This is a genomic window from Streptosporangium vulgare (assembly GCF_042428775.1).
Lineage (GTDB): Bacteria > Actinomycetota > Actinomycetes > Streptosporangiales > Streptosporangiaceae > Streptosporangium > Streptosporangium vulgare.
On the sequence record NZ_JBHMBS010000016.1, the window covers coordinates 1 to 109159 of the forward strand.

The window sequence follows — 109159 nt, forward strand, 5'->3', positions numbered from 1 at the left end:
TCTCGACTCGATCCCGTCGAACCCGCTAGGATTGCGACCACCCTGTTTCCAGGGCAACCCCTCTAACTTACTCCAACATCCGGTCGATGTCCAACCGGACTTCGGCGTGACGCATGCGTCCCGACGAAGGGAAGTGATCAGAAGGAGGGTCCCGAGGCTCTGGCGATCTCCGCCGACCCCCTCGGGCCTGTGAACTCTATGTACGCCGCCGAGGTCCGTCAAATCGAAGAGCGCGCCCTGCCATGACGTGTTTCTCACCTGCTGGGTAGAGATCCGTTATGACGGACCAAAGAGTGTTGCCCAGGGCGCTCGTCGTGCTTCTCTGCGCCGCGGGCGCCGTGGTCACACTGGCGGGGATCAGAGAGATCGGGTCGATCATCGGGCCCGTGTTGCTGGCCCTGGTCCTGGTCCTGGCGGTCTCCCCGGTCAGAACCCGGCTTCGCGACCGTGGCGCTCCCGGGTGGGCGCTGGTGGCGATCCCCCTCGCGATCGTGCTGCTGGTACTCCTGGGCATGGTGGCGATCCTGACCGTGGCGGTCGCGCAGATGGCGGCCCTCGCGCCCACCTACGACGCGCAGTTCAACCAGCTCGTCGCGGAGGCGCAACAGCAGGCGGCCAGGTTCGGCTTCGGCACCAAGCAGATGAACGAGGCGATCAACTCCTTCGACCCCGGCAAGATCTTCGCGCTCGCGCAGGGATTCGTCTCAGGGCTGCTGGGCGTGTTCTCCGGCCTGGTCCTCATCATCGTCCTGCTCCTGGCCATGTGCCTGGACGCTCAGTCCTTCTCCAAGATTCTCGCCATGGGAGCGACGCGCAGGCCCCTGCTCATCGAGGCACTCAACAACTTCGGCCACAAGACCCGCCGTTATCTTCTGGTCTCCACGGGGTTCGGCCTGGTCTGCTCCGCGCTGGACGTGGCCGCGCTCTGGATTCTCGGCGTGCCGCTCCCTCTCCTCTGGGGAGTACTGGCGTTGATCACGAACTACATCCCCAACGTCGGTTTCGTCCTGGGACTGATCCCGCCCGCCCTGCTCGCTCTGCTGGAGGGCGGGCCCAAAACCATGATCTTCGTGATCATCGCCTACATATTGATCAACTTCGTGGTGCAGTCGCTGATCCAGCCGAAGTTCCTCGGTGACGCGGTCGGGCTGTCCACCACCGTGACCTTCCTCTCGCTCATCCTGTGGACGTTCCTGCTCGGCCCGCTGGGCGCGCTGCTGGCCATCCCGCTCAGCCTGCTGACCCGGGCGCTGCTGATCGACAGCGATCCCGACGGCGACTGGGCCGCCGCTCTCGTGTCCGGGGACGTCCCCGACGACGGGCGCCCCGGAACGGAGAAGAAACCGGGCGGGGACCAGGGGAAGAACCCGTCGCCCGTACGCTGAGGTCATGTATCGCGAGTGGGCGCCGGACTCCCGCCTCGCCGGGCGGGTGGCCTGCGTGTGGAGCAACGAGGCGACCTCCGCCATGACGCAGCTGGTCGTGCCCGACGGCTGCGTGGATCTGATCTGGGGGCCGAAAGGAGCGCTTGTCGCGGGGCCCGACACGGGCCCGAAACCCGTCCGGATGGCGCCCGGTGCCCGCTACACGGGGATCCGGTTCAGGCCCGGCGCGGTGGGCGACCTGTTCGGCGTGCCGCTCAACAACCTGCGCGACCTGCGGGTGCCGCTCTCCGATCTGGAACCGATCGCGGAGCTGTCCGATCTGGAACCGCCCACCGCGCCGGCCGAGCCGGAGCCGTCCAGCGGGCCGGCCGGGGGCCGGCCGCCGGAGCCGTTCTCCGACGTCGTACAGCGGGCGCTGGCCGTACGGCTGCGCGCGGCGCCCGGACCCGATCCGGCCGCGCCCGCGATCGCCGAGGCGCTGCGGGCGGGGCGGAGCGTCAGGGAGGTGGCCTGGGATCTGGGGGTCGGCGAACGGCAGCTCCTGCGCCGGTCCCTGCGGTCTTTCGGGTACGGCCCGAAGGTGCTGCAGCGGGTGGTCAGGTTCCAGCGGGCACTGCGGCTGGCCAGGCGCGGCGTCACGGCGGCCGAGATCGCCTTGGTCAGCGGATACGCCGACCAGGCGCACATGGCGAACGAGGTACGGCGGCTGGCGGGGGTGCCCCTGAGCCGGTTGCTCGATCAGCCCGGCGACGGGAGCGCCTGACCGGCCCCGCGCGGGTCGTCACACCGTCACACCGTCACACCGTCACCGTCACACCGGAATCAGGCGGACTCCAGCGCGACCGCTCCCCCGCTCACCCGGCTCCGGCCGTCAGGGGAGGCGATCGAGACCTTCAGCGTGCTGGGACGTCCCATGTCCACCCCCTGGATGACCGTGAACTCCGAGGAGCCGTTCCCCAGAACCCGCAGGTAGCCGCCGAAGGCCGCGGCGGCGGCGCCGGTGGCGGGGTCCTCCACGACGCCGCCGACCGGGAACGGGTTGCGGGCGTGGAACCGCTCGTCGCTCTCCCGCCAGAACAGGTTCACCGTCGTCCAGCCTTCGCGGGTCATCAGCGTTCTCAGCCGCTCGTAGTCGTAGTCGAGGTCGGCCAGGCGTTCGCGCGAGGAGGCGGCGACCACGAGGTGCTCCACGCCGCCGAACGCGACGTGCGGGGGGAAGGCCGGGTCGAGCTCGTCGCGGGACCAGCCGAGGGCGGCGAGGGCCTCCGCCAGCGCGTCCTCCGCGACGGGCCGGGAGCGCGTGGGGACGCTGGTGAGCGTGGCGCGGAGCGCGTCGTCGGCGATCTCGGTGTCGACGGTTATCTCGCCCGCGTTGGTGTCGAACGCCAGGCGCCCGGTCCCGAGGCGCTCGGCCAGCACCACCGCGGTGGCGATCGTGGCGTGCCCGCAGAACGCCACCTCCGCCGAGGGGGCGAAGTATCGGACCCGGAAGGCGCGTCGCTCGTCGTCGCGCGCGGTCACGAACGCCGTCTCGGAGTATCCGACCTCGGCGGCGACGGCCAGCATCTCCGCGTCTGAGAGCCCTGCCGCGTCGAGGACGATCCCGGCGGGGTTTCCCCCCTCGGGATCGTGGGTGAAGGCGGTGTAACGCAGGATTTCCACGGTGCTCGTCACAGGACCGGAATTTACCAGCCCCTCCCGGGCCTCGCCGGTGCCCCGTCACGCGGCGGTGACGGGACTGGAAGGCGACTGGGCGGGGCCGGGAACGGGCGCCCCGGACGGGCCCAGGGCCGGAGACGAACCGGACAGAAGACGGACCAGGCCAAGGACGGATCACGGGACCGGGCGGGAACGACCGGCGCGTTCAGGCGGACATCGGTATCCGCGCACTGCCACAGCTCAGGTGGACATCGGTATCCGGCGTCGCGTGACCTCAGGCGGACGCGGAAACGGGCGTCGAGGGGGGTGGTCCCCCGGGGGAGGCGACGGGCTCAGGGGGGACGCGGCGCCCCCACGGCATGGCGAGCGCCAGTATCGGCAGCAGCACGATGGAGGCCTGCGACCAGACGACGTGGAGACTTCGCCAGGTGGCGGAGTCGAACTGGGTCATGTAGAGGTAGCCGTACCCCGCCCAGAGGGAGACGCCGATGATGGCGGGCCACGCGAAGCGGGTGGGGCGGGCGATCAGGAACGGCATGAACCACAGGAGATACTGCGCGCCGAGCCTGGGGGTGACGACCATGAAGGCGAGCAACAGCGCCGTGGTGAGGTCGATCGGGTCGGCGCGGCGCCACACGAAGGCCACCGCCAGCATGGTGACGTAGATCAGGCGGGTGCCGAACGTCGCGAAACCCTGGTCCAGGTCGTTGACGCCGTGCATGCCGATGGCGGTCCAGCCCCACTGGCCGACGATCGGCCGGACGTCCTGGATCACCCGGATGACCTCGGGGATCTGGCTCAGCGAGGTGCCGGCGAAGATCGGCAGGGTGACCAGGAAGAAGACGGGCGCGATGCCCGTGGCCACGAACGCCACGGCGCGGGCGCGGAAGGTGGGCAGCAGCAGGAGCATGCCGGGGATGAGCCAGATCGGCCAGCTCTTGGCGCACAGCGCCAGTCCCATGAGCAGTCCCGCGAACAGGGCGCGGCGCAGGGACTGCCGGTCGCCCTGGCGCGGGGTGAGCGCTCCGCGAAGCACCCCCTCGGGACCGAAGGCGTGCCGTACGGCGCCGGCGAGGCCGTGGAGGGCGACGCTCTGCCGTGCCAGCGCGAGCGGGTTGGTGGTCATGCCCGGCCGGTGCGGGTCGCCGGGGCCTCGGGCCACGACGAAGGCGGCGACGCCGAAGACCAGGGCGACCGGCTCGACCTGGCCGTGGACGGAGGCGACGAGGATGGCGAGCGGGTTGCAGGCGTACTGGAAGGCGCGCAGGGACGCCTTGGGCCCTCCGGCGAGCTTGCCGACCAGCGGGATCAGCGCGATGTCCGCGACCACCGTGACCAGGCGCCCGCCGATCTCCCAGGGGATGCCCAGCCAGAGCAGGAGGCCGTAGACGTAGGGGATGGTCGGCAGGAAGTGCCAGCCTCCCGAACTGCCCAGGACGGGGTCCTCACGGTTCAGGACCGCCTCGCCGGCGGGCTTGAAGCTGTTGATGAAGTCGACCGGTTGCCAGGTGTCCACCGCCGAGGTGGCCATGATGAGCACCCGGAAGGCGATTCCGACCCCCAGCACGACCAGCAGTGAGGGTCTCCAGCCCCTCCACTGCGCGACCAGGGCGAGCACGACACCGAGAACGAGGACGAACCCCGTGAGAATTGCGTAGTCCATGACGGCCCCTAGCCTGCCGGACCTGGCGACCAACCAGCCACCCGGATCTCCAAACCGAGACCACTCTGCCAGTTTTCCCGGCGTCCGGAATCCGGGCCGTCACAGCGGGTGACCGTCTCGGGCGCGGGCGCGCGTGCCTTGAGAACCCGCGGACGCGGGAAGGGTGGAACCTCGCCGCCGGAAGTCCGTCTCCCCCGGCGGCGAGGGGCTTTCAGCCCAGGCCGTCGAGGTAGGCCCGGTGGCTGCGGGAGAACTCGAAGGCGTTGTACCTGTCCCAGTTGATCGACCAGGTCATCAGGCCGCGGAGGTTCGGGTAGACCCCTCTCGGCCGGTACGACCCGCAGTTGGTCCCCTTGGCCAGGCAGTCGAAGGCCTTCTGGACCTCTGCGACCGTGGTGAAACCGTTACCCGCGAACGGGGCGGCGGGCAGGCCGATGGCGACCTGGTCCTGGCGCAGGGCGGGGAAGACGTTGTTCGGGTTGCCCGCGATGGGGAAGCCGGCGAGCAGCATGTCGGTCATGGCGACGTGGAAGTCGTGGCCGCCCATGGTGTGGTACTGGTTGTCCAACCCCATGATCGGCCCGGAGTTGTAGTCCTGGACGTGCAGCAGGGTGAGGTCGTTGCGCATCGCGTGGATGACGGGGAGGTACGAGGCGGCCCGCCGGTCGGCGGAGCCGTTGGGGCCCGGGCCGTAGAACTGGTAGCCCAGCTGGACGAAGAACGTCTCGGGGGCCATGGTCAGCACGAACCTGGAGCCGTACCTGGCCTTGAGGGTCTTGAGCGCGGAGATCAGGTTGACGATGACCGGGGTGGTGGGGGCGGACAGGTTGGTGTCGCCGTTGTCGAGATAGAGGGAGTGGCCCTCGAAGTCGATGTCCAGCCCGTCGAGGCCGTACTTGTCGATGATGGCGCCCACCGACTGGACGAACTTGTCGCGTGCGGCCGTGGTGCTCAGCTGGACCTGGCCGTTCTGGCCGCCGATCGAGATCAGCACCTTCTTGCCGAGTGCCTGCTTGGCCCGGATCGCGGCGATGAACTCGGACTCGGACTCGACGTTGGGGCACTCGGCGACCGGGCACTGGGTGAAGCGGATGTCTCCGGAGGTCACCGAGGTGGGCTCTCCGAAGGAGAGGTTGATGACGTTCCACTCGTTGGGCACGTCCGCCATCCGGGTGTAGCCGGAGCCGTTGGCGAAGGAGGCGTGCAGGTAGCCGACCAGCACCCGCTTGGGCAGGTTGCCGGGGGGCGTGCCGGTGACGGTCGCGGAGACCGCGCCCGACCGCGCCGACTCACCGGCGGAGTTGGAGGCGCTCACCTGGTAGCTGTGCGTCCCCGCGCCCGGGGTGTCGGTGTAGGTGGTCCCGGTGGGGGTGCCGACCCTCGTCCCGTTGCGGTAGACGTTGTAGCCGGTCGCGCCCGAGGAGGCGTTCCAGCTCAGCGAGACGCTCGTGCCGCTGACGGTGGCGGCCAGCCCCGACGGCACGGCCGGAAGCGGTGGCTGCCCGGTGCCGACGGTGACCGAGACCGCGCCCGACCTCGCCGACTCGCCCGCGGCGTTGGTCGCGCTCACCTGGTACGAGTGGGTGCCCGTGCCGGGGGTCTCGGAGAAGGTGGTCCCGGTGGCGGTACCGACCTTGGTGCCGTTGCGGTAGACGTTGTAGCCGGTCGCGCCCGAGGAGGCGTTCCAGCTCAGCGAGGCGGTGGTGGCGTTCCCGGTGCCGGTGAGCCCGGTGGGCGCCGCGGGAGGCTGCCCCTGCCCCGGCGCTCCGTCGAGGACGACGTCGTCGGCCTGGTAGGCGCCCTGGCCGTACCAGCCGTTGACGTAGATCGTCACCGAGGTGGTCGAGGCGCCGGTGGTGAACGAGGTCGACAGCTGCGCGTAGGACGACGGCGAGGACGTCCACGTGCTGGGGTCGGTCCCGCCGGTTCCGGTCGCGCCGAGGAAGACGTAGCCGCCCCTGACCCAGGCCGACAGGGTGTAGGCCGAGGACGGCCTGACGCTGACCGTCTGCTGGCAGCGGGCGGTGTCGTTCCCGGCCGGGGTGGCCTGCAGGGCCCTGGTCCCGCCGTGCACCGGGGAGGACACCGCGGTGGCCCCGGAGGACGCCGTGCAGGTCCAGCCGGTCAGCCCGCTCTCGAAGCCGGGGTTGACCGCGATGTTGGCGGCGTGGGCGGGTGACGCGGCGAGCATCGTCCCGCCCAGCGCCAGTACGGCGATCGCCGCGAGTTTCCTGAACCTCATCCGGTGAACCCCTTGAAGATGTTGGTGAACTCCCAAGCCGACTGGGAGATGCCGCTACAGGTCGGTGAGACCTGGCCGGTCGGGCAGTCGCCGTTGTCGCGGGCGCTGGACCAGAAGCCGACGAAGCCGACGTGGTTGGTGTTGGCCCAGGCGAGCAGCTTGCGGGCGTCGGCCTGGGTGGTGGTCATCCCGGTGTCGTTCCTGCCGATCATCGGGGTGAGGCCCAGCAGCTTCTTGAGCTGGGCGTCGGTCTTGCCGGGCCAGACGGTCCTCATCTGGGCGAGGGTCGCCTGCGCGGCGGCGATCATGGCGTCGCCCCAGTTGCCGGTGTAGCCGAAGTTCATCAGCATCGGGTTGACCATGACGTTGAGGCCCCTGGCGGCGGCGTCCTGGAGGATCGACAGCGAGAACGGGTCGACGCCGTAGTCCTGGCCCTGGATGCGCAGGGTGTAGCTGATCACGGTGCCGCGCTCGGCCTGGAGCTGCTTGAGGGCGGTGTTGACCTTGGCCGCGTCGATCGAGGCCTCGACGTCGACGTCGAGGTGGTTGGTCCCGACCGTGTCGAGGACCTTCTTGTAGGCGGTGACCAGCGCGGCGGAGGTGCCGCAGACGTGCTCCAGGTACGGTCCCATCGCGCCGCCGGTCGCCACGATGACCTGGCCGCCCTGGGCCTGGAGCGCCCTGACGTCGTTGACGATCCGGGAGTCGTTGATCGGGATGGTGCCGCCCCAGGCCGGGTTGCAGCCGCTGCTGTCGCCGAGGGCGAAGGCGAGGGTGTAGTTCCTCACCCCGGTCGCCGCCGCCGCGCTCACCAGGGAGGGCGTGGGCATCGTGATGTCGATGTAGGGGGCGTACCGGATTTCGCCGCCGGGGGGCGGGCCGGTGTCACGGCTCGTACGGCCGCTGACCGAGGCGGTGTAGGCGGAGCAGTTGCCCGCGGCGTCGCAGGCCCGGACGCGGAAGCCGTAGGCCGTGTCGGGGTTCAGCCCGGTCGCGGTGTATCCGGTGCCGGAGCCCGTGGCGACCGCCGCGCCGTTGTCGCGGGAGACCTCGTAGCGGGCCACGCTTCCGGAGTTGTCGGTGGAGGCCGACCAGCCGAGGGTGAGCGAGGTGGCGGTCGGGCCGCCCACGGTGAGGTTGCCCGGTACGGTCGGCGGGGTCGTGTCGCCGGGGACGCCGGTGCCGGGCGGGCCGTCGAGGACGACGTCGTCGGCCTGGTAGGCGCCCTGGCCGTACCAGCCGCTGGTGTAGATCGTCACGGTGGTGGTCGAGGCGCCGGTGGTGAAGGTGCGCGCCAGCTGGGTGTAGGCCGACGGGGACGAGGCCCACGTGCTGGTGTCGGTGGTGCCGGTGCCGCTCACCCCCAGGAAGACGTAGCCGCCGCGCACCCAGGCCGACAGCGAGTAGGACGAGGACGGCCTGACGCTGACCGTCTGCTGGCAGCGTGCCTGGTCCGAGCCCTGGGGTATGGCCTGCAGGGCCCTGGTCCCGCCGTGTACGGGCGAGGAGACGGTCGTGGCGCCCGAGGAGGTGGAGCAGGTCCACCCGCTCAGCCCGCTCTCGAAGCCCGGGTTCGTCGCGATGTTGGCCGCGTGGGCCGGTGTCGCGGCCAGCATCGTCCCGCCGAGCGCCAGCACGGCGGCCACGGCGAGTTTCCTGAGGTGCATCCGATTTACCCCGCAGAGATCTTTAGGAGGGTGTCGTGGGGGTGCGGCCCGCGCCCGGACGGGGGTGCGGGCCGCACGGGTCGTGTCGGCCGTACGGGTCATGCGGGTCGTACGGATCGGGCGAGCTCGCCCGGCGCGATCTGCCTCGCGTTTTCGCTTCGCGTCTCCACTCCGCGTTTTCGCTCCGCGTTTCGCGCCGGGCGGGCTCGCTCCGCGCCGGTCAGAAGCCGGCGGTGACGCGGGTGAAGTCCCAGTCGTTCTGGGCGATCCCGCTGCAGTTGGAGGTCACGCCGCCGCCGGGGCAGGGACGGTCGCGGTTGACCGCCCAGTAGGCGAAGCGGGTCAGGCCCTTGGAATTGGCCCAGTCGCGGATCTGGGTCCAGGCCGCCACCGTGGTCAGCTCCTGCTGGTCGGACAGGCCGTTCATGCCGGAGATGCCCATCCGGGCGTACGCCTGCGCGTCGGTCCAGCCGTTGGCGGCCTTGAGCGCGTTCTTCAGGCCCTCGGAGGCGTTGACGGTGTCGGTGTAGATGTTGGAGCCGCCGAAGTCGAACGGCATGATCGTGTAGTTGTCGATCGGCACGGCCAGGGCCTTGGCCTGGTTGATCAGGCGAATGCCGTGGGAGGTCGGGCCGGTGGTGGAGGTGCCGAAGGTGACGGCGATCTTGACGTTCGGGTTGTTCTGCTTGACGATCTTCAGGCCGTTGAGGATGCGGTCCTGGACGGTGTAGTTCTCGAACTCGTCGGTGTTCTCGATGTCGAAGTCCACGACCGCGGGGCCGACGGCGTTGATGACCTGCTGCACGGCTCCGGCGAAGGCGGCCGGGGTGGAGCAGTTCGGGCCGAGCTTGTTGCCGGACCAGCCGCCGAAGGAGATCTGCACGCTGCCGCCCGCGGCCTTGATCTGGTTGATCGCGGTCTGGTCGGCGCCGCCGGTCAGCGGCCGGTTGCCGTCCCAGGCGGGGTTGCAGCCGCCGCTGGACAGGATGAACGCCATGGTGAAGGACTTCACGCCGGTGGCGCTCATGACGGTCGCGGGGTTGGGCGGGTTGCCCCAGCCCATGTAGAGGTACGGGGCCCCGGGCATCTTGCCGGGCTGCGGGTTGGTGCAGCCGGTGGTGGTGGCGCTCACCGCGCCGCTGGCGGCCGACTCACCCTGGGCGTTGTACGCCTTGACCGTGTACGTGTGCGAGGTGCAGGTCCCCAGCGAGCCGATCGTGGCGCTGGTGCCGGTGACCTGGGCCCGCTGCGTGGACCCCTCGTAGACCCGGTAACCGGTGACCGTGCCGCTGGAGGCACCCCACGACAGGGAGATCGAGGAGTTGGTGGTGCCGGTGACCGACGGGGTGCCGGGGGCGCCCGGCGTTCCGGGGGTGCTGCCGCCGCTGCAGGACGCGCCGTTGAGGGTGCAGTTGGACGGGGTCGCGCTGCCCGGGCTGCCGTTGAAGCCGAAGCTCGCGGTCGCACCGGGGGCCAGGGTGCCGTTCCAGCCGACGTTGGTGAAGGTGAAACGCTGCCCGCTACGGCTCATCGACGCGTCCCAGAAGGACCCGATGTTCGCCCCCGAGGGCAGATCGAAGGCGACCGACCAGCCGTTGATCGTCGTCGTACCACCGTTGGTGACCGTGTACTTGCCCTCGAAACCGGTCCCCCAGTCGGAGACCTTGGTGAAGACGGCGGTGTTGGGTGCCGCGAACGCGGGGGGCGCGACCAGTGACAGGCCGAGTGACATGCCGAGCGCGGCCAGGACCGCGGTCAGCGTTCGTCGTAATCTCATGGCTCTTCCTCGGTTGGGGGGTGTGAGGTCTGGGGGGTGCGAGGTACTGGGAGGTGCGGGGAGGTGCGTGGTGCTGAGGGTGCGAGGTGTTCGGGGTCGGGGGTCGCGAGGTGTTCGAGGTGCGGGGTCCGGGGCCTGCCCGGCCCGATCGTGAGTCGTGCGGTGCCGGGCAGGTCCCGAGGTTTCCGGTGTCAGGGCAGGGTCGCGAGGTGCGGCTTGACGGTCCTGGAGAAGTTCCAGTTGTTGCTGGCGTCCCAGTTGATGGACCAGGTCATCGCGCCACGGATCCCGGGGTAGGCGCGCGGCGGCACGAAGCTGCCGCAGTTGGTCCTGGTGGCCAGGCAGGTCAGGGCCTGGTTCACCAGGGCGGGGGCGACGATCCCGCCACCGGCCGCGCCGGGTCCGGCGGGCAGGCCGAGCGCCACCTGGTCGGGACGGAGGCCGTTCTCCAGCTGGATGCAGGCCAGCGCGGTCATGAAGTTGACCGAGCCCTGCGAGTAGGCGGCCATCTGGTCGCAGCCGAGCATGGAGCCGGAGTTGTAGAACTGGGTGTGGACGACGGTGAGGATGTCCTTGATGGCCAGCGCCAGCTTGAAGTACTCACCGCCGGTGGACTGCATGTCGATGGTCTGCGGTGCCATCGTGATGATCAGGTTCGCCCCCGCCTTGGCCCGCAGTGAGCGGAGCGCCTGGCTCATGTAGGTGGAGTTGAGCCCGTTCTCCAGGTCGATGTCGACGCCGTCGAAGCCGTAGCTCTGCATCAGGGCGTAGACGGTGTCGGCGAACTTGGTCGCGGCGGCGGCGCTGGCCACCTGGACGCGGCCCGCCTCGCCGCCGACCGAGAGGATGACCTTCTTGCCACGGGAGTGGAGGGTCTGCACGTCGGCCCTGAACTGGGCGTCGGTGTAGCCGCCGAGGGAGGCGGACAGGCCCGGGTCGACGCCGAAGACGACCTCACCGGGGGTGGCGGTGGCCTCGCCGAAGGAGACCGCGACCAGGTCGTACTCGTTGGGAACCGCCGACAGCCGCAGCTCGACGGCCGGGTTGTCGAAGTTGTGCCAGTAGCCGGTGAGGAAGTGCTTGGGCAGCGGGCCGCCGCCGGTGCAGCCGTTCGTGGTCGCGCTGGCCGGGTCGCTCTGCTGGCCCTCGCCCGAGGAGTTGTACGCCGCCACGGTGTAGGTGTGCGCCTCACACACGCCCAGCCCCGACACCGTCGCGCTCGTCCCGGTCACGGTCGCCCTGACCGTCGTCCCCTCGTACACCCGGTAGCCGGTCACCGTCCCCGACGACGCGCCCCATGACAACGCCACGCTGTTCGTGCCGCCGGTCGCCGACAGCGCGCCCGGCTTGCCGGGGGCACCGCTGTTGCAGCCGGTGGTGGTGGCGCTCACCGCGCCGCTGGCGGCCGACTCACCCTGGGCGTTGTACGCCTTGACCGTGTACGTGTGCGAGGTGCAGGTCCCCAGCGAGCCGATCGTGGCGCTGGTGCCGGTGACCTGGGCCCGCTGCGTGGACCCCTCGTAGACCCGGTAACCGGTGACCGTGCCGCTGGAGGCACCCCACGACAGGGAGATCGAGGAGTTCGTCGTCCCGGTGACGGTCGGATTTCCCGGTGTCCCCGGGGTGACGGGGGTGGTGCCGCCGCCACACGCCGCGCCGTTGAGGGTGCAGTTGGACGGGGTCGCGCTGCCCGGGCTGCCGTTGAAGCCGAAGCTCGCGGTCGCACCGGGGGCCAGGGTGCCGTTCCAGCCGACGTTGGTGAAGGTGAAACGCTGCCCGCTACGGCTCATCGACGCGTCCCAGAAGGACCCGATGTTCGCCCCCGAGGGCAGATCGAAGGCGACCGACCAGCCGTTGATCGTCGTCGTACCACCGTTGGTGACCGTGTACTTGCCCTCGAAACCGGTCCCCCAGTCGGAGACCTTGGTGAAGACGGCGGTCGCCGAGGCCGCCTGGGCGGGGAGCGCGACCGTCATCGCCAGGACGAGGGCCGCCAGAGCGACGAGAGAGCGAGCGATGGCGCGTAATTTCACGTTGACCTCATGCATTCCGTGGGGGTGACCGTACGACCCGCGCCACGCGGGGGGTGCGCGGGCGCGAACGTGGGCGCGAGCCGTACGGCGGGGTGGGCACGGCTCCTACCGGGGGACCGTTCCGTTCGTCGGCGCGGAGCGCCGGGGACCGCCGGGTTCAGCGGGTCGCCGACGCCTGGGCCTGGGGCTGGGTTCGGGCTTGGGTTCCAGCCCGGGTTCGGGTCTTGGCCTGGGTTCGGGCCTGGGTTCGGGCCTTGGCCTGAGGTCGGGCCGCCGTCACGCGCTCTGGACGCGGCCGACCGGCGTGTGGTGCCGGGGGGATCCGGTGCCGGCGCTCCGGGGACGGGCAACACCCGTGCTTCGGGAGGATCAGGGGCTCGGCGGAGGTGTCCGTGATCGCGTGCTCACCTGTGGTTCCCGGGCGCCGGTGCTCACTCATGGCTCGCGAACCCCTGGCTCGCGAAGCCCGGCCTGAGTCCTCGGGACGGGTGGAGACGGCGACGGCGGCGCCGATGGCGGCCGTACCGAGGGCGGGCGTGGCGGGGGCCGCGACGGCCACGGTGGTCTGGGTGGCCTCAGTGATCTCGGTGGCCTCGGTGGCCTCGGTGGCGGGAACGACCGTGACGCCGGAGACGGCGGAGGCGGGGGTGGGCAGGCCGCGGTGAGGGCTTGCAGCCGCAGTCAGGACAAGTAAGGAAAAGGTGCGCCGCATGATCGCTCCCATGGACGTGGAACCTGGGGGGTGAGGCGTCCGGACGGTCGGACCTTCAGCAGCGACGGCTGCCGCCGTCGAGTTTTCGCAGCTAGAAATCGTTCGGAGGGGAGGCACGAGCCATGGGCACCCCCAGTCGGCATTTCTTTTAGGAAAGTTTCCTAAGAGTTGTCGCGATCGTAGCCTTGACAGACCCCTGCCACAAGGCCCAAAAACGTCAGTCGTCGACGCGGCGCCGGGACGCGTTCCGGCGACCGTGTCCGGGGGCGCGAAGGAACGGCACGGCGACCCCGCGCCCACGGCCCTCCCCGCCCGTCACACCCGTCCGTCCGTCACACCTAGCCCGATCAGCCCCCGGTCGGTCCCGGGTCGGTCCCGGGTCGGCGGTGACCTTCGGGGCGCGATTCGTCGCGACCGACTGACGCGATTCGCCACGCTCGGATGACGTGATTCGCCACGCCCGCGTCGTGTCGTCCACGGCGGCCGGGCCACGTGATCCACGGCGCCCGGGTTACTCGGTTCACGGCATCCGGGTTACGCGGTTCGCGGCATCCGGGGGGCAGCGCCCGTGGCGTCCGGATAGCGCCGTACGTAGCCCCCGAGTGGCACCGTGCATGGCGTTCGGGAAACCCGGAAAAGGAGATAAGCACCTTTAGGCGGTACGGTAATGACGCATCCGTAACGCCCCCTGGAGTAACGCCGTGTTCTTTGGCATCACCGACATCTGGACCTACGTGGTCGGCGCCTTCTTCATCATCCTGCTGCCCGGCCCGAACTCGCTGTACGTGCTCAGCACTGCCGCCCAGCGCGGGGTGCGGCAGGGTTACCGGGGGGCGATGGGGGTCTTCGTCGGCGACACCGTCCTGATGGTGCTGGCGGCGGCGGGAGCCGCCTCCCTGCTGAAGTCGTCGCCCCTCCTGTTCAACGTCGTCAAGTACGCCGGCGCGGCCTATCTCGCGTGGATCGGGTTCCAGATGCTCCGGTCGGCCTGGCGCTCCTGGCGCTCCCCCGGCACCGTGGCCGAGGGCGCGGAGGCGGCCCCGGCTTCGGAGCGGACCGCGGAGAGCCCCTTCCGCAAGGCTCTGATCGTCAGCCTGATGAACCCGAAGGCGATCCTGTTCTTCATCTCGTTCTTCATCCAGTTCGTGGACCCCGCCTACGGCACCCCCGCGCTGTCGTTCCTGATCCTGGGCGCGATCTGCCAGCTGTTCAGCGTGCTCTACCTGTCGGCGCTGATCTTCGGCGGGACGTTCCTGGCCGGGCGGTTCCGGGCCCGCCGTGGACTGTCGGCCGGGCTGCGGACGGGCGTGGGCGCGCTGTTCATCGGCTTCGGGGCGAGGCTGGCCACGGCGACCCTCGGCTGACGCCGCCTACCGGCCCCTCCGCCGGCACCGGCCGTCCCGAGACCCGGGCGACGCCGGCACCGGCCGCCCCCGGCCTCGGCCTCGGATGACGCCGGCTACCGCGATCCCTGGTTGACCTTGATCGCGACGCTGACGAGCGAGAGGAACAGCTCGGCGTCGGCCCGGCCCTCGATGGACATGGACACCCACCCGGCGTCGGCGCCGGGGGTGATGCGATGGCAGTCGGTGAGCACCCGCGCCCACCGGTCGATCACGGGCTTGGTGAGGAGCAGCTGCGCGGTGTGGTCACCGGACATCCTCACGATCTCCCGGCCACCCGCCCGGAATCCCAGCCCTTTCCTGGTGCGTTTCAGCGCCAGGTCGGGCCAGCGGACGAGCTGGGCCGCGACGTTCTCGACACCCTCGGTGGAACGGCGGGACGCGTGCGTGCGCAGCACTGCCATGTCTCTCATCGTCGCGGACCGGACCCGATCGGGAAAGCTCCTGTTTCTCAACCGTTACCGGCATAGTGATCCTTTTCGTGAATCGTAATGATCCGCACCTATCTCATCCGTTATTGCAGTGTTATTGAGTTGTTTTCACGAGAGCACGGCACGGGGTCAGGTACGGTGAGTGGCCGGTGCACAGCCGGAAGAAACCCTCTCCGCAACCCCCCGCGACGGCCTGACATGCTCGTGTCATGCCGGGGTAGGCGTGAACGCCCAGCGCCTGCCGCCGCACCAGCCCGTGGAGCGTCATGAGCCACCAGCCCATCGTCTTCCCCCGCCTCGCCTCTCTCGCCAGGCAGGCGGCACCGAAGCTGCTGGAGGGCGTCGTCGCCCCCCTCGCCGTCTTCTACGCCGCGCTCGCGCTCCTCGGCCTGAAGGGCGCGCTGATCGCGGCGGTCACCTGGGTGTACGCGGGAGTGGGATGGCGGCTGGTCAGGCGCATCCCCGTGCCCGGCACGATGATCCTCGCCGTCATCGCGATCACCGTACGGGCGTTGCTGGGGTTCTGGACCGGGAGCGCGGTGATCTACTTCCTCCAGCCGGAGCTCGGGACGATCTGCATCAGCATGGTCTTCCTCGCCTCGGTACGGTTCAACCGCCCGCTGGTGCAGAAGCTGACCCTCGACTACATCCACCTGCCCTCGGCGGTGCTGAAACACGAGCGGGTCCGCCGGTTCTTCGCCCGCATCACCCTGCTGTGGGCCTTCGTGCTGCTGGCCAACTCCGCGGTGAGCATCTGGCTCCTGCTGCACGAGTCGATCGGCACCTACCTGCTGGTCCGCACCTCGGCCGTCGCCGTCATCAGCGGCCTGGCGGTGGCCTTCTCCCTGTACACCTTCCGCCGGATGCTGCGCCGCCTGCACTACGACCCCGTCGCCGCCCCGGCCGTCGCCGCCCCGCCCGCCTGAGCGGGGATCCGGCTCCTCCGTACGGAGAACCACGGCCGCGTGGGAAACCGCGGCGCGGTAGACGTGCGAATGAGGGGGCAGGGAGGTCTCCATGGTCATCGCGCGTCAACCGAAACGCTGGGCCGGGTTGCCCGTCTTCGCCGTCGCGCTCGTGCTGGTGGCTGTGGTGGGGTCGATGGCGGCCGCCGACGCCGGCGGGGAGTACCTGTCACTGGAACGACCCCCCTGGGCACCGCCGCAGTGGCTGTTCGGCCCGGCCTGGACGGTCCTGTACGTCATGATCGCCCTGTCCGGCTGGCTCGCCTGGTCGGCGCGCGGCCTGACACCGGCGCTCGGCGTCTACGCGGTCCAGCTCGTCCTCAACACCGCCTGGACACCGCTGTTCTTCGGCGCCGGGCGGTACGGCCTGGCGTTCGCGGAGATCGTCGTCCTCTGGCTCGCGATCGTCCTCAACATCGTCCTGTTCCGGCGGATCAGCCGCCCGGCCGCCTGGTTGCTGGTCCCCTACCTGCTGTGGGTGACGTACGCGGCCTCGCTGAACTTCGCGATCTGGCAGCTCAACTGAGTCGTGTCTCCACCCTGAGGAGGAGGGACCCCCGACCGAGGAAGGGGGTGGCTCGGGCCGTTCGAGCGATGTGGCCGGGTCCGCCCGGTTCCTAGAGTCGGCGGGACGGACCCCCGGTGATCTCAGGGATGTGATCCGGGAACACCGGGGTTCGTCCCGGATGTCCTGAGGATCATCGGGCGTCAGCGTGCTTCGTGAGACATTCGCGACCCCCCGGCTGGAGCCCGACGTGACACAGGCCATCCTCGACGCCCTGCACGATGTGATGACATCTCCATGGATCTACCTGGCGCTGTTCGCGCTGGCGATGCTCGACGGGTTCTTCCCGGTGGTCCCGGCGGAGACGTCCGTCATCACCGCCGGGGTGTTCGCCGCCGCCACCGGCGCGCCCGACCTGTTCCTGGTGATCGTGGTGGCCGCGCTGGGCGCGTTCGCGGGCGACCACATCTCGTACGCCATCGGGCGTACCACCAACGACCGGCTGCGCAACGGCAGGCGCAGCCGCAAGGCGTTCGCCTGGGCGGAGGGGGCGCTGGCCGAGCGGGGCGGGCTCGTCCTCGTGGTGGCCCGCTACATTCCCGGCGGCCGGACCGCCTGCACCCTGACCATGGGCGCGGTCGCCTATCCCCGGCGCTCGTTCGCCCTCTTCGACGCCGTCGCCGCGGTGTCCTGGGCGGTCTACTCGGGGCTGATCGGCTACGTGGGCGGCGCGGCCTTCGAGAACGACCCGATCAAGGGGCTGCTGCTCGGCCTCGGCATCGCCCTCACGGTCACCGTCGTGGTCGAGGTCGTCCGACACCTCCGCCGGCGCCGCATCGCGCCGGAGGCGGAGCTGGTCACCTCCGGTGACTGACGGCCGGGCGGCGCGACTGCGTGACGCGGAAGCGCCCGGACACGAAGGCGTCGTCGGTGAGGGAGGCGTTCCCCGCCGGATTGAGCCCGCTGACGTGGTAGTCGCTGTAGGCGGCGGAGAAGTTGAGCGGCATCGGGCCGGTGAGGTTGGAGGTGAGCGCGGCGCCCGCGAGGGCGAAGGCGTCCTCGGCCCGGCCCACGAAGTCCTCGTCGACCGAGTAGCAGAAGGCGGTGATCGCGCCCTTGTCCCTGGCGTCGGCGGAGGCCGTCCGCAGCGCGGCCTCCCGGTCCTCGGCCGGGACGAGGAAGGCGACCGGCCCGAACCGCTCCTCGCCGTAGACCGCCGGGTCCTCGGTGGCGAGCAGCAGCGGCCCGCTGGTGCGCGCCGCGGGGAACTCCGGGTGCTCGTACGGCGCGGCGTCCAGTAGCACGGTGCCCCGGTCGCGCAGCCCGTCCACCAGGGCGAGCGTGGCGGGCGACTGGATGGCCGCCAGCACGGAGGCCGCCCGCCTGGGCACGGTGGAGATCTGCCGTACGGCCTCGGCCAGGGCCTCGCCGACCTCCTCGAAGGAGACCGTTCCCGAGGAGGTCCGCACCCCCGCGCGGGGCACGAAGATGTTCTGCGGGCTGGTGCACATCTGCGCGGAGAACAGGCAGAGCGACCCGGCGACGGCCCGCAGCACGGGCGCGAGGTCGTCGGCGGAGTCGAGCACGACCGCGTTGAGCCCCGAGGTCTCGGTGTAGGAGATCGCCGGGAAGGCGTTCGCCTCCACCCAGGCGCCGAACGCGGCGCTCCCGGTGAAGTCGACGATCCGGCAGGCGGGATGGCCGATGAGCTCCTTGGCGACCGGCGCCTCGGCGGTGTCGACGGCCAGGGTGACCAGGCCGGGGTCGAACCCGGCCCCGGCGAGGACCTCACGGCAGGCGGCGACCGCCAGCGCCATCGGCAGCACCGCGGTGGGGTGCGGCTTGACGATCACCGGGTTGCCGGTGGCGAGGTTGGCGAAGATCGCCGGGTAGGCGTTCCAGGCGGGGAAGCTCGCGCAGGTGACGACGACCGCGACGCCGCGCGGCACGATCCGGTAGCGCTTGTCCAGGCTGAGCTCGGCGGTGCCGAAGCCTCGGGTCCAGGTCGCGTGCGGGGTGACCCGTTCCATCGCCGACCAGGCGGCGGCGATCGCCTCGATGCCCCGGTCGAGGGCGTTGGTGCCGCTCCCGGTGAAGCTCATCGCCGCGCTCTGGCCCGCGGTGTGCATGGTGGCGGGCACGAACTCGAAGGACCGCTCGTAGATCCGGTCGCAGGCGGCCAGGCAGAGCTCCGTCCTGGTCTCGGGGGTGGCGTCGCGCCAGGCGGGCCAGGCGGCCAGGGCGGTCCGGTAGACCTCGTCGGCGCTCGCGACCGGGTAGGCGACGCCCAGCGGCTCGCCGGTGTAGGGCGAGACCTCACCCCGGGCGACGGCGGGCGAACCGGGGTGTTCCGGCAGGTCGAACCGGCCGCCGAGGCGGGACTCGTGGGCCTTCAGCCCGGCCTCCCGCGCGGCCTCGCCCCCGGGGTGGCGGGAGGGGGCCTCGGGGTAGGCGCTCCAGCTCTCCCTGGTACGCCTGGCCTCGACCGCCCGTACGAGCCGTGCCGATCGATCGGTGCTCATGACCGCCTCCGAATCCGTGCCGAACGCTCGGTGCTCATGACCGCTTCCAGGTCCGTGCCGAACGCTCGGCGTTCGATGACCGCTTCCGGCCCCGTATCGACCGTCCGGCGTTCACGGCCGCCCCAGGCCCGTGCCGGCCGCCCGGTGTTCACGACCGCCTCCAGATCAGGGTGTGCCATCGGCCGCCCTCCTCGGCGGCGAGGATCAGGCGGTCGCCGTCGGCGTTCAGCTCGCGGACCTGGACGGTGCCGGCGAAGGCCGGGTTGAGCGCCACCTCGACGTCGTGGGCGACGTAGCCGTCGCGGACCTCGTAGCGGCCCGCGTAGGCGAAGAACGACGTGAACGCCCCGGCCAGCGCCTCCGGGGGCGCCTGTCGCGGGCTGGTGCCGGGCAGCGGGGCGCGCCCGGCCCGCGCGATCGTCGCGCTCATGTGGCCGTCGGGGGTGTAGCAGAGCAGGCCCACCGCGTCCGTGCCGAAGGGGTGCGAGACCCGTCCGCCGGCACCGACGATCCGCCACTCGACCAGGCGCCAGGCGCCCACGAGATTCATGCCCGAGAAACTACGATAAGAGAAGCCAGCAGGTCAACAGCCCCGACGCGAATCTCGGGGAATTCCCTGCGAAGTCAGGGTGAACCCCTATGGCTCCGGCACCTCCCGCCGGGAGACGCTTCGACTGTTCACCGCGAGTCCCTCAACGGACGCCTCCACGAGGCGATCCGGTCATCTCGCCATGTCTTCATCTGCTTGGGAGGAGTGTGCATGACTGTGCTGGCGGCCGGCCTGGCGTTGCTGGGTTCCCTGTTCTTCGCGCTCGGCGCCGCGCTGCAGCAGTTCGAGGCGGCGAGCACGTCCCGCGCCGGTCTCGGATACCTGGTCAGGCGCCCCCGATGGCTGCTCGGCGGCCTCGCCATCGCGGGCGGCACGGCCCTGCACATCGTCGCGCTGAAGTACGGCCCGCTCACCCTGGTGCAGCCGATGGGCGTGGCCAGCCTCCTGTTCGCCCTGCCGTGTGCCGCGGCCCTGCAACGCCGCAGGCCGCGGCCCGGCGAGCTGGCCTCGGCGGCGGTGATCGCCATCGGGCTGATCGGCCTGGTGCTGGTCGTGCCCGAGCACGGCGGGAACCCGCACCTCAGCACCCGGGAGGCGGTGACCCTGCTCGTGACGGCGGCCGGGGCCGCCCTGGCGCTGTGGGCCGTCGCGAGGCGGGCCGCCCCCGCGGCGCGGGCCTGCCTGCTCGCCGTGGGCGCGGGCGTGCTGTACGGCGCGACCGCCACGCTCACCCGCGTCCTGGTCGACGGCGACTGGCAGCTCTGGTTCCTGTTCGCCGTCCCGATGCCCGCCGTGATCGCGCTGGCGCTGCTCCAGCGCGCCTACGCCGTCGGACACTTCGGCGTGGCGTTCGCCGCGCTGCAGGTGGCCGATCCCCTCACCGCCGTCGCCTTCGGCGCCCTCCTGCTCGGCGAGCCACTGCCGACCGGCGCGGCGAGCACGCTCACCGCCCTCGCGGCGGCCGCGCTCACCGCCGCCGGGACCGTGGCACTGGCCCGCAACACCCCGATGTCCCCCTCACCCGAGGTGACAGCACGATGAACGGAGCACCGATGGTCATGCCGGCCACCGCACCCCTGCGTACCCCCGCGCAGGCCCCCGCCCTCCTCGCCACCCGGGCCCGCCGGGTGCTGATCGGGGCCGACACCTACCCGCCGGACGTGAACGGCGCCGCCTACTTCGCCCACCGGCTCGCCCAGGGTCTGGCCGAGCGGGGGAACGAGGTCCACGTGGTGTGCGCCTCGGACGAGGGGCCGGGCAGGACCGAGCAGGTGGACGGGGTCACCGTGCACCGGCTGCGCTCGGCGCCGGTGCTGGTCCACCCGACCATGCGGGTCACGGTGCCGACCCGGCTGGACCGGCTGATCGACAGGATCGCCCCTGACGTGGTCCACGTGCAGGCGCACTTCGTCGTCGGCCGGGCGGCGATCTCCGCCTCCCGGCGCGCGGGTATCCCGGTCGTGGCGACCAACCACTTCATGCCGGACAACCTCTTCCAGTTCGCGCACATCCCGGGGCGGCTCCGCGAGCGGGCGGGCGCGCTGGCCTGGAAGGACTTCAACCGCGTCTTCTCCAAGGCCGACCGCGTCACCACGCCCACCGAGATCGCGGCCGGGCTGCTCACGGGCAAGGGCTTCGGCCCGCCGGTGGAGCCCATCTCCTGCGGCATCGACCTGACGAGGTTCCAGCCGCGCGCCGAGCCGAAGGCGTGGGCCCGCAGGGCCTTCGGCCTGCCCGACCGGGACACGATCGTGTTCGTCGGACGGCTGGACGAGGAGAAGCGGCTGGACGAGCTCATCCGCGCCCTGCCGTACGTGCTCAACCACACCGACGCGCAGATCGCGCTGGCCGGTACCGGCGGGCAGCAGGCGGCGCTCGCCAGGCTGGCCGACCGCATCGGGGTCGGGAACCGGGTGTCCTTCCTCGGGTTCGTCCCCGACGAGACGCTGCCCCAGGTGTACGCCGCCGGTGACGTCTTCGCCATGCCGGGCGTCGCGGAGCTGCAGAGCATCGCCACGCTGGAGGCGATGGCGAGCGGCCTGCCGGTCGTCGCCGCGGACGCGATGGCCCTGCCGCACCTGGTACGGCCCGGCGAGAACGGCCACCTCTTCCGGCCCGGCGACGTCCAGGAACTGGCCCGATACCTGGGCGCCCTGCTCGCCTCCCCCGGGACGCGTACCGCGATGGGCGCCGCGAGCCGCGCCATCGCGCTGACCCACGACCACCAGGCCTCCCTGACCAGGTTCGAGCGGATCTACCAGGAGGTGGCGCGGTGAGCTCCGGGACGATCCGCCAGGAGACGGGACCGGACCCCGAGACGGTTCACCGGGAGGCGGAACCCAACTCCGAGACGGCCCACCGGAAGGCGGCGCGATGAACTCCGAAGCGAACCACCGGAAGGCGGCGCGATGAACCTCGAAGCGAACCACCGGGAGGTGGCGGGGTGAACGAGGACCCGCCGTCCCGCTGGCCCGGTGTGGCCGGGCCGCTGCTCGCCCTCGCCGCGATGGGCTACGCGCACCTGGTCACGGCGGACACGGTGAACCCGCTGAACGACCTGATCAGCGACTACGCGCTGCTCGACGACAGCGCCTGGGCGACGGTGGGCGGCACGATCGCCCTGGCGATGGGCTGCCTCTGGGTCGCGTACCTGCTGGCCCGGGTGGAGCCGGTGCGCGGTGCCGCGTCACGCGCGCTGTTCGTGGCCTCGGCGCTGGGACTCCTTCTCACCGCCGCGTTCCCCACCGACGCCGCGCCCGGCGTCGTCTCGGTCGCCGGGGAGATCCACCGCTGGTCGGCGGCCGTGGTCTTCACCGCGCTGCCCTGCGCGGGGTGGATGCTCGGCCGCCGGTCGGGGAACGGGCCCCTGGCGACGGTCTCCGTCCTGTCGACGGTGTTCCTCGCCTGGTTCCTGGCCGCCCACCCGGGATCGCCGTTCTCGGAGCTGATCGACGGCGCCGGGCACTACGGCCTGGTTCAACGGCTGCTGGTGCTCTCCGAGACGACGCTGATCCTGCTGGCCGCCCTCTGGCCGGGGCACCCCGCTCGCCGACCGGCGGTGACGGGACGGGGCATGACGATCCCCGCCCAGCCGGGTCCGGACGACACCCGGCGCCCTCGGCAGCCGATCGGGCTCGACTGACGGCGAAGGAGCTCCCTTGAATCGCCCATGAGCGAGTAAACGAGACATGCAGCACGTACCTATCGCGTCTTACCTACGCTAACGTAGGTTACGGTTGCGTAGTCTTCGAGGGAGAAACCTGATGCGAGAGTTCAGTGAGACCGAGCTGCTGCTCGAACTTGAGCCTGTCGTCGCGGGGGAGCTGGACCGGCACCACAAGGTGGCCAAGGAGTGGTTCCCGCACGAGTACGTCCCCTGGTCCGAGGGGCGTAACTACGACGGCCTCTACGGCGGGGACGCCTGGGTCGAGACCGACACCAAGATCCCCGAGGAGGCCCGCGTCTCCCTCATCGTGAACCTGCTGACCGAGGACAACCTCCCCAGCTACCACCACGAGATCGCCACGACCCTGGGCCGCGACGCGGCGTGGGGCACCTGGGTGCACCGCTGGACCGCCGAGGAGGGCCGCCACGGCACCGCCATCCGCGACTACCTGACGGTCACCCGCGCGGTCGACCCGGTCGCGCTGGAGCGGGCCCGGATGGTGCACATGAGCGAGGGCTTCACCAACTCCTACGACGGCGTGCTCGCCTCGGTGGCGTACGTCTCCTTCCAGGAGCTCGCCACCCGCATCTCGCACCGCAACACCGGCAGGGCCTCCGAGGACCCCAACTGCGAGCGGCTGCTCGCCAGGATCGCCGCCGACGAGAACCTGCACATGCTCTTCTACCGCAACCTGCTCAACGCGGCCTTCAAGCTCGCCCCCGACCAGACCATGCGCGCCGTGACCGACGTCGTCACCACCTTCCAGATGCCGGGAACCGGCATCGAGGGCTTCACCCGCAAGGCCATGACCATCGCCAACGCCGGGATCTACGACCTGCGCCTGCACATGGACGACGTCCTGCAGCCGGTCCTGCGCCAGTGGGACGTGTTCAACATGAAGGACCTCGGCCCCGAGGGCGAGAAGGCCCGCGAGGAGCTCTCCGAGTTCCTCGACCGGCTGGAGACCACCGCCTCCCGCTTCGTCGAGCGCCGCGAGGCCCGCCGCGCCCGCCAGGCCGCCGGGGCCTGATCCCTCTTCCGGCCACCGCGTCCCTCCCCGCGGTACGCATCCCTGTCCGGGCCGCCGCGGTATTCGCCTCGCGGTGGCCCGGCGTCAGCCGCCGTCGCCCGGTCGCCCGGTCCCGCCGCGACCTCAGCCGCGCGCGCGGATCAGCATGACCAGCCCGGCGACGAACGACCCGAGCAGGACCGGCGACAGGACCGCGAGGCCGCCCCACACGACGACGCCGAGATAGCCGAGCGCGGACGAACCGTACGCCGGGTCGGCGTCAGCGGCCGCGAACAGCCCCAGGCCGAGGACGACACCGGCCACCGTGAGCGCGATCGGCGTCCACAGGAGGGCGCGGGCCCACACGCGGTACGTCCGGCTGCGGGCACGCCGGGCCGACGGCACGTTCGGCTGCGGAGGATAGCCGGCGAATTCGCTCATGCCGCATTTGTACCAGCCCGCGTGGGTCCCGCACCGCGGTTCAGCGGCCCTGGCGGCCTTCACGTTCCCGGTGGGCCCTGGCTTCCCGACGGCGCAGGTCGACCCGGCCCTGCCATTCGTAGATCGCGTCGTATCCCGCCATGCCGAGCGCGATCAGGCCCAGGAGCCCGGTGATCACCGTGACCGGGATCAGGTTCAGCGCCCTGCACAGCACGGCCACGACCAGGAGCCCGACGCCGATACCGAGGCTCCACCTCCCAAGGCCGCTCATGTCGCCACCAGCTCTCCGGGCAGCGCACGCGGCCCGTTCGTCCCGACTTCCTGAAGTGTGTATGTCACCGGTGTCCGTTCGTCGTCGTGCTCGTTGCCCGCAGCACGCGGAGTACGGAGCATAGAAGATCCCCGTACTGGGCGTACCCGGCCGTTCCGACAACACCAGATTCGTCGGACATGACCTGGCTGTACCGTCCCGGCAGATCGGTGACACGGCTGACGGGTGGTTGACCTCCGGGCTCGGTGTCTCTCAGACCGCGGCGACCAGCTCGCGAGCCGGGGAGCCGCCGGCCTCCGGCCGCAGGCGGCGCAGGAAGACCAGCACGAGCAGCGCGGCCAGGCCGATGGTGACCGGGGGGACGAGGAAGGCGAACTCCGCGCCGAAGCGGTCCACGAGCTGGCCCGCGACGGCCGCGCCCGCCGCGATGCCCATGCCGACGGAGCCGTTGAGCCAGGTGAAGGTCTCGGTCCTGACCTCGGCCGGGATGAGACCCTCGACCAGGGTGTAGCCGGTGATGACGGCCGGGGCGATGACGAAACCGGCCACGGCGGCTCCGGCGTACAGCAGCGGCACGGATCCGGCGAGCGTCAGGGTGACGGTGGCCGCGGAGAGCAGGCCGAAGGCGGCGACCAGCCTGGCCGGGGCGCCGATCCGCCAGCGGACCACGCCGTAGAGGATGCCTCCGACGAAGCTCGCGCCGGAGAAGCTCGCGTAGACCGGTCCGGCTGCGCCGGCCTGGCCGAGGGCCGCGGTGTAGGAGGTGACGCCGACCTGGAGGCTGCCGAAGACGGTGCCGAGGGCGACGAAGGCGAGCGCGAGCACGGCCACCCCGCGCAGCCGCAGCACGCCGTGCTGGGAACGGACCCGGACCGGCATCGGTTCGGGGGCGCCCCTGCGGACCCCGGCGAACGCGAGCGTGCCCACCACGACCATGACGAGCGCCACCGACAGCGCCCACACCGGCGAGAACCCGGTCGAGATGGCCACGAGAAACACCGGGGCGAGCGTGAAGGTCAGCTCGTCGGTGATGGATTCGAGGGCGAAGGCCGTGTCCAGCCTGCCCGACCGGCCCAGCACGTACGCCCAGCGGGCGCGGACCATCGAGCCGACCTGCGGCATCGTCGCCCCGGCCAGCGCCGAGACGACCACCAGCGAGACCGCGGAGGCGTGCGCCGAGGCGAGCACCAGCAGGGCGCCCAGCGCGACGGCGTGCACGACGACCTGCGGGACCAGCACCCTCGCCTGCCCGTACCGGTCGGCGAGCCGCCCGGTACGCGGGCCGACCAGCGCGGGCGCCACCGCGGCCACCGCGGCGGCGACCCCGGCCGCGCCGTACGAGCCGGTGGACCAGTGCACGAGCAGCAGCACGCCGAGCTGGAGCATCGCGTTCGGAAGGCGCGCGACGAAGGCGGGAAGCAGGAAGCGCCACGCTCCGGGCGAGCCGAGCACGGCGAAGTACGAGGTCAACATCTCTCCGTCCATCGTCCAGACGGAGACTCCGCCCGGTTCGGGAGCCCACCTGGGTGGGCTTCGACCGGGGTTGATACCGCTTGCGCGGCCGCCGAGCGGTCATCGTGTGCGTCCATCCTGAACGCACCGACGAGCCACCTTATGCCACGAACCACCATCGTCCGAACCCGGCCTCTCTCCGGCCGAGGTCGCGGGTCAATCGGCCGAACGCCCCAGGGGCTGTCGCCGGGAGGCGCCGATGCTGCCGAGCAGGGTGAGTGCCTGGGCGCTGGGACTACCGGGTTCGGCGTGGTAGATGATCAGCTGCTGGCCGGGCGCGTCGCGCACGTCGAAGGCCTGATAGGTAAGGACCAGGGGGCCGACGTCCGGGTGTACGAGGTGTTTCGCGTCCCGGGTCTTGCCCCGCACGTCGTGCGCGCTCCACAGGGTCGCGAACTCGCCGCTCTGCTCGGTCAGGGTCCGTACGAGCTCGCGGAGCCGGGGATGCCCGGGGTCGAAGCCGGCCGCCTGCCTCAGATTGGCCACGGTGGCCTGGGCGGCCCAGTTCCAGCGGGTGTAGAAGTGCCGCCCGGCGGGGTCGAGGAAGGTCATCCGGGCCAGGTTGTCGGCGGGCTCGAAGGGTGAGAACAGAGCGTCGGCCAGCGCGTTGGCGGCGAGGATGTCCAAGGTGCGGTTGATGACGAACGCGGGAGTGTTCGGGTAGCCGTCCATCAGCTGGCGCAGTGCGGGACTGACCATGTCCAGGATCTGCCCTGGCCGCTCATCCGGCGCGGCGCCCGCCAGCCGGTACAGGTGCGCGCGGGCGTCGACATCCAGGTGTAAGGCACGGCTGAGCGCGTCGAGCACCTGGGGGGAGGGATGGCGTTCGCGCCCCTGTTCCAGTCGGGTGTAGTAGTCGGCGTTCATACCGGCCAGAACGGCGACCTCCTCGCGCCGCAGTCCGGCGACCCTGCGGACCCCGTAGGTCGCCATGCCGACGTCTTCTGGCCGAAGGCCCGAACGGCGTGCGCGCAGAAAGTCTCCCAGCTCATTGTTGGCCATGCCCCCAGGCTAGGCGGGCGGACAGCGGCCTGCCCGGGTGTGTCGCACCCAGGCGGCGAGCGTCCTGGTTGACGGTCCGCGCTCAGCCCAGACTCGGTGACGAAGGACAGATCACCATGTGAGGGAGAAGAGCATGACGAGAACCACCGATGACGGGAAGGTGGACGTGGCCGGCATGTGGGTGACCGCGGACGGCCACATCCGCCAGGAGCTGCGGGCGGACGGCCGGTACGACGAGGCACGCGGCGGTCGGCGCAGTGCGTACACCGGCCGGTACACGGTGACCGGCGGCCATCTGGACTACGTCGACGACACCGGGTTCACCGCCACGGGTGACATCCGCGACGGCGTGCTCTACCACGAGCACCTCGTGCTGTACCGGGAGAAGGAGCAGGCATGAGGGCATCGGCCAAGATCATCGCGGTCACCGGGGCGAGCAGCGGGATCGGCGAGGCGACCGCGCTCCGCCTGGCCGCCGACGGCCATCACCTCCTCCTCGGCGCGCGGCGTACGGACCGGCTGGAACAGTTGACGGCGAAGATCATCTCTGACGGTGGCAGCGCCTCGTTCCGGCGGCTGGACGTCACCGAAGCCGCTGACGTGCGGACCTTCGTGGCCGCCGCGCGGGAGCGGTACGGGCGCCTGGACGTGATGGTCAACAACGCCGGCGTGATGCCGCTGTCACCTCTCGCGGAACTGAAGGTCGACGAGTGGGACCGGATGATCGACGTGAACGTCCGCGGGGTACTGCACGGCATCGCCGCCGCCCTGCCGGTCATGCGGGAGCAGGGCGGCGGGCACTTCGTGAACATCGCCTCGGTCGGCGCCTACGAGGTGTCGCCGACCGCCGCGGTGTACTGCGCCACCAAGTTCGCGGTGCGCGCGATCTCCGAAGGGCTGCGCCAGGAGTCCGCGGGCGACATCCGGGTAAGCGTCGTCTCCCCCGGTGTCACCGAGTCCGAGCTGGCCGACTCCATCTCGGACCCGGTGGCCCGCGAGGCCATGAAGACCTACCGGTCGGTGACCATCCCGGCCGAGGCGATCGCGGACGCCATCGCCTTCGCGATCGGCCGCCCCCCCGAGGTCGACGTCAACGAGATCGTGATACGCCCGGCCGCCGGCGCCCAGTGACGGCGTCATGCCGGAGCCTGATCCGGGAACGGGCGACCAGGCACGGCGGGCGGACGCCCGGATCGACGGCATCATCGAGAACAATGCGGGCGAGATCATCGGCATTGAGGTCAAGGCTTCGGAGACTGTGCGTTCCGAGGACTTCCGAGGCTTGCGCCTCCTGCAGCGCAAGCTCGGATCCCGGCTGCGTGCCGGGTTCGTTCTCTACTGCGGCCAGGATTCCCTGAGTTTCGGCGACGGGCTCTCCTGCCTACCGATCTCCGCATTGTGGACGACGGGCAGTAAATGACCCTTTTTCATCAAGCACTCGTTTACCAGGGAAACCTTGTACGCGGGCCGCGAAGGCGAACCGGCAGAGGCCAGATGAGCGTCATGAGGTTCGACCGCTGATCTTCTCCACATGGTGAAGGTCACCGCGGTCCCACGGGGAGCCGGTGCCGACGGCCGAGCGCAGTGACGGCCAGGTCAGGACCGCGAGGGCGGCGGCGAGGGCGGCGACGGCCACCATCGCCCCCGGCAGGCCGGTCGCCTCGGCCCAGCGTCCGACGTAGACCGGACCGGCGAGGAACCCCAGGTAGGCCACGGTGGTCACCACGGACGTCGCCCTCCCCCTCGCCGCCTCGCCGACGTGTGCCGCGACGACGCCCATCAGCATGGGGAAGAGCACCGCCGTACCGGCCGCGGCGAGGGCCAGTCCCAGCAGGACCACCGGGACGGCCGTCGCGACGGACACCAGCGCGGTCCCGGCCGCGGCCGTCACGGCGCCGGAGACGAGCACGGCCGCGGCGTGCCGGGAACCGACCGCGCCGGCCGCGAAGCGGGTGAGGGCGACGACGGCGGCGAAGACCGCGGGACCCGCCGCGGCGAGCGCGGGACCCGCGCCGGCCACGTCGGCCAGATAGACCGCGCCCCAGCTCTGGTGGGCGTTCTCCACGGCGAAGGCGAGCGCGCCCAGGCCGCCGACCACGAGCAACGGGAACAGGCGCACGGCGCGCCCCCGCCGTTCGCCACCCCGGACGGCCCCCGCCGCGTCCGGAACGGTTCTCTCCGAGACCGGGACGGTCCCCTCTGCGATCGGGACGACCGAGGCGACCGGGACTGCCGGGACTGCCGGGACTGCCGGGACTGCCGAGGCGATCAAGGCGTCTGAGGCGTCTGAGGCGTCCGAGAGGGAGACCGCGGGGACGCTCCGCCGGTCGGCCACGACGCTGAGTGCCGCGCCTACCGCGATCCCCGCGACCAGCAGGAACGGCACGACGACCGGCGCCCCGAGGCCGCCGAGCAGCAGCCCGGCGGAGAGGCTGCCGACCACCACCATGGCGGAGAAGGTGCCGTGCGCGCGGGTGATGACCGGCCGGCCGGAGGTCCGCTCCGCCGAGGCCGCCGCCGAGTTGATCGCGACGTCGGCCGCTCCGGAGGAGGCGCCGAGCAGCGCCAGCCCCGCCGACAGGCTCCAGAGGTCGCGGCCCGCCACGGCCACCAGCGTCCCCACCGCGCCGAGCGTCATCAGCAGGAGCGCGGCCACCCGGAGCCCCCAGCGGTCGACCGCCCTCCCGGTGACGAGCATCGCGGGCAGCGCCCCCGCCCCGACGAACAGCAGCGCCGTGCCCAGTTGCCCGTCACTGAGCTCCGCCTGCGCGCGGATCGCGGGCACCGAGGCACCCCACACTCCCCAGAAAGCACCGAACGCGGCGAACCCCATATAAGCCGTACGCGCCCGAACTCCGCCCTCTCCTCCTGACATGTGTGTAACGATACACAAATCAGCTGTGTATCGATACACAGATATTCTCGGCCCATGAGGCCTGTGAGCGGACGGACGGCGCGACGCCGGGTGACCATGGCCGAGGTCGCCCGCGAGGCAGGGGTGTCGGTGATGACCGTCTCGTACGCCTACGGTCAGCCGGGCCGGGTCTCCGACGAGGCGCGGGCCAAGGTCCGCGAGGCCGCCGAGCGCCTCGGCTACCCGGGCCCGCACCCCGGCGCGCGCTCGCTGCGCAGCGGCCGGACCGGCAACCTGGGCGTCGTCCTCGGCGAGCACCTCACCTACGCCTTCGACGACCCGCAGGCGACCCGCTTCCTGTCCGGCGTCGCCCAGGTCTGCGCCGACCACGGCATGGCGCTCACCCTCGTCCCCGTCACCGGAAGCCCCTCCGACGTCGACCGGGTCACCGAGGCCGCCGTCGACGCCTTCGTGGTCTGGACGACCGCCGACGACGACCCCGTCGTCGACGCCATCTCCGCCACCGGCCTGCCCGCCGTGGTCCACGGGGGCCCGCGCCGCGACGGCCTCTCCTTCGTCGCCGCCGACGACCGCGCCGCCGCCACGGCCGTGGGCCGCGAGGTCTTCGCGGGAGCGCGGCGGCCGGGGGTGCTGAGCTTCCCCCTGGACCGCGCGAGGCTCTCCGGTGTCACCTCCGGCGCCCCCCTTGACGATGCCGCGCCCGCCGGATCCGGCACCCTGCCGCCGGGCGGGATCGATCCCGACGCCTCGACCTTCCGGGTCACCCGCCAGCGCCTGCGCGGCTACCGCGATGCCTGGGCCGAGACCGGCGGCGACTGGTCACAGGTCCGCGTGGCCGTCTGCTCCACCAACAGCGCGCGGGAGGCCGAGACGCTCGCGGCCGAACTGCTCACCGGCCCGTACGCACGCGACGCGATCGCCGCGATGAGCGACGAACTCGCCCTCGGCGTCCTGCGCGCCGCCACCCGCCTGGGCCTGAACGTGCCCGGCGACCTCACCCTGAGCGGCTGGGACGACTCCGGCGCCGCCGCCCCGGCCGGGCTCACCACCGTCGCCCAGTCCCTCCGCGACCAGGGCGCCCGCTGCGCCCGCACCGCCCTCGGCGTCCTCTCCCCCGCCGACCGGGACACCGAGGTCGCCTGGCACCTGGTCAGCCGCGAATCCACCCGGCGTCCCCGAGGGGACAGGTGACGAAGGCCGCGGGTGAGCCGGTGACCGAAGGCCGCGCGGGAGCCGACGCCTGACGATGCCTGAGGCCGCGCGGGAGCCGATGCCGGAAGGTCGCGTCGGGCGGTGCGCCAGGCCGACCGGGGCCCCGGCGACGATCGACCCTGACGCGGTGTCGCGTCAGCGGCCGTGTCAGCGGCCGTGTCAGCACGGCGACGGCCCGGCATCAGAGCGGTCGGCGATGGTGGACGCCATGAACGGTTCAGTGATCGCGGCACCCGTGGCCGTCTCGTGGCCGCCGGTGCTCCCGTCATGTCCGCGACGGCGAAGCCGGAGATCGAGGTCCCCGGCGGGCTGACTCCCGCTCGTGGGCGGCAATCAGGTCGCCCGCACCCACACCCTCGCGGCCCGGACTCACACCCCAGCTATTCAGCGTTGCTATGTACCAGTAGTAAGTGTTACTTTGTACCGGTAGTCAGCAACATTGAGTAGCTGAAAGGGACGTCTCCATGAGCAAGCAGGTGACGGAGATGCTCAAGGGAACGTTGGAGGGCATCGTCCTCGCGATCCTGTCCGGCCGGCCCGCGTACGGCTACGAGATCACGGCGTGGCTGCGGGAGCGGGGCTTCTCCGACATCGCCGAGGGCACCGTCTACGCCCTGCTCGTCAGGGTCGAACGGCGCGGTCTCGTCGACGTGGAGAAGGTCCCGTCCGAGAAGGGGCCGCCACGCAAGGTGTACTCCCTGAACGCTCAGGGACGCGAGTACCTCGAAGAGTTCTGGAGGAACTGGAGCTTCCTCGCAGAACGGCTTGAACAGCTCCGCGAAGGAGGTAACTAGACATGGCCACAGGATCGAACGAGCCGAAGAGCCGCTACCAGCAGTATCTGGAGGTGGTCACCGGGCCTCTGGAGGACAAGAGGCGCTACCGGCAGTACAAGGCGCGCGTGAAGAAGCTCCCCGAGGACTACCGCGCGGCGGTCGAGGCGCTGGAGCGGTACCTGATGCACTTCGGGCCGGGGGACAGCGCCGACGCGGCCGCGATGTACGACGACCTCGCCGACCTGTTCGAACAGAGCGTGGCGGACGGGACCCCGATCCGCGAGGTCGTCGGGGAGGACCCCGTGGAGTTCGCCGAGGCGTTCCTCCGGAACTACCCGGGGGGCCAGTGGATCGTCCGGGAGCGGGAACGGCTGACCGGCGCCATCGATCGCGTCACGGGCGGCAGGCCGTGACCAACCAGAGAACGGAGATTCAGATGACGGTCGATCGGCTTCAGCGGCCCGCGATCCACGTGCGGGGCCTGGAGAAGTCGTACAAGGAGCTGCGGGTGCTGCGCGGCGTGGACTTCGAGGTGGCGCGAGGCAGCATCTTCGCCCTGCTCGGCTCGAACGGCGCGGGCAAGACCACGGTCGTGAGAATCCTGTCCACGCTGCTCAGGGCCGACGCGGGGACGGCCGGCGTCAACGGTTTCGACGTCGCGACGCAGGCCGCGGACGTACGCGAGTCCATCAGCCTCACCGGGCAGTTCGCGGCCGTCGACGAGATCCTCAGCGGGCGGGAGAACCTCGTGCTCGTCGCCCGGTTACGGCACCTCAAGGATCCGGGCAGGATCGCCGACGACCTGCTCGCCCGTTTCTCGCTCACCGACGCGGGCGCGCGGAGGGCGTCGACGTACTCGGGTGGCATGCGCCGCCGCCTCGACATCGCGATGAGCCTCATCGGGAACCCACCGGTCGTCTTCCTCGACGAGCCGACGACCGGGCTCGACCCCCAGGCGCGCATCGAGGTGTGGCAGGCCGTCAGGGAGCTCGCCGCCCAGGGGACGACGGTGCTGCTCACCACGCAGTACCTGGACGAGGCCGAACAGCTCGCCGACCGGATCGCGATCCTCCACGAGGGCCGGATCATCGTGGACGGCACCCTCACCGAGCTCAAACGACTGCTCCCGCCCGCCACGGTCGAGTACGTCGAGAAGCAGCCGACCCTTGAGGACGTCTTCCTCACGCTCGTCGGCGACAACGGCAAGGACCACACCCCCGGCACAGACGCGTAAGGAACGACGATGAACAAGCATTTCCTCGGTGACACCGCGACCCTGCTGGGGCGGTCCCTGCGCCACGTCACGCGCAGCGTGGACACCATCATCACGACCGCGATCACGCCGATCGCCATGCTGCTGCTGTTCGTCTACGTGTTCGGCGGCGCGATCAACACGGGGTCGGAGTCGTACGTGAACTACCTGCTCCCCGGCATCCTGCTCATCACGGTCGCCTCGGGCATCGCCTACACCGCGTTCCGGCTCTTCACGGACATGAAGAGCGGCATCTTCGAACGGTTCCAGTCCATGCCGATCGCGCGGTCGTCCGTGCTGTGGGCGCACGTGCTGACCTCGCTGGTCGCCAACCTGATCTCGCTCGTGGTCGTCGTGCTCGCCGCCCTGCTCATGGGCTTCCGCTCGGGGGCGGGAGTGCTGGCCTGGCTCGCGGTCGCCGGCATCCTGACGCTGTTCACCCTGGCGTTGACGTGGCTCGCCGTCATCCCCGGCCTCACCGCGCAGACCATGGAGGGCGCGAGCGCGTTCTCCTACCCGCTCATCTTCCTGCCGTTCATCAGCTCGGCGTTCGTGCCCACCGACACCATGCCCGGCCCGGTGCGCGCCTTCGCCGAACACCAGCCGGTGACCTCCATCGTCAACGCCATCCGCGACCTGTACTCCCAGCAGCCGGTCGGCACCGACATCTGGGTCGCCCTCGCCTGGTGTGTCGGCATCCTGGTTGTCGCGTACGTCTTCGCGATGAACACCTACCGCCGCAAGATCTCCTGAGGTGGCCGTCTCCCACCGCGAGGCACCGACGTGGAGTCCACTCGCGACACCACACCGGGGTCACGGCCGGTACGGCGGGGCGACTCCCCACCCCCAGCGCGGGACCGGCGCCTGGAGCGGCGGGGTGGCGCCCGGCTGGGAGTTCTGTACCGCGAGGCGGGTGCCCCACTCGATGTAGCCGGCGAAGGCGGCCCGGAACTCGGGATCGGCGGGGAGCCCCACCTCGTCGGCCGCGTCCATCAGCAGGCTCACCCACCTGCGGCGCTGCCGCTCGGTGAGGTGCCTGCCGAGATGCTGGGAGAGCATGTGCGCGTATCCCCCGCGCTCGCGGGTGTAGCGGTCGGGGCCGCCGAACACCTCCGCCAGCCACAGCGCGACGTACCGCGGATGGCCCGGATCCATGTGCGCGAACAGCGGGCCGATCACCTCGTCCTCGCGCACGTGACCGTAGAACGTCTCGGTGAGCCGCTCGAACGCCGCCGCGCCGCCCGCCCAGTCGAACAGCGTCGGCTCGGGCTTCCCGGCCACCGGCTCGGTCTTTCTGACCACCGCTTCGTAGTGCCGCATCTCCTCGATGTCCGCGACGTACGGCTTTATCTCGGCGAAGAACTCCGTGAAGTGCTCGCTGCCCCGGAAGCCCTCCAGGTGCCCCTTCGCCGAGGTCCAGACGATACGCAGGATGTAGACGCCCGGCTCGTCGGCACATCTCGACAGCTCGTAGTCCAGGCACTGGGGCGCCCTGCCCAACGGCACCACCGCCCGGCGATAGGCGGCCTCGAACTCCTCGGGCCGGGGGACGCGGTAACGGATGTACTCGACGATCACCGTCTCCACCTTCGCGTGATCAAGTAATTATGTAATCATCATATGGACCGACGATCACGATCGGAAGGGTCGATTACTCGCTCCACCCCACAGAGCCGGTTCCGGATGGCTATGGTGCGCCGTACCCGATTTGATCTAGGTCGCAGGAGCACGTGGTGATGAACACGAGGGAGCCCGACTGGGCGTATGCGGCCAAGTCCCTTCTCAAGGTCCTGGTCGTCGCCGCGGCGCTGTTCCTCGCCCTCAACGTGGCCGAGCGAGTCCTGTGGCTGTTCGTCGGCTTCGACGACGAGCGGACGGCTCTGGTGTACGGCACCGCGGCCCGGGTCGTGAATCCGGACAAGCGCCTGACCTACGGTTACAGCGACGGCGGGGGACTGCTGGGGACGACCTACACGCTGCGGGGCGAGCCACGCCGGGCCGGTCCCAGCGAGGACCGGAAGGAGTACGAGATCACGGAGGACCTGTTCGGCGCCGTCCGGGCCTCCTCCTTCGACGGACCGTCCGGCAGCCTCGCCGACACGATCGACTCGGTGGACTGGGAACTCGGCGTCGACAGGGCAGTGACGGAGGAGGCCAGGAAGACCGTCGACGCTCTCCCCCAGACGCTCCGGGCCGTCGCGGTCCTGGAGTTCACGCACCCGATGACCACCGAGCAGCTCGTCGCCTTCAACCGGAGACACGAATTCTGCGGAGGATGGGACGTCTCCTACATCTACTCCCCGTACTACTACGACGACTCCAGCTACGATCCCCCGCTGAGCGCGGTCGTCTGGAACCGCGGCCTGACCAAGGAGCCCTGGGAGGACCTCACCTACCGGTGCGAGACCGAGCCCGAGGCGGCGCTGGCGGAGTTCCGCAGATGGGTCGGACTGCTCGACGACGGGGACGACCTCGAGGAGTTCGAGCTGAGCCACGCTTCGCTCACCGGGACGGCCAAGGAGGGCGTCGTGTACGGGCTCGTCATCGACAGCTGGAAACTCGCCGACCTGCGCAAGCTGCTCGACGACCCGGAGGTGCGGACGGTCAACCTCACCGACGTCGCCTTCGACCTCGGCTAACGGTCTTCGGCGGGGTTCGCGGCGCGGACGGTTCCACTCCGGTCTCTGGACCGGTTTCGTCGCGCTGAATTAGTCTCATTGCGAGAACAAGAGTGCGGCCCTCCGAGTCCTCAAGCCAGGTCCGCGAGATAGCCCTCCTTTATGCTCACGAGAAGGGAGTCCCACTCGGCGGGGGTGAAGGAAAGCACTGGGCCGTAAGGGTCCTTGGAGTCTCGAACCAGGAAAAGGCGTTCGGCGTCTACCGTGTGTTCGAGGGCGACCTGGGCGTTATCGGTGAGCGCGCCTTCAACACGGGTGCCGCTGAGAGCGCTCTTGCGCCAGACGCCGACCTCGACGCACTGGCCGCCGTTGGCGTTACTCAAGCTCGCCTTGCGCCAGATCACGTGGGAAAGATCCATCAGGGTACGCCTCTCCGTCCGCTTGCATGTCTCGGATAGCCTGCGCGATCAAGTTGCGGGTCTGGTCCGGCCCGAGGGCTCGTGCACGCAGATGATTGAAGAGCAGGACGTATGCGTCTACTTCTCGCGAATCCTCTAAATAGACACTTCCCTGCCAATATTCAATGTACACGGTGTCCGGATCGGACAGTTTGGGGAAATTGAGGAGAGTGAATCCGCCATCCATCGCGGGATGAACACCGGCGGCGAACGGTAGAACCTGGATCGTGACGTAGTTTGTTTCGGAGAGCTTGATCAGCCTGCGAAGCTGATCCCGCATGCTCTGGGCTCCTCCGACCGGCCGACGTATGACCGCCTCATTGAGGATGCACCACATCATGGGCGGATCAGGACGCTCCAGCACTCGTTCCTGTCGCTGCATCCGGATCGAGAGCCGTCGTTCCAATTCTTCGTCTGGCGGTAACACGGGTGCTGACCTCATGACGGCTCGCGCATAGTCCTCAGTTTGGAGCAATCCAGGCACAAACTCCGACTGGTATTCCTGGAGGGTCGCCGCCTCCTCTTCGAGGCCAACGTAGCTCTGGACCCACTCGGGAATCGCCTCGGACACCTTGTGCCACCACCCGCGCTTGCGCGCGTCACGGGCGAGTTGCATGAGCGCTTCTCTGCGATCACCGGCGACCCCGTAAAGATCGAGCATCATTGCCACCAGCGCGACCGTGGCTGCGCTGGTAGCCGATTCAATCCGCGTGATGGTGACAGGCGAGCATCCTGCGTGCTCTGCTGCCTGGTCTCGCGTCAGCCCCGCCTCCTTACGGAGGCGTTGCAACTCCACTGCGAGGCGACGCCTCCGAACCGACGGACTCCGCTGAGCACCCATTCCACTCCTCTCCGTAACCGACCTACCGCAGTCTGCCGAAGTGATCTTCGTTCATCAACATGCACGATGTTCATTTCGATTCTTGTTGCTTAAGGAACCATGGCCATGCAAACTAAACACGCAGAGTGATGGACTGCTCATGGAGAGCAACCATCAACTTCCGGTCGAACGCCTTCAAAACCGAAAAGGGGTGGCGGAGAGATGAGAGTGCGTGATCTTCAGGGGTGGGGCGGGCAGCTGGTGGAGCTGGCCTGGGAGTTGCATGAGTTGGGCGTCGACTCCGTGGTGCGGCTGTCTCCTAGCGGACCGGCGAGCATGGAGATCTTCCTGTCGCCCGGAGAGCGGAGGTCCGTAACCGCGCAGCAGGGTCGCGTCTCGGCATGCACCTGGGATCGAAGGCACGGGCGAAAGCGCCGGACCAGGACACGGGTGGCCTGCGAGCGGATCACGCGGGGGACGAGGTGAGGGCGCTGGGGCTACTCGGCCAGGCCGAGGTGCCTGCGCAGGTCGCGGCCGTTCCTCGGGCCCGTCGCTACGTCCGTGACCTGCTGAAAGGGATCGACCACCCGCACACCGACGACGCGCTGCTGCTCGTCACCGAACTCGTCACCAACGCGATCCGCCACTCCGACTCCGGCCGACGCCCGGACGGCCGGGTCATCATCGCCGTCGCCAACCATCTTGGAACGCTCCATGTCGATGTCGTCGACGCCGGATCGATCGGGCAACGGCCTCGCCTCTGCGCAGGAGTAGGGCCCGACAGCGGTGGAGGGCGCGGGCTCTGGCTGGTGCAGGAGCTATCCTCGGCCTGGGGTTGGTACGAGACCCTGGCCGGGCGCGTGGTCTGGTTCCAGTTGGACGGACGGTGACCCCGTGGTCCGCTGGGAATACCCGCCCCGCTGCCTCGGCCCGCATGTCCTCCCCGCTCGCTCCCACTGCGAGACGCTGACCTGGAGCCCTCCGCGCGGGGACGGACAGGCTCGGGTCGTCAGGTGGACCTGCGACTGCGACGCCCTCTTCTACGAGCTGTGCCAGGCGGGCGGGCTGAGGTTCATCCGTCGCACGCGACGGCATCACGCGATCGACGAGAGTGACCGCTGGCAGGCCCGGGAGGCGGATGCGATGTGGATCGCCCTGCTGCATGGCCTCGTACGGTAATCCACTGCTGAATTCACTCTTATCAAGTCCATACCCCTCCAAAAGAGCATGACCAATCCCACCTTCGACCCAACCTTGACCCACCTCACCGTCCGTTGGACCCTTGGCTTGCCCTGGTGTCTCGGCTTGGAGGGAATGTCTCGTGCGGAGCGATGTCACGCGGGCTCACTACGATCGCCTCGCTGACAAATATGACGAGAACTGGGCATACAGTCCGGAATTCATTCAATGGATGACCGGAAACATTCTCGACCGGCTTCGGATCACCCTGGAGCATCGGGTACTGGATGTCGGGGGCGGGACCGGCCTGTACGCGCGGGAGCTCGCAGAACACGCCGAGGTGGTGGTCTGCGCCGATCCCTCCCCCGCGATGCTCGACCAGCTTCCTGCCCATGAGCGTCTGGTCCCGCTGCGCGCCGGGGCCGAGGAGCTCGCGGAGCAGCGCGTACGACCTCCGCACGACGGCTACGACGCGATCCTGCTCAAGGAGGTGATCCACCACGTCGCCGATCCGCCACGGGTCCTCGACGGGCTGGCTCGTCTCCTGCGGCCGGGTGGACGCATGCTCGTGGTCATGTTGCCGACGAGCATCGATTACCCGCTGTTCGACGCGGCGCTGAGGCTGTTTCGCGAGCGCCAGCCCGATCCTGTCGGCATCGCCGACGCGATGAGCGGCAGCGGTCTCGACGCCGAGCTCACCTACGACGAGTTCCCGCTCACTTTCAGCACCGAGCGTTATCTGCAAATGGTCCGAAACCGCTACATGTCACTGCTTTCCAGCTTCGATGATGCAGAGTTGGAAAAGGGCATCGAGGAAATCCGGAGCAGGCATCCGGGCCCCGAGTTACAGTGCCTCGACCGGTTCGCCTTCGTATTTGGGGTGAAAGCGTGAGCAGCGTGGAGCTCGACAGCCGTCTCTACCAGCTCCGCAACGAGTTGGACGACCACTCCCGCGTCGCCCGTCACCTCGGCCTGGACTTCGAGCGGCCGATCAAGTCACTCGGCGACGGATATCCCGAGAACGCGATCGCGTTGGTCGGGAAGATCACCGAGCGGATCCTCAAACAGCTCTGGCGGCACCACAACGTCCCCGGTGACCCGGGCGGTAAGGCTCTGAGCGAGCTGATCAAGGGAGCTCAACCGCACATCCGCAGCAGCAGCGTCCTCGACTCGCTTCGCGACATTCAGCGCCTGCGCAACCGGTCCACCCACGACGGCTACGAGATCGCCGACGAGGACGGGCTGACGGCCGTACGCCGGTTGCTGGACGTGCTGGCCTGGTTCGGCAGCACCGGCAGCGGCATCCTCACCGGGGACGTGCCCAAGCTCTCCCCCGAGGTGGCGCTCAAGGCGGAGTTTCTCGCCGGGCTCTACCTGACTCTCGACTACAAGCCGGTCAAGCGCTTCGAGCTGTCGCGCAACACCGTCTACCAGCTCTTCTTTCGCGAGCGAGGGCTGCGCAGCGAGTACGTCGAGTTGCTGCTCAGCAAGAACGTCGAGGACGTGGCCGCGGTGTTGGAGGCAACCGGCGGGGAGCTGTTGCAGACCCAGCTGCCCAAGCTCACCCGGTTCCTGATCCTGGAGGAGGACGGCGTCCCCGTGGTTTCGAGTCCGCTCGGGGAGGACTACCGGATCGTCACCTACGACCGCTTCATGGACGCCTTCGTCGATCTGGACCGGCATCTGGCGGACGTCTTCGGCGCCTACCCTGAGCTGCTCGACCCGGCGGGCCTGACGATATCCGGTGATCTGCTCACCACGGACGAACGTACCGGCGAGCAGCGGATCTCCCGGGTCGGTGCCGCCGACCAGCTGCTGGACGAGGTCGCCTCCTCCGGAGGGAACCTGCTCATCGTCGGCCGTTCGGGAAGCGGCAAGTCGACGCTGCTCAAGCAGTTGGTAGCCGGGTCGGCGACGGCGAGCCGGCGCCGCTACCGCTTCTACTTCGACATGAGCCTCAAGGGCCGCGACGAGGAGTTCCGGGAGTTCGTCACACGCACGCTCGCACCGTACATGGCCGTCGAGAACTCGTACGTCTTCGACGTCTTCCACTACTTCGCGCGGTCGGGGTCGGTGGCGTGCGCGCTGGACGGCATCGACGAGGCGGTGCCGTCGATGACCCAGGAGGGCTTCCTGGAGCTGTTCACCGAGCTCGCCCAGGTGCTGTCGGCAGAGTCGGCGGTGGTCACGAGCTCGCGGGTCTCCTTCCTTGAGGACTCCCCGCAGGTGCGACGGCTGCTGGACGGCACCGCGCTGGTGTCGGAGAAGCTCGTCCAGCAACTCCACGCGCAGGGCGTCAACCCGCTGCGCGTGCCCCGCTTCTCGGCGCTGCGGCTCCAGGACGCCACGGACGCCGGGACGCCCCTCGAACTCCGTCTGGCACGCGAGCTGGAACTCGACGGCGGCGACGATCGCCCGCACCTTGTCGATCTCGCCTGGCGGCACATGACGCGGGTGGCGGCCTCGGCCGGTCTCACGGATGCCCTGCCGTCGATCGTCGCGTACTTCGGTTCGGCCTTCCTGCGTGGCCGTACGACGTTCACGTTCGTCGAGCTCGTCAACGAGCTGGGCATCTCGCTCTTCGAGGGAGGGCGGCTGACCTATGACGCCTTCCGGTTGAAGGAGTTCTTCCGGCCCGTCGACTCGTCCGGGATCGCGTTCGCGCACTCGGCCTACCAGGAGCTGCTGGCGGCCGAACACCTGCGTGACCCGGCCGGCCGGGAATCGGCCATCGAGGCAGAGCCGCGCCTGACCGAGCAGGTCCGGGAGTTCCTCTACCGGCGTTCTCGCCAGGCGCCGCGGGCTCCGGCCGACGACTGCGTCCTGCCCGCGGGCGCGTACCTCGTCGGACCGAGTCACCACCTGATGCTCCGGCGCGTCGAGCGGCCGGTGCGCTTCGACCGCTTCCCCGTCACGGTCGGCCGCTACAACCGCTTCCTGGAAGCCGTACGGGAACATGGTTCGCAGCAGTGGGACCACCCGGACAAGCCTCCGGAGTTCTCCCACGAGCCGTGGCAGGAACGCCTCAAGGTGCAGGAGTACTTCACCGACCCGGCGTACGAGAACCATCCGGCGATCTGCGTCAACTACTGGAGCGCCCACGCCTTCGCCCGCTTCGAGGGCAAGCGCCTGCCGACCTCCCTGGAGTGGGAGGCCGCCGCGCGGGGTGGCGACGGGCGGCTGTTCCCCTGGGGTGACGACATCGACCTGGACATCGTCAACTGCGCCGACTCGTGGAGCGGACGGCCTCTGATCACGTACGAGGCATGGCGCGAGGAACTCGACCGGGGGCGGCTCAGCCAGGCCATGCCGGGACCGGTCGACGCGCATCCGGCGAACGTGTCGCCGTTCGGGGTGCGGGAGATGGCCGGGAACGTCTGGGAGATCACCGGCACGGTGCTGGAGAACCTCAACGAGGTGGTCATCTGCGGCGGCTCCTACGACAATCCGTACCGGGCGTTGCAGGTCTCCTCCAAGGGGCTGTCCCGGCGCCGGGGGTGCAGCAACGCGGTCGGTTTCCGATGTGTCGAGGAGCTCGGATGAGCATCGAGGAGACGGTGACGGCGAGTGGCCAGCGGTTCGGTCACATCGTCGACCGCATGCCACTGGGCAGCGGACACGATGGCCGGCAGGGCACGTACGTGGTCCGCGACATCGAGACCGAGACGCGCCACTCCTTCATGTACTCCGACATCGTGACCGAGGGGTTCCGTACGATCCGGACCGGCGAGCGGGTGAGGTTCATGGTCGACCCCGACAATTCGGAACGTGCGCGCTACGTCATCCGGCTCGATCTCCCGGACATCGAGGACTACTACCGGTGACCCGGCTGGCGAGACAAGTCGTTGTCGCCGTCTACGAGGCCCGGTTCCCCTCCACACCCGAGTGGGCACCCGGGCCGCTGGTCCTCCAGCATCGGCAGATGCGCTCCACCGCCGAGGCACGCGGCGAGTACTACAGCGACAAGGCCACCCGCGTCCTGTACGGGCGGGACGATCGCCCCCGCCGCTGGCACGACCCCGTTCACCGCGTCGTCGGCGACGTCGAGGTCCTGGGTGTCGAGGCGCTGCGGGCATCCGACGAGCCGGACGCCTGCGGGCTGGTCGCCATTCACCTGCGGCCCAGGCGAGAGGCACCCCTGTCGCTGCTGCGTGGCCTGGCCGGTCGCCGGGACGCGCCGCCCGTCGGCTTCGACCCGCAGTCCCTCGTCGAGGGTCAGGCGAAGATCGAGCCCGGACGCCCCTTCACGGTCTGCTTCGTGACCCCTGGAGGCAGAGGGCTTCCCCGCCTCTATCGCCAGCCCAGATACTGGCGCTGGCCCGCGACACACCAGTGGCTGTGGGCCCTGGCCTCGCGTACCACCCTGACGGACTATCCACCCGACCCTCAGAACCTCGAACCGGCCGACAGCGAGATCATCAGACTCTCCGTCGACTGGCACGCCGCCGTCCTGCGCGACGGCATGGGCGTGATCGGCGTCCGTACCGATGACGGGGCCGAGGATCGGTTCTTCGGGTACGGGGAGTTATACGTGCGCTCCATCTATCTGGACGCTCTCATGCTCGGCCTGCTCCAGAACCAGGGGCTAAGACACCTTGAGGAACACAGTGTGGCCGCGCTCGACTCCCCACGCACGGAGGCGATGGCCGAGTTGGAACGGGAGGTCGGCTCCTTCCGGCGCCGCCTGTGGGCCCAGCACCTCACCAGCCATGGCATCCCGAACCGCCTCTTGACCGCCTACCAACGCCAGCACGGCCTCCGTGAACGCTTCGAGCAGATCCTGACCGAGATCAGCGACGCCAACCGGCTCACCCGCGAAGACGAGACCCGCCACGTCAACAGCGCGGTGGTGGTGTTCACGCTCATCACCGTCCCGGCCGGAATCGCGCTCGCACTGCTCCAGGTCGTGGAGCCGGACGACCCCTGGTTCTACGCCTCCGTCGGCGCGGCCTTCATCATCCTGACGGCCCTGCTCCTACGCACCCGCTCCGCACGCGTCGCCCTCCGAGCACTACGCCGTCGCTTCACCGCGTAAGGAGAACGCGGTTTGTCAGAGCAGGTCCGTAAGGACATCCTGGCTGGCCCGCCGCTCGGGTCCTGCGATGAGCCCCAAAGTAGCTCTTGGTAATCGGTGATCTCTACGTGTGACGGCTCAGCGAGGGCCGGCCCTGGACTGTTCTCCAGTGCGCGGCGCGGCGTCCACCGGGAGACGCCGAGTCCCTTGGCGACGGATATCTGAGCCTTACCAGCGGCCAGGAGGATGCGTGCGTCGTCGATCTGCTCGGGGGTGAGGGACCGGGGGCGGCCGCCGACGCACCCGCGGGCGCGGGCGGCGTCGAAGCCTTCGCGGATGCCTTTGACGATCTGCTGGCGCTGGAACTTGGCGATAGCCGCGAACACGGTGAAGATGAGCTCGCCGACCATGTCGTCGCTGGTGTCGAGCACGATGTAAGGAAGATCTTGGCGCATCCGGCAGCGGTGAGTGTGTAGATCTGGCGGGCGAGTTCTTGGGCGTCGGTGGAGACGCGGGCCAGGCCGATGAGATCTTCCCGGGTGTGCGGGTCGTCGTTGTCGATGACGATCTCGTGCACCGGGCCTCAATGCGGGGGGGTGACTGAACCGTTGTGTAGCAATAAGGGCAACGGTTCGTCTTCTGCTACATCCCGGTTTTGCTCCATAGTTTTGCTACCGGAATCGGGGAGGGCATCCGGCCGGGGTTATCGCCGTTGGCGGGTGGGGCGAAATCGATCGTTCATGCTCCCTGGCGGGGTGATCGCCTCGCCGCTGGGCCTGCCGGTAAGGCCGGCCCCGTGCCCGGCAGGCAAGAGGCGCCGGCCGGGCACGTGAGGACGCCTGGTCTCAGGCGTCTTTCTTCCACTCGATGATCTGCAGGTAGTTCCCGTCGGGGTCGGCGAAGGTGCCGAACTTGCCCTTCGCCCGGTCCTCGACCGAGATCCACTCCACGCCGGCCGCATTCAGCCGGGTCTCCACGGTGTCGAAGTCGTCGACGTGGAAGTTGATGATCGTGCGACCTGGTTCGTTGTTCTTCGCCTCGACGTCGTCGCGCTCGTCGATGACCAGCAGGAAGCCGCCCAGGTCGATCGCGCCCTCGCCGGTGAACTCCGGCGCCAGCGCCTTGATGTACCAGGCCCGCAGCTCGGCGGGACGGGTCGTACCGAGCAGCATGCTGCCGGGCTTCAGCGTCGTCATGTCGAATCTCCTCATTGTGTGATCACTAGAGCACGAGGAGGCTCTGGAACTCGGGTTCCGCTGCCTCACCCTTCTCGAAACCGAAACTCAGTCGACGAGTGCGCCGGCGGACAGGTTGGCGATCGTTCCGGTCATGGCTCCAGCGCGATCGGAGGCCATGAACGCGGCCGTCTCCGCTATCTCAGAGAGCGTGGGCAGCCTTTTGAGGAGCGTCCCCTGCGCCATCCCCCCTTCGAGGAACTCCTGGACCGATTGTCCAGCCGCTGCAGCGGATGCTTTGAAGAGGTCCTGGGTGTAGGAACCCGCTGCCGGAGCGTCGACGACAGCGTGTGGGCGGATGTTGATGACCCGGATGTTGCTGGGTGCCAGCTCCGCGGCCAGCAGCCGGGAGAACGCCTCCTTGCCGGCCGCGCTCACGCCGTGCCCCAAGATGCCGCCTACGGCCAGCTTGGCGCCCGGCTCGGACAAGGTCAGGATGACGCCGGGGCGCGTGTGACCCATGTGCCGTGCCACAGCCTTGCTGGTGATGAACAGCGTCCGCAGAAAGCCATCGATCGGCCGCATAAACTCCTCCAGCGACAGGTCCGCCAGCAATGTTCCCTGGTCGTGCATGACGCTCACGGCGTTGAGGGCGATGTCGATGCTGCCGGCCGTCGCCGCGATCGCATCGGCGTGCTTGCCGACCGCCTGTTGGTCGAGAACGTCAACGTACGCGGTCTCGACCGTTGCGCCGGTGGCGGCGATGTCACGCGCCACGGCGTCGAGCCTTTCCTGCGTCCGCCCGGCGATGAAGACCCTCGCGCCTTCGCGGGCGAATACCCGTGCGATGGCGCCGCCGATAGCGCCCCCGCCTCCATAGATCACAGCGTTCTTGTTCTCAAGCAGCAATCCACTCATGTGTTCTCCAGGTGATTGGTTCTTCCGGATGATGACGCGGGCTCGGGTGGTCACACCGTCGCCGCTGCGGACTCGGTCGCGGGCTCTGTCGCGTCCGCGATGACCGGCGGCTTCAGGAAGCTGGAGGCCCAGGCGACCGGGATGGAGATCACCGCGATGATCAGACCGGTGATCACTGTCGAGGAGGCGGTGAAGGTGCCGATCGCCACGCCGCCGGCGTACGAGCCCAGCGCGATGCCTACGTTGGCGGCGGAGGCGGGCAGCGAGGAGGCCAGTTGTCCACCCGGGCCGGCCAAGCTCACCACGCGGTACTGCATCGAGGGCACCATGCCCATGGCGAACAGGCCGAGAGCCAGCAGCGCCAGCGCCGTGAGCACGGCGATCGTGCCGACCAGGTAGAGCACCAGCAGGCAGGCCGCTACACCGATGGAACCGACGATCAGGGTGCGCGCGGCATTCTGGTCGGCGAAGCGGCCGCCGGCGAGCGAGCCCACTGCGGTGGCCACGCCGTAGGCCAGCAGGAACAAGCCGATCAGCGCGCCGGAGATGCCGGTGACGTTCTCCAGGAACGGCACGATGTAGGTGAGTGCCGCGTACACCGCCGCGAATGCCACGACGTTCACGACCAGTGCGGCGAGCACCCGCGGTGCGAACGCGTACTTGGCCTGGCTGCCCGCGCCGTCACCGGTGCTGGGCATGGATGGGATCAGCATCAGCGTGGCGACCAGTGCGACCACGCTGAGCACGGCGACTGCGGTGAACGAGCCGCGCCAGCCCAGTACCTGGCCGACCAGCGTGCCCAGCGGCACGCCCAAAGCGGTCGAGACGAACAGGCCGGAGACGACCACAGAGATCGCCCGGCCCCCGCGGTCCGGCGCGACGATCGACATCGCCAGCACGAACCCGACGGCGACGAACAGGCCATGCAGCGCTCCGGTGGCGGTACGCGCCACGACGAACAGGCCGAAGCTGGTGGTCAGTACCGGGACCAGGGTGCAGATGGTGACCAGGATGACCGTGGTGATCAGGATCATCCGCTTGTTCAGCTTGATCGTCAGCGCGGTCAGGATCGGGCCACCAATGGCCAGACCCAACGCATAAGCGGTCACCAAAACGCCGGCCGCGGGGATGGAGACTCGCAGGTCGGCGGCGATCAGGTTCAGCAAGCCGACCACGAGCAGTTCGCCGCTGCCCAGCACGAACATTCCTAAGAACAGTGTGGCCAAAGCGAGGTTCGTCTTGCCTCGGCTTAGCGCTACCGGTTGCGATTTCATGCGCATCCTCCTGCTGTGTCTCGAGGAATCCCTCGTGCTCGCGCTGCCGAGGATCGCCAGATGGGCCTAGCGGTCTCGACGTGGTCATGGGAGTGCCGCATCGATCTGTCCTCTCCCTGCGCCGGACGGTCAGCGTCGAGGCCGCCCGGTGCCCAGTACGGCCGTGCGAGCCAACAGTAACCACAGTTGGATGTTAAAAACAACTAAAATAGGTTGTAAAAAACAACTCATGGTAATTTTAGATCAGACGGAGTAAGGAGAGTGGCCATGCCGACCAGCCGTAGTTATCGGGACTCATGCGGGATTGCCCGAGCCCTGGACATCGTCGGGGAGCGATGGGCCCTGCTGGTCGTCCGCGAGCTGCTCTTTGCGCCTCAACGCTTCTCAGAGCTGCGGCATGCTCTGCCCCACGTCAGCTCGAACGTTCTCACAGACCGCCTGCAAGAACTCGAACACCACGGGGTGATCCGCCGCCGACCGGCGGAAGGTCAGCGGGTCTACGAACTGACCGAGCGGGGCCGGAAGCTGGAACCGATCGTGCTGGCTCTGGGCGACTGGGGGATCGACGCCCCGCAACCCCCGCCGCCGGCCGCGCTCAGCGCCACCTCCTTGCTGATCTTCCTGCAACGCGCCGCTCGCCCCGACCCCGCGGCGCCGCCCACGACTTACCGCCTCGAGCTCGACGGTCGGGTGTGGACGCTCCGTCTGGCATCCGGACGGGTTCAGGTGCGGCCCGGCGAACCGGCAACGGCAGCCGTCTCGCTCCGCGCAGCGCCCAAGACGCTCAGCGCCCTGCTGGCCGAGCCAGCCACACTCGCAACCGCGTGCGCCGACGGCAGCATCGCCGTCGCAGGAGACCTGTCGGCCATTGACCGGCTGCTGCACGCGGTCACCGACCCGTGGCCCTCCGGCGATCAGGAGCGCCATGCAGATGTGGCCGGGTCCCACACCTCGTAGATCTCCCCTCCGGGTGACTGCGTAGAAGTTCGGGGGACTCGCCCAGCCTTACCGCGCCCGCCGGCATGGCACCGCCAGAGTGCCCCTGAGACCGGCGCTGGGCGGCCCTCCTGCTGGCCGGCTGGGGCGCCTGCTCGGCCGCCACCTCTGGCTGCCGGGCCGCACAGCTCGTACGGGATGCGCTCGACCAGCCCACTGCTGGGGTCGATGACCGCCTCCCGCCGATCGTCGGGAACCACGTGCTCCAGCGGCACCGTCTCGGATCGGACTTCAGCTCCTGCAAGAACGCCCGCCACCGACCTTGCCACCCTTGCCGTTCTTCTTGTCCCGGTCATCGGCGCCGGGCTCGCCGTCGTCCTGCCCGCCGTCGTCCTCGGCCGAAGATCTGGCCTGGCCCCTCTCATCGCGGGACCCACCGGTTCCTGCCCACACAAACCGACGTTTTACTCCGTCCTTCGGACCGGTCTCATTCGGTTGCCGCCCCGCTCGACTCGTCCGTCACCTTGAGACGAACTCGGCGAGCTCGGTAGCGCCGTACCAAGGCGGATCCCCAAAGGGCAACCCCGATGACGAGCAGCAACGCCAGCAGCGGCATGCGCCACCACCACGAGATGGTCACCGGGGGCGGGGCAGCGATTGACGACACCCAGGGGCGGGCCGTTTTTGCCCAGGCCAGGAAGGCGTCACCGATCGGGAGCACCCCGAAGGCGTACCTCTTCGTCCATGGAGTGTCGATCGGGAGGCCGGCCAGTTCGCCGTAGTTCGCCAACGCCTCGGCGAGGGGGGCGTCGCCGTGGACCTGGGCGGTGCCGAGGGTGACCGCGGTCGCCGAGAGGCTCACGCCGAGCGGGAGGGGGCCGGAGTCGACGTCGGCCGGGCCGTCCAGGCCGACGGGATACTCGCGTACGGCCGGGCCGAGGCCGAGCGGGGAGACGACGAAGTGGTCGCGGAAGCGCCGGTACTGGTCGGCGGCGAAGGCCGGGTCGATCTCGACGAGGAAGCGCTGGCCGAGGCTCTGCGAGCTGCCCCTCGCCACCTCGGCCGGGGCGCCGGTGCCGGGGTCGGCGTGGTGCGGGAGCAGGCCGGTGCGGGGGTCCAGCCGCTGACGCACCGCCTGGAGCCAGCGGTCGGCGGTGCCTGCGAACCTGGGCGGCAGCAGCGTGTCGTGCAGCCGCAGCGACGCCATCGCCACGGTCGAGTCGACCGGCCACGCCTGTCCGGGATAAGCCTCCAGGTAGGGCGACTCCGACGCGGCGAACGCCTCGGCGAGCGCGGCGGAGTCGTCGGCGAACCGGCGCAGCTCGGCCGGGTCGCGTCGCTCGGGCGGTTGCAGGGCGAGCGTCCCGCCGCGCAGCCAGTTGGTCCAGCCCCGGTAGAAGACGCCGTACGGCGGGGTGAGGTCCGCGCTGAACGGGGCGCGGCCGGGCGGTGACTCCAGCCGGGCCAGCGCCCAGCACGCCTCGCGCAACGCCGCCGACCGCTCGCCCTCCGGTGCGCGCATGCCGAGCTCGACCCAGCTCAGGCCGTACAGCGCGTGCAGGAAGAAGTAACCCTCGGGGAACAGGCCCTGCGCCTGGTCCCCGGCGCCGCCGTCGAGTGCCGCGCGCAGGAACGTCAGCTGCCGCCGGACCCCGGGCGGCTCGCCGGTCGTGCCCGCGGTGGCGGGCACGACGAGCCGTACCGCGCCCAGCAGCGCGCAGACACTGACCGCGACGGCGACCAGCCGTCGCGACCATCGCAGCACCCGGCGCACCGTCGGGCGCGTTCTCGGACGCGGTATCGGCGGTGTCGTACGCGCGGTGGAGGGTGGGCCGAGCATCCGCCGATCTTAGTTCGGCGCGGTCAGGTACGCGGCCAAGCGCGGTCCGGTGCATGGCCAGGTGAACCGTCAGGTGCGTGGTCAGGCGGGCGGTCCGGTGCATGGCCAGGTGAACCGTCAGGTGCGTGGTCAGGCGGGCGGTCGGCCGCGCGGCCAAGCAGACGGTCCAGTGCGTGGCCACGTGGGCGGTCGGGTGCGTGGTCAGGTGGGCGGCTGGCCGGGATGGACCGACCATGTTCCGGGCCGTCGTCCATGACGTCGTCGCAGGATGTTCGGCCGCGCCGCCCAGGGCTCCCCCGCCGTCACCCCTGTCAGGATTACGACATGTCCTAAATTAGCCATACAGGATCGTTGATATCCGCCCGTTTTATCCCGAATCATGGCCACTGATCTTTTTGCGCCATAGCCACTTCGGGAGAAACTCCTTGCACGGCACTCCCCCACGGAGGAACGGGCTGCTCGCCCTCGCCTCCGCGCTCACGGTTCTCCTCGCGGCCTCGCCGGTCTCGGCCGCAGCCGCCACCGGATCCGCCGACGCGAAAACTCCAGCGAAAACCCCCGCGACGACCTCCGCGAAAGCCTTCATGCGGACGTCCGCGACCGCCTCCGCGAAAGCCTCCGCGACCGCTCCCGGGGACACCCCGGCGAAGCTCGCCGAGGCCGCCAAGGCCGCCGGGACCGGTGGGACACAGTTCACCGTCACCCTCATCACCGGGGACAAGGTCACGCTCGCACGGGTGGCCGGTGCCCTGACCGTCGTGTCGGTCACCGGCCCGGACGGCGGGCGCGTCGGCGCCCGGGTCAGCACCGTCGACGACCACACCTACGTGTATCCCGACTCGGCCGCGCGGTACGTCGGCGCCGGGCTCCTCGACGAGGGGCTCTTCGACGTCACGCGGCTCGTCGAGGACGGCTACGACGACGCGCGCAGCGACCACCTCCCCCTGATCGTCACCTACACCGACGACGCGGTGGGCAGGCGCGCGGAGAAGGTGCCGGGCGGGGCCGAGAAGGTCCGTACGCTCAGCAGCATCCAGGGCGCCGCGCTGTCCGCCGACCGTGACGGCGCGGCGGGCTTCTGGACCGCGCTCACCGGCTCGGCCCCGGGGGCGGAGTCGCGTACCGCGACGGCCGCCCCCTCGCTCACCTCGGGGATCGCCAAGGTGTGGCTCGACGGCAAGGTCAGGGCGAACCTGGCCGACACCGTCGCGCAGACCGGCGCCCCCGAGGTGTGGGCGGCCGGGAACACCGGCGAGGGCGTGAAGGTCGCCGTCCTCGACACCGGGGTCGACGCCGAGCACCCCGACCTCAAGGACCGGGTGAAGAGCACCGCCACCTTCGTCCCCGGCGAGGACGTCAAGGACCGTCACGGTCACGGCACGCACGTGGCCTCGACGATCGCCGGTACCGGCGCCGCCTCCGCGGGCCTGGAGAAGGGCGTCGCCCCGGGCGCGGACCTGCTGGTCGGCAAGGTCCTGGACAACCTGGGCAGCGGCCAGGACTCCTGGATCATCGCGGGCATGGAGTGGGCCGCCCGCGACCAGAAGGCGAAGATCGTCAGCATGAGCCTCGGCGGCGGGCCCACGGACGGCACCGACCCGCTCAGCCGGGCCGTCGACGAGCTCAGCGCCGAGACCGGCGCGCTGTTCACCATCGCGGCCGGCAACTCAGGGCCCGAGGAGAGCACGGTGAGCGCGCCGAGCACCGCGGACGCCGCCCTGTCGGTCGCCGCGGTGAGCGTCGCCCCCAAGGGCACGGCGCTGGCGCCGTTCTCCAGCAGGGGTCCCCGGGTGGAGGACTTCGGGCTCAAGCCGGAGATCGCCGCGCCGGGCGTGGACGTGCTGGCGGCCAGGTCGCAGTACGCGGCCGAGGGCGAGGGCTCGTACCAGACGATGAGCGGCACCTCGATGGCCACCCCGCACGTCGCGGGAGCGGCGGCGCTGCTGTCGAAGACCCACCCCGAGTGGACCGGGCAGCAGCTCAAGAACGCGCTGGTCAGCAGCAGCAAGCTCCTGCCGCAGTTCAGTGCCTACCAGGTCGGCGGCGGCATGCTCGACGTCGCGGCGGCGACGCGGAACACCGTCTTCGCCACCGCCACCGCCCAGGTCAAGGTCCGGTGGCCCTACACCCCCGGCCAGAAGGGTGAACAGCCGGTCACCTACACCAACATCGGGGAGAAGCCGGTCACCCTCGACCTCTCGGTCACCGGCGGGGCACCCGAGGGCCTGTTCGACTTGTCCGCTGCCCAGGTCACGGTACCGGCGCGCGGCACCGCCACGGTGAACGTGATCCTGAACGTCGACCAGGCCGAGCTCGACGGCCACCTCAGCGCGCGGCTCGACGCGAGGGACGCCGAGGGCGCCCTGCTCGCCCACACCGCGATCGGCTTCTACAAGGAGGGCGAGCGGGCGAGGCTCACCGTGCACGCCAAGGACCGCGCGGGCAAGCCCCTCGCCGGGGACCTGCTGATCACGCGGGACCTGCCCGACGGGCACCAGACGTTCGAGTACTACGGGGTCGACCCGTCCGGCACCGCCGAGCTGCGGCTGCCGACCGGCGACTACGCCCTGTGGATGTGGGGCGACGTGGAGGGCGTGAACGGCGCGTACTCCCTGGGCCGGGTGCTGCTCGGCAGGCCGAAGATCACCCTCACCGGTGACACGGAGATCACTCTGGACGCCTCCACCGCGCGCCGGGTCACCTCCGTCCTGCCGTCCGGCAGGGACCAGGCGCGGACCACGATGATGTCCAGGATGGACTTCTACCGGGGGTTCGGCAACGGCGCCGTGAGCGATTCCTACCTCCCCGGCGTGCAGCACGACAGCCTCTGGGTGCAGCCCACGGGCAAGAAGGTCACCGACGGGAAACTGACGTTCGCCGCGCGCTGGCGCGACGAGCAGCCGCGCCTGGCGGTCTCCTCGGACACGCACGACTTCGACGACCTGCTGATCCAGACCCGGTCCAAGCCGCTGCCCGAGGGCCGCTGGACCTACGGTTCGGTCTTCGCCGGTACGGGATCCGCGGTGGAGTTCGCCAGGGTCCGGGCGTCGGGCAAGGTCGCCGTGGTGCGATGGAGCGAGTCCGTCACCCCTGAGGCGCAGGCCGACGCCGCGGCGAAGGCCGGGGCGAAGCTCCTGCTGATCGTCAACCCCGGCCGCGGCCGGCTCGACGCCTGGGACGCCGTGCAGACCGACGCCCCGCTCGCCGTGGCGTCGATCACCCGTGACGAGGGCGAGCGGCTCATCACCCGCCTCCAGCGCGGCTCGGTGCCGCTGCGCGTCGTCTCCCACCCGACCGTCGCCTACCTCTACGACCTCGTCCACAAGTGGGAGGGGGCCGTCCCGGCCGACCCGACCTACCGGCCGCGCAAGGACGACCTGGCCCGCGTCGACGTCTCGCTCGACAACTACCGGCAGGACGCGGCCGTGGAGACCCGCATCGACCTCCAGGACGGCCTGCGCTCCGGGTTCAGCGGTTACACCAGCGCGCTGCCCGCGCAGAGCAGGCGTACCGACTGGGTCTCCACGGACGACTCCGTCCGCTGGCACGAGTCGCTCTTCGTCATCCCCGACGAGACCCAGCAGCGCTCGGACATCCTCACCTACAAGGGTGGCACCACCAGCGAGGCGCGGTGGCTCGGCCCGGTCCAGCGCCCCCGGATGAACACGGCGTCCCTGCTCCCGACCCGCGCGGGCGACGGGCTGGTCGCCATCGTTCCTTCCTGGGGTGCCTCGGGCGGCAGCCACGCGGGTGAGGCGCTCTTCAACCCGAACGCCACGCAGACCCTCTCGCTCTACCAGGGCGACACCCTCCTGGAGCAGGCGAAGACGGAGCGGCTCGACCGTACGCTGATGCTGGCGCCGATCGTCAGCCCCGACCGGCTGCCCTACCGGCTGGTCAACGAGGCGTCCCGCAGCGCGTCGGTGTACCCGTACTCGACCCGCACCTTGACCGAGTGGAACTTCACCTCGGGGTACGTCGAGAGCGACTCGACCAGGGACCTGCCTCTGATCCAGCTCGACTACGACGTCGACGTGGACCGGGCGGGCCGGGCCGACCGCCGGGCCGAGCTGACCCTCACCCCGCTGCACCTGCCGTCGGTGGTGGACTCGGGGCGGATCGGCACCGCCACCCTGGACGTCTCCTACGACGACGGCGCCACCTGGAGCAGGGCGAGCCTCGATCACGGCAGGAAGGGCTGGACGACGAGGCTGCGCGCCCCGGGCGACGCCCGCACGGTCACCCTGCGCGCCGGCGCCCGCGACAGCGCGGGCAACAGCGTCAGCCAGACCATCGTCCGGGCCTTCGGGCTGAGGTAACCGGGCATGAACAGCCTCTGGACCGAGGTGATCGGAGAGGGCGCTTACAGGGTGAGATGACCTGAGATGGAAGCTTTCGAATCGAGGTGACCGCGGGCGAACGCCTTCGAACCGAGGTAGCCGAGACGGACGCCTTCGAACCGAGGTGACCGCGGACGGACGAGTCCGGCGGGAAACCGGCCTGCCGATTCGGCCGGCCGGTTTCCCGCCGGACTCGGCGCGAAGGCACCCGGCCCCATCGCGGCGTCCCCGGTCCGGGCCTGGCTGGTCGGATACGGATCGTTCCACCCGGCCCTCGTCGTGGCCGACCTATCGGATGACCTTTTCAGCCCTTTCTGTCCTGCTTGGTCCGGCCTCTTGCGGCGAAAGCGCATCTTCCATTCGATGAGGAACGGCGGTGATCGTGTCTCGGGGAGGTATTCCAATGGGAATTCGTATGCGCGCCCTGTCCGCGGGGCTTTTCGCGGTGGCCGCCTTCGTGCTCACCGGTGGTGTGGCGACAGCCGCGTCAACCGGTCAAAGCACGGGAGCCGCGAGTTTCGGCGCGCTGGACTATTGGCGGTATCACGGCCAATACCAGACCCGCGGCCAGTGCGCCGCCGTGGGTGAGGAATACCTCTGGCCGCACAATCCCGCCGGGGCCGATGACTACGAATGCCTGGCCGCCGCCGGCGGCTGGGAGCTTTGGCTGATCTTCGGAAGCTGATCGCGGCGGTTCGCGGACGACGGCCGGTGACGAGCGCCGGAGGTCAGGGGGTCTCGTCGCCGGGCTCGGGCTTCCCGGTCAGTTCGAAATCACGGCCCTGCATGACAGGTCCGTGGAAGGTACCGCCGCTTATCTCGTTCCGGACCTTCCCCCCTGGCGCGGGCCCCGCCTCGGGGGCGGGCGGTGAGGTCGGCGGTGCGGCGGACATGGACGCGGGATCACGGCGGCCGGCGACGAAACCCGCGACCGCCAGTCCCAGCCCCGCCAGCCCGGCGAACATGCCGAGCACGCTGGAGAGCTGTCGGCCTTTTCCAATCCCACCTGGCTCAGGTAGACGCCCAGCCCGATGAACGTCGTCAGGAGCACGTGCCGCCCACGACGCAGGATCGGGAGAGGCTCTACCGGTCCGTACTCACCGCGCTGGCCGAGGAGGGCCGTCGCCTGCTCGTCCTGATCGACAACGCCAAGATCGCGGCCGACGCGGTCCCGTTGCTGCCACCGGAGGGCACCGGCTGTGCGATCGTCACCTCCCGCCACTCCCTCGGCCTGCTCGACGCACGGACCGTCCACCTCACCGCCCTGGACGAGTCGGATGGTGCGCTCCTGCTGGAGCGGGCACTCGCCGTACTGCGCCCGGAGGACACCCGCTGCGCGGACCGCTCCGTGGACGCGCGTCGCGTCGCGGAGCTGTGCGGCGGATTGCCGCTGGCCCTGCGGATCGTCGCGGCGCTGCTCGCCGACGATCCCGGCCGGCCGCTCGCGGCCCTCGCCGACGACCTGGAGCGGGCGCGACTGACGGAACTCGAGTACGGCGAGGCCACGATCAGGGCCGCGTTCGACCTGTCCTTCCTGACAGGCTCGTCGCGGTCCCGGCGGTCGGGCCCTCGCTCACCGGGCCGGAGGATCTCGTACGGGCCGACGCACCGAGTGCGAGCAGCAGCAACCCCGCCGAGGCCCATGCGGCCCAGTCTCCCAGGGTGGTGTACAGGGTGGCCGAACCCTCCCGGGGCAGGGAGGCCGTGACCATGGTCATGCCCTTTCTGTCGCTGTGGCCCTCGGCCACGATCCGGCCGCGGCCGTCACTGACCGTCAGCCGTCCCTCGCGTGCGGCACGGGCGACCGCCAGGCCGTTCTCCACGCCGCGCACCACCGCCATGCGGCTGTGCAGCCACGCGTCCTCGCCGAAGTCCCAGGCCGGTGCGAGCAGGGCGGCGACGCCGGCCCTGCCGTACTCCCTGACCAGGCCGGGGAAGTCCAGGTCCTTGCAGATGATGAGGCCGAGCCGGTCGCCGTCGAGGAAGGCCAGGCCGGTGCCGGGCCGGTACCCGCGCTCCACCCCGGGGATCATGTGGTGCTTGTCGTAGCGCACGCCGGAGGGGTAGCTCACCGCGCTGTTGGTCTCCATGGCGATCCCCGCGACCACCTCCACGCCCGGCCGGGCGAACGGCAGGCCGGCGGTCCTGAAGACCTTCTCGGGCAGCACCACGATCTCCGCCCCGCGGGCCACCGCGGCGTCCACGGCCTCGCCGTACCGGCGGACGAGATCCTCGGAGCCGTCCGTCGCGACGAGCGCGACCTTCCGTCCTCCGGCGTCGGCGGGTGTCGCGAGCCGTGCGAGACCATGGCCGAGCGTGAGCGCGACCAGCACCCCCGAGACCACCGCCGCGCGTGGCCGCAGGACCGCGATGGAGGCGGGCACGAACAGCAGGAGGAAGGTGATGCCCCAGACCCCGGTGACCGAGGCGGTCTGCAGCACCGGCAGGACGTCGGCCTGCGTGTACGCCAGGCTCCACCAGGCCCCGTGCGGTCCGGCGAGGTTCATGACGTACTCGGCGGTGACCCAGACGGCCGGTACGGCCGCCGCCGCCAGGAGCGGCCTGCCGCGCACGATCAGGGTACGGAAGAGCAGCACGCCCAAGCCGTAGCAGAGCGCGGGGCCGGCGATGAGGGCGGCGGCCAGCGGGGGCGGCATCTCAAGGGGCCCGGTGAAGTACGGCCACATCCGCGCCTGGCCGGCGAGCCAGACGAGCGTCCCGGCGGCGAAGGCCGTACCCCCGCCCGCCCGGCGAGCCAGGAACAGGACGGGCAGCGGCGCGAGCCAGGTGAGCCACCAGACGGGGTGCAGACCGGTGCCGAAGTGCGTCAGGACGGCCGAGGCGAGAGTGAGGGCGAGGGGGAGGAGGATGCGTTCCATGCCGACGATCGTGCTTTCCCGCACCCCTCCGGCGCGTCACTCGCGAATGCGGTCTCCGCTGTCACTCTCACCGGCGACCACCAGCCCGGACTCGTAGGCGAGCACCACGGCCTGGACCCGGTCCCGCAGGTCCAGCTTGGTGAGCATGCGGCTGACGTGCGTCTTGACCGTGTGCTCGGTGACCACCAGCGCGGCGGCGATCTCCGCGTTCGACAGGCCGTGCGCGACCAGCCTCAGCGTCTCGCGCTCGCGTTCGGTCAGCGCGTCCAGCCTGGCCGCCAGCCGGGGGGCGACGCCGTGGACGGGCCTGCGCACCAGGTCCTCGAGCAGCCTCCTGGTCGCCGCCGGGGCCAGGAGGGCCTCACCCGAGGCGACGGTACGCACGGCGTGGGCCAGCTCGTCGCGCCGGATGTCCTTCAGCAGGAAACCGCTCGCTCCCGCCCGGACCGCGTCGTAGACGTACTCGTCGAGGTCGAACATGGTCAGCACGAGCACCTTGGCGGCGGTGGTGGCGCAGATCTCCCTGGTCGCCTCGATGCCGTTCATGCCCGGCATGAGCACGTCCATCAGGACCACGTCCGGCCGGAGCCGCCTGGCCGCGGCGATCGCCTCCTCGCCGTCGGCGGCCTCACCTACCACCTCCATGTCCGGCTGCGCCCCCAGGATCAGCCCGAATCCCGCGCGGAAGAGGTCCTGGTCGTCGGCGATGAGCACCCGTAGCATGCGGGTCATTCAAGCGGAAATTCGGCGTCGAGCACTCATGACGTGCGGGTCATCCGAGCGGAAATTCGGCTCTCACCACGAATCCTCCGTCGTGTCCCGCCTCGGCCGTGAGCGTCCCGCCGCACGCCACCGCCCGTTCCCGCATCCCGGCCAGCCCGTACCCGCCGCCCTCACCCGGCCCTCGCCCGTCGTCGGCGATCGTCACCGTCAGGCTCTCCCCCCAGGTCAGAGTGAGACGTACGGCATGCGTACCGGCGTGCTTGCGCACGTTGGTGAGCGCCTCCTGGACGATGCGGTAGACGGCGGCCTCGACGCTTCCGGCGACCGGGCGCGGGGGACCGGCGGTCGTGCTCACCACATCGAGACCGCTGCGATCGAGCAGCGCGGGAAGGTTGGCCAGACGCGGCTGGAACAGTGACTCGCCCAGACGCTCGCCGGTACGGCTCCGCCCCGGTCCGTCACCTTCGCCCGGGGCCCGCAGCGCGGCGAGCACCCCCCGGAGCTCGGCCAGCGCGCCCCTTCCCGTGTCGGCGATCGCGTCGAAGACCTTCTCCGCCTTGTCAGGGGCGTCGCGCACCACCACCGGCCCGGCCTCGGCCTGAACCACCATCAAGCCCACGGAATGGGTGACGATGTCATGCATGTCGCGCGCGATCCGGGTGCGTTCCTCGGCCGCCGCCGCGATGTGCTCCTGCTCCCGCCGCCGTGCCCGCTCGGTCAGTTCGGCGGCTCGCGAACGGCTCGCCCTGACACTGGTGCCCAGCGCGTAGGCGGCCACGAAGGCGGTCCCCACCAGCCGGAAGGTCTCGTCGTTCTCCCCGGGCAGCACCAACGAGAGACCCACGGTCGCCACGATCACCGGAATCGCCGCCAGCCTCTTCCACGTCGGGCTCAGGTCGGCGATCGTGTAGACGGCCAGCAGCGGCCCGAAGGGCAGGAACGGCTTCTCCCACGTCACCAGCACGGACATCGCCGCCCCGACCACCACCGCCACCACCATCGGCGCCCGCCTGCGCCACACCACCGGCACCGAGGCCAGCAGCCCCAGCCCGACGATCCACCATGGGTTGGGGCCGGGCAGAAGGAGCGGCACCACCGTGGCCAGGACCACGCCCGCCGCCAGCACCCCGTCGACCGCCCTACCGACCCGGCCCGCCGCGACCATCCGCCCATTGTACGGATGTGTCCTCTCTGTCCTCACTCTCAAGAGTGATCATTCCGGCCGTGCTCGGCGCCCTCGAGGGGAAGCGCGGCCTCGCCGCGCGGCGGAGTGGGAGCCATCCCTCACGGTCCGCCTCGAGGTCGTGAAGCCTGGCGTCCGTCCAGCTGGAACCAGACCACGCGCCCGGCCCTCGCATCGGTAGGTTCGGGTCCTCGGCCGCCGAACGGTCCCCCGCGAGATCCTCAGCCGCCGAAGGCGGGGTAGCCCGGCAACGGGGGGACGTCCCAGCCGCCGGCCACGTCCCGGAGCAGCAGCCGCATCGTCTCCGCGAAGGCCGGGGACTCCTCCAGGGTGCTCGCCATCTCCCAGCGGTGCCTCAGCAGCTGCCACAGCGTCGGGACGGGACGCCTGGTCCTGTGCGCGGGCCTGTCCTCCGCCATGCGCGGGATCAGGTTGGTCGTCAGATACACCGTCCAGAGCGCGACCGCCCGCCGGACCCCGGGCTGCCAGATCTCGTCCTCGACCAGCTCCGGGTACGCCTCGACGACCTCGGCGCGGTAGGTCTCCTCGATCCTCTCCGCCAGACCCGCGGGCAGCGTGAAGACACACCAGCAGGTGGCGAAGGGCATCCGGCAGTACGCGGCCGTCATGAAGACCGGCTGGTAGCAGGCCGACTCGAAGTCGAGCAGCCGCAGGCCGTCCGGGGTGAGCAGGTTGTTGTCCGGGCAGGTGTCGCCGGGGGTGAAGGCGAGATACTCGTCCGCGCCCGTCGCCGCGATCCGTTCCAGCTCCTCGCCCAGCTCCGGCGGCGTCTCGACGCCGATCCCGGCGAGCGCCGAGGGGAATCCGGCCGCGTACCGCGCGATCCACGGCTCCTCGTCCCAGGACGGCACGCCCAGCCCGTACCTGGCCGACAGGGAGGTCAGGTCGGCGCGCCGGTGCACCGACGCGACGGACAGCCGCCCGAGCCCGCGCGCCCAGGCCGACAGGCCGTCCAGGGCGGCCCGCGGATCGTCGCCGAGCAGCACGTCCGCCAGGGTCGGCGCGGACCCGAGGTCCTCCATCACCAGCAGCGGGACCGAGTCGTCCACACCCAGCAGCTCGGGACCGGCCAGCCGCAGCGAGAGCCCGGCCGCCTCCCCGGTGAAGGCGCGCAGGCCCTCGGGGTCGGTGCCGTACTTCTTGACGACGACGCTGCCGCCCGAAGCCGTCCGGCAGCGCAGGACAATGCTGCGCGGGTTGCCCCCGAGGTCCACCGGATCGGACAGCTCGACGCCCACCACTTCGCTCGCGGCCCGCAGGATCGTATCCATCCCGGCATTCTGCCCCTCACGGGCGGGGGCGCGGGTCCCGGGCGGCCGAACCCGAAGGGGCTCGCGACGGCGGGGCTGGCGGCCTTCGCGCGGGCGCTGGGGGAGCTGGGCGCGGCCACCGCCGGACACGCGGAGCGCTATCTCGCGAGACGGCCGGCCACGGGTCTCGAAATCACCTGCTCGAACACCGACGCGTGGCGGCGGGCCGTGGAGCACGGCGCGTGGCTCGGGGTCGCGCTGCCGAGCCGGGCCGGGACCGAACTGACACGGCTGCTGGCGGAACTCGCCGCCCCGGGCCCCTTCCTGGCGTTGACCAACGGCGACGCCGAGGCGAACAACTTCCTGACGGCGGGCGGCGACGGGCGGCTCATCGACTTCGAGTTCGCCGGCTACCGGCACACCCTGACCTCGGCCGTGTGCCTGTACGTGCCGGGCCCGGCGTGGCTGACGGTGTCCGACCCGGTCGCGACCGGCCTGGAGGCCGGTTACCGCCGCGCGCTGGCCCGGGGCGTGCCGGAGGCGGACGACGACCGGCTGTTCGGCTTCGGCCTGGCCTCGGCGTGCCTGACCTGGGCCGCCACCCGTCTCACCCGGTTCCCCGCACTCGACGCCCGAGCGCCGGGCGAGAACAGCCGGCTCCAGATGGTCCTCACACTGGACGCCACGGCGCGGGCCGCCGAGCACCACCGCGCCCTGCCCCACCTGGCCGGATGGGCCCACCGGGTGGCACAGGCACTGCGCCGCCGGTGGCCGGACGCCGACGTGGACCGGACGGCGTACCCCGCGTACACCCCGCGCAGGTGAGGGTCATCCGCGCGTCGCGTGAGTCCGGGAGTACGCGTACGGCCGCGAGGGCACCGCGTCCGGGACGCGCCGGGCGGACGGCAGGACCCAGCGGCCGAAGACGACCTTTCCCCCGTCCGGTGACCGGTAGTGGCCCCACTCGTCGGTGCACATGCCGACGAGCCGCAGGCCCCGGCCGCTCTCGTCGTCCTCCCCCGCCTCGGTGACCTCGGGCGTGCCGTCGCAGCCGTCCCAGACCTCCGCGAACAGGCCCGCGGCGGTCAGACGGAGCCGCAGGAGGATCGGGTACGGGTCGGAGGTCCGCGCGCGGGCGCAGGTGGGCGGGCAGCCGGAGACGTGCGGGCAGGTGTAGCCGTACGGGACGGGCGGGGTGGCGGTGGCCTTGACGGCGTTGGTGGTCATCTCGGAGACGACCAGCACGCAGAGGTCGGACAGCTCCTCCAGGCCCCACGCCAGCAGCTGCGCACGCGTGAAGTCGCGCGCCCGGGAGGCCGAGGCCGGCTGCGCCGCCAGCCACAGCTCGTTCGCGTCCACGGAGTCCGGGGAACCCGGATAGCCCGTGGAGTCCAGGGACAGGTGGTCGGTGGTGTCCGGATCAGGGTGAAACGGTGAGTGCATCGGTCCCGGCCGTTCGACGGGGAGCACGGTCATTGATGGCTCCAGGGAAGTTCAACGAAGGTTCGGTCGCGCGTCCCCGGCGCAGATTGGGGACACCCCGCCCGAGCGCTGAGACCACACGAATCCGACGGCTCCGGCGTTGTCCTCCACCCTGGTCTACGGAGCGTGCTGGAAACAGGCGACGGCACCGAGTCTGTTCGTCACTCTCAGGGGTCAAGTCACCCCGTAGAGCGACCGCGTGACAGGGAGCGGTGATCTGGTCGCCGATTTCTGCACTCGTTGGTCACCTAACGTGATCGACCAGTAACGTTCGGCCCGAAGAATCGCCGCCGGAGAACCCGCCGGGAGGGGCCGAGCCGATGCCACGTGCACCGCGCAGCGTCAAGCAGCAGATGGACGCCTTCAGCGCTGAGCTTCGCGAACGTGGTTTCACGTGGGCCGAGGTCGCCGCTGAGTTCATGCGACGTTGGCGCCTGAACTCCCGTCAGGGCTTCCGTGAGGCGCATCGCCTGACACAAGCCAAGGTCTGCCATCTATGGAACGAGTACTGGCCGAACGAGCCGCTGACGACCCGGAAACTCGGGTCGTGGGAAGCGTGGCCCGGCCCCACCGGCAACGAGCCGCCGATCGCCGGGCTCAACCGGCTGGCCCGCATCTACCAGTGCCGCACCGCCGACCTGGTCGACGGTGAAGACCACCGCGATGCCGACGAGCACAACACGCCGGCCGTCCGCTCCCGTGGACGGGCGCTGGTGGCGGCGGGGGCCGCGGGCAGCCTCAACGCCGAGGACATCCAAGGGGTGCTGGCCGCCCTCCCCACCCTGCCCACCGGACCGGTGCCGTTCGGGACCTCGCGCGACGAGGAGTACGACGCCCTGGTGCGGGCGCTCGCCCAGTGGGCGGCGACCATGAAACGACGCGACGTGCTGGCCCTGATCAGGGCCGCCGCTGCCGCCGCCGCGGCCTCTCCGCTGCTGGACCGGCTCAACGACGACGAGCTCGACCGGCTCGCCCTGATCGCCGCCGAACCGTCCCGGGTGGACGAGGCCACCGTCGACCACATCGACGCGGTGCTGCACCACTGCATGCGCCAGGAGGACACCCTCGGCCCCCAGGCGGTGCTGGGGACCGTGCTCGCCCAGCAACACCTGGTGCGGTCGCTCATCCCGTCCGCGTCGAACGACGAGGTGCGTGAGCGGCTGCTGTCGCTGCTGGCCAACATCTGCCGGTTCACCGCCTGGGTGCTGTTCAACCTCAACGACTTCAACGGGGCGAACCACTACTACGAGCAGGCCAAGTTAGCCGCGCACCGGGCCGACGACGACGCGATGAACAGCTTCGTCCTGGCCAACTGGTCGCAGCTGGCGACCTGGCGGGGCGACCCCCGTCAGGGCGTCGAGCACGCGCTGGGGGCGCTGGCCTGGGGGCATCGCGCCAACAGCAAGCTGCTGGTGTCGTACGCGTGTGACGTGGGGGCCCGCGCCTACTCGGCGGTGTTGCGCCGCTCGGCCAAGAACGACCGGCGCAAGGACCACACGCGGTGCATGACCAGCCTCGACCAGGCCCGCCGCGAGCTGGGCCACGCGGGCGAGGGCGACGTGGGGGCCAAGCTTCTCTACTTCTACGGCGACGGGCAGTATCTGTCGACCAGGACCAAGTGCCTGCTGGACATGGGCGACGCCCAGACCGCCGTCGAGATGGCCGCGCGGTCCCTGGCCCGGATCGATCCGGCGTTCGTCCGCAACCTGGCGTTCAGCCGCCTGGATCTGGCGCGCGGGTACACACAGTTGCGCGCCATCGACGAGGCGTGCGAGCAGATCGGCGAGGCCGCCCGCCTCACCTGCAAGAACACCTCGCCGCGGCTCGCCCGCTCGGTGGTGGAGGTCCGCGAGACGCTGAATCCATGGGCGCGGACCCGCCAGGTCGCCGCCCTGGACGAGAAGCTGCACGCCTTCCAGCTCATCGCCTGACGGCTCCGGCCCCTCGCGGCCGATCAGCGCGCCCCGGGCATCTCCTCCAGCACCAGGATCTCGAAGACCGGGGCGGGGATCGGCGGGTCCATCGGCTTCTCCGACACCTTCCGCCATCCCCACCTCCGGTAGATCTCCCGGGTCCGTACGGCCTTGGGCTGCACCGAGAGCGTGGCGCGCTCGGCGCCGGACCCGGAGAGCAGTTCGTCGTGGATCCGGTGCCCGGCTCCGGCACCTCGCCGGCCGTACAGCACCCCGTAGTCGATGACGGCGAACGTCCTGGTGCCGGTCTCGGCCGCGAACTCCTCGTCGACCGGTTCGGCCAGCGCGCTCCACCAGGCGGTGTCGGCGGGCAGCAGGTAGCCGTACCCGAACCCGATGAGCTCCGGTCCGCATCGCGCGGTGGTCAGCCGGAACCCGGGCCGATCGGTCAGCCTGGGGAAGTAGGAGCGCTGGTTGGCGAACTCCGCGGCGTTCCCGTCGAACGGGGGCAGCGAGAACACCGCCTCGTAGAGATCACAGATCGTCCCGGCCAGTGCGAGCGCCTCCAGGCGGCCGTGCGTCTCTATGGTCATCTCGTCGGTGGGGGTCGTATCGGTCATCCTGGCTCCTCGCCTTCGTCGCACCGCCTTCCCTTGGGAGGGCTCCTTACCCGTGGACGGGCGTGGTAGCCGTCCCGGTTCCGGTGCGGGGCGAAGGCGAGGGGGCAGGTCTTCGCGGAACTCACCAGGGGCGGGGAGTCGGCCTTCGCGAGGCTCGCCGGAGGCGGGGGGTCAGCCTTTCGCGAGGTCGGCCAGCGGTACGGAGGGGTCGGCGAGCCGGTCGGGGTCGACGGTCGCGCCGCCGCGGATCAGCTCCTGCGCCGGTGAGATGCCCTCGTCCCACCGGTTGACGTGCATCCCCGCCACGACGCGCCCACCGGCGAGCCAGAAGGCGTGGAAGTCCTCCGAGTCCAGGTCCCCCCGGATGACCACGGAGTCGTATCCGCCGGGCGCGAACCAGCCGGAGAACTCCATGCCGACGTCGTACTGGTCGGTGAAGAAGTACGGCGGCCTGTCGTAGACCACCTCCTGGCCGAGCATGGCCTTGGCCGCGGCCACTCCCCCGTTGAGGGCGTTGGCCCAGTGCTCGACACGGACGCGGGTGCCGTACAGGGGGTTGAAAGCGTTGGCCACGTCACCGGCGGCGTAGACGTCGGGGTCGTCGGTGCGGAGGGACTCGTTGACGAGGATGCCGTTGTCCACGGCGAGGCCCGCCCGCTCGGCGAGTTCGGTGTTGGGGCTCACCCCGATGCCGACGATCACGAGGTCGGCCGGGATCTCCTCGCCGTCGTGGGTGGCGACCGCGCGGACGTGACCGGGGCCGAGGAGTCCGGTCACCTCGCGGCCGAGCCGTACGTCGACGCCGTGGCGCCGGTGCACGTCGGCGAAGAAGGCGCCCAGCTCGGGGCCGAGCGCGGCGTGCAGCGGCACCGCCCTCGGCTCGACGACGGTCACCTCGCAGCCGTACTCCCTGGCGGCCGCGGCGGTCTCCAGCCCGATCCAGCCGGCGCCGACGACGACCACCCTCCTGCCACCGCCGCCGATGGCCTCGCGCAGCCGCTCCGAGTCGCCGAGAGTGCGGAGGTGGTGCACGCCGTCCAGGTCGGCGCCGGGTACGTCGAGGCGGCGCGGGGAGGAGCCGGGGACGAGCAGCAGCTTGTCGTACCGGACGCGCCGCCCGTCGTCGAGCTCCACGTGGTGCGAGGCCCGGTCGAGGTCCGTCGCGCGGCGGCCGAGCAGCCGTTCCACGGAGTTGGCGGCGTACCAGTCGTCGTCGTGGACGTAGAGCTTGGCCTTCTCCTCCTTGCCGAGCAGGTAGCCCTTCGAGAGGGGAGGCCGCTCGTAGGGAGACTCGGTCTCGGCGCCGATCAGCGTGATCGCGCCCTCGAAGCCCTCGTCGCGCAGGGACTCCGCCGCCTTGGCACCCGCCAGGCCCGCTCCGACGATGACGAACGTCTGCTCGGTGGTCATGGGTTCCTTCCTATCCGATTCCCGCGCCGGTTCCAACGGTCGTGGGAGGTGGCGGGCCGTTCACCTGTTCCCGCGGAAGACGACCACCAGCACCCGCAGCCCCAGGATGGCGCTGACGAGCAGGAGGTTGTAGCCGATCAGCTGGTGGAGCCCGACGCCCGGGGTGACGCGCGGGCCGGTGTCGGCCCCGAGCAGCAGCGCGGCCATGAGGCCCGTGGTGGCCGCCAGCACGGTGAGCAGCACCTGGTGGAGCATCCCGGTGACGTGCCGCCGGTCGCGCTCGTCGGAGAAGAGACGCACGTTCAGGCTGAAGCGGCCGTGCTCGGCCGCGTCGGCGATCCGCTCGATCCGGCGGGGCAGGCGGCGCACCATGGGAAGCAGGCTGAGCACCTCCCGGGTCACCTCGTCCCGTACCCGCTGGTGGTCGGGGCGTTCGGTGAGGTGACGGAGCGAGAACGCGCGTGCCTCGGTGACGATGTCGAACCCGGGAGCCAGCCGGGCGAGCGTGCCCTCGATCGTCGCCAGGGCCCGGAACACCGCGGCCACCTCGGGCGGGAGGGACAGGCCGTGCGAGGAGACGATCCGGAAGAGCCTGCCGAACATCTGCACGTCCGGAGGGGTGCCGGCGAGCAGGTGCCGGGCCATGAACCGGCCGAGCTCGCGTTCCAGCCCCCGCTCGTCGATCTCGTCCGGCCTCGGCACCACCTCCAGCAGGGCGTCGCTCACCCCGAGCGGGTCCCCCCGGTCCATCGCGCCGAGCAGGCGTCCCAGCGCGTCGCGCAGCGAGCCGTCGAGCCTGCCCACCGAGCCGAAGTCGAGCAGGGCCAGGCGCCCGTCGGCGAGGAGCATGAGGTTGCCCGGGTGGGGATCGGCGTGGAACACCCCGTGCAGCATGATCTGGCGCAGCAACGTGTCGAGCAGGGTCCTGGCGAGCTCCTGCCCGTCCTGCCCGTCCTGCCCGCCGGGCGCGGCGGCCCCCAGCGGGGTGCCGTCCAGCCACTCCATGACGAGCACCCGCCGCCCGGACAGCTCCGGGTACGGCACCGGCACGTGGACCGGCTCGCCCGCGGAGACCGCCGCCACGGCGGCCATGTTCCCGGCCTCGATCCGGAAGTCGAGTTCCTCCCGCAGCGCGTCGGCGAACCCCCTGGACAGGTCGGCGACCCCGAACGCGCGTCCCCACCGGGTGCGCCGTTCGAGCGAGCGGGCGAGGCGGTCGATGATGTCGAGGTCCTGCTCGACCACGGTGGCGATCCCCGGGCGCTGGACCTTGACCACCACCTCCTCGCCCGTCCGCAGCCGGGCGCGGTAGACCTGCGCGACCGAGGCGGCGGCGAGCGGTTCGCGGTCGAATCCGGCGAACGTCTCCTCCACCGGCCCGCCCAGTTCGGCCACGAGCACCGGCTCGATCTCCGTCCACGGCGCCGAGGCCGCGCTGTCCTGCAACAGGCGCAGCTCCTCGACGAACTCCACCGGCAGCAGGTCGCTCCGGGTGGACAGGATCTGGCCCAGCTTCACGAACGTGACCCCGCCGTCGTCGAGGGCCTCCCGCAGCGACCTGGCCAGGCGGGCCCTGCTGGAGGACGCGCCGAGGTCGGGGTCCCGGCCGCGCAGGTACGGCCCGAGACCGTGCCGTACGAGGATGCGCGTGATGCGGAGGTAGCGGCGCGAGCGGGTCAGGTGACGGCGCAGCCTTCCGGCCAGTTCCAGCGGTCCCGGAAGCGATCCGGACGGTATCAGGGCCTCGGCGATCACCAGGGGTACCAGCCCGGCGAGCAGGGCGCAGACCACGGCGAGGATGAAGAACCAGATCGGGGTGACACCCGGGTCGTCCGGGGCCACCGTTCCCGCGAACGCCTTCATGAGCGGCCCGGCGATCAGGAGCACGAACGTTCCGGCCAGCAGCGTACGGATGGTCCCGAACCGCAGGTCGAGCAGGCGCCGCGCGGCCACGGTGAACGCGGCCACCAGGACCAGCACACCGATCACGAGCGTCAGGGGCGTTAGAAGGTCCACATTCATTCCGTTCGCTCCGTCGTGTTCGGGTGTTCGTCGTGAGGGTGAAGGTCCGGCACGCGCCCCGGCCCGTGGCCCGGCGATGTCCGCGCCCCATGTGTCCTTGACGTGCGGACGTGGCACGCGGACACGTGGCACGCGGACACGGCGCGGAAAGCATGATCGACCGCGAACAGACTAGATGACCCGCTTTGAGGACAAAGGGGTTCCGGTTGAGGACAAAGGAGTTCCGGGCAGGCCGAGGCGACTCGGTGATCGGCCTCCCTCGAACCGGTCCGGTACAAAACGCGCCCGAGACGGACGAGACAGGGCGGGAAGTCCGGGCGAAAGCGATGAGCCGGTCCGGCGCGGAGGGCTCCAGAACAGACCAGGACAGGGTGAATAGTCCGGGCGGAACGTGATGAACCGATCCCCCGAAACAGGCCGGGACAGGCGACGAGCGCGAGTGGGACACGATCCGGCGACATTCCGAAACGCGACGTGTTCGACATGAAAAGGAAACGCGGACCACCTCTCTTCCCGGACATGGGGAGAATCATCATGAAACCGCCACGAACATCGGCTCCGCAGACCGAAGAAGATGCGCAATATCTTTGGAAGACAGAGCGAGGAAATTTTCGTTTACCCTCCCGGAAACGAAATTCCACACCCTCGGAAAGGAGGACGTATATATTTTTCACGCTGTCAAGATCGCGCCGTCGACGGAGACGCCAGGAGCCCCGCCCGCAGCGCGCTGTTTTGATAAGGAGCATTCCGTATGCCATTGAAGCGACGATTCGCCCGGGTCACGGTCAGCTGCGCCTTCGCGGTGGCGGCCGTTCTGAGCCTCGGGGCCTTCGCTCCCGTACCGCCGAGCGTTCCGGACACCCCGCCCGCACCCCAGCCCAGGGAGGCCGTACTTCGACCCTGGGAAGCCGCACCTCAGTCATGGGAGCCCGCGCCCCAGCCCAGAGAGGTGGCACCGCCGCCCAGGCCCACCGTGCGCGCCCTGACGGCCGCCGAGATCCGCGGAAAGGGACTCGATAGATACATCGACATGTCCCGCCAGAAGGAAACGGTTCCCAGCATCATCGACACGGACCAGGAGCGGTTCACCAACGCTCTCCTTCCTCCCGCGAAGCGGCCGGGAACCCTCAGTCCCGCCAATACCGCGACGGGCTGCTGGTATCTCACGTCGACATATGGATACCCCGCTCTTCAGGGAAGCGCCTATCACACGTGGTGCGGTGACGGCATCCAGGTCACATACACCTCGGCCAGTTGCACCGGAAGCACGAATCTTCCCACCTATATCTACGAGGGCTGCCAGAACGTCCAGGCCTACGGGGTCGGCTGGAGTGTCTGGGACGTCACCGACAGATGGCGTTTCTGCACGTCCTACGACCGCTTCACCGGCGTTTGCTCCGCCCGGATATACCCGTGGCAGAAGAACCGCTACGGCGCCAACGGCCAGGTCTGGCTTCTCGGCTGGGGCAACTAGGGCGGCGTCCTGAGTTCGGATCCTCAGGCGGGCTGGAGACTCTGAAATCCATCACCAAAACGGTGCCTCACGGGTGAATCCGGCAAGGCGGCTCTCCGGGAACTCGTCGAAGCGGAAGGCGGGCTCACGCCGTTCTGATCCGGGTGATGAGGCACTCAGTGGTGTCGCGGTCCGTCCAAAGGCGAGAAGGGGCAGCGGCCCGCGAACAGACAGACCTTGCCGGTCAGCGCTGGCCAGGCCGGTCAGAGCTGACCAGCCTGGCCACGAACAGTCCGGTCCGACCGCTTTCAACAGGGCCTCGCGTCGGCGCCGCAGCCGTCGACGCCCGGCCCGGGCCCCTCGCCCGGCCGGGCTGTCTGCCCCTTTCGTGGAGCCCTCCCGGATCAGAACGGCCGCCACCGCGAAGACGCAGCTGACCGCGACCTGGGCGAATCAAGGTCAGGCCACACCGCGCGGGTGAGCCCACATCCTGATGATCCGGATCACGAACAGACCTAAGGCGCCACGGCCGGCTTTCTTGGAATTCATGTCATTCCGTGTCGTTCAGGGTCTCGAGAGTGGCCTCTGTGACGCATGGGCAGTGATCACGGAATACCCGACAAATGCTCCAGAACACATTCCCCTGGCCGCCGAACCGTAAATCAACAATAATACAACGACAGGAAATAGCGGAAAGCGGCCCGCCGAGGTTCGCATTCACACACGCAAGGACTTCACGTTGCGACCTTCGACCTACGGGTCGTTGAATTCACAGTGAACGCGCTTGGCGCACTTTGCGGGTGAAGACGGGAAATCCCGACGGGGGCGTCGGCGACCGTTACCTTCACGGGGGACCGGCGCGACGGGCAGGTCATGCGCTCCGCCGCCGTGGACGGCACCCTGGCCTGAGACACGGCGCCACACGTTGGCCCACACGTCCCTATCAGGCAGAAGCCCTGGGAGGCGACGGCCTGGACGAAGACCGGTGACGTGCTGCCGTCCAGTTCGGTCGTGCCGGGGAAGACGGCGACGATCTCGTGTACGCCTTCGGAAAGGGGGGCGACCGTCAGCTCGGCGTGGCCTGTGCCGTCGAACTGGGCCGTACCCAGGCTCATTCCGTCACTGAAGAATTCGACCGGGCCGGTGGGGACGATCCCGCTCGGAGATCTCACCGTGGTTCCACCGAGCTCCGTCGGGATGGTGGCGTCAGGGGGGCGGGAGGCGGCGTCGTTGTAGGCGGCGAGCTGATCCACCTGAGCCTGTGCGGCGGCGGCGTCGGCGAGGTGGAGGGTTCCGATCAAGGTGCCGGGCGGGAAGCCGGTCACCGTGGCGCCGGGACCGGTCCCCAGATCTCCGGTGACGACGGTGGGCCCGGTGTTCGTGACAGAGGCCCCGCCCAGTACCGCGAAGTCGGCGGCCGTGCGACCCCTCGCGAGGCTCGGCCGATGCCCCGCGGACTAATTTCATCACTTGTTGACTTCTTTTTCTCTCCGACTTAACCTTGCGACAACGCATTAGTTGCAGTGATGCAAGGAGTTGTCCCATGGACCCCGTGGACGGCGCGGAGCGTGACCGGCTGGCCGACGACATCGGCGATCTCCGGCGGGCGCTGATCCCCGGTCTGCTGCTCCACCTGCTGAGCGGGTTCGAGGGCGACGAGCCCTCCATGATCCAGGTCGCCACGCTCTACACCATCGACGAACCGGCCGCCCCGACCCTCCGCGAGCTCGCCGAACGGATCAGCCGGTCCGTCTCGGCCACCAGCCGCCTCGTCGACCAGCTCGTACGGCGAGGGCTGGCCGAGCGCCGGGAGGATACCGGCGACCGGCGGGTGCGGCGGATCGCCCTCACCCCGGCCGGAACCGATTTCCTCCGCACGTTCGAGCGCGTCCGGGCCGACGCCCAGCTCGAAGTCATGGCCCATCTGACCGCCGAAGAACGCGAGCTCGTGACCCGGGCCATGACGCTTCTCGGCGAAGCCTCAAGGAGACGACGCACCCATGCCCAAGCCGCTCATCCCGCTCATCCTGAGATTCGGTGACATCGGGGCGGAGATGCTGCCCCTGGTCGGCGGCAAGGCCGCCAATCTCGGCGTGCTCACCACCGCCGGGTTCCCCGTTCCCCCCGGTCTGTGCGTCACCACCGAGGCCTACCGCAGGGTCACCGAGCGGGCCGGGCTGGAGGAGGTGCTCGCGGCGCTCGCCACGACGGCCTCCGGGGACGTCCCCGCCCTGAACACGCTGGCCGCGAAGGCCCGCGAGCTCGTGCTCACCGCACCGGTCCCCGACGACATCGCGAGCGCCGTACGGGGCAGCGCGGACGGTCCCGTCGCGGTCCGCTCCTCCGCGACCGCCGAGGACCTGCCGCACGCCAGCTTCGCCGGGCAGCAGGACACCTACCTCAACGTGATCGGCGCCGACGCCGTGCTGGACGCGGTCCGGCGGTGCTGGTCCTCGCTCTGGACCGACCGGGCCGTCGCCTACCGGGCCGCGAACGGCATCGGCCACGACACGGTGCGCCTGGCGGTGGTCGTCCAGGAGATGGTCCAGTCGGAGGTGGCCGGGGTGATGTTCACCGCCAACCCGGTCACCGGGCGGCGGCGCGAGGCGGTGATCGACGCCAGTCCCGGTCTCGGTGAGGCCGTGGTCTCCGGCGCGGTCAATCCCGACCACTTCGTGGTCGACACCGCCACCGGCCGGATCACCGAACGCCGCCTCGGCGACAAGCGGCTGGCCGTACGGTCGCTGGCGGGCGGCGGCGTCGAGCACGTCGAGGCACCCGCGAGCCCCGCGACCTCCCCGGCGTCCAAGGGATCCACAGGGTCCGGGGGATCATCCACGGGGTCCACGGGGGACGCCTGCGTCACCGACGCGCAGCTGGCCGCGCTGGCCGCGCTCGGTGACCGGGTCGAGCGGCACTACGGGACGCCCCAGGACACCGAGTGGGCGATCGACGCCGGTGGCGTTCTCTGGCTGACCCAGTCGCGTCCCATCACCACGCTCTACCCGATCCCCCACCACGCCGAGCCGTCCGCGGATCCGTCCCCCCTGGCGGGCGGCACGGGCGCGGAGGGAACCGGCGCCCTGGACACGCCGTCCCGGGGATTCGAACCCGACGGCACGCGGGTCTACTTCTGCTTCAGCCTGGCCCAGGGCCTCTATCGGCCGATCACCCCCATGGGCATGTCGGCCTTCAGGCTGCTGTCGTCGTCGGCGTTCGGGATTCTGGGCATCCCGGTGGCCGACCCGGTCGCCGGTGCCCCCGCCGTCGCGGAGTCGGGCGGGCGGCTGTTCTTCGACGTCACCGGTTTCATGCGCGGCAGGGTGGGCCGCGTGGCCTTCCCGAGGGTGCTCGACGTGATGGAGGCCCGGTCGGCGAAGGTGCTGCGCGGCCTGCTCGACGATCCCCGCTTCAGCGTCACCCAGCCCTCGCTCGGCCCGCCCCTGCGCCGGGCGGTCAGGATCGCGTCCCGCTTCCGTGTTCCGCAGCGTGCCGTACGGGCCCTGCTCAACCCCGCGTCGGCGCATCGCGATGTGGAACTGCTGGGCGCGCGCCTCCGGAGAGAGCTGGCCGCGCCCGGGGACGCCGGCCCGGCACAGCGCCTCGACCATGTCGAGCAGGTGCTGAGCCGTCAGATCTTCCCGCTGCTGCCGGCCATCGCTCCGGCGGCGGGAGCCGGGTTCGTGATGCTCGGCCTGGCCGCCAAGGTGCTGGGTGACCGGGCCAGGCCCGGCGATCTGCAGACGGTCCTGCGCGGGCTCCCGCACAACGTGACCACCGAGATGGACCTGGCGTTGTGGCGGCTGGCCACCCGCATTCGCGAGGACCGCGAGTCCGCCTCCCTGCTGCTGGACACCCCCGCCGCCGAGCTGGCCGAGCGCTTCCGCGCCGGGTCGCTTCCCGGCGTCGCGCAGCAGGGCCTGGCGGACTTCCTCTCCGTCTACGGCGTCAGGGCGGTCGCCGAGATCGACCTCGGGCTGCCGCGCTGGGCGGAGGACCCGACCCACATCATCGGCGTCCTCGCCAACTACCTGCGGCTGGAGGACCCGGCCCTGGCTCCCGACGCCCTGTTCGCCAAGGGCGCCGCCGAGGCCGTTCTCATGATCAAGACGTTGAGCGGGCGCGCCGGAGGTCTGCGCGGGCGGTTCGTCCGCTTCGCTCTCGGCAGGACCCGGGCGCTGGCCGGCCTGCGGGAGATGCCCAAGTACGCCATGGTGACCGCGCTGGCCGCGATGCGGGCCGAGCTGCTGGCCGTCGGCGTCGAGCTGGCGGCGCGCGGGCTGCTGTCCCGTGCCGACGACGTCTTCTTCCTGACCTTCCGCGAGGCCAGGGCGGCCCTCGCCGAGCTCCCCGCCCAGGAGACCACGGTTTCGGCCACCCAGAAACCCTCGGCTCCGCCCGCCCAGGAAACCACGGTTCCAGCCACCCAGGAAGCCACGATTCCGCCCGCTCAGGAAGCCACGGCTCCGCCCGCCCAGGAGACCTCTGATCCGGCCACGGCCGGTCACGCGCCCGGCGCCGGGCCGGCCCTCTCCTCCGCGCCGGCGCGGACCGCCACCTCCCCGTCCGGCGAGGCCGCGCGACTCGCGCCGGCGGAGCTCGTGGCACGGCGGCGCGAGGAGGCCGCCCGCGAGCTGCGTCGCAGGCACGTCCCCCGCGTCCTGCTGTCGGACGGCACCGAGCCGGAGGCCGTCGCCGTACGGACGCCGGTGGACGGGGCGCTCACCGGCACCCCTGCCTCGGCGGGCACCGTCACCGGTGTCGCCAGGGTCGTCCTCGACCCGGTCGGCGCGCACCTGGAGCCCGGGGAGATCCTGGTCTGTCCCTCCACCGACCCCGGCTGGACGCCGTTGTTCCTCACGGCGGGCGGCCTGGTGATGGAGATGGGCGGTGCCAACTCCCACGGCGCCGTGGTGGCCCGCGAGTACGGGATCCCGGCCGTGGTGGGGGTGAGCGGGGCGACCGAGCACATCGCCACCGGCCAGGAGATCACCGTCGACGGCGCCTCCGGCGCCGTCACCACCACCTGACCGGGCGCGCAGCCCATTCGCGGCTCGCTCGTGGTCCACATGGGCGAGACTGCTACCGGCGGTGCAGCCGGAGCACCTGCCACGCTGTCTCCAAGAAGCCGTCTCCAGTCGTCCGTAGGAAACCGTTCTCAAGAAGCCGTCCTCAAGAGGCCGTCATCGGGAAGCCGTCCTCAAGGTGACGCCGTCGAGGAGACACCTCCCGGAAAGGCGGGGATCATGCCCTCCACCCAGGTCGCCGTACTCGGCGAGTGCGTCGCCGACGCCTTCGCCACGAGCGGCGTCTCCCCCACGGACAGCGCCCCGACCTCGGGCGGCTCCACCACGGGCGGCTCCACCACAGGCGGCCCCTCCCTTGACGGCTCCGCCGCGCAAGCCCCCGTCACGAACGCCCCGGCTCCGAACGATCCCGCCCCGGACGCCTCCCCCGCGACCGGATCCTCGACAGCCGGATCCTCGACGACCGGCTCCGCGACGGGTGACACCCTCACCCCGGGCGGCGCGCGGGACGAACTCGTCCTGCGTGTCCTGCCCGGCGGGGGCCCCGCGAACACCGCGGTGGCCCTGGCACGCCTCGGCACCGCCACCCGCTTCCTGGGACGTCTGTCGGGCGACTCCTTCGGCGCCCTGTTCCGCGCGCACCTCGGCGCCTCCGGGGTCGACCTGACCGGCTGTGTCGACGCCCCCGAGCCGAGCACCCTGGCGGTGGCGACCCTGGACGAGTCGGGGCGGGCCCGCTACTCCTTCCACGCCGACGGCGCCGCCGACTGGGCGTGGAGCGCGGCGGAGCTGACCGCCGAGCGGATCGGTGACGTCTCCTGCCTGCACACCGGCTCGCTGGCCCTGGTCCGCGCACCGGGCGCGGAGGTCGTCGAGGAGGCCCTGGCGGCGACCGCGGCCCACGCCACGATCTCGATCGACCCCAACGTGCGGGCCGTGCTCGTCGCCCCGGCGGTCTATCGGGAGCGGATGCCCCGATGGTGCGCGCTCGCGGACATGATCAAGCTGAGCGACGATGACCTGGAGCACATCCACCCCGGCGAACCGGCCGAGCGGGTCTGCGACACCTGGCACGACGCGGGGGTTCGCCTGGTCGTGGTGACCCGCGGCCCGCTGGGGGCGCTCGTCTCCGTCGACGGCGAGCGCGCCACGGTCCCCACCCCGCCCACGGAGGTCGTCGACACCGTCGGCGCCGGGGACTCGTTCACCGCCGGGCTCCTGCACCGGCTGCACGCCTCCGGTCTGCTCGGCGGGCGGCTCGACCGGCTCGACCTCGACCGGGCGGTGGACGCCGCGACCTTCGCCGCCCAGGTCGCCTCGCTCACCTGCTCGGCGGCCGGGGCCAACCCTCCGTGGGCGCGCTAGCCCGCGGATCCGCCTCCCCTCGCCGGGGGCGTTAGGCGGCGGATCCGTCTCCCCCGTCGGGGAGCCAACCGGTGGATCCGCCTCTCCGTCCCCGTGACCCGGCCGACCGGCCCTCCCCGGTGATCGTGCCGGGTCCCGTCGCATGCCTTCGAACCGGCGGCCCGGCCGCCTCACAGAGGCCGAACACCCGCCGAACCGGGCCGCGCCGACGGCCGGGGACGCGGTGGCCGATTCTCACTCGTCGTCGGATGACCAGGGTGGTCGAGTCCTCCTGGTCACCCGACGACCGGAAAGACCTGCCTGACGGCTTTGCAACGGTCATCACCGAATGTCATTTACAGACTTGCAAAAACCCCGTAACCCTCGCAAGCGACCATGCACGATCTGATTCGGCTCGTACATGCAAAAACCCCACCAATAGCGGACGTAAGCACCGCTGGGGCATTGCGCTCGAAGGGAAAAAGATGCGCTTGTACGCGCAGGTCAGGGCACGGGCACTCGCCGGAACCACGGCTGCCGCACTCGTCTCCACGATGCTCTTCGCCGGACCCGCCCACGCCGACCCGCCCGTATCGGGAACCGGTGAGGACGGTGCCTGGTCGGTCGAGACCGTGGAGGGTGGATACAAGATCACACTCCGGCTCGACGAGCCGCTCCCGGTACGGGACGCCATACCGGAACTCGCCGTCGACGGCGCCTCACTCGGCCCCGCCGTGGAGTCGCCCGACGGCACGACCCTGACGGTCACCACCTCCGACCCCGGGGCCTCCGCGCCGACGTCCGTCGACGTGGCCTGGAACGGCGAGGTCCCGTCGGAGGCCGCCCCCACCGCGAGGATCGCCCCCGAACCGGCGCCCTCCCGGCAGCAGAAGAAGCAGAGCACTCCCCCTCCGACGGTCGACCCCGCGGCCCCCGGGCCCTACACGGTCGTCCACGACGAGTACGACCTCGGCGACACCGCCATCACCCTGGCGGGCCTCGGCGGCAGGCAGGCCGAGATCCGCGCGAAGGTGTACCTGCCGAAGGAGGCAACCGGCGAGCTCCCCCTGGTCGTCTTCCAGCACGGCCGCCACTCCGCGTGCTACAACCCCGTCACGCGCCAGACCTCGAACACCACCTGGCCGTGCCCGGCGGGGCAGCAGCCGATCCTCAGCTTCACCGGATACGACGGCCCCGCCGACGTGCTCGCCAGCCACGGGTACGCCGTCGTGTCGGTCAGCGCCAACGGCGTCAACGCCGCCGACAACCCGTTCAGCGAGGACCGGGGCGCCCTCGCCCGCGGCGAGGTCGTCATGCGCCATCTCGACCTGCTCGCCGGCGCGGCGAAGGGGACGGGCGACGGCAAGCTCGTCGAGCTCTTCGAGGGCCGTCTCGACATGGACGACATCGGCCTGATGGGTCACTCGCGCGGAGGTGAGGGCGTCGTCAAGGCGGCGCTGCTCAACGCCGGGCGTCCCACGCCGTACGGGATCAGGGCGGTCCTCCCGCTCGCGCCCACCGACTTCGCCCGTGCGACCCTGCCCAACATCCCGATGTCCGTCTTCCTGCCGTACTGCGACGGGGACGTCTCCAACCAGCAGGGCCAGCACTTCTACGACGACTCCCTGTACGCCTTCGAGAAGGACGAGGCGTCCCGCTCCGCACTCATGATCATGGGAACGAACCACAACTTCTTCAACACCGAGTGGACACCGGGCGTGGCCGTCGCCCCTGCGTCCGACGACTGGAGCAACCGGAACGACCCGGTGTGCGGCAGCACCGCCGCCCCCGACCGGCTCACCCCGGCCGAGCAGTACGCGGTGGGCACGGCGTACATCGCCGGGTTCTTCCGCCTCGTCCAGGGCGGGGAGCACGGGCTGCTCCCGCTGTTCGACGGCAGCGGCGCCGTCCCGGTGTCCGCCGGGCGCGCGGTCGTCCACACGGTCGCGCAGGCCGAGGCCGACAAGCGCCTCGACGTGGCTCCCTTCACGTCGCCGTCGTCGCCCTTCACGGTCTCGGGGGCGGCGACCGGCGTGGTCTGCGCCGGCATGCTGGACCGCTCGCCGCAGAGCGGCGTGCCCACCTGCGCCACCAGGCTGACCACGTCGCAGGCGCCGTCCTGGACACCCGCGACGTACGCCGGGAACGTCACCGCCACGCCGGTCCTGCGGTTCGCCTGGACCGACACCACCGGCGAGGTGAGCGTCCCGCTGCCCGCGGAGTCGCGGAACGTCAACGGCCGCGACGCGCTCACCTTCCGCGCCGCCCTCGACGAGAACACGACGGGGAGCGCCGACCTCGCGGTCACCGTCGTCGACGGTCGCGGCGCGACCGACACCGTGCTGGTCTCCAGCGTGAGCGACGCCCTCACGCCGTTCCCCGGCGCGGTCTCACCGCTCCCCAAGACGTGGCTGCGGACGGTACGCGTCCCGATGTCGTCCCTCGACGGGGTCGACCTGCGTGACGTGCGGGAGGTCCGCCTCACCGGCGCGAGCCCGACCGGCGGTGTGTACCTGGGCGACCTCGCGTTCTCCGACGTCCGCGTGGGCAAGGCCGAGCTGGACGAGCTGCCGCAGGTCTCGCTCCAGGGTCTCACCGTTCCCGAGGGCGACGGTCCCGGCGCCGCCACCATGACGCTGACGCTGTCGGGACGGAGCAAGAAACCGGTGACGGTCAACGTCCAGTCGATCCCCACCGGCACCACGCCGGTCATCACGGCGCTGGCCCAGCAGGTCGTCATCCCCGTCGGGGCAAGGTCGGCCACCTTCCAGGTGCCGATCGTGGGCGACACCGCACCGGCGACGGCCGTGCAGTCGTACCAGGTGGTCGCGTCCGTGCCGACGAACGCGACGATCGGGAACGGCTTCGCCCGCCTCGTCGTCACCGACGACGAGGCTCTCTGACCTCGGACCGAACAGGAAGGACAACGGGCACGGCTCACGGAGCCGTGCCCGTTGCCGTGCGTCAGGCCGGACGAGCCCCCGCCCACGCCACCGCTCCACGCCGTCGGTCCACCACCCCGTCGCGCCACACCACCACTCCACGCGGTCGCGCCACGCCACCGGTCCACAGCGTCGCGCCACGCCACCGCTCCGCCCCGTCACTCCACGCCGTCGGTCCGGCGAACACCCGGCCCGCCACACCGGTGACGTGGGCCGCGACGCGGCCCGCCGTGACCTCCCCGCCCGGGGCACCCACCCCGGAGTCTCCGGGACGAACGCGAGGCCCGTGCGTCCACCCGGAGCGGCGAACGGTTCAAATGTAACGGTCCAGCTACAGAGTCGCCACGCCTTCTACCTGCGCATATCTGAAGATGTCAACTCGTTACCTCGCAATAAGGTGCACATCGGACACGTGCGTGTTACAAACCTCATTAGTTAATTGCTGAGACAAACGAAAGGCGGTGCCTCACGTGAACCAGGAGTACAACGTCCCGTACACGGCCGGCACCGCCCTCCCGACCAGCTCTCCCATGGTCCGTCAGACGAACCTCTCGTTGGTCCTGCGCCACCTGCGCGACCACGCGTGCCAGTCCCGGGCCGACATCGCGGAGGTGACCGGCCTGCACCGGGCCACGGTCTCCAACCTGGTGTCTCAGCTGGTCGATCGGCGACTCGTCCAGGAGGTCGACACGGAGCACGTCGGCGCGATCGGCCGTCCCCGGCGACCCCTCGCCCTGCACGGCGCGCACATCGGCGCGCTGGGTCTGGAGATCAACGTCGACCACATCTCGGTTCACGGGTCCGACCTCGGAGGCCGCGTCCTCGTGGAGCGCCGGGTCGGTTTCGATTCGGTGGCCGGCGGGCCGGACCGCGCGCTGCGCGTGCTCGGCCGGACGGCGCTGGAGGCAGTCGAGGCGATGGAACGGGCCGAGGCGGTTCCGGCCGGCCTCGGGGTCGCGGTGCCCGGCCTGGTCGACGTGGCCCGCGGCGTCGTCACGTTCGCGCCCAACCTGGGCTGGCGCGACCTGCCGCTGGCGGAACGGCTGTCGGCCTCCCTCGGCCCGTGGAGCGTTCCAGTCTCGGTGGACAACGACGCCAACCTCGCGGCCGTGGCCGAGCACACCTCCGGCGTCGCCGCCGGCACCCCCCATCTCGTCTACCTGACCGGTGATGTCGGCGTGGGCGGCGGCATCTTCGTCGACGGCAAGCTGCTCCGCGGCGCGGACGGCTTCTCCGGCGAGGTCGGGCACCTGCCGGTCGACCCGGGCGGCGCCCGCTGCGGCTGCGGGCGGCACGGTTGCTGGGAGACCAAGGTGGGGCTGGCGGCACTGGTGCGGACGGCCATGCCCGACCGGGCCTACCAGCCGGCCGATCCGCAGGTGTCCGACCCCGAGGGATACGCGACGGAGATCGCCGGAGGACTGGCCGCGGGCGACCGCCGGATGATGGACGCGGTCGCGCGGGTGGGGCGGTGGCTCGGGCTCGGCGGCTCGATCCTCGCCAACCTGTTCAACCCGCGGGTCATCGTCGTCGGCGGTTACTTCGCCACGCTCGCCGAATGGCTGTTACCCCATGCCCAGGCGGAGCTGGAAAGACTGGTCGTGGCCGGCTCCGCCAACCAGTGCCGGTTCGTCGCCTCCGACCTCGGCTTCGGCGCCGCCTCACGGGGCGCCGCGAGCATGGTGGTCAACCGGCTCATCGACCATCCGACCATGATCATGGATCCACCCCCCCGGCTGTCGGTCATCTGACGGCCCCCAAAAGCCTGGAGGCGGCACCCTCCAGCCACTGCAGTACACAACCTCATGTCACAAGTGGCACCAGTGCGGCGGCGCGCGCTTTGCCTGACACCCCCCAGTCAGGGAAGGAATCACCCATGTCACCACGTTCTCGAACGTGGGCCAGGTTCTCCACGATCCTGCCAAAAACCGAAAACCGTTTCCTACGCCGGACGGCGACGACGGTGGCTCTCGCCCTCGTCGTGCCCCTGATACCCGCCTTCACACTCCTGGCGTCACCGGCGAACGCCTCCACGACCCAGGCGTCGTCGGCGAACGCCGCCGACCCCGCCTTCAAGGTCCTGGTCTTCTCCAAGACCAGCGGCTTCCGGCATGACTCGATTCCCGAGGGAATCGCCGCCGTCCAGAAGCTCGGCCAGGAGAACAACTTCGCGGTCGACACGACCGAGGACAGCGCCCAGTTCACCGACGCCAACCTGGCCAAGTACCAGGCCGTCATCTTCATGTCCACGACCGGTGACCCGGTGACCACGCCGGACCAGAAGGCCGCCTTCGAGCGCTACATCCAGGGCGGCGGCGGCTTCGCGGGCGTCCACGCGGCCTCCGACAGCGGCTACAACTGGGAGTGGTACGGCAAGCTCGTCGGCGCGTACTTCAAGTCGCACCCGGCGACCCAGCAGGCGACGGTCGTCACCGAGGACCTCGCCCACCCGTCGACCTCGCACCTGCCGACCTCGTGGACCCGCGTCGACGAGTGGTACGACTTCCAGGCCAACCCGCGCAACAACGTGCACGTGTTGCAGTCGATGAACCAGAAGTCCTACACCGGCTCGACCCAGGGCATCGACCACCCGATCTCCTGGTGTCAGGACTACAACGGCGGACGCTCCTGGTACACCGGCCTCGGCCACACCAAGGAGAGCTTCGTCGAGCCGAACTTCCTGAAGATGCTCCTCGGCGGGATCAAGACCGCCGCGGGCGCCGAGAAGGCCGACTGCTCGGCCTCGCAGAGCGGCAGCTTCGAGAAGGTCACCCTCGACGACAACACGTCGAACCCGATGATGACCGACATCGCCAAGGACGGGCGGGTCTTCTACATCGACCGCCTGGGTGACGTCAAGATCATCAAGACCAACGGCTCGACCGTGACGGCCGGTCACCTGAACGTGTTCACCGCCAACGAGAGCGGTCTGCTCGGCCTGGCGCTGGACCCGGACTTCGACACCAACAAGTGGCTGTACCTCTTCTACTCGCCGAACGGCCAGAACGTCGACCGGCTGAGCCGGTTCACGGTCAACGGCGACGCGCTCGACTTCGCGAGCGAGAAGGTCGTCCTCAACGTGCCGGTGCAGCGGGCCGAGTGCTGCCACCACGGTGGCGGCATGCTCATGGACCACAAGACCGGCGACCTGTGGCTCGCCACCGGTGACAACACCAACCCGTTCGCCTCGGACGGCTACACGCCGATCGACGAGCAGTCGGGCCGGTCCGCCTGGGACGCGCAGCGCACCTCGGGCAACACCAACGACCTGAGCGGCAAGCTGCTCCGCATCACCCCGCAGGACGACGGCACCTACACCGTGCCGTCCGGGAACCTGTTCCCCGCGGGCACCGCCAAGACCAAGCCCGAGATCTACGCCATGGGCTTCCGTAACCCGTTCCGCATGGGCCTGGACCCGAAGACCGGCTTCCCGATGGTGGCCGACTACGGACCCGACGCCGGTGCCGCGAGCGCCACCCGTGGCCCGCGAGGCACCGTCGAGTGGAACCTGGTCAGCAAGCCGGGCAACTACGGCTGGCCGTTCTGCGTGGGCGACAACACGCCCTACATCGACTACAACTTCGCCACCAAGGCGTCGGGCTCGGCGTTCAACTGCGCCGCGCCGGTGAACGACTCCCCCAACAACACCGGTCTGACCACGCTGCCCGCGGCGATCGCGGCGTCGATCCCGTACACCAGCGCCACCAACGCGAACTCCTTCCCGGAGCTCAACGGCGGCGCGCCGATGGCGGGCCCGGTCTACCGCTACGACGCCGACCTGCAGTCGACCGTCAAGTGGCCGGCCTACTGGGACGGCAAGGCGATCTTCGGTGAGTGGAACACGAACAAGATGTTCTCGTTCCAGCTCAACGAGGCCGGCAACGCCCAGATCAAGATCAACCAGATCCTGGGGGGCATGAGCTTCAAGCGCCCCATGGACATCAAGTTCGGTCCCGACGGCGCGCTGTACCTGATCGAGTGGGGCTCCGGCTTCGGCGGCGACAACGCCGACTCCGGCATCTACCGCATCGAGTACGTCAAGGGCGTCCGCCCGCCGGTCGCCCGCGTCACCGCGGACAAGACCGACGGTCCGGCCCCGCTGACCGTGCAGTTCTCCAGCCAGGGATCGAACGACCCTGACGGCAAGCCGATCACCTACTCGTGGGACTTCGACGGCAACGGCACCGCCGACTCGACCGAGGCCAACCCCTCGCACACCTACACCCAGGCCGGGCAGTACAGCGCGGTCCTGACCGTCACCAACGCCGACGGCCTCACCGGCACGGCGAACCTGCCGATCACCGCGGGCAACACCCGTCCGAAGGTGACCTTCGAACTGCCGCCGAACGGCGCGTTCTTCGAGTTCGGCGACCAGGTGAACTACAAGATCGTGGTCACCGACGCCGAGGACGGCACGGTCGACTGTGACAACGTCCAGATCCAGGCGTACCTGGGCCACGACAGCCACGGTCACCCGCTCGACCAGCACCAGGGCTGCGAGGGCACCATCCAGACGCTGTCCGACAGCGGACACGGCATCGACGACAACCTGTTCTACATCCTTGAGGCCAGCTACGCCGACAAGGGTGGCGCGGGCGGCGCCCAGTCGCTGACCGGGCGGGCCGAGGTCATCCTCCAGCCCAAGCGCAAGCAGGCCGAGCACCTCTCCTCGACCGGCCGGGTCGCGGACGGCACGGGCACCGACACCCCCGGCGTCCAGGCCGAGGCCGCCACCGACCCGCAGGGCGGCAACCAGAGCATCGCCTTCACCAACGACGGCGACTACTGGGCCTACACCCCGATCAACCTGACCGGCATCAACCAGGTGCGCCTCCGGGTCGCCTCGGGCGGCGCCGGCGGCACCGTGCAGATCAAGACGGGCAACGCCGACACCGGGACCCTGGTGGGCTCGGTCGACATCGCCCCGACCGGCGGCTGGCAGACGTACCAGGACGTCACGGTCAACCTGACCAACGTCCCGACGACGACCGGCCCGCTGTTCTTCATCGTGCGCAAGCCGGCGAGCGCGGCCAACGACGCCTACCTGCTCAACGTCAACTGGGTCGACTTCATCGGCCAGGGCGCCACGGACAACCAGCGCCCGACGCTCACCGCGTCGGCGACCCCGGTCACGGGCGTCGCCCCGCTGAAGGTCGACTTCACCTCGACCGCCACCGACCCCGACAACAACACCCCGCTCACCTACAAGTGGAACTTCGGCGTGAACGGCTCACCGCAGCCGGCCACTCCCAACGCGAGCTACACCTACAACGCGCCCGGCACGTACACCGCCACGGTGACCGTGGCCGACGCCAAGGGTGCCTCGACGAGCAAGACGTTCTCCATCAAGGTGGACCCGCCGAACAGCACGTGCCTCAGTGGTCGTTCCGACGACTTCCTGGGCACCGAGCTCGACCGGAACCGCTGGTCGGTCGTCCGTGAGGACCAGAACCTCAAGGTCGCGGACGGCAAGCTCGTCCTCCCGACGTCGCTCACCGAGATCTACGGCACCGGCGCCGGAACCACGACCAACATCGTGCTCCAGCCCGTGCCGCAGGGAGCCTGGACGGCCACCACCAAGGTCACGCTGAACGCCCGCGACGCCTACCAGCAGGCGGGTCTGATCGTCTACGGCGACGACGACAACTACGCCAAGATGGTGCTCCAGGCTCGGGGCACCAACGACCACGCGGCCCGCATCTTCCAGTTCATCCGGGAGGAGAACGGCACGCCCAACGAGGTGACGGAGAGCAACACCGCCAACCTCGGGGACGCCTACCCCGACACGGTGTACGTGCGGTTCATGAGCGACGGCACCAACCTCACCGCCCACTACTCCTCGGACGGGACCACCTTCACGGCGATGCCGCAGACGAAGGCCCTCGCCGGGATCACCAACCCGAAGATCGGCCTGCTCTCCCTGGTGAGCACGGGTACCCGCCCGGTGGTCGACGCGGCCTTCGACTGGTTCCACATCAGCCCCGACGACAGCGTGGTCAAGCCGGCGCCGAGCGACGAGTTCAACGGCTCGTCCATCGACACCTGCCGCTGGGACGCGATCGTCCGTGGTGACAGCGCGACCGCCCGGGTGGCCGGCGGCAACCTGGAGATCGACACCACCACGGGTGACATCTACGGAAGCACCAACGGCACTCCGAAGAACTTCATCCTGCAGACGGCGCCGAGTGGCGACTGGACGCTGGAGACGAAGGTCGACGGGTCGGCGCTGAACGAGCAGTACCAGCAGGGCGGCCTGCTCGTCTACGCCGGTGACGACAACTACGTGAAGCTCGACTACCTCACCGGCAACGCCGCGGGTTCGGCGGTGTCGCGCCGGATCGAGCTGCGCAGCGAGGTCGGCGGGACCGTCCAGAACCCGCAGCCGCAGACCGGCACGCTCACCCAGGGCGTCTGGCACCTGCGTCTGAAGAAGGAGGGCACCACCTTCAAGGGGTCCTACTCCGCCGACGGCACCACGTGGACCGACATCGCGCAGACGGTGGCGAACACCGCCGTCGGCAACGGCAAGATCGGCGTGTTCACCCTCGGCACCGCGCAGCAGGCGTCCAAGACGGTCAAGTTCGACTACTTCCGCCTCACCGGCGGGGGAACGGCCGACTCGACCGCGCCGGTGACCACGGCCACCCCCGACCCGGCCCAGCCGGCGAACGGGTGGTTCAACAGCCTGATCCTGGTCACGCTGGCCGGCGCCGACGAGGCGCAGGGCAGCGGTGTCGGCAAGACCGAGTTCCAGCTCGACGGCGGCGCCTGGACCACGTACCTGGAGCCGGTGGTCATCACCGGTGACGGTAACCACACCCTGGCGTACCGTTCCGTCGACAAGGCGGGCAACGTCGAGGCGACCAAGACGCTCGCCGTCAAGGTCGACGCGACCCCGCCCGCCACGACCGCGGACTTCCTCCCGGTCGGTCAGGACACGGTGCCGGTGACCCTCGCCGCGACGGACGCGACGTCCGGCGTGGAGAAGATCGAGTACGCCCTCGACAGCGGCGACTGGACGCCCTACACCACGACGGTCAACGTCACCGGTGTCGGCGACCACCAGCTGCGCTACCGCGCCACCGACAAGGCCGGCAACGTCGAGGAGACCAAGGCCGCGACCATCAAGATCGAGGACGGCAACACCGCGCCGACCATCCTCATCTCCGGTGTCGCGGACGGTACCGAGTACGGTGACAGCCAGGACCTCACCATCGCCTGGGAGGTCTCCGGCAACAAGATCAAGACCGTCACCGGCACGCTGGACGGCCAGCCGTTCACGTCCGGGACCGTCCAGCAGCTCCACAAGCTGGCCCTGGGCGAGCACACGCTCACCGTCACCGTCGAGACCGAGTCCGGCAGCAAGTACGAGCAGTCGGTCGCGTTCAAGACGGCCACCTCGACCGACGACATCTCCGCCCTGATCGAGCGTTTCGAGGCGGCCGGCCAGATTTCGGCCACCGGCGCCGCGAAGCTCCAGGACAAGATCTCCAAGGTCATGGTGTCCGAGGACAAGGAGCGCGAGCGCGACAAGAAGAAGATCGTCAAGAAGCTTGAGCGCTTCATCGAAGCGGTCAACGACCCGAAGATCGTCTCCGATGCAGCGGTGAAGGCCACGTTCCTGCGTGACGCCAACGCCCTGATCGTCGCGAACGGCGGCACGCCCGTGTAAGTGGGGCGACCGCCCCGACCTGGGGGCGCCGGGTCCCTTCCCGGGGCCCGGCACCCCCGATGGATCTCGTAGTCGGGGTGCCCCACGACGCGGGGCACCCCGTTTCGCGCTTCGGCGGCGGTGGACACCCACCGCCGCCGTCGCCGAACCCCGGAAGGAAGTCACGACCCGTGAACCCCGTGAACCCCGTGAACAAGGCCCAGAGGTACGCCGCGACCGTCCTGCTGGCCGGGCTCGGGCTGCTGCTCGGCGCCCCGGCCGCCTCCGCCGCGCCCGCCGCGCTCACCGCACCCGCCTCCGTCGCCCCCGCCTCCGCAGCGCCCAAGTCGCCCATCGCCCTGGAGGTCGCCGGAGACGGCGGCCGCAACGTCAACGTGCTGTTCACCTGGAAGAAGGACGGCCGCCCGGTCACCGACATCGTCGCGGCGACCCTGCTCGCGAAGGCGGCCGACGGCCGTACCTTCGGCCCGATCCCGCTGAAGTCGGCGCCCGAGGGCCAGAACCTCTACAACGCCTCCGAGCCGCTCCCCGCGGGTGAGTGGAAGGTCACCGTGACCGCCACCAAGCCCGCCGAGGCCCGCAAGTCCGCGACCGTGAAGGCGCAGGACGTCAAGCTCCCCGCGGCGTCCGCGCCGGTGTCCAACGCGGCCCTGGCCGAACGCGCCGCCCAGGAGAACTCCTCCGACGACCTCCCCCTCCAGATCGGTGTCATCGCCGCCGCCGCGCTGGCCGCCATCGGGATCATGGTCGTCCTCGTCCGCCGCCGGAACGTCTCCGGCTGACCCCCGGACCGGACGACCACCGCGCCTCCCCGGGAGGGCAGGCCGACGAGCCGCTCGACCAGGCCGTCGACGAGTTGGGGGTCCGCGTCCGCACGGCGTCGCGCGACGGTGGTCTCGACGCCGAACCCCTCGCCGAGCCGGCCCGCCTGACGGAGGAGTGGGACACGCCCACTCCCGTCACGCGGGAACCGCTCGAACATCCCGCCGGTGAGCTGACGGCCGCCGACCCGGCCCGGCCGGGTGCCCCCTCCCGGCGACATCGGCTTCGGCTTCGGCGCGGCTTCCCGAGGCACGGCCTTGGAACGAGAACCCCGCCCGCGTACCGCGCGCACCTCACTCACCCGATCATCCCGTCCACCGGGCCGGAAGCGGCGTGACCAGAGGGTCCGCGAGAGATGCCGCCGCCCGCCGTCGCGTCGGGTGCGACCAGGAGAAGCCGGTCGCCGACAGGTCGCGCTTCTGGAACGCCTTGTGATCGTCGGTCCACTGAGACGTCAGCCTCGACACCATCGCCGACGACAGCCCGGCGGCCGGCCCGAGGAACCGCTCCAGGGCCGGAACGAGGTCGCCGGTGGACAGGCCGTGCGGATACAACGGCGTCCCGGACGGCCGCCCTGCTCGACGCAATGGTCTCGGCCGATCCCACCGGACATCGGCCGGTGGCGTTCAGCCGCTTCTCGTTCGCCACGATGATCTACAGGACCCGCCCGGCCGACACGGTTCGTTTACTTGTGCTCGGACCAGTTCACGCGATAGAAACGTATCAATTCCTTCAACCCTTGATACAAGTCTTGCACCTTCTTCAAGAGAGCGCTCTCACGGTCCGGCGGTGTCGACCGCCCGTCGAAGGATCTCACCCCCCAAATGACCGCTGCACACGCAGCGGAAAGGACGAACCGTATGACGACCAAGCCTCCCGGCCACGGGAGTGTGACGACGCGGCGCCCGCGCCGTCGGCAGATGGGTCGGGCGTTGGCGTTCGGTCTCGTACTCGCGACCGCCGTCATGACAGCCGGAACACCCGCCACCGCCGCATCGCCGACCGATGGCGCCCCTGATCTCGGGCCGAACGTCACCGTCTTCGATCCGAGCATGCCCGTCAGCTCGATCCAGGCGACCCTCGACGCGAAACACGCCGCTCAGGTCGACAACGAGATGGGCACCACGCGCCACGCGTACCTCTTCAAGCCCGGCACCTACGGCACCGCGGAGCAGCCACTCCAGATCAAGGTCGGCTACTACACCGAGATCTCCGGCCTGGGTGCCTCGCCCGCCGACGTCGTCATCAACGGCAAGGTCGAGGTCTACAACCGCTGCCTGGAGGGCGGCGGGACGGGCAACTGCCTCGCGCTCGTCAACTTCTGGCGCACCCTGTCCAACCTGTCGATCAACATCAACGCGGCCGGCCAGGACGGCTGCCGGGGGTCGGCGAACTTCTGGGCCGTCTCCCAGGCGGTGTCCCTGCGCCGTCTCAACATCAGCGGCGGCACCCTGTCGCTCATGGACTACTGCACCGCCGGCCCGCAGTACGCCAGCGGTGGCTTCATCGCCGACTCCAAGCTGCCGTCCGTCACGAACGGATCGCAGCAGCAGTGGCTGACCCGCAACAGCGAGGTCGCCGGCTGGTCGAACGCCGTGTGGAACCAGGTGTTCGCGGGCACCGTCGGCGCCCCGGACGACGCGGCATTCCCGAACCCGCCGTACACCACCCTCGAGACCACTCCCGTCAGCCGTGAGAAGCCCTACCTGTTCGTCGACGAGCAGGGCGAATACAACGTCCGCGTGCCCGCCGTCCAGAAGGACTCGCGCGGCATCACGTGGGCCAACGGCATGACCCCGGGTTACACGCTGCCGATCAGCGACTTCTTCGTCGCGAAGCCGTCGGATTCGGTGAAGACCATCAACAGTGCGCTCAAGAGCGGCAAGCACCTGCTGCTCACACCCGGCGTGTACGACATCGAGAAGAGCATCGACATCGAGCGCCCGAACACGGTCGTCCTCGGCATCGGGCACGCCACGCTGACCGCCGTCAACGCCTCGACCCCGATCGAGGTCGACTCCGTCCCCGGCGTGATCGTCGCCGGCGTGACCATCGACGCGGGTCTCAAGAAGTCGCAGGTCCTGCTGAAGGTGGGCAAGAAGGACAAGAGGAGCCACAGCACGGCGGACAACCCGATCACCCTGTCCGACGTGTACTTCCGCGTCGGCGGACCCCACGTCGGCAGGACCAACACCGCGCTCGAGGTCAACAGCGACCACGTGCTCATCGACCACACCTGGGTGTGGCGCGCCGACCACGGTGTCGAAGGCTTCACCGACACCCAGCGGTGGAACACCAACGACGGCCGCAACGGCGTCATCGTCAACGGCGACCACGTGACCGCGACCGGCCTGTTCGTCGAGCACTTCCAGCGGCACAACACCATCTGGAACGGCGAGGACGGCACGACGATCCTGTACCAGAACGAGCTGCCGTACGACCCGCCGACCCAGGCCGACTGGATGGACGGCGATGTCGAGGGCTATGCCGGCTACAAGGTGGGCAGGAGCGTGAAGAGGCACCTCCTCTACGGCGGCGGGGTCTACGTCTTCAACCAGAACAACCCGCAGATCCACACCGAGAACGGCTTCGAGGTTCCGCAGACCCCGGGCGTCAAGCTGCACCACATCATGACCGTCAACCTCAGTGCCGGAATAATCGACCACGTCGTCAACGGCGTGGGCGACGCGGCCGACATGACGAAGGTCGGCGCGCCGGTGTACATCACGGATTACCCGGCCCCGTAGGGCCCGCCCCGGTGGGCCGGAGTCTCCTGACCCGGCCCACCGGGGATCTCGCGGGCAGCTTGTCGTACGGCGGGATCTGGCCGACCGTGGGGTCCTGCCTCACGCCGTTCCATGACATGGCGCTGACGTGTTCCGAGACGACGAGTGAGCACGTGGACCTACCACCTGCGCCGGGGCGACTACTCGCGATGGCTGGCCGACAGCGTCAAGGACGAGGAGCTGTCGGCCGAGGTGGCCGAGGTCGAGCAGGATCCCGGCGACTCCGTCGACGACGCCAGGAAACGGGTGCGCGAGCTCATCGAGGCCCGCTACACCGCCCCCGCCGAACCGAGCGGGATGGTGTGAACCGCGCCGGGACCGCCGGAGGCGTTGATGTGCCCCGGCGCGGTTCGTCATCACGTGGCTCCGGTGAGCTGGGCGTGAAGGCGCTTGCACTCGTGGACGAAACGGATCGTCCGGCGGCTGCGCGCGAACTCGGCGACGACCGGGATCTCCCCGCGCGCGCCGGTCCAGCGGGCGACGTCGGCGGCGAAGGCGACGAGTTCGGTGTGGGTCACGGTGATACGCCGCCCTTCGCCCGGCAACATCCCGGGTAGCAGGGCGCGCAGGATGCGCCACACCTCGTGGTGGCCGCCGGCCTCGGCCAGCTCGGTCAGGGCCGCGACGGCGGGGCGGGTCTCCAGCCAGGTGCGGCGCAGCAGCAGCGCGAGCTGGCGGCCGATCGCCTCGGCGGGCAGGTCGCCTCCGGCCGCCATCCGCAGGACCACCGGGGTCGTCCCGGGCACGCCGCTCCCCAGCAGGAAAGCGATGATCACTGCCGTCGCCTCGCTCACGGGGCCGCCGCAGGCGGCCAGGCGGGACAACTCCGCCGGGGTCACGCCCGCGTACCAGTGGCCGTGGAGCACGAACGGCAACATGTTCACGGCCACCACCTCGCGGTGGGAGGGCAGCATGGCCGGCCACCCGCCGATCTCGCTGCCCAGACCTTCGTCCGACCAGTCGAACGGCTGCCGCAGCAGCACCTCGTCGATCAGCTCGTCGCCGGTGGGCATGGCCCGTAGCACCGGCGTCAGGCGAACCGCGGTGGAGTGCTCGGGCTCACCGTCGCCGAACTCGACCATGGACGCGTTCACCATGTGGGTCCACCAGAGACCGCACTCCGGGTCGGGCATACCCTGCCCGGCCAGCCATTCGGCCGCCGTGCGCGCCGCCGCGGAATCGATCTTCACGGCCCGGCCGGCGGCGGCCGGGTGGCTGCCCCGGGGCAGCCGCAGCAGCGCCTGCGCCAGATCGGCCCGCAGCGGTTCGACGCCCGCGCCGGCGCACGTCTCCAGCCGGTCGACCAGCACGTCGGGGTCGAGGTGGCCGGTCATCCAGGTCGGCGTGGCCAGCAGCACGGGCGGCAGGGTCCCGTTTCGGAGGGCCTCGGCGAGTTCCGCGTAGCGGTGCAGCAGGAAATCGTGGAGCGGGGAGACGCGATTGGGGTGGGGCAGCCGGTTGCGCCGCCGCCACTCGTCGTGCTCGGGCAACTCCTCGGGCATGAAGGAACGCAGCCGTGGCGGGACGAAGACGACGGTCACCTCCACGAGCGGCTCGCCCGGGCCCGGCGGGGGCACCTGCTCCCCCGCCCGCATCGCCGCGATCCGGACGGGGTCCGTGCCGAGCTCGGCCATGCGCTCGTAGGCGCGGTCGAGGATGAAGGACGGCATGGCCTCCACGGAGTCGTCGTACAGGACGCCAGGCCTCGTCCGCACCGGGGGGAGGCGATCCGGCAGCCTGTCGTCGTGGATCTCCTCGTCGTCGGCGCCGGAAGGCCGCGGCCGCTCGGCGTCGGCGGGAGAACCGTACAGATGGATCCGGCCCTTGGCGAAGGGGATCCGCCGGTCGCCCTCGTGGGCCACCGCCCCGTCCGGGCCGTCGTCGCCGGTCCAGGTGATGAAGAAGGCGCGCATCGGGGCGTCGTCGTCGAGGTAGCGGCCGGGCCGGTAGGCGCCGCTCACCACGAACCGCTGAGGCCCCGGCTCCGGGGTGCGCTCCTCGCCACGGGTGAGGACGCGTACTCCCACGGAGCGGCTCGCTCTGTCCCAGAACTTCTCCGGTTCGATCGGCGGCAGCTCCGGCACGCTCCCGGGAGTGACGAGCTCGGCGGACAGCGCCGACTGCCAATCGCCGGGGTCGAGACGCACCTCCCTGGACCGCCGGTAACCCAAGTCGTGCTCGACGTGGGGCTTGAGCCTGCGACGTAGTTCCGCCCGGTCGTCGGCGATCCCCACGACGAAGGCCGCCAGCCAGCGCTCCTGGCCGGCCCAACGCTCGTGGTGGCCGGGGAAGATCGACGGCTCGGGGAAACGCTCCGGTGCGAGCACCTCTGGCAGAGGCGGGAACTCCTTGTGCTCCAGCAGTTCCTCGACCGGGATCTCCCCGCCGAACCGCTCGGCCAGCTTCACGCCCAGATCGGCGGGGAGCTGGGGGATCGCGTCGAGGATCGCCCCGGTGTGGTCGGCGAACAGGTCGGCGTGTTTCAGGGTCAGCTCGGCCGCGCGGTTGCGCACGTCGAAGGACTTGTGTGCGTACGCCGTGGTCAGCGCGGTCACGAGATCGGCGGCTGCCTCGGGCGTGGCCCGGATCGCCTGGTCGAGCCAGCGCAGGCCCGTTGCGGCGAGCTTGGCCTCCTCGCGGAAGGTGAGCGCGTCGACCGCCTCGACCAGGTCGGCGCGGTCGAGCGGCATCGCCGCACGCACCTGCCCGGCGGCCAGCTCGGCGACCGTACCCGGAGCCGACGGCAGCAACCGCAGGTAGTCGCGCAGGCGCGGCGCGGACTCCGCGGGCGTGGGGGCGAGGAGCGTGTGCAGCCGGACGAAGAATCGCAGGTCCTGCGCATCGCCGCCGCGCAGGAAACGGCTCACGCAACCGTCGAGCACCTGCTCCCTGGGCAGCTCGCGGGCGGCGGCGGCCAGCCAGCGGGTCGGCCGGGGCTCCAGCCGCTCGTCACGGAGGGCGCGGCCCGCGCCGTCGGCGTCGAAGACGCGAGGCAGCAGCACGGGGGTCAGCGGGTCGTCGGCCACGCTCGGCGCGGCCAGCCAGGCGGCCACCAGCGGGTCGTGGTCGGGCGGCACGGCGCCGGACTCGCGCAGCAGCGCCACGGCCAGCGGCGCGATGCGGTCGGTGGGGCGGCGCACCCGCCGGGCCAGCCGGACCGCGACATCGCGACGCCACTCCCGGGGGCGGGTGGCCGCCACCCGACACACCCGTGCGACGTTGAGGTCCCTGGCCCAGCGGCGGTTGACGTCGCGGCCGGTCATCCACGTCACCGCGGCCGCCGGGCCGGTGATGACACCGACGCCGGTCAGCAGCAGCCCGTTGGCCAGCTCGTCGAGCAGGTCGCCGACCTCCCAGGAGGCCATCTCCTCGAAGTCGTCGGGATGATCGGCGCGCACCTGCTCGGTGCGGGCACGGCGCAGCTCCTTGACGAGGCCGGGCAACCGTCCACTCAGCTCGGCGCGCTCCTCCTCGGTGAGCGTGACCAGCCGGTCGGCCAGGCGGGCGACCTGGTCGCGGGTGACCAGATCACAGATCTCCGTCCAGAGGGTCATCGGGAGACCTCCGCCGCGGCGCGGGCGACGCCGAGCAGGGCCGCCGCGGAGGGGGCCGCCTGGGTCACCACGCCGCCGAGGAACCGGGGGGCCACGGCCGGGCCGGACAGGGCCCGCCCGCCGGAGGCCGCCGATCCGAGACGATCGCCGGCCGGGGAGGAGGGCGCGGCGTGTGCGTACGCCCGCGTCGCTGAAGTCATGGCCGGGACGTTAGATCACCCCACCGACAAACCTGGACTTCCTTCCGCCCCGGCGGGCAACGGCCGAACACCGCCGGTGAAGGGCGCCGGAGAGCCCCGGCCGCGCCACCCCGGCCGGGCTGTCGAAGCGGGCTCGCATGAGGAAACGGCCGGCTGCGGGGATCAACCCGGGGTGCCGAAGAAGAAGGACTGCTGGGTGGTGAACAGGCCCTGTTCCGAGAAGGTGAAGACGTCGGCGAACTCCACCTCCTCGGCGGTCTCCCCGGTGAGGACGCCGATGACGACGACGTGCTCCTCCGAGGCGATCACGGTGGTCACCGTGTAGTGGCAGTGGGCGGCCCGCCCGTCCTGGCACCTCTCCAGTGCCGCGCGGCCGCGCACGGTCAGGTCCGGGCGCCGCACCACCACGTCCTTCTCGAAGAGGGAGGCGTAGGCGTCGACGTCGCCGGCGTTGAGGTAGTCGTAGCTCAGCCGGGCGTGGTCAACGGCCACGGCGATGAGGCCGGTGCTACGGCTCCTGCGCTGCTGGGGTGACATGGCTGCCTCCTATCCGCGGCTGAACCGGAGCTGTCCGGGCGACTCGCCGATGGCCCCAGGGCGGGTGCCTAGTTCCGGAGGATCGGGCTCATGCGCCGCGCACCGCCGAGCAGGTCGAGATCGAGCGACATGCAGCGAATTCCGCCGCCGGCCTTGAGGAACTCGTCGACCGGGGAGACGCGCACGGTGAAGCCCCAGTCCTCGAGTCGCGTCCTGATCCGCGGAGGACAGGAGGGCATCACCACCGTGCGCCCGACGACCACCGAGTTGGCACTGAAGGTGAGCGCCTCCTCCACGCTGATGACCAGCGGGTCCGGCACGAGCTCCCCGATCGCCCGCCGCCCTTCGCGGTCCCACACGTCGGGTGCGTAGATCGCCCGGCGGGCGTCGAGCGGGCAGAAGGACATGTCGAGGTGGTAGAAGCGCGGATCGACGATGGGCACCGTCACCACGGGGATGCCGAGCACCTGTGACAGGTACGCCGCCGCCGCGGGTGACGTGCGCGGGCCGGTGCCGCACAGCAGGACGTCGCCGAACCGGAGCACGTCACCACCCTCCAGGTACATGCCGGGGTCGTCGGGCCAGGGGATCTCCGTGAACCCGTGTTCCAGCAGCCACGTCGCGCCGTGCGCGGCCTCGTCCCGGCGCTCGGGATGCCGGAAGCGACCGCGGACGAACCGGTCCCCGTCCACCACCCCCACGTCCGTGGGGAAGACCATGTCCGACAGTCCGGGCAGCGAGGGGAAGTGGTGCACCTCGGCACCGGCTGCCCGTAGGTCGGCCACCAGGGCGTTCCACTCGCCCCAGCTCTTCTTCCTGTCGGGGCGCCGCTGAGATGACATCCACGGGTTGATCTCGAACGTGATGTCGAAGTGGTCGGGACTGCACAGCAGGAACCTCTTCAGCGGATTCCGTGAAGCCGTGGAAGAAGAGCCGTCGTTCATGGTCACCCTCTCTGTGCGGAGAAACCGCCCGGTGGTGTCGTCAATACAACACGCGCGAGTCGGCACTGGCGCGCAGGGCGCGCGAGTTGCGCAGGTCGCGGCTGAGCACGAGCTTCTTCAGCCACCGGTCGGTGCCGTCGTAGGCGGCCTGGAACGGTCGACGGCCGTGTACGGCGCGGAAGTTGTCGATGAAGAGGACCTCCCCGGCGTGCACGACGATGTCCTCGAGGTTCGCCTCGAGCTGCTTGGTCACGAGTTCCAGCGCGTCCGCGGCGTAGCCGTCTCCCGGCACCGACGACATGAAGTACGGGTCGATGCGCAGGTAGGGCCGATCGACGCCGCCGAAGAGGACCGCGGTGGGGACGGGTGCCGTACCGATCCGCTGGACGGTGGAGGGCGAGCCCGCGTCGTCGGCACGCGCGTTGCGCAGGTGCTCGGTGTCGGGCCGGATCAGGAACCGCGGCTCGGCCAGCACCTGCAGGTAGTCCTCGGGCAGGTCCAGGGTGGCGACGCTGGCGTAGGTGGTGGGGACCTCACCGTGATTGCGCAGGCCGATCAGGCCCAGGTAGTCGCAGCGATTCGGGTGGAAGCCGTCTTCGGTGTGCCACTCGAGAAGGTCCGAACTGCCGTGGCCGCTCTGCTGGCACTCCTCGCCCGGGATCGGGATCACGTTGTGCACCAGCCGGCCACCCTGCAGGGTGGACCAGCCGAACGGCTCGCCCAGCACCGACGCCACCAGGGCGAAGAAGAACTCCTCACGCCGCGTGGTGGCCGGATCGGCCTGCTTCGACCAGTGCAGTGGTGTGGGGCCGATGCCCGCGTCGTCCACCGGGAGGCCGCGCACGACGACCGCCGCGGACGACTCGGTCAGCCGGAAGGTGCGCAGGAAGCGGGTCAGTTCGCCCGGCAGGCCGGCTGCGAGCCTCGGCGCGTCGAGCAGGAACTCCGGTGCTTCCGGGTGACCGTACTCGGCGCCGGTGCGGGCCAGCAGATCCTCGATCGTGTTCAGATCCGTCGGCGTGATGTCGTAGTAGAGCACGTCGACGGGGTGCGATGCGGACATGTGCGATCCTCCGATGAGATGGACCCGGGTTCACCGGGTCAGTAGCCGTGAGTCCGGGACCGCCCGGATCTCGTCGTGAGCGGGGCGTGCCGCGGCCGCGGGCACGGTGACGGCCACGGCGGCCTGCGGCGTCTCCGCCGTCAGCAGGTCAAGGGCCTCCTCCACGTCGCCGGTGGCACAGATGAGGTCGCGTTCCTCGGGGGTGAGGAAGCCGTCCTGCGCCACGCGGTCGAGAAAGCCCAGGAGCGAGTCGAAGTAGCCCTTCGCGTTGAGGAGGACCACCCGCTTGCGATGCATGCCGAGCTGGTTCCAGGTGGCCACCTCCATGAGCTCGTCCAGGGTCCCGAACCCGCCGGGCAGGACCGCGAAGGCGCTGGAGAGCCGGTACATCAGGGCCTTGCGCTCGTGCATGGTCCGGACGAGGAAGATCTGTCCCGGCGCCTTCTGGGATCGCTCCCGTTCGTGGAGGTCATGGGGGACCACCCCCGTGACGTTGGCCCCCTGGGCCAGGGCCGCCTCGGCCACCGCCCTCATCATGCCGACGCCACCCGCGCCGTAGACGAGCCCGCAGCCGCGCCGGCCCAGGGCCGTTCCGAAGTCCTGGGCGAGGGCGGCGTACGCGAGGTCCCTGCCGGGACGCGCACCGCAGAACGTGGCGATGATCGCGGCACGTTGACGAATGTTGTGCATGGAGATCTCCGATCACAGCGTGGAGGAGGTGTGCGGCGTATGGGCGCGTCCACTCGACACGGGGAGAGGGCGGCGCCCGGTCAGAGCTTCAGCACCGTGCGCAGCAGCACCTCGGCGCCGATGACCAGGTCCTCCGGGCTGGTGCGTTCGGAGGGGACATGGCTGACGCCGTCGATGCTCGGCACGAAGATCATGCCGACCGGTGCGAGATCGGCCACGATCTGGGCGTCGTGTCCCGCTCCGCTCGGCAGCGTCTCCTGGGAATGTCCGAGCTCGGTCGCCGACGCCGCGATGGCGTCCCGGATTCGCCGGTCCGTCTGCACGGGAGCGCTGCGCACGGTGGACTCGATCACGGCCCGGACGTTCCCCAGGCGTGCCAGGGCGGCCAGTGCTCCTCGCACGGTCTGCTCGGCCGCGGCGAGGCGGGCGGGGTCGCTGTCCCTGAGGTCGACGTCGAGCCGTACCGAGTTCGGGATGGTGTTGGGAGAGTTCGGCTGGACCTCCATGCGCCCGACGGTGGCCACGCGGCACAGCTTCTCCTCCCGTGCCAGGCCCTGGACGACGTGGATCAGGCGCGCGGCCACGACGAGTGGGTCCTGGCGCCCTTCCATGGGCGTGGTGCCCGCATGGCCCGCTTTGCCGTTTATCTGTACGGACATGTGAATCCGTCCGGTGATGGACTCGACCACGCCGATGGACCTGCCCAGCCGCTCCAGGACGGGCCCCTGCTCCACGTGGAGCTCCAGGTAGGCGGTGAGGGAGCCCGGCGCCCACGTCGCCGTCTTCAGCTGTGACAGATCGCCGCCTACCCGGGCCAGGGCGTCTCGCAGTGGCCTGCCGGAGTAGTCCTCCGGCTCGCTCGGCAGCGCGTCCAGCCGTCCCGCGAAGACCATGGAGCCCCAGAAGGGCTGGGGGAAGAGGGCGCCCTCCTCGTTGGCGAAGCTGATGGCGATGACCTCGTGGTCGGTTTCGGCACCGGCTTCGTGCAGGGTCTGCAGCACCTCCAGCGCGGCGATCACCCCGTAGGCCCCGTCCAGCCGGCCGCCGTTGGCGACCGTGTCCAGGTGCGAGCCGACGAGGATCGGCGGGCGGTGGGAGCCCCGGTGGTCGCCGGGGCGCCGGATGAGCAGGTTTCCGCCGGCGTCGACGGTGGCGGTCAGCCCGGCCTCCGCCGCCTGCCGGGCCACATGGGCCCGCGCCTCCTGGTCGGCGTCGCTGAAGCCCATACGGGTGACGCCGCCGTCCTCGCCTCCTCCGATCTCGGCCAGGCGGTCCAGGCGGTCGAGCAGTCGAGCGCCGTCGATCCGGAGAGAGGTGCCGGAGCGAGGCTTGTCGGCAACGGTCAGAGAGTTACGCATCGTTACCACCTGTCGTGGCGATCAAGCTCCTGGGGCGTCCGCCGGCCCAGGAGTCGAGCGAGGTCGGGACGTGCTGGGTCCGGTCGTGCCGGGTCCGGTCGTGCCGGGTTCGGTCGTGCCGGGTTCGGTCGTGTGGGTCGGCCGCCCGCTCAGCTGACGACATGTCCGCCCCCGTTGCGCCTGGCCCGGGACCGGCGGCTGTCGGCGTGGACGAACACGCGGTGCAGCCAGCGGTCGTGGCCGTCGTACCGGGGTGAGAACGGGGTGCGGCCGTGCAGGGCCACCCGGTTGTCGACGATCGCGAGGTCGCCCGGGGCGAAGTAGACGGTGTCGCAGACCGCTTCGAGGGCCTCGCGGAGGGCGGCCATGGCCCGCGCGGCACCCTCGTCCAGGGGTCTCGTGGCGTGGAAGTCCACCTGGGCGTCCGGATCCTCGGGCGCACCGGAGATGGCCCCGTGCACCACCCCGGTTCCGGATCCGTTGAAGGACGGCGGCGGGTCGGTCCTGAAGCGGGGCTCGGCGAGGATCCGCCGCTGTTCGGCGGAGAGGAGCCCGATCGCCCGCCGAAGCGACGCGACGCGCAGCCCCGCCTCCCCGTCGAGGTCCTGGCGCAGGCAGGACAGGGCGACGAAGTCGGGCCGATGGGGATGGAACGCGTTCTCGGTGTGCATCTCCAGGTTGACGGACCCGGCGTTGCTCTGGGTCCGCTCCTCACCCGGTACCGGCACCACGTTGTGCACCAGGGCGCCGCGCTTCTCGCCTTCGAAGCCCACCACCTCACCCAGCACCATGGCGCACAGCACGATCACCGAAGCCGGCACGGTGGCCCACCGCTCGACGGACTCCCTGCTGGTGGGGGTGGGGGGCAGGGGCCCGACCGGCAGGCCGTGGATCTGTATCACGCCCGCCTGGCCGGAGTTGGCGGAGAAGTTCCGCAGCGCCGTCCGCAGCGCCGCCGGGAGGGCGCAGGACAGATCACGCGCCGCCGCCAGCCAGTGGGGCTCGTCCAGCAGGCCCGGCACGGTCTCCGCCAACAGTTCGGCGAGCCGCTTGATCTCCTGCCGTACGTCCAGGTCGAGGTAGATCGACTCTTTTTCCAGGGTTGTAGTGATGGGGCCGATTTCCGTCATTTTCTGCTCCGGTCTGCGATCCGGGGATGACATCAGGACGTCGCCAGAGAACGGGCGACGGTGGCGATGTTCGGTGCCTTCACGGCCGCGTAGTGATCGCCGGCGAGGGGGACGGCCTTCGTACGGCCCGTGCACAGCCGCAGCCACTGCCGCCGGGCCGCCTCGGCGCGTTCGTCCTCGGCCGCGTCGCCGGCGCTGAAGATCAGGGTGCGGCCCGCGTGGGGAAGCGGGCGGTAGTCCCTGAGCGCGCGCCAGTTGGCGGAGAAGACCTCGAAGAGCCGCAGTTCCTCACCCGCGGTGGCGTCCGCGGAGATGAGCTGTGCGTCGCGCATCCGCGCCACCAGTTCCCGGCGCCGTTCCGCCGACGGCATCGCCGCCAGTTTCTCCACGTCGAGGGCGATGTCGACCTCGTGCAGCCGATCGAGGAAGGTCAGATAGGCCGCTATGACCGCCGCTTCCTCCTCGCCGTGGCCCACGGCGTCCGGCGGGTCCGGCAGGAGCGAGGGCGGCAGGGCCGGGTCGATCATGGCGAGCAGCTCGACCTCCTCGCCGTCGGCGGCGCACTGCCGGGCCATCTCGTACGCCACCAGGCCGCCGAACGACCAGCCGATCAGCCGCAACGGGCCCTCGGGCTGCGCCTGCCGGACGACGGCCAGGTGGGCCGCGGCGATGTCGGCGACGCTGGTGTGCGGGTGCTCGCCCGGCTCGACGCCGACCGACTGGAGCCCGTGCACCGGGCCGTCGCCGGGCAGTGACCGCGCCAGGTCGAGGTAGCAGAACGCGGTGCCTCCGACGGGCGCGACACAGAACGTGGGGCGTCCGGTGCCGAGCCGCAGCGGGAGGAGTGTCCGGGGCCGCCGGGGCCGGCGAGCGACCAGGGAGGCGGCCTGGGCCGCCACGGTGGAGGCGTCCAGGAGGCTGGCCATGGGCAGGTCGATCCCCAGCTCCTTTCTGATCGTCGAGATGAGGCGCACGCCGAGCAGGGAGTTCCCGCCGGCCGCGAAGAAGTCGTCCTCGATGCCGATGCCCCGGCTCCGCAGGATCCGCTCCCAGATGTGCAGCAGGTCCAGCTCCGTCCGGCCGCGGGGAGCCGTCCGCGGGCCGGCCGGCGCCGCGGAGGGTGCCGGCAGCGCCGCCTGGTCGAGCTTCCCGTTGTGCGAGAGGGGGAATTCGGCCATGGGGACCACCGCGCTCGGTACCAGTGCCGTGGGCAGCCGCTCCTGGCACCAGCGGCGAACGTCCGCGACGAGCGCCTCGGCGTGTGTCCAGGCCCCTTCCTCCGCCGTGCCCCGCGGCCCGGGGCCGGCACCGGACGGCTCGCCCAGCAGCTGCCTGCGCACCGGTGCCGCGGTTACGGCGTCCGGCACCACGTACGCCAGCAGCCGCTTCCCGCCGCCGGTACCGTCCACGACCACGACGGCGTCGCGGATCGCGGCGTGCTCGACCAGGACCGACTCGATCTGGCCCGGTTCGATCCGTACGCCGTGCAGCTTGACCTGCCGGTCGATGCGGCCCAGGAACTCGATGACCCCGTCCGGAGCCATCCTCGCGAGGTCGCCGGTCCGGTACATGCGCTCGCCGGGGAGGCCCGTCGGCGCGGGAACGAACCGGTCCGCGGTCAGGTCCGGGGCGGCGCGGTACCCGCGGCCCATCAGGTCACCGGCCAGGCAGAGCTCACCCGCCGCTCCGGTGGGCACCGGATTGAGGTCGCCGTCGCAGACGAGAGCCCGGCTGCGCCCGATGGGCAGGCCGATGGGCACCGTGGTCCGTCCGTCGTCCGCCCGGCACTCCCAGGCGGTGGCGATGATCGCGGTCTCGGCCGGGCCGTAGTGGTTGTGGAGCCGGATCCACGGCAGTTCCCGCAGGACCCGCTGCTGCAACTCGTACGTCAGCGCCTCCCCTGCGGGCACGATGTGGCGCAGGCTGCCGCACCGGCTCGCGACCTCGGGCGTGTCCAGGAAGATGGCGAGCATCGAGGGAACGGGGTGGATCACCGTGATCCGCCTGCTCGCCACCAGGTCGGCGAGATAGTGCGTGTCCCGGTGACCGCCGGGTTCGGCGAGCACCAGCCGGCTGCCCACGGTCAGCGGCCTGAAGATCTCCCACAGCGACACGTCGAAGCTGATCGGGACCATCTGCAGTACGGCGTCGTCGGGCCCCAGGGGAATGCGCCGCTGGCCCCACTCCAGGGTGTTGACCAGCCCGCCGTGCGTGTTCTCCACGCCCTTGGGCCGTCCCGTCGATCCGGAGGTGTAGATCACGTACGCGAGCTGGTCGCCTCCGTTCCAGCGGCCCGGCACATTCTCGTCGGGCCCTTGTGTCAGCAGGCCGGGGTCGGTGTCCAGGCAGACGGCCGGTACGGGGACGCCGGCGAGATCGGGCAGCCACGCCTCCTCGGTGACCAGCGCGGAGGGCCCCGCCTGATCCAGCAGCGTGCGCCGCCAGTCGCGCGGGTACTCGGGATCGACGGGGAGGACGACGCCGCCGGACTTGAGCACCGCCAGGTACGCGACGGCGAGGTCGACGGAACGCTCCAGGTGGACGGCGACGACCGCTTCGGCCCCGATCCCGAGGGCCGCCAGCCGGCGCGCGAGCCGGTTGGCGCGGGCGTTCAGCTCCCCGTAGGTCAGTTCGTCCTTGCCGCAGACCACCGCGATCGCGTCCGGTGTGCGCCCGGCCTGACGTTCCACGAGTCCGTGGACGGAGATCTCCTCGTCACGGGCGGCGGGCGCGGGCGCCCGCTCGCCCAGGCCCTGCCGGGCCGGCGCCGACTCCGGCCCGTGGGCGATGGAGCGGTACGCCCCCGGTGTCAGCAGCTGGTGGGCGTCACCGTCCGGATCGGCCGCCATCGCCTCCAGGACCGCACGGTAGAGCTCGCCCAGCAGGGCCTGGGCGTGCGGGCCCGCGTCCCCTGGCCTGCTGTACAGCGTCAGCCTTCCGGTCTGCGCGACGGCCATCAGCCGGAACTCGTTCGGACTGTCGTCGACGACGGCGTCGTCGTCGATGAGGTCCCAGTCGAGGACGTGGAAGTCCAGGTAGGCGAAGGCGACGTCGATCATGCGGGCGTGGCGGCTGCCCTCCTGGATCTCGCCGAGCGGATACCGGCGGTGCGGCCACATCTCGATCTCCGTGTCGCGCACCCGCTGGACCAGCTGCCGCCAGGTGCGGGCGCCGCGGCGGAAGGGGAAGGGGACCGTGTTGACGTACAGGCCGGGAACGCGGTCCGCGCCCTCGGCCTCCGGCCGGGTGTCGCACACCAGGCCGGTGGAGAACGCCTCGTCCGCGGTGATCATGCTCATCACCGACAGGTGGGCCGCCAGCATCACGTTCTTCAGCGACGCGTCCGCCGTCCGTGCCAGCTCGCCCAGGTCGTCCAGCAGGTCGTCGTAGCGCGTGACCAGCTGCTTCACGGGCCCCGACCCGCCGCCCCACGCGGAGGGCACCTCCAGCTTGGCGTGGTTCGCGACGACGTCACGCCAGTAGGCGGCGTGCGCCGGGTCGCGCATGTCCTTCCGTTCGAGCGCGACGAAGTCGGCGTACCGGATCCGGGGCAGGGGGGTGGGCGCGTACTCCGTGCCGTCGCACAGGGCGTGGTACCGGCCGAACACCTCGGAGAGGAGGACGTGGAAGCTCCAGCCTTCGAGGATCGGGTGGAACTCGGTGAAGGTGACCCACCACTGGTCCTCGCACATGTGGGTGAAGTACCGGAACAGCGGTGCCGTGCCCAGGTCGAACCGGCGGTCACGCTCCGCGGCCATGTAGGCGCGCACCTCGTCCCGCTGCGCCTCCGGCGGCAGATGACGGACATCCGCCAGGCCGACGGGCAGGTGCGCCTCGCTGTGCACGAGCTGGAGCGGCTCGCTGTACGTCGTGAGGTCCATCGTCGTGCGCAGGGCCTCGTGCCGGGCGACGGTGGCGTCGATCGCCGCCTGCAGGAGGTCGTGACGGTAGGGCCGGCCGTCGCGGACCAGGTAGCAGGTGACGTTGTGGTAGTTGCCCTCGTCGCCCGAGGACTCCATCTCGAGGATCATCCCGAGCTGGATGCGCGACAGCGGGTACGCGTCCGTCACTCCGGCGGGTATCCGTGCCCGGTCGGCCGGGTCGAGCATCGCGAAGGGCCGTACCAGTGGCTCGTCGACGCCGTGAGCGGAGCGGGGGCCCAGTATCCGGGCGAAGGCCTCGACGGTGCGGTGCTCGAAGACGTCCCGGACGGTGACGTGGTAGCCCTTCCCGCGCAGCGCCCCCACCAGGGCCACCGCACGCACCGAGTCCCCGCCGAGGGTGAAGAAGTTGTCGCGGACCCCGAAGTCGGAGGTGCCCAGAACCGTGCTCCACACCGCCGCGATCTCCGTCTCGGCGTCGGAGCGGGGTGCCACCAGGTCGGTAGCGACGCCTCGGGACGCCCGGTCGGGAGCCGGCAGCGCATCGGTGTCGATCTTGCCGACGTCCGTCAGCGGGAGCGAGCCCAGGATGACGATCGCCGACGGCACCATGTACTCGGGCAGGCGCTCGCCCACGAACGAGCGGAGGGCGGCCTGGTCGGGGGCGGCCGTCTCGGCCGAGGGCACCACGTAGCCGACCAGTTCGTGCCCGCCGCTCTCGGTCCGCCGGGCCACGACGAGGGCGGTGCGTACGGCGGGATGCGCGGCCATGGTGTTCTCGACCTCGGCCGGCTCCACCCGGTAACCGCGGATCTTGACCTGCTTGTCGACCCGGCCCACGAACTCCACGTCGCCGTCGGGCCGGACGGCGACGAGGTCGCCCGTGCGGTACAGCCGCGCGCCCGGCTCGCCGGAGAACGGGTCGGGGAGATACTTCTCCGCCGTCAGGCCGGGCCTGTTCAGATAGCCGCGGGTGACGCCGGTCCCGCCGATGTAGACCTCTCCGACGACGCCGAAGGGCACCGGGCGCATGGTGTCGTCCAGGACGTACATCGTGGTGTTGGGCATGGCCGAGCCGATCGACACGAGCTCCGTCTCGGCCGGCCCGTCGAGACGCCAGCCGGAGTTGCCGACCGTGATCTCGGTCGGGCCGTACTCGGCGGCGACACTGCCCGGACCGGCGTCGGCGAGCCAGCCGTTGGCCAGCGTGCCGGTGAAGCGGTCACCGGCCGCGATGACGAGTCCGGCGAGTGATCGCCGCTGGTGCGGATCGAGCTGTCCGGCCAGCAGTTCGAGGTGTCCCGGCGCCATCTTCACGAAGCTCAGCGGCCCGCACGCGAGGAGCCGCGCGCCCAGCTCCGTGGGTTCGGCGTCGAGTATCAGGTGTACCGGGCGTCCGCGCAGCAGCGAGGTGTAGAGGTTCGGGACGACCAGGTCGAAGGCGGCGGACGAGAAGAGCGCGGTTCCGCCCGGTGCCCGGAGGTAGGTGTCGACCGTCCACCACAGGTAGTTCATGAGCCCGCGGTGGGTGACCATGACTCCCTTGGGCAGCCCGGTCGTCCCCGAGGTGTAGATGACGTAGGCGAGGGCGTCGGGGGCGACGGGAACGTCCAGGCCCTCGGCCGCCTGGGCGCCGACGACCTCGGCGTCGCGGTCCACCAGGACGACGGTGTGCCCGTCCAGGCCCCGGCCCAGGGCGCTCGCGCCGGGTTCGTCGGTCACCACGACCTGGGCACCGGCGTCGCTCAGGACGTGACCCCGCCGCGTGGCGGAGTCGCCGGGGTCCAGCGGGACGTAGGCGGCGCCGGCCTTCAGGACCGCGAGGAACGCGACGACGAGACGCGCGGCCCTGGGCAGGTGCACGCCGACGACCGAACCAGGCTCGACACCACGGTTCCGCAGGTGCCGCGCGAGGCGGTTCGCCTCCGCGTCCAGCTCGCCGAAGCTGAGGCTCGTGCCGCCCGCCAGGACGGCCGGCGCGTCCGGCGCGATCCGGGCCTGCTCGGCGATCAGCTCGTGCAGGGCTCCCCGGGGCCGGTCCGCCGTACCGCCGTCCGCCGCGGCGAGCAGCTCGCCCAGCTCCCGCTCGGTGATGTACTCGAGGTCGGACAGCGGCGTGCGGGGGCGGCTCGTCGCGCTCTCCAGGAGCCGGAAGAAGTTGTCGGCGAGCCGTCGCACGGTGTCCGGCTCGAACAGCGCCGTGGAGTATTCGAGGGCGCCGGACATGGTGCCGTCGGCCTCGGAGTCGATCTGCAGGGTCAGGTCCAGCTTGGAGTTCTCGCTGAGGGCCGGGACGCGAACGGCCTCGACCCCCGGAAGGGCGATCCCGTCCGGATCGCCGTCCCCGTAGCTGAACATGACCTGGGCCAGGGGCGGCGTGGAGAGGTCCCGGTCCGGCGCCAGCTCGTTGACGAGCACGTCGAAGGGGACCTGTGAGTGCTCCACCGCGTCGAGGACCCGCGACCTGTTGCGCCGTACGAGGTCGGAGAAGGCGGGGTCGTCCGACCAGCCGGTGCGGATGACGATCGTGTTGACGAAGCACCCGATCAGCTCCTGCGTCGCCCCCTCGTCACGACCCGCCACAGGTACGCCCACGGCGATGTCCCGCCGGCCGGTGTAGCGGCTCAGGAGCATCTGGAAGGCGGTCAGCAGCACGACGAACGGGGTGGTGTCGTGCTCCGCCGCGGCCGCCCGGACGGCCTCCGCGACGGCCGGGGGGACGGTGATCGGGAGTGACGCGCCCGCGGAGGAGCGCACCGCCTGGCGCGGGTGGTCCGCGGGCAGCTCCAGGGGCGTGACGCCGGCGAGCCGCCGCGTCCAGAACGCCAGGGACTCCGCCAGCGTGCCGTCGAGAAGCCGCGTGCGCTGCCGCTCGGAGTAGTCGGCGTACTGCATCGGCAACGGCGGGAGCCCCGCGCGGTCGTCGCCCCTCTCGGCCCGGTAGGCGAGGGACAGATCACGCCAGAGGATCGGCTCGGACCAGGCGTCGAAGGCGATGTGATGGACCGACACCACGAGGTAGTGGTCGTCCTCCGTCACCGTGACCAGACCCGCACGAGCCACCAGGCCCTCGGCCAGGGACATCGGGGAGTGGGCCAGGCGCTTCACCAGCTCCCGCGCGCGGCTCTCCCGGACCTCGGCGACCTCGTCACGGAGGTCGCTGTGGACCATCGCGCTCTCCGGGTTGTCCGTCACCTCCTGTACCGGCTCCGACCCCTCCATGCGGTAGCGGGTCCGCAGCACCTCGTGGCGGTCCAGGACCCGCGCCCAGGCCCGCCGCAGGGCCTGGGCGTCGACCGCCCCGCGCAGCCGCAGCACCATGGGGATGTGGTACTCGCCGCTGTCCGGGTTGATCGAGTCGAGAAACCACAGCCGGCGCTGACTCGGCGACAGCGGCACGGGCTCGCGCCGGTCGGCGGTGGGTGCGGTGGGTGCGGCAGGTGCCGTGTGGGCGGTGGGTGCGGTGGGTGTCGGGTGGGCCGCCGAGGTTCCGGTTCCCTCGAGGCGGCTCCTCAGGATGCGGTCTCGGAGGACCTGGATGTCCTCGGTCATGCTTTCCTCACTTCTCACGCGTCGTCAGGGCGACGACCTCGGCGTCCGAGAGGCCGGACACGTCACGACGAACCTCGGATTCGACGACCCGCGCCAGATCCCTGACGGCCGGGAACTCGAAGATGGTCCTCAGGGAGAGCCGAACCCGATAGCGGGCCGAAATGCGCGCGATGACCTTGGCGGCCATGATGGAGGTGCCGCCGATGCGGAAGAAGCTGCGCGAGACGTCCACCGGGTCGTCCGTGGCGAGCACATCCTGGAAGATGCCGCCGATGACCTTTTCCATGTCATGGGCGGGCACACTCCGCCGCGGCTGCTCCTGCGTTGTCGTCATGCTCTTCTCCTTCATCACGCAGGCGCTCCGTCCATACGCTTCCGGAGGCTGAGCGGCCGCATGTCGGTCCATATCTCGGAGATGTGGGAAAGGCACGCTTCCCGGCTTCCGCTGAAGGCGGCGTCGTCCCATCCGGGTGGCAGCGGTCGGTGGGACCACCAAATCGAGTACTGCTCTTCGTGGTTCACCACCACGGTGAACTCCTGCTCATTGGACATGGCCACTCCATGAATGCTCTGAGCGAGACGCGGGAAACGACTCCGCATTGTTTTCGGGTAGTCGAACCATTCGTCGATGAATCTAGCTCCGAGCAGGGCGGATCAGCATCCGCCACCGGGTTGAACCGGCGTGGAAACTTCATCCTCGCGAGGGAGACGGAGGTGCTGTGACCAGCGGATAGGTCTCATCCGAATGGATGCCGGAAAGCCCCCGGAAGGACGCTCCCGCGTGCGGCGACGGGCCGGCGGTGCCTATAGTCCAGAAGTCAGCCGAGGTGAGCCTGCGAACTGACACCAGCCGGTGATCGAACTCTCCTCCAGGATGGGACAAAGATGACATACGAGATGGTGAAAAGGCTGGGGGAGAGCATTCCGGCCGGCCTTCCGAATTCCCTGCGCGACCACGGTCTCCTGGTCAGCACGGCCACCGGGCTGTACGGATGGGGCGCCGAACTCGAAGCGGTCTATTCCGGCCTGGCGAACGCGCTTTCCGCGGAGGTGACGGGCGCGGAACCCATCGTGCTCCATTTTCCGCCTGTTCTTCCGCGCGCCGTGTTCGAGAAGAGCGAATACGTTTCTTCGTTTCCTCATCTCTTCGGTGCGGTACACGCGTTCCGGGGCGACGAGGGGGCGCACGAAAGCCTGGAGCGGGCCGTCACCAAGGGTGAGGACTGGGGCGGGCATACGCGGCTGACCGACTTCGTGCTGGCTCCGGCCGTGTGTTACTCCGTGTACCCCCTGTTCGGCGGGACCGTTCTGGACCGGGGTCGCGCGGTGGACGCGAGCGGATTCTGCTTCCGCCACGAACCGTCGACCGAGCCGGGACGTCTGGTGTCGTTCCGGCTGCGCGAGTTCGTGCGGATCGGGAGCCCGGCCGACGCCTCCACCTGGTTCGAGGAGTGGAACGAGCGCTCGTCCGCCTTCGTTCGCCGGCTCGGCCTCAAGGTGCGGGTCGAGGCCGCGTCGGACCCGTTCTTCGGAACGAGCGGGCAGGTCATGGCCGAGAACCAGCGGGAGGAGGGGATGAAGGCGGAGGTCGTCGTCCCGATCGGAGACCACCCCGTCGCGGTCGCGTCGATCAACCTCCACCGCGACCACTTCGGCCGCATCTTCGACATCCAGGCGGCGGACGGGGAGCCGGCCCACAGTGCCTGCGTCGGCTTCGGCCTGGAGCGACTCGCGTTCGCACTCGTCGACGCCCACGGTCCGCGGACCTCTCAATGGCCCGACGAGGTCCGCGAGTCGCTGTGGGGCGGAGGTCCGGGAGCGCCCGGACGGGGCCTTTCCGGCCCGTCCTGATTCGATGAGCCGCGCGACGACGAAGAGGCGAATGACATGGTGAGTAACCTGTTCCCCGACGCTGTCACCCAGCCCGTCACAACCCGCAACGCTCTCGCCATGATGGACGACAGGGCGCTCTGCGCACTGGACGTCCGGCTCGACTACTTCGAGGTGCAGACGCGATCCGGGCGTGGGCGCGGGCGGCTGCCCGTCGTGATGGTCAAGCAGGTCGAGTCCCTCAACGACGACTACCGCCGCTATCTCGGGCTCGCCTCGCACGACAAGGGGGCGGTGGCCTTCGTCGGCGGCGGGCTGGCCCGCCTGCGGTCCGGCAGCTCGCTCGCGGGCATCGCGCACGAACAGCGCCGAGAGCTGCTGGCCGCGCTGGTCGCGGAGGCCGTCGACCGTGCGGCGCAGACGGCCGACGCGGTCCTGTCCCCCTTCCTGACCGCCACCGACCTGCCGGCCTACCTCGACGCGGCGCCGTCGGCCACCGTCCGTGAGCAGGGCGTCTGGTGCACGCTGGAGATCGGCGAGGTCGCCGGCGTCGAGGACTTCCTGCGGCGTCTTCCCGCACGGCGCCGGCGGCACTGGAACCGGGACATCCGCGAAGCCGAGGACCTCGGGCTGGAGCACGACGTCGCGCCCTTCTCGGACGAGGTCGTCGCGGAGGCCGCCGCGGGTATCGCCAGCGTTTCCCGGCGTAACGACATGGACGAGTCCCCCGACATCGTCAGGTGGAGGATCAACAACTTCCACCGGCGCCCGGGGAAGCACTTCTTCGTCCGGACCCGGTGGCGGGGGAACGTGATCGCGCACATGTTGTGCCGGATGTTCGACGACACCATGGACGCGCACACCCTCGGGATCTCCGACGTACCCGAGCTCGACCGGGGAGCGGTCTACCACTTCGGCTGCCTGCTGGGCCCGTTGAGGGCGGCCATCGACCGCGGGGCGCACCGCCTGGAGCTCGGCATCGGACATGACTCACCGAAACTTCGCCGGGGGTGCACGGGCGAGGACACCTACTTCGCCGATCTGCTTCCGGTGAGATAGCCGGAGCATGCCGATGCCGGCCGGGGGAACGCCCCGGCCGGCATCGGCGTGTCCGGGCGGGTGGGGCGGCTCGGCGTGTCACGACGACCGGGGACGACGCCCGGCGCGGAGGGAACTCGGCGTGTCACGGCGGCCAGGGACGACGCCCGGCACGGAGGGAACTCGGCGTGTCACGGCGGCCAGGGACGACGCCCGGCACGGAGGGAACTC

Annotated in this window: 87 protein-coding genes and 1 pseudogene; 43 read left to right on the plus strand and 45 right to left on the minus strand. The window is 70.5% G+C overall.

Features of this window, described 5'->3' with window-relative positions:
- The first annotated feature begins 278 nt into the window (after positions 1-278).
- Both ACFFRH_RS28445 and ACFFRH_RS28450 read left to right on the plus strand, forming a co-directional pair.
- Positions 279-1385 carry an AI-2E family transporter gene (locus ACFFRH_RS28445; protein WP_344748280.1) on the plus strand — a complete coding sequence of 369 codons (1107 nt, stop codon included), beginning with the start codon at positions 279-281 and terminating at the stop codon, positions 1383-1385.
- Between the two features lie 4 nt (positions 1386-1389).
- Positions 1390-2148 carry a DUF6597 domain-containing transcriptional factor gene (locus ACFFRH_RS28450; RefSeq protein WP_344748281.1) on the plus strand — a complete coding sequence of 253 codons (759 nt, stop codon included), beginning with the start codon at positions 1390-1392 and terminating at the stop codon, positions 2146-2148.
- A gap of 59 nt (positions 2149-2207) precedes the next feature.
- Here the strand turns inward: ACFFRH_RS28450 and ACFFRH_RS28455 are convergent, their stop codons facing one another.
- The 6 genes from ACFFRH_RS28455 to ACFFRH_RS28480 all read right to left on the minus strand — a co-directional run bounded on the left by ACFFRH_RS28455 (position 2208) and on the right by ACFFRH_RS28480 (position 12441).
- Positions 2208-3059, minus strand: coding sequence for a PhzF family phenazine biosynthesis isomerase (locus ACFFRH_RS28455; protein ID WP_386160846.1), 852 nt, complete (start codon positions 3057-3059; stop codon positions 2208-2210).
- 259 nt (positions 3060-3318) lie between these two features.
- The gene (locus tag ACFFRH_RS28460) at positions 3319-4707 is read right to left on the minus strand and encodes a putative hexosyltransferase (RefSeq protein ID WP_344748283.1); all 1389 of its coding nucleotides are present in this window, start codon (positions 4705-4707) and stop codon (positions 3319-3321) included.
- A gap of 211 nt (positions 4708-4918) precedes the next feature.
- Complete coding sequence (locus ACFFRH_RS28465; protein WP_386160849.1) at positions 4919-6949, minus strand: carbohydrate binding domain-containing protein; 2031 nt, start codon at positions 6947-6949, stop codon at positions 4919-4921.
- Positions 6946-8616, minus strand: coding sequence for a carbohydrate binding domain-containing protein (locus ACFFRH_RS28470; protein WP_386160851.1), 1671 nt, complete (start codon positions 8614-8616; stop codon positions 6946-6948). The genes ACFFRH_RS28465 and ACFFRH_RS28470 overlap by 4 nt, the downstream gene beginning before the upstream one ends.
- A gap of 220 nt (positions 8617-8836) precedes the next feature.
- Positions 8837-10393 (minus strand): cellulose binding domain-containing protein, encoded by a 1557-nt coding sequence (locus ACFFRH_RS28475; RefSeq protein ID WP_386160853.1) that lies wholly within the window; start codon positions 10391-10393, stop codon positions 8837-8839.
- Positions 10394-10584: 191 nt separating this feature from the next.
- Entirely contained in the window at positions 10585-12441 is a 1857-nt protein-coding gene (locus tag ACFFRH_RS28480) for a cellulose binding domain-containing protein (RefSeq protein WP_386160855.1), read from the minus strand.
- A 422-nt stretch (positions 12442-12863) separates the two neighbouring features.
- On the opposite strand from ACFFRH_RS28480, the gene ACFFRH_RS28485 reads away from it, so the two are divergent.
- Complete coding sequence (locus tag ACFFRH_RS28485; protein WP_344747567.1) at positions 12864-13091, plus strand: hypothetical protein; 228 nt, start codon at positions 12864-12866, stop codon at positions 13089-13091.
- A 748-nt stretch (positions 13092-13839) separates the two neighbouring features.
- Positions 13840-14502, plus strand: coding sequence for a leucine efflux protein LeuE (gene leuE, locus ACFFRH_RS28490; RefSeq protein ID WP_344747569.1), 663 nt, complete (start codon positions 13840-13842; stop codon positions 14500-14502).
- A gap of 95 nt (positions 14503-14597) precedes the next feature.
- On the opposite strand, the gene ACFFRH_RS28495 is transcribed toward leuE, so the two are convergent.
- Positions 14598-14945, minus strand: a complete 348-nt coding sequence (locus ACFFRH_RS28495; RefSeq protein WP_344747570.1) for a luciferase domain-containing protein — start codon at positions 14943-14945, stop codon at positions 14598-14600.
- Positions 14946-15238: 293 nt separating this feature from the next.
- Here ACFFRH_RS28495 and ACFFRH_RS28500 point away from each other — a divergent pair, with 293 nt between their 5' ends.
- The 3 genes from ACFFRH_RS28500 (at position 15239) to ACFFRH_RS28510 (ending at position 17316) form a co-directional block, all read left to right on the plus strand.
- Positions 15239-15898: a VC0807 family protein gene (locus ACFFRH_RS28500; protein WP_386160858.1), complete on the plus strand. Its 660-nt coding sequence runs from the start codon at positions 15239-15241 to the stop codon at positions 15896-15898.
- Between the two features lie 91 nt (positions 15899-15989).
- Entirely contained in the window at positions 15990-16463 is a 474-nt protein-coding gene (locus ACFFRH_RS28505; RefSeq protein WP_386160860.1) for a TspO/MBR family protein, read from the plus strand.
- Positions 16464-16650: 187 nt separating this feature from the next.
- Positions 16651-17316, plus strand: coding sequence for a DedA family protein (locus ACFFRH_RS28510; protein WP_344747573.1), 666 nt, complete (start codon positions 16651-16653; stop codon positions 17314-17316).
- Here the strand turns inward: ACFFRH_RS28510 and paaN are convergent.
- Together paaN and ACFFRH_RS28520 are read right to left on the minus strand one after the other, a co-directional pair.
- Complete coding sequence (gene paaN / locus ACFFRH_RS28515; protein ID WP_344747574.1) at positions 17300-18964, minus strand: phenylacetic acid degradation protein PaaN; 1665 nt, start codon at positions 18962-18964, stop codon at positions 17300-17302. The genes ACFFRH_RS28510 and paaN overlap by 17 nt on opposite strands.
- Before the next feature lie 148 nt (positions 18965-19112).
- The gene (locus ACFFRH_RS28520; RefSeq protein WP_344747575.1) at positions 19113-19514 is read right to left on the minus strand and encodes a lipocalin-like domain-containing protein; all 402 of its coding nucleotides are present in this window, start codon (positions 19512-19514) and stop codon (positions 19113-19115) included.
- A 210-nt stretch (positions 19515-19724) separates the two neighbouring features.
- On the opposite strand from ACFFRH_RS28520, the gene ACFFRH_RS28525 reads away from it, so the two are divergent.
- The 4 genes from ACFFRH_RS28525 (at position 19725) to ACFFRH_RS28540 (ending at position 23710) form a co-directional block, all read left to right on the plus strand.
- Positions 19725-20555, plus strand: coding sequence for a DMT family transporter (locus tag ACFFRH_RS28525; protein WP_344747576.1), 831 nt, complete (start codon positions 19725-19727; stop codon positions 20553-20555).
- Between the two features lie 11 nt (positions 20556-20566).
- Complete coding sequence (locus ACFFRH_RS28530; protein WP_386160958.1) at positions 20567-21790, plus strand: glycosyltransferase; 1224 nt, start codon at positions 20567-20569, stop codon at positions 21788-21790.
- Between the two features lie 167 nt (positions 21791-21957).
- Positions 21958-22656 carry a DUF998 domain-containing protein gene (locus tag ACFFRH_RS28535; protein WP_344747578.1) on the plus strand — a complete coding sequence of 233 codons (699 nt, stop codon included), beginning with the start codon at positions 21958-21960 and terminating at the stop codon, positions 22654-22656.
- A 121-nt stretch (positions 22657-22777) separates the two neighbouring features.
- Positions 22778-23710, plus strand: coding sequence for an acyl-ACP desaturase (locus ACFFRH_RS28540; RefSeq protein WP_344747579.1), 933 nt, complete (start codon positions 22778-22780; stop codon positions 23708-23710).
- Between the two features lie 123 nt (positions 23711-23833).
- Here ACFFRH_RS28540 and ACFFRH_RS28545 read toward each other — a convergent pair whose 3' ends face one another.
- From ACFFRH_RS28545 to ACFFRH_RS28560, 4 genes are all read right to left on the minus strand, one after another.
- Positions 23834-24130 carry a hypothetical protein gene (locus tag ACFFRH_RS28545; protein ID WP_344747580.1) on the minus strand — a complete coding sequence of 99 codons (297 nt, stop codon included), beginning with the start codon at positions 24128-24130 and terminating at the stop codon, positions 23834-23836.
- Positions 24131-24170: 40 nt separating this feature from the next.
- On the minus strand, positions 24171-24401 hold the full coding sequence (locus tag ACFFRH_RS28550; protein WP_344747581.1) for a hypothetical protein: 231 nt from the start codon (positions 24399-24401) through the stop codon (positions 24171-24173).
- 252 nt (positions 24402-24653) lie between these two features.
- Positions 24654-25874, minus strand: a complete 1221-nt coding sequence (locus ACFFRH_RS28555; RefSeq protein ID WP_344747582.1) for an MFS transporter — start codon at positions 25872-25874, stop codon at positions 24654-24656.
- A 195-nt stretch (positions 25875-26069) separates the two neighbouring features.
- Entirely contained in the window at positions 26070-26915 is an 846-nt protein-coding gene (locus ACFFRH_RS28560) for a helix-turn-helix transcriptional regulator (protein ID WP_344747583.1), read from the minus strand.
- 133 nt (positions 26916-27048) lie between these two features.
- Between ACFFRH_RS28560 and ACFFRH_RS28565 the strand changes: the two genes are divergently transcribed.
- Genes ACFFRH_RS28565 through ACFFRH_RS28575 form a run of 3 tightly spaced genes read left to right on the plus strand, consistent with a single transcriptional unit; the run spans position 27049 to position 28335 of the window.
- Positions 27049-27315 carry an Atu4866 domain-containing protein gene (locus ACFFRH_RS28565; protein WP_344747584.1) on the plus strand — a complete coding sequence of 89 codons (267 nt, stop codon included), beginning with the start codon at positions 27049-27051 and terminating at the stop codon, positions 27313-27315.
- The gene (locus ACFFRH_RS28570; RefSeq protein ID WP_344747585.1) at positions 27312-28046 is read left to right on the plus strand and encodes an SDR family oxidoreductase; all 735 of its coding nucleotides are present in this window, start codon (positions 27312-27314) and stop codon (positions 28044-28046) included. Before ACFFRH_RS28565 ends, ACFFRH_RS28570 begins: the two co-directional genes overlap by 4 nt.
- Positions 28047-28053: 7 nt before the next feature.
- The gene (locus ACFFRH_RS28575; protein ID WP_344747587.1) at positions 28054-28335 is read left to right on the plus strand and encodes a DUF4143 domain-containing protein; all 282 of its coding nucleotides are present in this window, start codon (positions 28054-28056) and stop codon (positions 28333-28335) included.
- A gap of 81 nt (positions 28336-28416) precedes the next feature.
- Here the strand turns inward: ACFFRH_RS28575 and ACFFRH_RS28580 are convergent, their stop codons facing one another.
- A complete protein-coding gene (locus tag ACFFRH_RS28580; protein ID WP_344747588.1) occupies positions 28417-29790 on the minus strand; it encodes an MFS transporter in 1374 nt (457 codons plus the stop codon).
- Between the two features lie 54 nt (positions 29791-29844).
- Here ACFFRH_RS28580 and ACFFRH_RS28585 point away from each other — a divergent pair, with 54 nt between their 5' ends.
- The 5 genes from ACFFRH_RS28585 (at position 29845) to ACFFRH_RS28605 (ending at position 33783) form a co-directional block, all read left to right on the plus strand.
- Positions 29845-30981, plus strand: a complete 1137-nt coding sequence (locus ACFFRH_RS28585) for a LacI family DNA-binding transcriptional regulator (RefSeq protein WP_386160867.1) — start codon at positions 29845-29847, stop codon at positions 30979-30981.
- A 485-nt stretch (positions 30982-31466) separates the two neighbouring features.
- Complete coding sequence (locus ACFFRH_RS28590) at positions 31467-31796, plus strand: PadR family transcriptional regulator (RefSeq protein WP_344747590.1); 330 nt, start codon at positions 31467-31469, stop codon at positions 31794-31796.
- Positions 31797-31798: 2 nt separating this feature from the next.
- Positions 31799-32191: a DUF1048 domain-containing protein gene (locus ACFFRH_RS28595; protein WP_344747591.1), complete on the plus strand. Its 393-nt coding sequence runs from the start codon at positions 31799-31801 to the stop codon at positions 32189-32191.
- Between the two features lie 23 nt (positions 32192-32214).
- Positions 32215-33012, plus strand: a complete 798-nt coding sequence (locus ACFFRH_RS28600) for an ABC transporter ATP-binding protein (protein WP_344747592.1) — start codon at positions 32215-32217, stop codon at positions 33010-33012.
- Between the two features lie 9 nt (positions 33013-33021).
- Entirely contained in the window at positions 33022-33783 is a 762-nt protein-coding gene (locus tag ACFFRH_RS28605) for an ABC transporter permease (protein ID WP_344747594.1), read from the plus strand.
- Positions 33784-33843: 60 nt separating this feature from the next.
- On the opposite strand, the gene ACFFRH_RS28610 is transcribed toward ACFFRH_RS28605, so the two are convergent.
- Complete coding sequence (locus tag ACFFRH_RS28610) at positions 33844-34608, minus strand: group II truncated hemoglobin (protein WP_344747595.1); 765 nt, start codon at positions 34606-34608, stop codon at positions 33844-33846.
- A gap of 158 nt (positions 34609-34766) precedes the next feature.
- Here ACFFRH_RS28610 and ACFFRH_RS28615 point away from each other — a divergent pair, with 158 nt between their 5' ends.
- Positions 34767-35669 (plus strand): hypothetical protein, encoded by a 903-nt coding sequence (locus ACFFRH_RS28615; protein ID WP_344747596.1) that lies wholly within the window; start codon positions 34767-34769, stop codon positions 35667-35669.
- Between the two features lie 110 nt (positions 35670-35779).
- Here the strand turns inward: ACFFRH_RS28615 and ACFFRH_RS28620 are convergent, their stop codons facing one another.
- Complete coding sequence (locus ACFFRH_RS28620; RefSeq protein ID WP_344747597.1) at positions 35780-36052, minus strand: DUF397 domain-containing protein; 273 nt, start codon at positions 36050-36052, stop codon at positions 35780-35782.
- Entirely contained in the window at positions 36024-36902 is an 879-nt protein-coding gene (locus ACFFRH_RS28625) for a helix-turn-helix domain-containing protein (RefSeq protein WP_344747598.1), read from the minus strand. The genes ACFFRH_RS28620 and ACFFRH_RS28625 overlap by 29 nt, the downstream gene beginning before the upstream one ends.
- 425 nt (positions 36903-37327) lie before the next feature.
- On the opposite strand from ACFFRH_RS28625, the gene ACFFRH_RS28630 reads away from it, so the two are divergent.
- The 6 genes from ACFFRH_RS28630 (at position 37328) to ACFFRH_RS28655 (ending at position 43140) form a co-directional block, all read left to right on the plus strand.
- A complete protein-coding gene (locus ACFFRH_RS28630; protein WP_386160871.1) occupies positions 37328-37816 on the plus strand; it encodes an ATP-binding protein in 489 nt (162 codons plus the stop codon).
- A gap of 4 nt (positions 37817-37820) precedes the next feature.
- The gene (locus ACFFRH_RS28635; protein ID WP_344747600.1) at positions 37821-38105 is read left to right on the plus strand and encodes a hypothetical protein; all 285 of its coding nucleotides are present in this window, start codon (positions 37821-37823) and stop codon (positions 38103-38105) included.
- 142 nt (positions 38106-38247) lie between these two features.
- Entirely contained in the window at positions 38248-38997 is a 750-nt protein-coding gene (locus tag ACFFRH_RS28640; RefSeq protein WP_344747601.1) for a class I SAM-dependent DNA methyltransferase, read from the plus strand.
- The gene (locus ACFFRH_RS28645; protein ID WP_386160874.1) at positions 38994-41648 is read left to right on the plus strand and encodes an SUMF1/EgtB/PvdO family nonheme iron enzyme; all 2655 of its coding nucleotides are present in this window, start codon (positions 38994-38996) and stop codon (positions 41646-41648) included. The genes ACFFRH_RS28640 and ACFFRH_RS28645 overlap by 4 nt, the downstream gene beginning before the upstream one ends.
- The gene (locus tag ACFFRH_RS28650; protein ID WP_386160876.1) at positions 41645-41929 is read left to right on the plus strand and encodes a hypothetical protein; all 285 of its coding nucleotides are present in this window, start codon (positions 41645-41647) and stop codon (positions 41927-41929) included. Before ACFFRH_RS28645 ends, ACFFRH_RS28650 begins: the two co-directional genes overlap by 4 nt.
- On the plus strand, positions 41926-43140 hold the full coding sequence (locus tag ACFFRH_RS28655) for a hypothetical protein (RefSeq protein ID WP_386160878.1): 1215 nt from the start codon (positions 41926-41928) through the stop codon (positions 43138-43140). Before ACFFRH_RS28650 ends, ACFFRH_RS28655 begins: the two co-directional genes overlap by 4 nt.
- On the opposite strand, the gene ACFFRH_RS28660 is transcribed toward ACFFRH_RS28655, so the two are convergent.
- From ACFFRH_RS28660 to ACFFRH_RS28675, 4 genes are all read right to left on the minus strand, one after another.
- Positions 43035-43493, minus strand: a complete 459-nt coding sequence (locus ACFFRH_RS28660) for a helix-turn-helix domain-containing protein (protein WP_386160959.1) — start codon at positions 43491-43493, stop codon at positions 43035-43037. The genes ACFFRH_RS28655 and ACFFRH_RS28660 overlap by 106 nt on opposite strands.
- Before the next feature lie 471 nt (positions 43494-43964).
- Positions 43965-44315 (minus strand): VOC family protein, encoded by a 351-nt coding sequence (locus tag ACFFRH_RS28665; protein ID WP_386160880.1) that lies wholly within the window; start codon positions 44313-44315, stop codon positions 43965-43967.
- 87 nt (positions 44316-44402) lie between these two features.
- Entirely contained in the window at positions 44403-45212 is an 810-nt protein-coding gene (locus ACFFRH_RS28670; RefSeq protein WP_386160882.1) for an SDR family NAD(P)-dependent oxidoreductase, read from the minus strand.
- Positions 45213-45262: 50 nt separating this feature from the next.
- The gene (locus tag ACFFRH_RS28675; protein ID WP_386160884.1) at positions 45263-46417 is read right to left on the minus strand and encodes an MFS transporter; all 1155 of its coding nucleotides are present in this window, start codon (positions 46415-46417) and stop codon (positions 45263-45265) included.
- A 336-nt stretch (positions 46418-46753) separates the two neighbouring features.
- Here ACFFRH_RS28675 and ACFFRH_RS28680 point away from each other — a divergent pair, with 336 nt between their 5' ends.
- Positions 46754-47443: a winged helix-turn-helix transcriptional regulator gene (locus tag ACFFRH_RS28680; protein WP_386160886.1), complete on the plus strand. Its 690-nt coding sequence runs from the start codon at positions 46754-46756 to the stop codon at positions 47441-47443.
- Positions 47444-47909: 466 nt separating this feature from the next.
- Here the strand turns inward: ACFFRH_RS28680 and ACFFRH_RS28685 are convergent, their stop codons facing one another.
- On the minus strand, positions 47910-49187 hold the full coding sequence (locus ACFFRH_RS28685; RefSeq protein ID WP_386160888.1) for a hypothetical protein: 1278 nt from the start codon (positions 49185-49187) through the stop codon (positions 47910-47912).
- A 500-nt stretch (positions 49188-49687) separates the two neighbouring features.
- Between ACFFRH_RS28685 and ACFFRH_RS28690 the strand changes: the two genes are divergently transcribed.
- Together ACFFRH_RS28690 and ACFFRH_RS28695 are read left to right on the plus strand one after the other, a co-directional pair.
- Positions 49688-53581, plus strand: coding sequence for a S8 family peptidase (locus ACFFRH_RS28690; protein WP_386160889.1), 3894 nt, complete (start codon positions 49688-49690; stop codon positions 53579-53581).
- 424 nt (positions 53582-54005) lie between these two features.
- A complete protein-coding gene (locus tag ACFFRH_RS28695; protein ID WP_386160891.1) occupies positions 54006-54287 on the plus strand; it encodes a hypothetical protein in 282 nt (93 codons plus the stop codon).
- Positions 54288-54330: 43 nt separating this feature from the next.
- Here ACFFRH_RS28695 and ACFFRH_RS28700 read toward each other — a convergent pair whose 3' ends face one another.
- From ACFFRH_RS28700 to ACFFRH_RS28725, 6 genes are all read right to left on the minus strand, one after another.
- Positions 54331-54567: a hypothetical protein gene (locus tag ACFFRH_RS28700; protein WP_386160892.1), complete on the minus strand. Its 237-nt coding sequence runs from the start codon at positions 54565-54567 to the stop codon at positions 54331-54333.
- A 118-nt stretch (positions 54568-54685) separates the two neighbouring features.
- Positions 54686-54814 (minus strand): hypothetical protein, encoded by a 129-nt coding sequence (locus ACFFRH_RS28705; protein WP_386160893.1) that lies wholly within the window; start codon positions 54812-54814, stop codon positions 54686-54688.
- Between the two features lie 296 nt (positions 54815-55110).
- Positions 55111-56481 carry a nitrilase-related carbon-nitrogen hydrolase gene (locus ACFFRH_RS28710; protein WP_386160895.1) on the minus strand — a complete coding sequence of 457 codons (1371 nt, stop codon included), beginning with the start codon at positions 56479-56481 and terminating at the stop codon, positions 55111-55113.
- A 36-nt stretch (positions 56482-56517) separates the two neighbouring features.
- Positions 56518-57204, minus strand: coding sequence for a response regulator (locus ACFFRH_RS28715; protein ID WP_386160960.1), 687 nt, complete (start codon positions 57202-57204; stop codon positions 56518-56520).
- A gap of 49 nt (positions 57205-57253) precedes the next feature.
- On the minus strand, positions 57254-58369 hold the full coding sequence (locus ACFFRH_RS28720) for a sensor histidine kinase (RefSeq protein ID WP_386160897.1): 1116 nt from the start codon (positions 58367-58369) through the stop codon (positions 57254-57256).
- Between the two features lie 239 nt (positions 58370-58608).
- Complete coding sequence (locus ACFFRH_RS28725; protein ID WP_386160900.1) at positions 58609-59679, minus strand: protein kinase family protein; 1071 nt, start codon at positions 59677-59679, stop codon at positions 58609-58611.
- A 207-nt stretch (positions 59680-59886) separates the two neighbouring features.
- Between ACFFRH_RS28725 and ACFFRH_RS28730 the strand changes: the two genes are divergently transcribed.
- Entirely contained in the window at positions 59887-60483 is a 597-nt protein-coding gene (locus ACFFRH_RS28730; RefSeq protein ID WP_386160902.1) for a hypothetical protein, read from the plus strand.
- A 3-nt stretch (positions 60484-60486) separates the two neighbouring features.
- Here the strand turns inward: ACFFRH_RS28730 and ACFFRH_RS28735 are convergent, their stop codons facing one another.
- Positions 60487-61134: an ATP-binding protein gene (locus tag ACFFRH_RS28735; RefSeq protein WP_386160904.1), complete on the minus strand. Its 648-nt coding sequence runs from the start codon at positions 61132-61134 to the stop codon at positions 60487-60489.
- Positions 61135-61460: 326 nt separating this feature from the next.
- Here ACFFRH_RS28735 and ACFFRH_RS28740 point away from each other — a divergent pair, with 326 nt between their 5' ends.
- Complete coding sequence (locus ACFFRH_RS28740) at positions 61461-63071, plus strand: NsdA family TPR-like regulatory protein (protein WP_386160906.1); 1611 nt, start codon at positions 61461-61463, stop codon at positions 63069-63071.
- Positions 63072-63094: 23 nt separating this feature from the next.
- Here the strand turns inward: ACFFRH_RS28740 and ACFFRH_RS28745 are convergent, their stop codons facing one another.
- From ACFFRH_RS28745 to ACFFRH_RS28755, 3 genes are all read right to left on the minus strand, one after another.
- Positions 63095-63673: a hypothetical protein gene (locus ACFFRH_RS28745; protein ID WP_386160908.1), complete on the minus strand. Its 579-nt coding sequence runs from the start codon at positions 63671-63673 to the stop codon at positions 63095-63097.
- 171 nt (positions 63674-63844) lie between these two features.
- On the minus strand, positions 63845-65083 hold the full coding sequence (locus ACFFRH_RS28750) for an NAD(P)/FAD-dependent oxidoreductase (protein ID WP_386160910.1): 1239 nt from the start codon (positions 65081-65083) through the stop codon (positions 63845-63847).
- Positions 65084-65143: 60 nt separating this feature from the next.
- Positions 65144-67099, minus strand: coding sequence for an ABC1 kinase family protein (locus ACFFRH_RS28755; protein WP_386160912.1), 1956 nt, complete (start codon positions 67097-67099; stop codon positions 65144-65146).
- Positions 67100-68135: 1036 nt separating this feature from the next.
- Here ACFFRH_RS28755 and ACFFRH_RS28760 point away from each other — a divergent pair.
- Positions 68136-68579 (plus strand): hypothetical protein, encoded by a 444-nt coding sequence (locus ACFFRH_RS28760; protein ID WP_386160914.1) that lies wholly within the window; start codon positions 68136-68138, stop codon positions 68577-68579.
- 713 nt (positions 68580-69292) lie between these two features.
- Here ACFFRH_RS28760 and ACFFRH_RS28765 read toward each other — a convergent pair.
- Complete coding sequence (locus ACFFRH_RS28765) at positions 69293-69958, minus strand: Ig-like domain repeat protein (RefSeq protein ID WP_344746904.1); 666 nt, start codon at positions 69956-69958, stop codon at positions 69293-69295.
- Between the two features lie 143 nt (positions 69959-70101).
- Here ACFFRH_RS28765 and ACFFRH_RS28770 point away from each other — a divergent pair, with 143 nt between their 5' ends.
- From ACFFRH_RS28770 to ACFFRH_RS28800, 7 genes are all read left to right on the plus strand, one after another.
- Positions 70102-70599 carry a MarR family winged helix-turn-helix transcriptional regulator gene (locus ACFFRH_RS28770; RefSeq protein WP_344746891.1) on the plus strand — a complete coding sequence of 166 codons (498 nt, stop codon included), beginning with the start codon at positions 70102-70104 and terminating at the stop codon, positions 70597-70599.
- Positions 70559-73588: a PEP/pyruvate-binding domain-containing protein gene (locus tag ACFFRH_RS28775; RefSeq protein WP_344746892.1), complete on the plus strand. Its 3030-nt coding sequence runs from the start codon at positions 70559-70561 to the stop codon at positions 73586-73588. Before ACFFRH_RS28770 ends, ACFFRH_RS28775 begins: the two co-directional genes overlap by 41 nt.
- Positions 73589-73804: 216 nt before the next feature.
- Positions 73805-74950, plus strand: coding sequence for a carbohydrate kinase family protein (locus ACFFRH_RS28780; RefSeq protein WP_344746894.1), 1146 nt, complete (start codon positions 73805-73807; stop codon positions 74948-74950).
- A gap of 464 nt (positions 74951-75414) precedes the next feature.
- Positions 75415-77832: an alpha/beta hydrolase gene (locus ACFFRH_RS28785; RefSeq protein WP_344746895.1), complete on the plus strand. Its 2418-nt coding sequence runs from the start codon at positions 75415-75417 to the stop codon at positions 77830-77832.
- Positions 77833-78332: 500 nt separating this feature from the next.
- Positions 78333-79622 (plus strand): ROK family protein, encoded by a 1290-nt coding sequence (locus ACFFRH_RS28790; protein ID WP_344746896.1) that lies wholly within the window; start codon positions 78333-78335, stop codon positions 79620-79622.
- Positions 79623-79834: 212 nt separating this feature from the next.
- Positions 79835-85543, plus strand: a complete 5709-nt coding sequence (locus ACFFRH_RS28795) for a ThuA domain-containing protein (protein WP_386160918.1) — start codon at positions 79835-79837, stop codon at positions 85541-85543.
- 170 nt (positions 85544-85713) lie between these two features.
- Positions 85714-86325 (plus strand): hypothetical protein, encoded by a 612-nt coding sequence (locus ACFFRH_RS28800; protein WP_344746898.1) that lies wholly within the window; start codon positions 85714-85716, stop codon positions 86323-86325.
- Between the two features lie 432 nt (positions 86326-86757).
- Here the strand turns inward: ACFFRH_RS28800 and ACFFRH_RS28805 are convergent.
- Positions 86758-86919, minus strand: a pseudogene (locus tag ACFFRH_RS28805) (transposase); the annotation flags it as partial.
- Positions 86920-87417: 498 nt separating this feature from the next.
- Between ACFFRH_RS28805 and ACFFRH_RS28810 the strand changes: the two are divergent.
- Positions 87418-89112: a pectate lyase-like domain-containing protein gene (locus tag ACFFRH_RS28810; RefSeq protein WP_386160923.1), complete on the plus strand. Its 1695-nt coding sequence runs from the start codon at positions 87418-87420 to the stop codon at positions 89110-89112.
- A 144-nt stretch (positions 89113-89256) separates the two neighbouring features.
- On the plus strand, positions 89257-89457 hold the full coding sequence (locus ACFFRH_RS28815; RefSeq protein WP_344746900.1) for a hypothetical protein: 201 nt from the start codon (positions 89257-89259) through the stop codon (positions 89455-89457).
- Between the two features lie 50 nt (positions 89458-89507).
- On the opposite strand, the gene ACFFRH_RS28820 is transcribed toward ACFFRH_RS28815, so the two are convergent.
- From ACFFRH_RS28820 to ACFFRH_RS28870, 11 genes are all read right to left on the minus strand, one after another.
- Complete coding sequence (locus ACFFRH_RS28820; RefSeq protein WP_344746901.1) at positions 89508-92705, minus strand: hypothetical protein; 3198 nt, start codon at positions 92703-92705, stop codon at positions 89508-89510.
- Positions 92702-92905, minus strand: coding sequence for a hypothetical protein (locus tag ACFFRH_RS28825; protein ID WP_344746902.1), 204 nt, complete (start codon positions 92903-92905; stop codon positions 92702-92704). The genes ACFFRH_RS28820 and ACFFRH_RS28825 overlap by 4 nt, the downstream gene beginning before the upstream one ends.
- 162 nt (positions 92906-93067) lie before the next feature.
- Entirely contained in the window at positions 93068-93442 is a 375-nt protein-coding gene (locus ACFFRH_RS28830; protein ID WP_344747149.1) for a nuclear transport factor 2 family protein, read from the minus strand.
- A 68-nt stretch (positions 93443-93510) separates the two neighbouring features.
- Positions 93511-94386: a dimethylarginine dimethylaminohydrolase family protein gene (locus ACFFRH_RS28835; protein WP_344747150.1), complete on the minus strand. Its 876-nt coding sequence runs from the start codon at positions 94384-94386 to the stop codon at positions 93511-93513.
- Positions 94387-94426: 40 nt separating this feature from the next.
- Positions 94427-95449: a guanitoxin biosynthesis L-enduracididine beta-hydroxylase GntD gene (gene gntD / locus ACFFRH_RS28840; protein ID WP_386160926.1), complete on the minus strand. Its 1023-nt coding sequence runs from the start codon at positions 95447-95449 to the stop codon at positions 94427-94429.
- A gap of 30 nt (positions 95450-95479) precedes the next feature.
- Positions 95480-96139 (minus strand): LOG family protein, encoded by a 660-nt coding sequence (locus ACFFRH_RS28845; RefSeq protein WP_344747152.1) that lies wholly within the window; start codon positions 96137-96139, stop codon positions 95480-95482.
- An 80-nt stretch (positions 96140-96219) separates the two neighbouring features.
- Complete coding sequence (locus tag ACFFRH_RS28850) at positions 96220-97497, minus strand: M20 family metallo-hydrolase (RefSeq protein WP_344747153.1); 1278 nt, start codon at positions 97495-97497, stop codon at positions 96220-96222.
- A gap of 149 nt (positions 97498-97646) precedes the next feature.
- The gene (locus ACFFRH_RS28855) at positions 97647-98627 is read right to left on the minus strand and encodes a TauD/TfdA family dioxygenase (RefSeq protein ID WP_344747154.1); all 981 of its coding nucleotides are present in this window, start codon (positions 98625-98627) and stop codon (positions 97647-97649) included.
- 32 nt (positions 98628-98659) lie between these two features.
- The gene (locus tag ACFFRH_RS28860; RefSeq protein WP_386160929.1) at positions 98660-106060 is read right to left on the minus strand and encodes a non-ribosomal peptide synthetase; all 7401 of its coding nucleotides are present in this window, start codon (positions 106058-106060) and stop codon (positions 98660-98662) included.
- 7 nt (positions 106061-106067) lie between these two features.
- Positions 106068-106409, minus strand: coding sequence for a phosphopantetheine-binding protein (locus tag ACFFRH_RS28865; RefSeq protein WP_344747170.1), 342 nt, complete (start codon positions 106407-106409; stop codon positions 106068-106070).
- Positions 106409-106660 carry an MbtH family protein gene (locus ACFFRH_RS28870; protein ID WP_425581796.1) on the minus strand — a complete coding sequence of 84 codons (252 nt, stop codon included), beginning with the start codon at positions 106658-106660 and terminating at the stop codon, positions 106409-106411. The genes ACFFRH_RS28865 and ACFFRH_RS28870 overlap by 1 nt, the downstream gene beginning before the upstream one ends.
- Before the next feature lie 285 nt (positions 106661-106945).
- Between ACFFRH_RS28870 and ACFFRH_RS28875 the strand changes: the two genes are divergently transcribed.
- Positions 106946-107911, plus strand: coding sequence for a class-II aminoacyl-tRNA synthetase family protein (locus ACFFRH_RS28875; RefSeq protein WP_344747157.1), 966 nt, complete (start codon positions 106946-106948; stop codon positions 107909-107911).
- A 36-nt stretch (positions 107912-107947) separates the two neighbouring features.
- Positions 107948-108949 (plus strand): hypothetical protein, encoded by a 1002-nt coding sequence (locus tag ACFFRH_RS28880; RefSeq protein WP_344747159.1) that lies wholly within the window; start codon positions 107948-107950, stop codon positions 108947-108949.
- Positions 108950-109159: the final 210 nt, after the last annotated feature.

What these genes read in the sequence shown, in the direction of transcription:
- ACFFRH_RS28845 (WP_344747152.1), bottom strand. Translation starts at nt 96,139, where the DNA reads ATGCACAACATTCGTCAACGTGCCGCGATCATCGCCACGTTCTGCGGT.
- ACFFRH_RS28850 (WP_344747153.1), bottom strand. Translation starts at nt 97,497, where the DNA reads ATGCGTAACTCTCTGACCGTTGCCGACAAGCCTCGCTCCGGCACCTCT.
- ACFFRH_RS28580 (WP_344747588.1), bottom strand. Translation starts at nt 29,790, where the DNA reads ATGTCAGGAGGAGAGGGCGGAGTTCGGGCGCGTACGGCTTATATGGGG.
- ACFFRH_RS28735 (WP_386160904.1), bottom strand. Translation starts at nt 61,134, where the DNA reads ATGACCGTGCTCCCCGTCGAACGGCCGGGACCGATGCACTCACCGTTT.
- ACFFRH_RS28835 (WP_344747150.1), bottom strand. Translation starts at nt 94,386, where the DNA reads ATGAACGACGGCTCTTCTTCCACGGCTTCACGGAATCCGCTGAAGAGG.
- ACFFRH_RS28570 (WP_344747585.1), top strand. Translation starts at nt 27,312, where the DNA reads ATGAGGGCATCGGCCAAGATCATCGCGGTCACCGGGGCGAGCAGCGGG.
- ACFFRH_RS28520 (WP_344747575.1), bottom strand. Translation starts at nt 19,514, where the DNA reads ATGAATCTCGTGGGCGCCTGGCGCCTGGTCGAGTGGCGGATCGTCGGT.
- ACFFRH_RS28830 (WP_344747149.1), bottom strand. Translation starts at nt 93,442, where the DNA reads ATGTCACCCCAGCAGCGCAGGAGCCGTAGCACCGGCCTCATCGCCGTG.
- ACFFRH_RS28500 (WP_386160858.1), top strand. Translation starts at nt 15,239, where the DNA reads ATGAGCCACCAGCCCATCGTCTTCCCCCGCCTCGCCTCTCTCGCCAGG.
- ACFFRH_RS28665 (WP_386160880.1), bottom strand. Translation starts at nt 44,315, where the DNA reads ATGACGACGCTGAAGCCCGGCAGCATGCTGCTCGGTACGACCCGTCCC.
- ACFFRH_RS28565 (WP_344747584.1), top strand. Translation starts at nt 27,049, where the DNA reads ATGACGAGAACCACCGATGACGGGAAGGTGGACGTGGCCGGCATGTGG.
- ACFFRH_RS28590 (WP_344747590.1), top strand. Translation starts at nt 31,467, where the DNA reads ATGAGCAAGCAGGTGACGGAGATGCTCAAGGGAACGTTGGAGGGCATC.
- ACFFRH_RS28555 (WP_344747582.1), bottom strand. Translation starts at nt 25,874, where the DNA reads ATGTTGACCTCGTACTTCGCCGTGCTCGGCTCGCCCGGAGCGTGGCGC.
- ACFFRH_RS28725 (WP_386160900.1), bottom strand. Translation starts at nt 59,679, where the DNA reads ATGGATACGATCCTGCGGGCCGCGAGCGAAGTGGTGGGCGTCGAGCTG.
- ACFFRH_RS28715 (WP_386160960.1), bottom strand. Translation starts at nt 57,204, where the DNA reads ATGCTACGGGTGCTCATCGCCGACGACCAGGACCTCTTCCGCGCGGGA.
- ACFFRH_RS28680 (WP_386160886.1), top strand. Translation starts at nt 46,754, where the DNA reads ATGCCGACCAGCCGTAGTTATCGGGACTCATGCGGGATTGCCCGAGCC.
- ACFFRH_RS28600 (WP_344747592.1), top strand. Translation starts at nt 32,215, where the DNA reads ATGACGGTCGATCGGCTTCAGCGGCCCGCGATCCACGTGCGGGGCCTG.
- ACFFRH_RS28855 (WP_344747154.1), bottom strand. Translation starts at nt 98,627, where the DNA reads ATGACGGAAATCGGCCCCATCACTACAACCCTGGAAAAAGAGTCGATC.
- ACFFRH_RS28775 (WP_344746892.1), top strand. Translation starts at nt 70,559, where the DNA reads ATGCCCAAGCCGCTCATCCCGCTCATCCTGAGATTCGGTGACATCGGG.
- ACFFRH_RS28545 (WP_344747580.1), bottom strand. Translation starts at nt 24,130, where the DNA reads ATGAGCGAATTCGCCGGCTATCCTCCGCAGCCGAACGTGCCGTCGGCC.
- ACFFRH_RS28720 (WP_386160897.1), bottom strand. Translation starts at nt 58,369, where the DNA reads ATGGTCGCGGCGGGCCGGGTCGGTAGGGCGGTCGACGGGGTGCTGGCG.
- ACFFRH_RS28675 (WP_386160884.1), bottom strand. Translation starts at nt 46,417, where the DNA reads ATGTTCGTGCTGGGCAGCGGCGAACTGCTCGTGGTCGGCTTGCTGAAC.
- ACFFRH_RS28575 (WP_344747587.1), top strand. Translation starts at nt 28,054, where the DNA reads ATGCCGGAGCCTGATCCGGGAACGGGCGACCAGGCACGGCGGGCGGAC.
- ACFFRH_RS28595 (WP_344747591.1), top strand. Translation starts at nt 31,799, where the DNA reads ATGGCCACAGGATCGAACGAGCCGAAGAGCCGCTACCAGCAGTATCTG.
- ACFFRH_RS28485 (WP_344747567.1), top strand. Translation starts at nt 12,864, where the DNA reads ATGGCTCGCGAACCCCTGGCTCGCGAAGCCCGGCCTGAGTCCTCGGGA.
- ACFFRH_RS28630 (WP_386160871.1), top strand. Translation starts at nt 37,328, where the DNA reads ATGCACCTGGGATCGAAGGCACGGGCGAAAGCGCCGGACCAGGACACG.
- ACFFRH_RS28560 (WP_344747583.1), bottom strand. Translation starts at nt 26,915, where the DNA reads ATGGCCAACAATGAGCTGGGAGACTTTCTGCGCGCACGCCGTTCGGGC.
- ACFFRH_RS28865 (WP_344747170.1), bottom strand. Translation starts at nt 106,409, where the DNA reads ATGAAGGAGAAGAGCATGACGACAACGCAGGAGCAGCCGCGGCGGAGT.
- ACFFRH_RS28470 (WP_386160851.1), bottom strand. Translation starts at nt 8,616, where the DNA reads ATGCACCTCAGGAAACTCGCCGTGGCCGCCGTGCTGGCGCTCGGCGGG.
- ACFFRH_RS28445 (WP_344748280.1), top strand. Translation starts at nt 279, where the DNA reads ATGACGGACCAAAGAGTGTTGCCCAGGGCGCTCGTCGTGCTTCTCTGC.
- ACFFRH_RS28495 (WP_344747570.1), bottom strand. Translation starts at nt 14,945, where the DNA reads ATGGCAGTGCTGCGCACGCACGCGTCCCGCCGTTCCACCGAGGGTGTC.
- ACFFRH_RS28700 (WP_386160892.1), bottom strand. Translation starts at nt 54,567, where the DNA reads ATGTTCGCCGGGCTGGCGGGGCTGGGACTGGCGGTCGCGGGTTTCGTC.
- ACFFRH_RS28740 (WP_386160906.1), top strand. Translation starts at nt 61,461, where the DNA reads ATGCCACGTGCACCGCGCAGCGTCAAGCAGCAGATGGACGCCTTCAGC.
- ACFFRH_RS28875 (WP_344747157.1), top strand. Translation starts at nt 106,946, where the DNA reads ATGACATACGAGATGGTGAAAAGGCTGGGGGAGAGCATTCCGGCCGGC.
- ACFFRH_RS28710 (WP_386160895.1), bottom strand. Translation starts at nt 56,481, where the DNA reads ATGGAACGCATCCTCCTCCCCCTCGCCCTCACTCTCGCCTCGGCCGTC.
- ACFFRH_RS28670 (WP_386160882.1), bottom strand. Translation starts at nt 45,212, where the DNA reads ATGAGTGGATTGCTGCTTGAGAACAAGAACGCTGTGATCTATGGAGGC.
- ACFFRH_RS28530 (WP_386160958.1), top strand. Translation starts at nt 20,567, where the DNA reads ATGGTCATGCCGGCCACCGCACCCCTGCGTACCCCCGCGCAGGCCCCC.
- ACFFRH_RS28450 (WP_344748281.1), top strand. Translation starts at nt 1,390, where the DNA reads ATGTATCGCGAGTGGGCGCCGGACTCCCGCCTCGCCGGGCGGGTGGCC.
- ACFFRH_RS28465 (WP_386160849.1), bottom strand. Translation starts at nt 6,949, where the DNA reads ATGAGGTTCAGGAAACTCGCGGCGATCGCCGTACTGGCGCTGGGCGGG.
- ACFFRH_RS28525 (WP_344747576.1), top strand. Translation starts at nt 19,725, where the DNA reads ATGACTGTGCTGGCGGCCGGCCTGGCGTTGCTGGGTTCCCTGTTCTTC.
- gntD (WP_386160926.1), bottom strand. Translation starts at nt 95,449, where the DNA reads ATGTCCGCATCGCACCCCGTCGACGTGCTCTACTACGACATCACGCCG.
- ACFFRH_RS28870 (WP_425581796.1), bottom strand. Translation starts at nt 106,660, where the DNA reads ATGCGGAGTCGTTTCCCGCGTCTCGCTCAGAGCATTCATGGAGTGGCC.
- ACFFRH_RS28585 (WP_386160867.1), top strand. Translation starts at nt 29,845, where the DNA reads ATGAGGCCTGTGAGCGGACGGACGGCGCGACGCCGGGTGACCATGGCC.
- ACFFRH_RS28820 (WP_344746901.1), bottom strand. Translation starts at nt 92,705, where the DNA reads ATGACCCTCTGGACGGAGATCTGTGATCTGGTCACCCGCGACCAGGTC.
- ACFFRH_RS28615 (WP_344747596.1), top strand. Translation starts at nt 34,767, where the DNA reads ATGAACACGAGGGAGCCCGACTGGGCGTATGCGGCCAAGTCCCTTCTC.
- ACFFRH_RS28860 (WP_386160929.1), bottom strand. Translation starts at nt 106,060, where the DNA reads ATGACCGAGGACATCCAGGTCCTCCGAGACCGCATCCTGAGGAGCCGC.
- ACFFRH_RS28540 (WP_344747579.1), top strand. Translation starts at nt 22,778, where the DNA reads ATGCGAGAGTTCAGTGAGACCGAGCTGCTGCTCGAACTTGAGCCTGTC.
- ACFFRH_RS28785 (WP_344746895.1), top strand. Translation starts at nt 75,415, where the DNA reads ATGCGCTTGTACGCGCAGGTCAGGGCACGGGCACTCGCCGGAACCACG.
- ACFFRH_RS28825 (WP_344746902.1), bottom strand. Translation starts at nt 92,905, where the DNA reads ATGACTTCAGCGACGCGGGCGTACGCACACGCCGCGCCCTCCTCCCCG.
- ACFFRH_RS28480 (WP_386160855.1), bottom strand. Translation starts at nt 12,441, where the DNA reads ATGCATGAGGTCAACGTGAAATTACGCGCCATCGCTCGCTCTCTCGTC.
- ACFFRH_RS28650 (WP_386160876.1), top strand. Translation starts at nt 41,645, where the DNA reads ATGAGCATCGAGGAGACGGTGACGGCGAGTGGCCAGCGGTTCGGTCAC.
- ACFFRH_RS28505 (WP_386160860.1), top strand. Translation starts at nt 15,990, where the DNA reads ATGGTCATCGCGCGTCAACCGAAACGCTGGGCCGGGTTGCCCGTCTTC.
- ACFFRH_RS28695 (WP_386160891.1), top strand. Translation starts at nt 54,006, where the DNA reads ATGGGAATTCGTATGCGCGCCCTGTCCGCGGGGCTTTTCGCGGTGGCC.
- ACFFRH_RS28475 (WP_386160853.1), bottom strand. Translation starts at nt 10,393, where the DNA reads ATGAGATTACGACGAACGCTGACCGCGGTCCTGGCCGCGCTCGGCATG.
- ACFFRH_RS28550 (WP_344747581.1), bottom strand. Translation starts at nt 24,401, where the DNA reads ATGAGCGGCCTTGGGAGGTGGAGCCTCGGTATCGGCGTCGGGCTCCTG.
- ACFFRH_RS28810 (WP_386160923.1), top strand. Translation starts at nt 87,418, where the DNA reads ATGCCCGTCAGCTCGATCCAGGCGACCCTCGACGCGAAACACGCCGCT.
- ACFFRH_RS28770 (WP_344746891.1), top strand. Translation starts at nt 70,102, where the DNA reads ATGGACCCCGTGGACGGCGCGGAGCGTGACCGGCTGGCCGACGACATC.
- ACFFRH_RS28880 (WP_344747159.1), top strand. Translation starts at nt 107,948, where the DNA reads ATGGTGAGTAACCTGTTCCCCGACGCTGTCACCCAGCCCGTCACAACC.
- paaN (WP_344747574.1), bottom strand. Translation starts at nt 18,964, where the DNA reads ATGAGCACCGATCGATCGGCACGGCTCGTACGGGCGGTCGAGGCCAGG.
- ACFFRH_RS28605 (WP_344747594.1), top strand. Translation starts at nt 33,022, where the DNA reads ATGAACAAGCATTTCCTCGGTGACACCGCGACCCTGCTGGGGCGGTCC.
- ACFFRH_RS28460 (WP_344748283.1), bottom strand. Translation starts at nt 4,707, where the DNA reads ATGGACTACGCAATTCTCACGGGGTTCGTCCTCGTTCTCGGTGTCGTG.
- ACFFRH_RS28760 (WP_386160914.1), top strand. Translation starts at nt 68,136, where the DNA reads ATGTCCCGCCAGAAGGAAACGGTTCCCAGCATCATCGACACGGACCAG.
- ACFFRH_RS28750 (WP_386160910.1), bottom strand. Translation starts at nt 65,083, where the DNA reads ATGACCACCGAGCAGACGTTCGTCATCGTCGGAGCGGGCCTGGCGGGT.
- ACFFRH_RS28780 (WP_344746894.1), top strand. Translation starts at nt 73,805, where the DNA reads ATGCCCTCCACCCAGGTCGCCGTACTCGGCGAGTGCGTCGCCGACGCC.
- ACFFRH_RS28745 (WP_386160908.1), bottom strand. Translation starts at nt 63,673, where the DNA reads ATGACCGATACGACCCCCACCGACGAGATGACCATAGAGACGCACGGC.